This window comes from Thalassotalea euphylliae (assembly GCF_003390335.1).
GTDB classification, from domain to species: domain Bacteria; phylum Pseudomonadota; class Gammaproteobacteria; order Enterobacterales; family Alteromonadaceae; genus Thalassotalea_F; species Thalassotalea_F euphylliae_B.
In genome coordinates this window covers 1,498,602-1,613,944 of record NZ_QUOU01000001.1, presented here as the reverse complement: position 1 = coordinate 1,613,944, position 115,343 = coordinate 1,498,602, and the positions used below count along the sequence as shown (strand labels likewise).

Annotated in this window: 81 protein-coding genes, 8 tRNA genes and 1 pseudogene (2 of these 90 cut by a window edge); 59 read left to right on the top strand and 31 right to left on the bottom strand. The window is 43.7% G+C overall.

Annotation, left to right across the window (positions count from 1 at the left end; translation table 11 throughout):
• Window positions 1–594, bottom strand: the beginning of a protein-coding gene (locus DXX93_RS07110; RefSeq protein WP_116007486.1) for a M1 family metallopeptidase. Its footprint begins 1,248 nt before the window's first position; 594 of the gene's 1,842 nt are visible here — the first part of the coding sequence; the start codon lies at window positions 592–594; its stop codon lies off the left edge, out of view.
• A gap of 109 nt (window positions 595–703) precedes the next feature.
• A complete protein-coding gene (locus DXX93_RS07105; RefSeq protein ID WP_374188941.1) occupies window positions 704–1,576 on the bottom strand; it encodes a flagellar protein MotY in 873 nt (290 codons plus the stop codon).
• A gap of 278 nt (window positions 1,577–1,854) precedes the next feature.
• Between DXX93_RS07105 and rnt the strand changes: the two genes are divergently transcribed.
• A complete protein-coding gene (gene rnt / locus DXX93_RS07100) occupies window positions 1,855–2,514 on the top strand; it encodes a ribonuclease T (RefSeq protein ID WP_116007485.1) in 660 nt (219 codons plus the stop codon).
• Between the two features lie 80 nt (window positions 2,515–2,594).
• On the opposite strand, the gene DXX93_RS07095 is transcribed toward rnt, so the two are convergent.
• The gene (locus DXX93_RS07095; protein ID WP_116007484.1) at window positions 2,595–2,933 is read right to left on the bottom strand and encodes a Grx4 family monothiol glutaredoxin; all 339 of its coding nucleotides are present in this window, start codon (window positions 2,931–2,933) and stop codon (window positions 2,595–2,597) included.
• 281 nt (window positions 2,934–3,214) lie between these two features.
• On the opposite strand from DXX93_RS07095, the gene DXX93_RS07090 reads away from it, so the two are divergent.
• The 4 genes from DXX93_RS07090 to DXX93_RS07075 all read left to right on the top strand — a co-directional run bounded on the left by DXX93_RS07090 (window position 3,215) and on the right by DXX93_RS07075 (window position 8,854).
• Window positions 3,215–3,796 (top strand): Fe-Mn family superoxide dismutase, encoded by a 582-nt coding sequence (locus DXX93_RS07090; RefSeq protein ID WP_116007483.1) that lies wholly within the window; start codon window positions 3,215–3,217, stop codon window positions 3,794–3,796.
• 257 nt (window positions 3,797–4,053) lie between these two features.
• On the top strand, window positions 4,054–5,988 hold the full coding sequence (locus tag DXX93_RS07085) for a PrkA family serine protein kinase (RefSeq protein WP_116007482.1): 1,935 nt from the start codon (window positions 4,054–4,056) through the stop codon (window positions 5,986–5,988).
• Window positions 5,989–6,037: 49 nt separating this feature from the next.
• Window positions 6,038–7,315 carry a YeaH/YhbH family protein gene (locus DXX93_RS07080; protein WP_116007481.1) on the top strand — a complete coding sequence of 426 codons (1,278 nt, stop codon included), beginning with the start codon at window positions 6,038–6,040 and terminating at the stop codon, window positions 7,313–7,315.
• 24 nt (window positions 7,316–7,339) lie between these two features.
• Window positions 7,340–8,854, top strand: coding sequence for a SpoVR family protein (locus DXX93_RS07075; RefSeq protein ID WP_116007480.1), 1,515 nt, complete (start codon window positions 7,340–7,342; stop codon window positions 8,852–8,854).
• Between the two features lie 246 nt (window positions 8,855–9,100).
• Here DXX93_RS07075 and DXX93_RS07070 read toward each other — a convergent pair whose 3' ends face one another.
• Together DXX93_RS07070 and DXX93_RS07065 are read right to left on the bottom strand one after the other, a co-directional pair.
• Window positions 9,101–9,901 (bottom strand): tetratricopeptide repeat protein, encoded by an 801-nt coding sequence (locus DXX93_RS07070; protein WP_181902165.1) that lies wholly within the window; start codon window positions 9,899–9,901, stop codon window positions 9,101–9,103.
• A gap of 506 nt (window positions 9,902–10,407) precedes the next feature.
• Window positions 10,408–10,563, bottom strand: a pseudogene (locus DXX93_RS07065) (IS1595 family transposase); the annotation flags it as partial.
• Between the two features lie 277 nt (window positions 10,564–10,840).
• Between DXX93_RS07065 and DXX93_RS07060 the strand changes: the two are divergent.
• From DXX93_RS07060 to DXX93_RS07050, 3 genes are all read left to right on the top strand, one after another.
• On the top strand, window positions 10,841–16,252 hold the full coding sequence (locus DXX93_RS07060; RefSeq protein ID WP_116007478.1) for a galactose-binding domain-containing protein: 5,412 nt from the start codon (window positions 10,841–10,843) through the stop codon (window positions 16,250–16,252).
• A 182-nt stretch (window positions 16,253–16,434) separates the two neighbouring features.
• On the top strand, window positions 16,435–16,830 hold the full coding sequence (locus DXX93_RS07055; protein ID WP_116007477.1) for a FixH family protein: 396 nt from the start codon (window positions 16,435–16,437) through the stop codon (window positions 16,828–16,830).
• Complete coding sequence (locus DXX93_RS07050) at window positions 16,799–17,971, top strand: cytochrome-c peroxidase (protein WP_116007476.1); 1,173 nt, start codon at window positions 16,799–16,801, stop codon at window positions 17,969–17,971. The genes DXX93_RS07055 and DXX93_RS07050 overlap by 32 nt, the downstream gene beginning before the upstream one ends.
• Before the next feature lie 45 nt (window positions 17,972–18,016).
• Here DXX93_RS07050 and DXX93_RS07045 read toward each other — a convergent pair whose 3' ends face one another.
• The 4 genes from DXX93_RS07045 to DXX93_RS07030 all read right to left on the bottom strand — a co-directional run bounded on the left by DXX93_RS07045 (window position 18,017) and on the right by DXX93_RS07030 (window position 22,633).
• A complete protein-coding gene (locus DXX93_RS07045; protein WP_116006822.1) occupies window positions 18,017–18,985 on the bottom strand; it encodes an IS30 family transposase in 969 nt (322 codons plus the stop codon).
• 373 nt (window positions 18,986–19,358) lie between these two features.
• The gene (locus tag DXX93_RS07040) at window positions 19,359–20,186 is read right to left on the bottom strand and encodes a tetratricopeptide repeat protein (RefSeq protein ID WP_116007475.1); all 828 of its coding nucleotides are present in this window, start codon (window positions 20,184–20,186) and stop codon (window positions 19,359–19,361) included.
• A gap of 281 nt (window positions 20,187–20,467) precedes the next feature.
• Entirely contained in the window at window positions 20,468–21,178 is a 711-nt protein-coding gene (gene fadR, locus DXX93_RS07035) for a fatty acid metabolism transcriptional regulator FadR (protein WP_116007474.1), read from the bottom strand.
• A gap of 225 nt (window positions 21,179–21,403) precedes the next feature.
• The gene (locus DXX93_RS07030; RefSeq protein ID WP_116007473.1) at window positions 21,404–22,633 is read right to left on the bottom strand and encodes an acetyl-CoA acetyltransferase; all 1,230 of its coding nucleotides are present in this window, start codon (window positions 22,631–22,633) and stop codon (window positions 21,404–21,406) included.
• 378 nt (window positions 22,634–23,011) lie between these two features.
• On the opposite strand from DXX93_RS07030, the gene DXX93_RS07025 reads away from it, so the two are divergent.
• The 3 genes from DXX93_RS07025 (at window position 23,012) to DXX93_RS07015 (ending at window position 28,443) form a co-directional block, all read left to right on the top strand.
• The gene (locus tag DXX93_RS07025; protein WP_116009861.1) at window positions 23,012–23,932 is read left to right on the top strand and encodes a DUF1295 domain-containing protein; all 921 of its coding nucleotides are present in this window, start codon (window positions 23,012–23,014) and stop codon (window positions 23,930–23,932) included.
• Between the two features lie 142 nt (window positions 23,933–24,074).
• Window positions 24,075–25,748 carry an AMP-binding protein gene (locus tag DXX93_RS07020; protein ID WP_116007472.1) on the top strand — a complete coding sequence of 558 codons (1,674 nt, stop codon included), beginning with the start codon at window positions 24,075–24,077 and terminating at the stop codon, window positions 25,746–25,748.
• Between the two features lie 313 nt (window positions 25,749–26,061).
• Window positions 26,062–28,443, top strand: a complete 2,382-nt coding sequence (locus DXX93_RS07015; RefSeq protein ID WP_116007471.1) for a TonB-dependent receptor — start codon at window positions 26,062–26,064, stop codon at window positions 28,441–28,443.
• A gap of 335 nt (window positions 28,444–28,778) precedes the next feature.
• Here the strand turns inward: DXX93_RS07015 and DXX93_RS07010 are convergent, their stop codons facing one another.
• Entirely contained in the window at window positions 28,779–29,966 is a 1,188-nt protein-coding gene (locus DXX93_RS07010) for an acetyl-CoA C-acyltransferase (RefSeq protein ID WP_116007470.1), read from the bottom strand.
• Between the two features lie 111 nt (window positions 29,967–30,077).
• Window positions 30,078–31,544, bottom strand: coding sequence for a carotenoid oxygenase family protein (locus DXX93_RS07005; protein ID WP_116007469.1), 1,467 nt, complete (start codon window positions 31,542–31,544; stop codon window positions 30,078–30,080).
• A 172-nt stretch (window positions 31,545–31,716) separates the two neighbouring features.
• Between DXX93_RS07005 and DXX93_RS07000 the strand changes: the two genes are divergently transcribed.
• The 3 genes from DXX93_RS07000 to dsbB all read left to right on the top strand — a co-directional run bounded on the left by DXX93_RS07000 (window position 31,717) and on the right by dsbB (window position 35,097).
• Window positions 31,717–32,643, top strand: coding sequence for a winged helix-turn-helix transcriptional regulator (locus DXX93_RS07000; RefSeq protein WP_116007468.1), 927 nt, complete (start codon window positions 31,717–31,719; stop codon window positions 32,641–32,643).
• 225 nt (window positions 32,644–32,868) lie between these two features.
• Window positions 32,869–34,455, top strand: coding sequence for a sodium/proton antiporter NhaB (nhaB, locus tag DXX93_RS06995; RefSeq protein WP_116007467.1), 1,587 nt, complete (start codon window positions 32,869–32,871; stop codon window positions 34,453–34,455).
• 123 nt (window positions 34,456–34,578) lie between these two features.
• A complete protein-coding gene (gene dsbB, locus DXX93_RS06990) occupies window positions 34,579–35,097 on the top strand; it encodes a disulfide bond formation protein DsbB (protein WP_116007466.1) in 519 nt (172 codons plus the stop codon).
• 165 nt (window positions 35,098–35,262) lie between these two features.
• Here the strand turns inward: dsbB and nagZ are convergent, their stop codons facing one another.
• The gene (gene nagZ, locus DXX93_RS06985; protein ID WP_116007465.1) at window positions 35,263–36,273 is read right to left on the bottom strand and encodes a beta-N-acetylhexosaminidase; all 1,011 of its coding nucleotides are present in this window, start codon (window positions 36,271–36,273) and stop codon (window positions 35,263–35,265) included.
• 100 nt (window positions 36,274–36,373) lie between these two features.
• Window positions 36,374–36,994, bottom strand: a complete 621-nt coding sequence (locus DXX93_RS06980) for a TetR/AcrR family transcriptional regulator (protein WP_116007464.1) — start codon at window positions 36,992–36,994, stop codon at window positions 36,374–36,376.
• 1,483 nt (window positions 36,995–38,477) lie between these two features.
• Between DXX93_RS06980 and DXX93_RS06975 the strand changes: the two genes are divergently transcribed.
• The 7 genes from DXX93_RS06975 (at window position 38,478) to DXX93_RS06945 (ending at window position 51,657) form a co-directional block, all read left to right on the top strand.
• Window positions 38,478–40,337: a M2 family metallopeptidase gene (locus DXX93_RS06975; RefSeq protein WP_116007463.1), complete on the top strand. Its 1,860-nt coding sequence runs from the start codon at window positions 38,478–38,480 to the stop codon at window positions 40,335–40,337.
• A 323-nt stretch (window positions 40,338–40,660) separates the two neighbouring features.
• Entirely contained in the window at window positions 40,661–41,242 is a 582-nt protein-coding gene (locus tag DXX93_RS06970; protein ID WP_116007462.1) for a GNAT family N-acetyltransferase, read from the top strand.
• 89 nt (window positions 41,243–41,331) lie between these two features.
• Window positions 41,332–42,132: an SAM-dependent methyltransferase gene (locus tag DXX93_RS06965; RefSeq protein WP_116007461.1), complete on the top strand. Its 801-nt coding sequence runs from the start codon at window positions 41,332–41,334 to the stop codon at window positions 42,130–42,132.
• A gap of 15 nt (window positions 42,133–42,147) precedes the next feature.
• The gene (locus tag DXX93_RS06960; RefSeq protein WP_116007460.1) at window positions 42,148–42,408 is read left to right on the top strand and encodes a hypothetical protein; all 261 of its coding nucleotides are present in this window, start codon (window positions 42,148–42,150) and stop codon (window positions 42,406–42,408) included.
• Window positions 42,409–42,452: 44 nt separating this feature from the next.
• On the top strand, window positions 42,453–44,213 hold the full coding sequence (locus DXX93_RS06955) for a tetratricopeptide repeat-containing diguanylate cyclase (protein WP_147302652.1): 1,761 nt from the start codon (window positions 42,453–42,455) through the stop codon (window positions 44,211–44,213).
• A gap of 188 nt (window positions 44,214–44,401) precedes the next feature.
• Entirely contained in the window at window positions 44,402–49,114 is a 4,713-nt protein-coding gene (locus DXX93_RS06950; RefSeq protein WP_116007458.1) for a PAS domain S-box protein, read from the top strand.
• A 560-nt stretch (window positions 49,115–49,674) separates the two neighbouring features.
• Window positions 49,675–51,657 carry a methyl-accepting chemotaxis protein gene (locus DXX93_RS06945; RefSeq protein ID WP_116007457.1) on the top strand — a complete coding sequence of 661 codons (1,983 nt, stop codon included), beginning with the start codon at window positions 49,675–49,677 and terminating at the stop codon, window positions 51,655–51,657.
• Between the two features lie 176 nt (window positions 51,658–51,833).
• Here DXX93_RS06945 and rimO read toward each other — a convergent pair whose 3' ends face one another.
• On the bottom strand, window positions 51,834–53,303 hold the full coding sequence (rimO, locus tag DXX93_RS06940; protein WP_116007456.1) for a 30S ribosomal protein S12 methylthiotransferase RimO: 1,470 nt from the start codon (window positions 53,301–53,303) through the stop codon (window positions 51,834–51,836).
• Window positions 53,304–53,526: 223 nt separating this feature from the next.
• Between rimO and DXX93_RS06935 the strand changes: the two genes are divergently transcribed.
• Both DXX93_RS06935 and DXX93_RS06930 read left to right on the top strand, forming a co-directional pair.
• Window positions 53,527–54,683 (top strand): IS3 family transposase gene (locus DXX93_RS06935; RefSeq protein ID WP_116007455.1). Its coding sequence is split into 2 segments (ribosomal slippage): window positions 53,527–53,770 and window positions 53,770–54,683, totalling 1,158 coding nucleotides; the frame shifts between segments, so codons are not numbered across the junction.
• A 155-nt stretch (window positions 54,684–54,838) separates the two neighbouring features.
• Window positions 54,839–56,047 carry an IS256 family transposase gene (locus DXX93_RS06930; RefSeq protein WP_116007348.1) on the top strand — a complete coding sequence of 403 codons (1,209 nt, stop codon included), beginning with the start codon at window positions 54,839–54,841 and terminating at the stop codon, window positions 56,045–56,047.
• A gap of 489 nt (window positions 56,048–56,536) precedes the next feature.
• Here the strand turns inward: DXX93_RS06930 and DXX93_RS21105 are convergent, their stop codons facing one another.
• Entirely contained in the window at window positions 56,537–57,841 is a 1,305-nt protein-coding gene (locus DXX93_RS21105; protein ID WP_116007454.1) for a methyl-accepting chemotaxis protein, read from the bottom strand.
• 529 nt (window positions 57,842–58,370) lie between these two features.
• Between DXX93_RS21105 and DXX93_RS20775 the strand changes: the two genes are divergently transcribed.
• The gene (locus DXX93_RS20775) at window positions 58,371–58,508 is read left to right on the top strand and encodes a hypothetical protein (RefSeq protein WP_181902164.1); all 138 of its coding nucleotides are present in this window, start codon (window positions 58,371–58,373) and stop codon (window positions 58,506–58,508) included.
• A 129-nt stretch (window positions 58,509–58,637) separates the two neighbouring features.
• On the opposite strand, the gene DXX93_RS06920 is transcribed toward DXX93_RS20775, so the two are convergent.
• The 3 genes from DXX93_RS06920 to speB all read right to left on the bottom strand — a co-directional run bounded on the left by DXX93_RS06920 (window position 58,638) and on the right by speB (window position 62,974).
• Window positions 58,638–59,630: a nuclease-related domain-containing protein gene (locus DXX93_RS06920; RefSeq protein ID WP_116007453.1), complete on the bottom strand. Its 993-nt coding sequence runs from the start codon at window positions 59,628–59,630 to the stop codon at window positions 58,638–58,640.
• 417 nt (window positions 59,631–60,047) lie between these two features.
• Window positions 60,048–62,006, bottom strand: a complete 1,959-nt coding sequence (speA, locus tag DXX93_RS06915) for a biosynthetic arginine decarboxylase (RefSeq protein WP_116007452.1) — start codon at window positions 62,004–62,006, stop codon at window positions 60,048–60,050.
• Window positions 62,003–62,974, bottom strand: a complete 972-nt coding sequence (gene speB, locus DXX93_RS06910) for an agmatinase (protein ID WP_258872609.1) — start codon at window positions 62,972–62,974, stop codon at window positions 62,003–62,005. Before speB ends, speA begins: the two co-directional genes overlap by 4 nt.
• Window positions 62,975–63,461: 487 nt before the next feature.
• On the opposite strand from speB, the gene DXX93_RS06905 reads away from it, so the two are divergent.
• Complete coding sequence (locus DXX93_RS06905; protein ID WP_116007451.1) at window positions 63,462–64,424, top strand: adenosylmethionine decarboxylase; 963 nt, start codon at window positions 63,462–63,464, stop codon at window positions 64,422–64,424.
• On the top strand, window positions 64,414–65,277 hold the full coding sequence (gene speE, locus DXX93_RS06900; RefSeq protein ID WP_116007450.1) for a polyamine aminopropyltransferase: 864 nt from the start codon (window positions 64,414–64,416) through the stop codon (window positions 65,275–65,277). The genes DXX93_RS06905 and speE overlap by 11 nt, the downstream gene beginning before the upstream one ends.
• Window positions 65,278–65,393: 116 nt before the next feature.
• Here the strand turns inward: speE and DXX93_RS06895 are convergent, their stop codons facing one another.
• The 4 genes from DXX93_RS06895 to DXX93_RS06880 all read right to left on the bottom strand — a co-directional run bounded on the left by DXX93_RS06895 (window position 65,394) and on the right by DXX93_RS06880 (window position 68,889).
• Window positions 65,394–65,672, bottom strand: a complete 279-nt coding sequence (locus tag DXX93_RS06895) for a hypothetical protein (RefSeq protein WP_116007449.1) — start codon at window positions 65,670–65,672, stop codon at window positions 65,394–65,396.
• Window position 65,673: 1 nt separating this feature from the next.
• Window positions 65,674–66,066, bottom strand: a complete 393-nt coding sequence (locus DXX93_RS06890) for a hypothetical protein (protein ID WP_116007448.1) — start codon at window positions 66,064–66,066, stop codon at window positions 65,674–65,676.
• 208 nt (window positions 66,067–66,274) lie between these two features.
• The gene (locus DXX93_RS06885; protein WP_116007447.1) at window positions 66,275–68,320 is read right to left on the bottom strand and encodes a TonB-dependent receptor plug domain-containing protein; all 2,046 of its coding nucleotides are present in this window, start codon (window positions 68,318–68,320) and stop codon (window positions 66,275–66,277) included.
• Between the two features lie 167 nt (window positions 68,321–68,487).
• A complete protein-coding gene (locus tag DXX93_RS06880) occupies window positions 68,488–68,889 on the bottom strand; it encodes a hypothetical protein (protein WP_116007446.1) in 402 nt (133 codons plus the stop codon).
• Window positions 68,890–69,234: 345 nt separating this feature from the next.
• On the opposite strand from DXX93_RS06880, the gene DXX93_RS06875 reads away from it, so the two are divergent.
• From DXX93_RS06875 to DXX93_RS06825, 11 genes are all read left to right on the top strand, one after another.
• Window positions 69,235–69,852: a 50S ribosomal protein L25/general stress protein Ctc gene (locus DXX93_RS06875; RefSeq protein ID WP_116007445.1), complete on the top strand. Its 618-nt coding sequence runs from the start codon at window positions 69,235–69,237 to the stop codon at window positions 69,850–69,852.
• Between the two features lie 15 nt (window positions 69,853–69,867).
• Window positions 69,868–70,452, top strand: a complete 585-nt coding sequence (gene pth, locus DXX93_RS06870) for an aminoacyl-tRNA hydrolase (RefSeq protein WP_116007444.1) — start codon at window positions 69,868–69,870, stop codon at window positions 70,450–70,452.
• Between the two features lie 73 nt (window positions 70,453–70,525).
• Complete coding sequence (ychF, locus tag DXX93_RS06865) at window positions 70,526–71,617, top strand: redox-regulated ATPase YchF (RefSeq protein ID WP_116007443.1); 1,092 nt, start codon at window positions 70,526–70,528, stop codon at window positions 71,615–71,617.
• Window positions 71,618–72,169: 552 nt separating this feature from the next.
• Window positions 72,170–72,246, top strand: a tRNA-Met gene (locus tag DXX93_RS06860).
• Between the two features lie 152 nt (window positions 72,247–72,398).
• Window positions 72,399–72,483, top strand: a tRNA-Leu gene (locus tag DXX93_RS06855).
• A gap of 42 nt (window positions 72,484–72,525) precedes the next feature.
• A tRNA-Gln gene (locus DXX93_RS06850) sits at window positions 72,526–72,600 on the top strand.
• Between the two features lie 61 nt (window positions 72,601–72,661).
• A tRNA-Gln gene (locus DXX93_RS06845) sits at window positions 72,662–72,736 on the top strand.
• A gap of 64 nt (window positions 72,737–72,800) precedes the next feature.
• Window positions 72,801–72,885: transfer RNA gene (locus DXX93_RS06840), tRNA-Leu, on the top strand.
• A gap of 54 nt (window positions 72,886–72,939) precedes the next feature.
• Window positions 72,940–73,016, top strand: a tRNA-Met gene (locus tag DXX93_RS06835).
• Between the two features lie 161 nt (window positions 73,017–73,177).
• Window positions 73,178–73,262: transfer RNA gene (locus tag DXX93_RS06830), tRNA-Leu, on the top strand.
• Window positions 73,263–73,311: 49 nt separating this feature from the next.
• A tRNA-Gln gene (locus tag DXX93_RS06825) sits at window positions 73,312–73,386 on the top strand.
• Between the two features lie 366 nt (window positions 73,387–73,752).
• On the opposite strand, the gene DXX93_RS06820 is transcribed toward DXX93_RS06825, so the two are convergent.
• Entirely contained in the window at window positions 73,753–74,922 is a 1,170-nt protein-coding gene (locus DXX93_RS06820) for an FAD-dependent oxidoreductase (RefSeq protein WP_116007442.1), read from the bottom strand.
• 211 nt (window positions 74,923–75,133) lie between these two features.
• Here DXX93_RS06820 and DXX93_RS06815 point away from each other — a divergent pair, with 211 nt between their 5' ends.
• The 10 genes from DXX93_RS06815 to prsT all read left to right on the top strand — a co-directional run bounded on the left by DXX93_RS06815 (window position 75,134) and on the right by prsT (window position 90,057).
• Window positions 75,134–75,583 (top strand): hypothetical protein, encoded by a 450-nt coding sequence (locus DXX93_RS06815; protein ID WP_116007441.1) that lies wholly within the window; start codon window positions 75,134–75,136, stop codon window positions 75,581–75,583.
• On the top strand, window positions 75,549–78,356 hold the full coding sequence (locus DXX93_RS06810; RefSeq protein WP_147302651.1) for a ligand-binding sensor domain-containing protein: 2,808 nt from the start codon (window positions 75,549–75,551) through the stop codon (window positions 78,354–78,356). Before DXX93_RS06815 ends, DXX93_RS06810 begins: the two co-directional genes overlap by 35 nt.
• Window positions 78,357–78,474: 118 nt before the next feature.
• Window positions 78,475–79,929 (top strand): tRNA (N6-isopentenyl adenosine(37)-C2)-methylthiotransferase MiaB, encoded by a 1,455-nt coding sequence (miaB, locus tag DXX93_RS06805; RefSeq protein WP_116007439.1) that lies wholly within the window; start codon window positions 78,475–78,477, stop codon window positions 79,927–79,929.
• Between the two features lie 142 nt (window positions 79,930–80,071).
• On the top strand, window positions 80,072–81,205 hold the full coding sequence (locus DXX93_RS06800) for a PhoH family protein (protein WP_116007438.1): 1,134 nt from the start codon (window positions 80,072–80,074) through the stop codon (window positions 81,203–81,205).
• Window positions 81,189–81,671 carry an rRNA maturation RNase YbeY gene (gene ybeY / locus DXX93_RS06795; RefSeq protein WP_116007437.1) on the top strand — a complete coding sequence of 161 codons (483 nt, stop codon included), beginning with the start codon at window positions 81,189–81,191 and terminating at the stop codon, window positions 81,669–81,671. Before DXX93_RS06800 ends, ybeY begins: the two co-directional genes overlap by 17 nt.
• A gap of 16 nt (window positions 81,672–81,687) precedes the next feature.
• The gene (locus DXX93_RS06790) at window positions 81,688–82,566 is read left to right on the top strand and encodes an HlyC/CorC family transporter (RefSeq protein ID WP_116007436.1); all 879 of its coding nucleotides are present in this window, start codon (window positions 81,688–81,690) and stop codon (window positions 82,564–82,566) included.
• A gap of 33 nt (window positions 82,567–82,599) precedes the next feature.
• Window positions 82,600–84,168 carry an apolipoprotein N-acyltransferase gene (gene lnt, locus DXX93_RS06785; protein WP_116007435.1) on the top strand — a complete coding sequence of 523 codons (1,569 nt, stop codon included), beginning with the start codon at window positions 82,600–82,602 and terminating at the stop codon, window positions 84,166–84,168.
• Between the two features lie 159 nt (window positions 84,169–84,327).
• Window positions 84,328–85,998 carry an amidohydrolase gene (locus tag DXX93_RS06780; protein WP_116007434.1) on the top strand — a complete coding sequence of 557 codons (1,671 nt, stop codon included), beginning with the start codon at window positions 84,328–84,330 and terminating at the stop codon, window positions 85,996–85,998.
• A gap of 316 nt (window positions 85,999–86,314) precedes the next feature.
• Complete coding sequence (gene xdp1 / locus DXX93_RS06775; protein WP_147302650.1) at window positions 86,315–87,172, top strand: exosortase-dependent surface protein XDP1; 858 nt, start codon at window positions 86,315–86,317, stop codon at window positions 87,170–87,172.
• 86 nt (window positions 87,173–87,258) lie between these two features.
• Window positions 87,259–90,057 carry an XrtA/PEP-CTERM system TPR-repeat protein PrsT gene (gene prsT, locus DXX93_RS06770; protein ID WP_116007432.1) on the top strand — a complete coding sequence of 933 codons (2,799 nt, stop codon included), beginning with the start codon at window positions 87,259–87,261 and terminating at the stop codon, window positions 90,055–90,057.
• Window positions 90,058–90,161: 104 nt separating this feature from the next.
• On the opposite strand, the gene DXX93_RS06765 is transcribed toward prsT, so the two are convergent.
• The 6 genes from DXX93_RS06765 to DXX93_RS06740 form a co-directional block, all read right to left on the bottom strand.
• Window positions 90,162–93,266 carry an efflux RND transporter permease subunit gene (locus tag DXX93_RS06765; protein ID WP_116007431.1) on the bottom strand — a complete coding sequence of 1,035 codons (3,105 nt, stop codon included), beginning with the start codon at window positions 93,264–93,266 and terminating at the stop codon, window positions 90,162–90,164.
• A gap of 9 nt (window positions 93,267–93,275) precedes the next feature.
• Entirely contained in the window at window positions 93,276–94,454 is a 1,179-nt protein-coding gene (locus tag DXX93_RS06760; RefSeq protein WP_258872608.1) for an efflux RND transporter periplasmic adaptor subunit, read from the bottom strand.
• A gap of 241 nt (window positions 94,455–94,695) precedes the next feature.
• The gene (locus DXX93_RS06755; RefSeq protein ID WP_258872607.1) at window positions 94,696–95,964 is read right to left on the bottom strand and encodes an ATP-binding protein; all 1,269 of its coding nucleotides are present in this window, start codon (window positions 95,962–95,964) and stop codon (window positions 94,696–94,698) included.
• Window positions 95,965–95,979: 15 nt separating this feature from the next.
• The gene (locus DXX93_RS06750; protein ID WP_116007430.1) at window positions 95,980–96,672 is read right to left on the bottom strand and encodes a response regulator; all 693 of its coding nucleotides are present in this window, start codon (window positions 96,670–96,672) and stop codon (window positions 95,980–95,982) included.
• The gene (locus tag DXX93_RS06745) at window positions 96,672–97,049 is read right to left on the bottom strand and encodes a DUF3019 domain-containing protein (RefSeq protein ID WP_147302649.1); all 378 of its coding nucleotides are present in this window, start codon (window positions 97,047–97,049) and stop codon (window positions 96,672–96,674) included. Before DXX93_RS06745 ends, DXX93_RS06750 begins: the two co-directional genes overlap by 1 nt.
• Before the next feature lie 9 nt (window positions 97,050–97,058).
• Window positions 97,059–97,949, bottom strand: a complete 891-nt coding sequence (locus DXX93_RS06740; RefSeq protein ID WP_181902163.1) for a MipA/OmpV family protein — start codon at window positions 97,947–97,949, stop codon at window positions 97,059–97,061.
• A 311-nt stretch (window positions 97,950–98,260) separates the two neighbouring features.
• On the opposite strand from DXX93_RS06740, the gene DXX93_RS06735 reads away from it, so the two are divergent.
• Window positions 98,261–100,231, top strand: a complete 1,971-nt coding sequence (locus tag DXX93_RS06735; protein WP_116007427.1) for a beta-propeller domain-containing protein — start codon at window positions 98,261–98,263, stop codon at window positions 100,229–100,231.
• Window positions 100,232–100,376: 145 nt separating this feature from the next.
• Here the strand turns inward: DXX93_RS06735 and DXX93_RS06730 are convergent, their stop codons facing one another.
• A complete protein-coding gene (locus tag DXX93_RS06730; RefSeq protein ID WP_116007426.1) occupies window positions 100,377–104,780 on the bottom strand; it encodes a hypothetical protein in 4,404 nt (1,467 codons plus the stop codon).
• Window positions 104,781–105,013: 233 nt separating this feature from the next.
• Here DXX93_RS06730 and DXX93_RS06725 point away from each other — a divergent pair, with 233 nt between their 5' ends.
• The 4 genes from DXX93_RS06725 to DXX93_RS06710 all read left to right on the top strand — a co-directional run bounded on the left by DXX93_RS06725 (window position 105,014) and on the right by DXX93_RS06710 (window position 107,917).
• Window positions 105,014–105,556 carry an N-acetylmuramoyl-L-alanine amidase gene (locus tag DXX93_RS06725; RefSeq protein ID WP_116007425.1) on the top strand — a complete coding sequence of 181 codons (543 nt, stop codon included), beginning with the start codon at window positions 105,014–105,016 and terminating at the stop codon, window positions 105,554–105,556.
• A 105-nt stretch (window positions 105,557–105,661) separates the two neighbouring features.
• Entirely contained in the window at window positions 105,662–105,916 is a 255-nt protein-coding gene (locus DXX93_RS06720) for a hypothetical protein (protein WP_116007424.1), read from the top strand.
• Window positions 105,917–106,158: 242 nt separating this feature from the next.
• Entirely contained in the window at window positions 106,159–107,271 is a 1,113-nt protein-coding gene (glpQ, locus tag DXX93_RS06715) for a glycerophosphodiester phosphodiesterase (RefSeq protein WP_116007423.1), read from the top strand.
• 178 nt (window positions 107,272–107,449) lie between these two features.
• Entirely contained in the window at window positions 107,450–107,917 is a 468-nt protein-coding gene (locus tag DXX93_RS06710) for a hypothetical protein (RefSeq protein ID WP_116007422.1), read from the top strand.
• A gap of 419 nt (window positions 107,918–108,336) precedes the next feature.
• Here DXX93_RS06710 and DXX93_RS06705 read toward each other — a convergent pair whose 3' ends face one another.
• The gene (locus DXX93_RS06705) at window positions 108,337–109,518 is read right to left on the bottom strand and encodes an IS4 family transposase (RefSeq protein WP_116006317.1); all 1,182 of its coding nucleotides are present in this window, start codon (window positions 109,516–109,518) and stop codon (window positions 108,337–108,339) included.
• A 428-nt stretch (window positions 109,519–109,946) separates the two neighbouring features.
• Here DXX93_RS06705 and DXX93_RS06700 point away from each other — a divergent pair, with 428 nt between their 5' ends.
• From DXX93_RS06700 to DXX93_RS20935, 7 genes are all read left to right on the top strand, one after another.
• Window positions 109,947–110,537 (top strand): TetR/AcrR family transcriptional regulator, encoded by a 591-nt coding sequence (locus DXX93_RS06700; protein WP_116007421.1) that lies wholly within the window; start codon window positions 109,947–109,949, stop codon window positions 110,535–110,537.
• A gap of 122 nt (window positions 110,538–110,659) precedes the next feature.
• A complete protein-coding gene (locus tag DXX93_RS06695; protein ID WP_116007420.1) occupies window positions 110,660–111,274 on the top strand; it encodes an MlaC/ttg2D family ABC transporter substrate-binding protein in 615 nt (204 codons plus the stop codon).
• 234 nt (window positions 111,275–111,508) lie between these two features.
• A complete protein-coding gene (locus DXX93_RS06690) occupies window positions 111,509–111,751 on the top strand; it encodes a hypothetical protein (protein ID WP_116007419.1) in 243 nt (80 codons plus the stop codon).
• 37 nt (window positions 111,752–111,788) lie between these two features.
• A complete protein-coding gene (locus DXX93_RS06685) occupies window positions 111,789–111,986 on the top strand; it encodes a hypothetical protein (protein WP_116007418.1) in 198 nt (65 codons plus the stop codon).
• Between the two features lie 284 nt (window positions 111,987–112,270).
• Window positions 112,271–114,334, top strand: a complete 2,064-nt coding sequence (locus tag DXX93_RS06680; RefSeq protein ID WP_116007417.1) for a TonB-dependent receptor plug domain-containing protein — start codon at window positions 112,271–112,273, stop codon at window positions 114,332–114,334.
• A gap of 334 nt (window positions 114,335–114,668) precedes the next feature.
• Window positions 114,669–114,908 (top strand): glycosyltransferase, encoded by a 240-nt coding sequence (locus tag DXX93_RS20940; protein WP_258872606.1) that lies wholly within the window; start codon window positions 114,669–114,671, stop codon window positions 114,906–114,908.
• A 300-nt stretch (window positions 114,909–115,208) separates the two neighbouring features.
• Window positions 115,209–115,343, top strand: the 5' portion of a protein-coding gene (locus DXX93_RS20935) for a hypothetical protein (RefSeq protein WP_258872605.1). Its footprint extends 93 nt past the window's final position; 135 of the gene's 228 nt are visible here — the first part of the coding sequence; its start codon is at window positions 115,209–115,211; its stop codon lies off the right edge, out of view.

Below are 115,343 nucleotides of genomic sequence, written 5' to 3'. Positions count from 1 at the left end.
GCGCTTGGTGTCTGGGTCATTATTGGCACTCATTACCGCTAGCACGTTGTCAGGTGTTGAGATTCGAGCGCTGTAGGTCATACGAACGCTTGGAGTGTCTTGTACTGGGATCCACGAACGAGCGTGAATTGCTTGGTTTTGGCTAAACATAAAAGGTAACTTTTTACCTGCCGTTTGCGCCGGAGTTAGCCACTGTAATCCTGAGGCTTTTTCAGTGGATTGATAATAAACGCGCAGCTTATCCGCTTTGAAGCTAGCGTTAATCGTCAGCTTGCTACCAAGCACGCTATCACGCTGAGCTAGGGTAAAATTAGCCTTCTGCCAGCTACCGCCTGTGCGTTTTGCCATCACACGGTGAACAATTAGATCACGAGTATCAAGATAAATAGGTTGGTTAGTGTTAACTAGCCACTTTAGATCTAACTCAGCAAAACCTTTTAACGCTTTGTTTTCAAAATCAATAGCTAGATCTAGATACGTATGTGTGGTTACCACTTGGTCGTAATTGGCATAAGTATATGCGTCTTTCGCTTGCACTAGCACGCTGAACGCCATAGCGGCGCAGAGCAAAAGTGTTGTTATTATTCTTTTCATTTGTTTCTCTCTTGGCTTTTGAGATTAATACGTTACGTTAGATAAAAATATGGCCGTAAGTTACACCTAACTTACGGCCATATTCAATATTCAGTACTGTTTATTGTAGCTAGAATTCGAGTGGTTTTTCCATATGTATAACGACACGTCTGTTCTGACCACGCCCTAATGTGGTTGCATTAGACGCTATATGGCGTCTCTCACCGTAGCCTTTAGCTTCAATGCGGCTTGGTTCAATACCATTTTTAACAAAATATTCGCGAATTTTGTTTGCACGACGTTTTGATAACTCTAAGTTATTCCAGCGCCCACCGTAGCTATCAGAGTAAGCATCAATCAATACCAGCTCTAGTTCAGTATCTAATTTTAAGTACTTCGAAATCATCGCCATGCGGCGCTCAGAAGCTTTGGTAAATTTATCGCTGTTTGATTGATAGTTAAGTACGGTGTAAGCAATGTCGTCGAAACTGTAATTAAGTAGGTTGCCGACACAGCCAACAAACTCTTTGTAAGCACGCATAAAGCGAGCGTTAGACAAACCGACGGAAATTTTATCTGAATTGCTGTACCAATCGTTGTAGTAAAACGTTGGGTTCATGCCTTGTTCAAGTTCGCTTAACATGGTCCAAGCAACTTTTTTGTTTAAGCTAGGTGAAAATTGCTTGTGCAACTTCATATCCGCAATGGTGTAACCGTTTTGACCTGGGCGATAGCTCGGCGCAACGGAACGCACTTCAGCAAGCGAGTAATTATCCGGTAGGCGCAACATATCAAGCTCGAACAACATATTGTTATTACGGTTAGCTTTGCTGACAAATTTTGCTTCGCCGTAGTTTGGAATATTGTGCGATAAGGTACAGTTTAAGCGAGAATTATTGGTTACCTGCCAATGTGAGTTTTCAAGCGACGCGCTGTATTGACGAATGCCAGCAGATGCCGCACTCGAAAAAACTGTGGTTGCAACAGCTAACAACACACCAATTTTGTGAGCTTTATTCACTTTACTGATTGATTGACTTTTGACATTGAAAACCGACATTTTTTGCGAAACCTTGTCTAACTTGCCCTTGCCTAACCGATTTAGTGCGCGCAACAATATATATTTCATATCACGGAAGCTTATTCTTTATTCGACACTTTTATATCGACACTTCTTTCATTAACTTTAACGGTAAATGCATTATTTTTGAATTACTAATGTCGAGATCCCTAAGATTTTTTGCGATAATATTCAGCAATTTTCGTTAATTTATAAAAAGCATGTCAGACGTTGTAAACACTGCCGCCGAATCCTCTGTAGAAAAATCATTATTCGCTCAGCGATTTAGAGGTTACTTCCCTGTTGTTATTGATGTTGAAACCGCCGGATTTAACGCCAAAACTGACGCCCTACTAGAAATAGCGGCAAGCGTGTTGTCGCTAGACGAAAACAGTGGCGAATTAAGTATCGACGAAAGCATATGTTTTAACATTGAACCGTTTGAAGGGGCTAACCTAGAGCCGTCAGCCCTTGCCTTTACTGGCATCGACCCAACGCACCCATTACGTGGCAATGTGCAAGAAGCGCATGCACTGAAAGAAATGTTCAAACTCGTTCGCAAAAAAATGAAAGCCGCAGGCTGTCAGCGCGCGGTGATGGTGGCCCACAACGCGGCGTTTGACCTTGGTTTTCTCAATGCCGCAGTTGAACGTTGTAATATTAAGCGCAGTCCGTTTCATCCATTTGTTAGCTTCGATACGACAACCTTATCAGGCCTTGCTTATGGTCAGACCGTGCTCGCCAAAGCTTGTGAAGCTGCACAAATCGACTTTGACAACAGTGAAGCACACTCCGCACTTTACGATACAGAAAAAACCGCTGAGCTATTTTGTACCATAGTCAATAAATGGCGAAGTTTAGGTGGCTGGCCTTTAGCATAGCCAAGCTAGAAGATAATTTATCGTATAAAAAAAGCCCGACTGAATAAATCAATCGGGCTTTTTACGAAGTAAGAAAAGTATTATGAATTTTCTTGGCTATTCATTTTCTCAGCAGCTTCTTTGATCACAGTCTGCAATTCGCCCTGCTGGAACATCTCTAGAATAATATCGCAACCACCGATGAGTTCACCTTCAACCCATAATTGTGGGAATGTTGGCCAATCTGCATATTGCGGTAACTCGGCGCGAATATCTGGGTTTTGTAGGATATCAACAAAAGCAAATTTCTCACCACAAGACATTAATGCTTGAGCCGCTTGCGCTGAAAAACCACAGCTTGGTAATTTAGGTGAACCTTTCATGTAAAGTAAAATTGGGTTCTCAGCAATTTGCTGTTTAATGCGTTCAATCGTTTCCATAATAACCTCTTGTGATAACTACGCGTTAACTGTGTGCATAAAAATGCAGTAAAAATGATTGATATGGGCAGTTAACGATAATTTCAACACCAACCTACCAACAAATAAAAATCATCTATTTAGCCTTGAATATAGCGCTAGTAATACCTATAAATTTCGGTACACTATGCGTGGCTTCAAAAAACTTGAGTATTTTACTCGGTTTTTCAGAAAAACAAACCTGTTCTAAAGGTTGTTTAAGAATAAAATTTTCTAATCAAACTATATTTCTGGAGAATAACATGGCTATTGAATTACCAGCTTTACCTTATGCAATGGACGCATTAGCACCTCATATTTCACAAGAAACGTTAGAGTTTCACTACGGTAAGCACCACAACACTTACGTTGTTAAATTAAACGGCTTAATCGAAGGTACTGACTTAGCGGGTAAATCTTTAGAAGAAATCGTTAAGTCATCAGAAGGTGGTGTATTCAATAACGCTGCACAAATCTGGAACCACACTTTCTACTGGAACAGCTTGAGCCCGAACGGTGGTGGTGAGCCAACTGGCGCACTAGCAGATGCCATCAACGCTAAGTTTGGTTCATTCGAAGAATTCAAAGCTGCATTCAACGACAAAGCCGTTAATAACTTCGGCTCAAGCTGGACGTGGTTGGTCAAAACGGCTGACGGTGGCGTTGACATTGTAAACACGTCAAATGCTGCAACACCGTTAACTGATGACAGCTTAACGCCACTGATGACAGTTGATTTGTGGGAACATGCTTACTACATCGATTACCGCAATTTACGTCCTAGCTACATGGAAGCTTTCTGGGCATTAATTAACTGGGAATTTGCATCTGCAAACTTCGCATAAAACATCTCGAATAAAGTTGTTAATTGATCCGACGTTGGTTACTTATCGTAATTAATTAGCGATTTTAACAAATTCGACAAAGGCCAACACTGTTGGCCTTTTTTATGTCGCAAATTCAGCGTGTTAAATCCAATTCGGTTACAAAAAAATATCACTTTTTTTTAGCCGAAATGTAAATACCAACTAAGCTTATAAATATATCCCCCGTTTTCTCGGTCTTACTTGTTAGTACCTCGCTGAAGGTATGGGAGAGAGTTATGAGCATTTTCACACACTATCAATCTCGCTACGAGCACGCGCAGCAAGAAGAGTTTTCGCTGCAAGAATTTCTCAACATCTGTCGTACAGACAAAATGGCCTACGCCAGCAGCGCGGAGCGCTTATTGGCAGCAATAGGTGAGCCTGAAATGGTAGATACCTCAAGCGTTCCCAGCCTGAGCCGTATTTTTTCAAACCGCGTGATCGCGCGTTATCCAGCATTTAAAGATTTTTACGGCATGGAAGAGGCCATTGAACAAATTGTCTCTTACCTCAAGCATGCCGCCCAAGGCTTAGAAGAGCAAAAGCAAATTTTATACTTACTTGGCCCCGTTGGTGGCGGTAAATCATCCTTGGCGGAAAAACTCAAAGCGCTAATGCAGCAAGAACCCATTTATGTGCTGAGCGCAAACGGCGAACGCAGCCCAGTTAACGATCACCCATTCTGCTTATTCAACCCAGAAGCCGATGGCAAAATATTGCAAGAAGAATACAGTATTCCCGCCCGTTACTTGAATCCCATTATCTCGCCGTGGGCAGCTAAGCGTTTGCATGAATTTAAAGGAGATATTGCGCAATTTAAGGTGGTGAAAGTTTACCCTTCAATTCTTGATCAAATTGCCATTGCCAAAACTGAGCCGGGCGATGACAACAACCAAGATATTTCTGCGTTGGTTGGTAAAGTGGATATTCGACAGCTTGAACACTTTGCCCAAAACGACCCCGACGCCTACAGCTATTCCGGCGCGCTCTGTCGCGCTAACCAAGGGGTTATGGAATTTGTTGAAATGTTCAAAGCGCCGATTAAAGTGCTTCATCCACTGTTAACGGCAACCCAAGAAGGTAACTACAATCCTACCGAAGGGTTATCGGCGCTGCCGTTCAATGGCATGATTTTAGCCCACTCAAATGAGAGCGAGTGGCAAACCTTTAGAAATAACAAAAACAATGAGGCATTTTTAGACCGCGTTTACATCGTTAAAGTACCTTACTGTATGCGTATTTCTGAAGAAGTCAGGATATACAAAAAGCTGATTGAAAACAGTGAACTAAAAGACGCGCAATGTGCGCCTGATACCCTTGAAACACTGGCGCAGTTCTCCGTATTGTCACGCTTAAAAGACCCTGATAATTCCAGTATCTACTCAAAAATGCGCGTGTATGACGGTGAAAGCCTAAAAGACACCGATCCGAAAGCGAAATCCTATCAAGAGTATCGTGACTATGCTGGCATCGATGAAGGGATGTCAGGGTTATCCACCCGATTTGCCTTCAAAATATTATCGCGGGTTTTCAACTTTGATCACTTAGAAGTCGCCGCAAATCCTGTGCACCTCTTTTACGTGTTAGAGCAGCAGGTCGAGCGCGAACAGCTCCCAAAAGAAACGCAAGAGCGCTACCTTGAGTTTATCAAAGGCTATTTAACGCCGAAATATATCGAATTTATTGGCAAAGAGATTCAAACCGCATACTTGGAATCCTATTCAGAATACGGCCAAAACATTTTTGATCGATATGTCACCTATGCGGATTTTTGGATACAAGACCAAGAATATCGCGATGCTGAAACGGGCCAATTGTTCGACCGCGAAGCCCTCAATAACGAGCTGGAAAAAATAGAAAAGCCAGCAGGCATTAGCAATCCGAAAGACTTTCGCAACGAAATCGTTAATTTTGTGCTGCGCGCAAAAGCCAATAACAACGGCAAAAACCCAAATTGGACCAGCTACGAAAAGCTGCGCACAGTCATCGAGAAAAAGATGTTCTCAAATACCGAAGATTTGCTCCCTGTGATTTCTTTCAACACTAAAACGTCAACCGACGACCAGCAAAAACACGATGACTTTGTTGAGCGCATGATGAGTAAAGGCTACACCAAAAAACAAGTTCGACTGTTGTCTGAATGGTATTTGCGCGTTAGAAAGTCTTCATAGTTAGCCTAGTGCTAGCTATGTACTGGCTTGCTGGGTTAGGAGTTGCAGTATGGCGAATTTTATAGATAGACGGCTTAACAGCAAGAACAAGAGCACGGTTAATCGCCAGCGCTTTATTCGACGTTATAAAAGCCAAATCAAAAAGTCAGTGTCTGATGCCATCAACAAGCGTGGCGTAACAGATATCGACAGCGGCGAGAGTATTACTATCCCGAAAAAGGATTTAAGTGAACCTATTTTTCACCAAGGTAGTGGCGGTATTCGTGACCGAGTTCACCCCGGCAATGACCAGTTTACCCCAGGAGATCGCATTAACCGTCCGCCGCAAGGTGCAGGGCAAGGAAGTGGTCAAGGCAATGCCAGTAACTCAGGGGAAGGTGAAGATGATTTTGTTTTCTCGATTTCGAAAGATGAATATCTCGACCTGCTTTTTGAGGATTTAGCCCTACCCAACCTCAAGAAAAACCAACTCGACAAGCTCGTGGAATATAAAACCGTGCGCAGTGGCTACTGTGCGGAAGGCGTACCAGCCAATATCGACATCGTCAAATCATTGCAAGGGTCCATTGCCCGCAGAATTGCGATGACCTCCACTAAACGGCGCCAGTTAAAAGCATGCGAGGCGAGCTTGGCGGAACTGCTGGCTGATCCACATGACCATATCAATGAAGAGAAGCGCTTAAAAAATGAAATCGCTGAGTTAAAACAGAAAATAGCCAAAGTCCCGTTTATTGATACCTTTGATTTGCGCTATCGCAACTATGCGAAACAGGCGGTGCCGACATCGAAGGCGGTAATGTTCTGTTTGATGGATGTTTCTGGCTCCATGGATCAAGCCACAAAAGATGTCGCCAAGCGATTCTATATTTTGCTGTACCTCTTTTTGACGCGAACCTACAAAGAAATCGACGTTGTTTATATTCGCCATCATACGCAAGCGAAAGAAGTTGATGAACACGAGTTTTTCTACTCACAAGAAACTGGCGGCACGATAGCTTCAAGCGCACTAGAGCTGATGGTTGAGATTATTCAAGACAGGTACAGTGCAAGTGATTGGAATATTTACGGCGCACAGGCATCGGATGGCGACAATTGGGCAGACGATTCCCCACTTTGTAAACAGTTACTGCAAAACAACATCCTGCCTAAGTCCCGTTATTTTAGCTATATCGAAATTACTCAACGAGCGCATCAAACACTGTGGCAGCAATATCAAGAGGTTGCGAGCCAATGTAGCAATTTTGCCATGCGCCATATCAAATCTGTTGAAGACATTTATCCGGTCTTTAGAGAGCTATTCAAGAAAGACGAAAAGACCGCCGCCTAGATTCCCCAAGGAGTAAGGAGCGTTATGACAACACGTAAGCCGTTAGATGACAGCCCTGATTGGACATTTGAGAAGCTTGAACAATACCAAGCCGAGATCGCTCGTGTCGCCGAGCACTATCGATTAGATACTTATCCTAACCAAATCGAAGTCATTACCGCCGAACAAATGATGGATGCCTACGCCAGTGTTGGTATGCCGATAGGCTATAATCACTGGACTTTCGGAAAAAAGTTTATTCAAACTGAACGCACCTACAAACGTGGGCAAATGGGTTTAGCATACGAAATTGTCATTAATTCTGACCCTTGTATCTCCTATCTGATGGAAGAAAACACCATGACCATGCAAGCTTTAGTGATGGCACATGCTTGCTATGGTCACAATTCCTTTTTTAAAGGCAATTACCTGTTCAAATCATGGACTGACGCCAGCTCAATTATTGATTATTTACTGTTCGCCAAAAACTATGTTGCCAAATGCGAGCACAAATATGGTATTGATGAAGTTGAAGCAACCTTAGATGCTTGCCACGCTTTGATGAATCACGGTGTTGACCGCTACAAGCGACCGCAGAAAATCTCTTTGGATGAAGAATTGAAGCGTCAAGAAGAGCGCGAAGCCTACTTGCAATCTCAAGTGAATGCACTTTGGCGAACCCTACCGACGCAGTCAGAGGCAAAGCAAAACCGTAAGAAACGCTTCCCCAGTGAGCCGCAAGAAAACATTTTGTACTTCATTGAGAAAAACGCGCCACTGCTAAAACCTTGGCAGCGTGAGATAGTTCGTATCGTGCGTAAGATATCTCAGTACTTTTACCCGCAAAAACAAACACAAGTGATGAACGAGGGGTGGGCGTGCTTTTGGCACTACACGCTATTAAACCATTTATATGATGAAGGGCTCGTCAGTGACAAGTTTATGCTTGAGTTCTTACATAGCCATACGAATGTTGTTGCCCAACCTGAATATAACAGCCCGTATTATTCAGGCATTAACCCTTACGCTCTTGGCTTTAACATGTTTATGGATATTCGTCGTATTTGCGAAAACCCAACAGAAGAGGATAAACGCTGGTTTCCGGAAATAGCTGGGAGTAACTGGTTAAACACAGTGCATTTCGCGATGGAAAACTTCAAAGATGAGAGTTTTATTAGCCAGTTTTTGTCACCTAAAATCATACGCGACTTTAAACTCTTTCACATACATGACAACGATAGCTACAACTACATCGAAGTGGCCGCCATTCACAATGATCTAGGTTATCAGCAAATTCGCTCAACCCTTTCCAACCAATATAATCTCAGTAATTTAGAAGCTAACATACAAATTGTTGATGCTGACATCAATGGCGATCGATCTCTAACACTCAGACATACCCCTTACAACAAAGTGCCACTTGCCAACTCTCATGAAGAAGTCCTCAAACACTTACACTATTTATGGCAATTTGACGTAAAACTGGTACAAGAAGATGACTTTGGTGACGAAGAACCACTGGCGAGCTGCCCAGTGAAAGTCGATGCTAGTGAAACTTGATAAGAACAACTGACTTTAATCAACGTGTGTTGACAACTTTCAAAAGTAAAAAGGCAACAAAGTGTTTGTTGCCTGGCGTGTCCAGTAGATATGCTCAATTGATTAAGTAGAAAGAGCGAAGTGCTTTGCCAAAGTCGGCTAAAAACGCCCATTGCCGCCACTATTCCCTACCCTGCTGTAACTAATCAACAAAAAAGAGTCGCTGCATCACAGCGTTATTAAGCTGCGATGCTTACCCCTCTGAGGCTAACCGCCGTTAACTTCTTTGCCAGTAAAGCCTTGTAAGAACAAGTTAGCAAAGTCAGTTGAATCTGCGATATCGGCGCGTTGCAAACAAGTTAAACGCTCAGCACAAGTTTTCCCTTTAAAGCGAGTGCCTGTCGCTTTAATCCCTTTTCGAAAGGTCATCAATTGTTTATTGAATGTAGTTTGTAGGGGAGGCGATGTTATGGTAATCACTTCTACGTTATCATCATACCAAGCGAGTTCACCATCTTTTTTAGCAACCAAAGGTTTCTTGTTCATCTTGGCGTAAAGCTTTGGAAAGGCTTTTTCTGGCGTTTCGTACTTGGCGGTAATAAATTTAATCACATTTGGGATCTGCTCATACTTGCGAGCGTATGACTTGGCAAAGTGATCATCGGCAAGCGATAAATCCTGTACGCCATATTTTTCATCTAAGTACATCATACCCAGTAAAAAGTCTGCACCGTCGTATTCGTATTTTGCCGCTTTTTCAAGGTAATCTCTCGCATCATCAATGTCTTGCAATTCCTTACTGGTCATATAAATATAACCCGCTTTAAATTGCCCCGACGTGTACCCAGCGCGAGCCGCTTTCTTAAAATACTTTAATGCCATCTTTTCATTTTTTGGCGTGCCATAACCGTGGTGATAAAACTGCCCTAACGTCAACATCGCCAGTGAATGGCCTCGTTTAGCCGCAGTTCTGTACTGTTCAAAATAGTTAATGCAGCTATCAGTATTGCATTCATCTATTTTCTCAGCGAATGCACTCATACTTGTCATTTGAATAGCAGCTGCCATTGCTAACAGCCGGGTTACTCTCTTTATCATCATCGTTCCTTTATCGTTATTAATTATTTGTACTTGATTAAGCCGTCTAACAATATTTCTCTAGATCGGGAGTTTACTCGTACTCTCTCTGGTAACACTTAGCGAAATGGCTGTCTGCCTTCGCCAAATCTTGCACACCATATTTTTCATCCATGTACATCATAACGAGTAGAAAATCAGTGTCGCAATCTGCAATACTTTGGCAAGTGAGCCAATTGTGGTGAAGCTTTTAGCCATGTTTGTTCACTTCCTATGCCAACGGGCCGATGCGCTGAACACAACATTCAACTAGCCTGTATTATGAACTTGGCATTATGAGCTTAACGCACAGTGATAATTTAGACACCTTGTTCAACTTTAGCTGTAGTTTGTCAAATAATAAACACCGCTTATCACCACAATACGACCATTAATCACACCCCACATCAGTAAAATTCAGACATAAAAAAACGGGGAAAGAGTCAGCCTTTCCCCGTTTTTAGCCTACAGTAGTAAGCGTTAACATGCTTAATATGAAAAAGACTTTGTCTATCACTTTAACGCCACCTGCAACATCTAATCGCTTGTGAATCCAACTATTTTTTTGCTGACAGTGCAATGTAGGGTTTGTAGCCATCACTGCACAGCTCACTGCCTTATTCTAAGGCGCTATCTGGTTATAAGCCCTTCCCCATCATATTAACCTCAGGCGACAAACAACCCATCATTGATTGTCGAAAAGCTTTACAGATAGAGAACAGGGGATTAACAAAGTTATTAAACACTTGAAAAGCAAAGTACTCACTTCCCTTGTTTTCATAGTGTTAACGCTAAGTGAAGAAAAGTAAATTTTAAAGCGGCACAAAAGCTGCCTACTGTAAAAAAAATGTAACGTAAAATGTTAAACGTCTCTATTCGGAGTCGTCAGTAATGACAAAGCTTATAAAAAGCAATCGGTTAATAACGCCGAAACAGTTACTGCATGTTAAGCAAATAATACCCGCAGCAGCTATGCTTGGCTTGTTGTATACAGCTCAATCCGTTGCGATTTCACCGCCTCACCATACACCTAAGCAACAAGCTACAGCTAATACTGTGACCCTTTGGCAAAATCAGAACCTTACTGGCGATAGTGAAATTTTTAGCGCTGGGGTTTATTTTGCGCAGCAAGTTCACCCTCAAGTTGATAACTTTCAGCAAATATCAGATAAACAAACGTCTTCGGTAACCGCGGGCAATAATGCCGTCGGCTGGCTTTGTCAAAATGCCAGTACTAACCCAACTAATGATGGCTCGATCGACCTTGGTTTATGTCATGTGTTTACGAGTGAAACTGTCAACCAGCTAAACAGCCATAACTTTAATAATGCCACCAGTGCGATAGTCGTGGCAGAGAAAACTAAAACCCGCCTTGCGACGGGCTTAACCGCGTGGAGCAATTTGTTTTCTGGCAATAGCCAAGAGTTTAGCGCTGGCAGCTATGATGTGTTAGACATCGTGAACGGTGTCGGCAATGATGCGATTAGTTCCATTAAAGTTGCACCTGGCTTTTTGGCGACCTTATGTACCAATGGTATTGATCACGCAAAAACACCGCTAAGTAATGGTGTTCCAGAAGGCGCTCAATGTCGCACATTTCCTGCTGGCAGTTACGGTAATTTATCACAGCACAACCTAGACGATATTGTTACTTACCTCGCCGTTAACCGTGTTGATACCAACCCTGCTCGCATTGGTACTTTTGGCCCAGTCAGACAATGGCCTTTTTCTGCCATTAATCAGTACTTGTTAACCGATGGTCGAGTGATGTTCAATGAAAGCAGCCCTGATGATGGCAATCCAACGACTGGCGAATACGCAATTTGGGATCCGGCTACCGAAACCATTGTTCAGGAAAGCACATTTGCGCCAGGTTCAGACTTATTCTGTTCGGCATTTGTCCATTTACCTAATGGGAATTTACTGGCCGCCGCAGCTGAAGGTGGCGGTACAACCACTACCATTGCCGTAGAATATAGTGTTGACACTGGCGAGTGGACACTAGCACAGGCAATGAATTGGGGAAGATACTATCCAACAGCCACCGTGACCCCAGAAGGTAACGTCCTAGTAACTGGTGGTAATGATGTTTTCGGTAATTTTTACGGTCAAGGGGTAATTGCCGTTACCGAACCTGAAGTTTACGAGAATGGTGCTTGGCGTTCGCTACCGGGTGCAAACATTCCGTTTACCAACTTTCGCGGACCGACCAATGACTCTTCCTACTGGCCTTGGGTTCAAGCGGCACCAAACGGTCAAATGTTTATGGCGGGTCCAGATAAAGGCATGCGTTTTCTGGAGCTTGAAGGCCAAGGTGAAAACCACGAATTAGGCAACAGACCGGATGATTTAGTACGTACCTATGGTAGTTATGTTACCTATGATACTGGCAAAATGTTAATCGCTGGTGGTGCTAACTCAGTAGCGAGCTGTAGCACGATAGATTTCAACTCAATTAACCCTGTAGTGCAACCAGCAGATGAGCTGAATTATGGTCGTCGTCAGTTTGACATGACCTTACTTGCCGATGGTACGGTTTTTGTTAATGGTGGCAATGACGATGGTGCTGTGGTTTATAGCGCTCCGGGCACCTTATATGTATCAGAGTTATGGTCACCACAAACTGAAACTTGGCAAGTCGCTGCCGATCACCTAATTTCTCGCCAATACCACAGTACCTCAATGTTAATTCCTGATGGCCGTGTGGTTACCGCGGGCCAATGTGGTGGACCACCTTGTCAGCGCGATGCCGAAATTTATTATCCTCCTTACCTATTTGCAGCTGATGGTTCACCAGCAACCCGCCCTAATATTACGAGTGTACAAAAAAGCTGGGCATATGCTGAGTCAATCAATATTAATAACGATGCCAATAATATTGAACGCGCCCACTTAATTAAGCTAGGTGCAGTAACCCACGCCACTAACTTTGAACAACGCTTAGTGCCATTGACGATAAATGCTAACCAGGCAAACGTCATTAATGTTACCGCCCCATCTGGTGGTAATATCGCCCCTCCTGGTCACTACATGTTGTTTTTAGTCAACACGGCTGGCGTACCTTCAGTGGCTGAAGTGGTGCATATTGGTGGTGATTATGGTCAAGACGACAGCGTCAGCTTTACTGCCGCCAATTACAATATCGACATCTACCAAGAACTGCAAAGTGCCAATAACCTTGCTTTAGGTGCTAGTGTTAGTCAATCTTCGACCTCTTATGGCGGCATTGCTAGCCGTGCTAACGATGGCAATACTAACGGTGTTTATGCTAACAATTCAGTTACTCATACCGCCAGCGAAGCCACCCCTTGGTGGCAAGTTGATTTAGGCAATAACAACACAGTAAAGGCGATAAACCTATATAATCGCACCGATAATTGTTGTACCAGTCGCTTATCGAACGTTTATGTGTTCGTTTCAGAAACTGATTTAACGGGTCGCAGCTTTAGCGATATTATTGCCGATAACAGCGTATGGCGTCACCATATTGCAGGCCAAGCCGCCAACAAAACGCAAATCAGCATTAATGCCGACGGTCGCTATGTACGTATACAGCTAGCTGGCACAGGTATTTTATCACTAGCAGAAGTAGAGGTACTAGGCAGTGCGCCATCTGCGCCACTTGATCTTGATAGCGATGGTGATGGCGTTCCAGATCGTGAAGATGCCTTACCTAACGACCCAAGTGAGTCAGTAGATACAGACGGTGATGGTGTTGCCGACAACAAAGGTGCCTTCCCTGAAAACCAACATGAAACTTTAGACAGTGATGGCGATGGCATTGGTAATAATGCAGATCCAACCCCTAATGGTGAAAACATTACCAGCACCGCCTTTAGTTTAGGCAATGATACCAGCGCTGATGGCAGCTTTATTGATGGTCACCACCCAAGCTTGTATATCAATGAACAAGACACGTATACCTACAACAATGGCGACGCGTTTATTCAACTTGATAAATTTAGCTTTTACGCCAGAAAACTTGGTAATCCAATTACTCCGATAGTGGTAAAAGTAAATGATGACAACGACTTTACTGTCATCGCCATTGGCGATACCCGCTACCAAGACGACTACCTTATTGGTCAAAACCAGTTTAACTTTAGTGATTTAGGTACCATGGCGCTATCGCTTAGTACAGGTGATACCATTGCTATTGGTTTTATCGACGCCAGCCCTAATGGCTCTGGCTGGGGTGCCGGTACGGTTATTCCTGCAGTAGCAGACGGCGGTGCAGATCAAGATGAAATTTATGGTTTATTACCAAGCCCATTAGTTGATGCGACCAAGGGTTTTGTTGCTGGCATAGATACCGCAAAAGCCGTCAAAAATCAAAAAATTGCCAACACTAACGCAGGGAAAAATGTCTCGGTATTTAACTTACGTCGCAATTATAAATTTGCCATTAGCTTTAAAGAAAATGTCTCAAATGACGATGTTGTTACACCTAACCCTCAACCTAGCGCTGGACAATGTCATCGCAGTGAAAACTTGGCGAGTAAAGGTAGTGCTAGCCAGTCTTCTGGTTATGGTGGAGCATTGAACATTTTTCCAGCCAATAACGCTATTGACGGTAACTTAAACAACTTTACTCACACTGATACTGCTGACAGCAATGCCAACTGGCAGCTCACGTTTAGCCAAGATTACCAGTTCGAACAAATCGTTTTACATAACCGTGGAGCCAGCAGCCGTTTACGTGATATTACCGTATCAATAGTGAATAACGATGGCTCAAGTGTCTATCAGTCAAGTTTGCTTAATCCTGAGAATAACCTTAATTCGCCTACGCAAATTAGCCTTGATTTGGTCGCCCTTACTGGCGGTAGTGTTACTGGCGCGCAAATTGTTATCAATAGAGCACCAGATCCTGATCTATCAGGTGGTGCAGGTAACACTGATGAAGCTAATGTGTTGTCATTGGCAGAAGTTGAAGTTCACGGTTGCGACTTACCACCTGCAATTTCTAGCACTAATATTGCCCTTGGCAAAACAGTGAGCCAATCGTCAACTACTCACGGTGGCATAGCCTCACGGGCAATTGACGGCAATACTAATAGCATTTGGATAAATGGTTCAATGACCCACACTGCGAGTCAAGCAAACCCTTGGTGGCAGCTAGACCTAGGCGCTAATACTCAAGTAGGTGAAATTAAGCTATTCAACCGTACCGATTGCTGCTCTGAACGCTTATCCGATGTTTATGTGTTTGTCTCACAAACCGACTTAACCGGTCGTAGCTATGCAGATATTGTTGCCGACAATAGTGTATGGCGTGCTCAAATTAGTGGTCAGGCCGATGTGCAAGAAACCATTTCAGCGCTTACTGCAGGCCGCTATGTCCGTGTGCAATTAGCAGGCGATGGGCCATTATCACTTGCAGAAGTGCAAATTTTTCCTATAGCAGATGGGCAAGCGCCGACACCAGAGCCGGTAAGTGACGCTTTAGTCTTGTATGGTCACCCCAATGAAGCAGGACCAAGCTGGACACTTGCTCCTGGCGATTACAACGTTGCTCAGTTAAGTGCTTCGCCTGTTGGTAACAATAATGCGTCATCCTTTACCTTAAAAGCTGGTTATCAAGTAGAGATATGCGATCAAGCAGATTTTAGTGGTGAATGTCGAACTTTTACCAGTTCGGTGGCATCCTTAGTGGCTGAAAGCTTTGATGATAAAGCGACATCAATTCGAGTATCAAAACCAGCTTTACAGATACAAAACTGTGCTGCAGGGGCAAATAATTTATTAGTCAATGGCAGTTTCGAGCAAACTAGCCATCCAGACTATAATTCCGCCGCAGCGTTAATTAATGCCTTAGGTACTCCAAATAGCAATGGTGCTTTTGCTGATGCATACCCACAAGCAAATATCCCAGGGTGGGTTATGACTGGTGGTATTCCCTTACAGCAGGGTGGCGTTTCACAAGGAGGTACCATTGAATTGGGCACATCCGGTTTTTTGAATATCAACGCAGCAGACGGTCAAGTATTTGTTGAAATGGATGGGAATGTTCACAACCAAATAGTTCAGGTTGTTCCCGGTAGCAGGCTAGCTTGGCAACTATCTCATCGAGGGCGCGAAGGCATAGATACTATTTCGCTAAGTATTGGACCTATCGGACAACAAACTATCTTCAATAACTTAGCCTCAGGTAATAATAATTGGGTTGAACACAGCGGGACCTACAACGTACCTGTTGGTGTAAGCCAAATACAATTATCAATTACGCCTGAATCCGCGGCTAATGGCGATATAGATTCATCAAATTTATTAGATAACATAAGATTATGTGTTACTAATTAGAGCATCATTAATAGGAATATTGCATGATGTCCTATAAGCCATTGCAGATAAGTTACGTAAAATTTATAACAGGATTACCTATGTAAAACTGTTCGATAAACCGTAATTAAACGCCCTCAAATAAGGAGCAACCTTTGAGCTATTGTCGGCTATTGACCGCCGTTCTCTTTTGTCTCGTCTGTATGAGCTGTACTGGCCAAAATGCTAGCCAACAAAGAAAAGCAGACAAACAGGCTTTTCACTACCAAATAACCAGTGAGCAAGGACTATTTCTACTAAGCTTAACAACCGAGCAAAATAACAAGCCCCCTATTGGCTATTTTCATAACCATATTATTACCCTTACCGATAGCAATAAGAGCCCGGTCTACCCGGCATTAATTAATATTAGTGGCGGTATGCCGGAGCACGGTCATGGTTTACCATCACAACCGCAGATAACGCGCTACCTTGGCAATGGTCAATACTTACTTGAAGGGGTCAAATTTAATATGTCGGGCAACTGGCGTATCACGTTCAGAATAAGAACAAATGAGTTAACCGACAGTGCAACGCTCAACTTTAGCCTTAGCCATTAGTATCACCACTGTATTATTACCTATGCTTAAAGGCTGCGAGCAGCACGCTTACTGGTCAGCCCAAGAGCGCAGTGTTTTGCAATCATTACAACTAAAAAACTTACCAGATAAACTCCATAGTCCGTCAAATCGTTATGCCAATAATCCACAAGCTGCGGCGTTTGGTAAACAGCTATTTTTTGACCCTAGGATGAGCCAAAATGGTGAGCTTTCATGTGCCAGTTGCCACCAGCCCGAGCGTGCTTTTACTGATGGCTTGGCAAAGGGGAAAGGCCTAGACAAGCTTAATCGCAACAGCCAAAGTTTATTAGGGCTAGGGTATTCAACTTGGTTTTATTGGGATGGCCGTAAAGACTCGCTATGGGCGCAAGCATTAGTGCCTTTTGAAGCAGCCAAAGAAATGGGCAGTAGCCGGATAAAAGTGCTAAGGGTCATAGGCTCTGATAGCTACTACCACCGAAGCTATGAAAATCTTTTTGGCCGATTTCCCAAGCAAGTATTTAACGACAATATTCTCGAAAAGTCTGGTCCTTGGGGCGATACTGAGGCTAGAGCTAACTGGCAAACAATCAGCAAAGAAGATCAACAAGAAATCAATCGAGCTTTTGTTAATATTGGTAAAGCGCTTGCAGCCTATGAACGCAGCCTATCGATACCAAGAACGAAATCTGATCATTATTTAACCGCACTTTTTAATTTAGGGGCTGCCCGTGCAAACTCACTATTAAGCGATGATGAACTTGCTGGCATTCGTCTATTTATTAATACTGAGAAAACCCACTGCTTTCGTTGTCATAATGGTCCGTTATTAACTAACAATGATTTTCATCATATTGGCTCACAAAACAATCACAAAAATGAACAAGACTATGGCCGATTTTTAGGGCTGAGAACTGTAGTTCGAGACCCATTTAATTGCCTAGGTCAATACAGTGATGCCAGCCCAGAGCAATGTTCAAGCTTACGCTATCTAAATAAAACCGCGCCCTATTTTCACGATGGCCGCTTTAATTCACTCGAGCAAGTCATGCAGCATTATTTATCAACTAAACCAGCACAATCAGAATTACCTGAGCTTAATTTAACTGAAATTGAACAGCGGCAAGTTATCAGCTTTATGAACACGCTAAATATTGATTAAAACATGTTATTTCTATGCTTGAATTCAACTAATAAGTGCAATCGTTTATGCAGCCACTAATTTCTCTGGCTGACCGGTAAATAATTCATAAGGTGTTTTATAACCTCTTGTCTTTCTTGGGCGGTGATTGAGCTTATCAACTGCCGCCTGAATTTCTTCTTCACTAAGCGCCATAAAGTCTGTGCCTTTGGGAAAGTAACGTCGCAGTAAACCGTTAGTATTCTCATTGATACCTCGCTCCCACGAAGCGTAAGGGTGGGCGAAGTACACATCCGCTTCTAGCGCTTGAGCAATTCGCTCATGTTGAGCAAATTCTTTACCATTATCGAAGGTAATCGTCAGTACCTTTTCTTTGAGTGGCATAACACTATCAATGATAGCGTCTGCTGTAATATCAGCATGTTTGCTCTCAATACGCCTAACAACGGTATAAAGTGTCTTTCGCTCAACCAGTGTGACAAAGGCGTGTTGGCGCCCTTTTCCTATAACAGTATCACCTTCCCAATCACCAAGACGAGATTTTGTGTCAACTACCGCTGGGCGTTCATCAATACCGACACGGTTCACAAGTTGGCCACGCTTACTATAGCGGCCATAGCGTTTTTGGTATTTTTTACCTGCTCTGGTGAGAGATTTATACAGTTGACCACCTTGGGCTTTATCCTGATAAATATAGCGGTAAATACTCTCATGGTGCAGGGAAAGCTTTTCTTCTAATTTAATCCGTCCAGTAATTTGCTCTGGGCTAAAGTCTTGCTCAAGCAACCACTTAATCCAACCTTGGACCTGCTCTGTGATTTTGACTGACTTAGTAGCCGATTGACGTCTTTGTTTAGCCAATTGGTGAGCTTGTTTTGGTCGATAGCCCCTCAATCCTTTATTGCGTCGTATCTCGCGTGAAATGGATGACGGACTGCGCTCTAAAATTTCAGCTATCTCTTTTTGACTATGTTTTGCTTTTAACAAAGCGTAAATCTGGTATCGTTCAGCTTGTGTCAGCTGTTTGTAGTTCATAAGGCTATTTCCTTTGGCGAGAAAGTAGCCGAACTATAACAGCTGGCCACCTAACCTGAGAAATTGCACTTATTATGCGAATCTAAGATGGCAAGCAATAAACACGACAAGCTTTAACAATTACGTCAGTTTTTCAAACAGATTTTGTAAAAGCACATAAACAAACACCTTGGGTTGCTGTCGACTAATAGCCTCAAGCATTGGCATTCGTTTGTCTGATGACTAGGGCGTGTTGATGTTGCGATAATGAATTTTATTCAATTTCGAAAGCTCAACACGCCCTAATTATTTGTGTTTGATTAAGCCGTTTAACCGTATTTATCTAGATGAGTGAAACAACGAATACGGCCTGAATAAATAATTGCATCCATTTTTATCGTGCGTAGTTATTACCGCTAAAGCCCTCTAAAAACAAATGTCTAAAGTCTGTGGAATCAGCAATGTCCGCTCGCTGCATACAGGTCAGGCGCTCAGCGCAGGTCTTTCCTCTAAAGCGAGTCCCTGTCGATTTGATTGCCTTACGAAAGGTGACCAGCTGTTTGTTAAACGTAGTTTGCAACGGTGGTGACGTGATCGTTATCACCTCTACATCATCGTCATACCAAGCCAGCCCACCATCTTCTGTAGCCACTAAGGGTTTTTGATTCAACAAGCTGTAAAGTTTGGGAAAGGCTTTTTCAGGCGTTTCATATTTTGCGTTAATAAATTTCACAACATTAGGGATCTGCTCGTACTTTCGCTGGTAAGACTCAGCGAAATGACTGTCTGCCTTCGCCAAATCTTGCACACCATATTTTTCATCCATGTACATCATACCGAGCAGAAAATCAGCGCCGTCATATTCATATTTGGCCGCTTTTTCGAGGTACGCTTGGGCATCATCGATGTCTTGCAGTTCTTTGCTTGTCAAATAGATGTATCCGGCTTTAAATTGCGCGGAAGTATAACCTGCACGAGCCGCCTTTTTGAAAAACTTCAACGCCATCTTTTCGTTTTTCGGCGTGCCATAACCGTGGTGGTAGAACTGCCCCAAGGTTAACATAGCCAGTGAGTGGCCGCGTTTGGCAGCTTTTTTATATTGATTAAAGTAGTTGATACAAGTGCCAGAATTACACTCGTCGATTTTTTCAGCAGCAGCGGGCAGTGCCGCAAATTGCAGAACTGTGGCAAGTATGCCAATTGTTGTGAGTCTTTTAACCATGTTTGTTCACGTCCTATGCCAACGGTGCCGATGAGCTGAAACAACAATCAACTTAGCTATATTACTAGCTTAATTACTAGCTTAATTACTAGCTTAATTACTAGCTTAGCGCATAGGCGATAAATTAGACATCCTCTTCAACTTTAGCTGTAGTTTGTCAAATAATAAACACCGCTTGTCACCACAATTCGACCACTAATCACACCACAATATTGGTAAAATTTAGACATAAAAAAACGGGCAAAGACTGAGTCTTTACCCGTTTTTTTATATTTATGACGTTATTCGGCGAGTTCTTTTAATACTTCGTCTTTCAGCTCTAACCAAAGTTGGCCCGATTCAATACCGAATTTACGCACTGCAAATACAGATTCGTCGAATTTGCCAGCCTTAGCAAGGTCGATAAGGCGCTGATAATAACCGCGAGAAATTTCTCGTCCTCTTGGGTGTTGGAAGTACAAGCCGCCTAAACGAGAATACAAGCCTCTAAAACCATTTAAAATAAGCAAGTAAATGGAGTTTCCAGACGCCATCACCAACTCTTTATTAAGCTTGTAGTCAAACTCTGCAAACTTTTCGCCGTCATCTTCAACGTCTTTGTAAGATTCCAATAATTCGATCGTTTTTTCAGGGTTGTTCTTAATCGCACCACGCACGTAGATTGCACTAATATTTGTGCGCGCCGACATTAAATTATCAACAAGCTCTGGAATGCCTTCGTGATCTAATTGCGCTAGTGTTTCAAGAATATTAAGACTCGACGTTTCCCAGAAGTTATTCACTCGCGTCGGCTTACCGTGCTTTATCGTCAGCCAGCCATCGCGGGCAAGTCGCTGTAACACCTCACGTAATGTGGTACGAGTTACACCAATCAGTTCTGAAAGCTCTCGCTCAGCGGGTAAAATTGAGCCGGGGGGAAAGCCACCATTCCAGATAGATTCAACAATGTACTGCTCTGCAAAACCTGCTGGACTCTGTGCTTTTATTACCATTTCGTTCTTAGCCTCAATTACCTGCATTTTTAAATCTCACTGATTGTACCAGAACAACCAACTAGTACAACCAGTTAAACTGTAAAGGCATCTAGTGAGCGCTATTTAGCTTAATTTTTGTGATAAACGTCTTGTAACGCGCAACAATCCGCTAATTGCGTAGCTTTCGTGACTCTCTTAATCACTCTTTTTTATTAACCCATGGGATTGCGAAAAGCCGCTTTACTAACGGCCAATAATAAAACTCGCGCAAGTTGTCGCGCTGCCCCCTAAATTAAACGTTGCCATGTTATTCACATTAGAGAGCTGACAATTTCCCGCCTGCCCGGTGACTTGTTGGTAGCAATCTAACATCATACGCACGCCTGTCGCGCCGACAGGGTGACCTAGTCCGATTAGCCCACCACTTGGGTTAATGGGAAAATCACCATCTTTGCTAATTCGACCGGCTTCAATTGCTTTGTAACTCTCCCCCGGTTCAGTTAAGCCCCAGTGATCAATGGCCATGTATTCAGTAATCGTAAAACAATCATGAGTTTCCAAACCGTCAAGCTCGGCTACTGACGACATTCCCGCGCGAGTCAGTGCATCTTGAACCATCAGCCTCGCATGAGGGAAAATCAATGGGCTGTTTTGACTTAATCGCATTTTTTCTTCAAACAATAAAGGTGCACTCCTATGCCCCCAGCCTTTAATATATGGAATATCTCTAAGCGAAAGCCCCTGCTTTTGTGCGTGTTGTTTCGCAATTTTTTCACTCGCTAAAAACACACAAGCAGCGCCATCTGTGATTTGGCCGCAATCCATTTTACGAAGTTTGCCTTCAATAATTGGATTGAGTTCGTCATCATTAGTAAAGCTTTTTTCCTCAAACGACCAAGATTTTGACTGTGCATAGGGGTTTACTCGCGCATTTGCATAGTTAATTTGAGCGATAGTTTTTAGGCTGTCGTAGTCCATGCCATAACGTTTGTCATATTCTTGCGCCAATAAATCAAACATATACGGCCATGGATAATCACAATTTGTCGCTTCAATTCCCCGGTAAGTCGCAGCGCCTAAGTAGTCGGCACCAACTTTCCCAGGTACATTTCGCATAAGCTCAATGCCAACCACGCATGCCAAGCCGTAGTGCCCAGCTTGAATATCAGACATAGCTGCCAACGCCGCCATTGAACCAGATGCACATGCCGCTTCATGCCGCGACGTCGGTATTGCCGCCAGTTCAGCGTAAGCCTGCCCGAAAAAGCCTCCCATTAATCCTTGTCCAGCAAATAGTTCACCCACAAAGTTTCCGACGTGACCGACTTCGATTTGCGCAGGCTCCAGCCCCGAAGACACTAGACCTTGGTTCATGACTTCCTTAAACATATCGAAAATTGATTTCTCTTCCCGATGCCAATTTCGAGAAAAATCCGTTTGCGCACCGCCGAGAATATACACTTTGTTTTCCATCGTCATTTCCTATTCCGCTTGTCATTCGGCTCCATCTGCCGATTTATAATCTTGTTAATGCCGCAATAAATCCATTGCTGATTAGCTTCATCGACTAAACACAGCATAAGAGGCACATGTCTAGCTCAAAAAATACCTGCCTCGAAAAGCCGTTCAAACAAATTCCAATACATTATCGAGTTCATGACCAAGCCAGCACGTTAAATGAGTCAGCCAATAAAGCCTTTGATAAAACGCTTGTAACTGCATGACATAAATAACCTTTCGTAACAAAAAACGCTCAACCTGCTGCACATTTGTTTGACACCTGATTATTTTTTCGGTAATGATAGTCTCATAATGAAAGCAACTTGTACAGATATCAACCAGGAGCGTTCAATGTCAACAAGAGTGCCAACTAGAGCAATCGTGATGATCTCGGTGTCATTAATTCTCGGTTCACTGTTTGCCTTGGCTGGCAATCAAATGAGTATTGAGTGGCAAGGGTTACCCGCATTTGGTTTATGTGTTGCCGTAGCTTTTGTTATTCAGTGGCTCGCCTTTATTCCTGCCTACGCAAAACAAACCGAACGCTTTTATGATTTAACCGGGAGCATAACTTACCTATCCATTACCGCTTTTATTTTACTGATCACATTTGAACAACTGGCTGAGCGAAGCATTATCTTGGCGGCTATGGTGATCATTTGGGCAGCTCGTCTTGGTACATTTTTGTTTATTCGCATCTCGAAAGATGGTGCCGATAATCGCTTTGACGAAATCAAACCAAACCCACTGCGTTTTCTCGCAGCATGGACAATTCAAGGGTTATGGATAACCGTGACGGCCTCAGCGGCCTTCGTCGCAATGCTTTCACAAAACTCCCACCCCATTGGCTGGCTCGGTACCATAGGTATTGGCTTGTGGCTCACTGGTTTTGCTATAGAAGCGATCGCAGACCACCAAAAACGAATCTTTAAAAGCACACAAGCACAAACTGGTCACGCATTTATTCACACCGGTTTATGGGCTTATTCACGCCACCCTAATTATTTTGGCGAAATTATGTTGTGGTTCGGTGTTAGCTTGGTTGCACTGCCAGTGTTATCCGGTTGGGGCTACGTAACGCTGATTTCTCCCCTGTTTGTGTTGCTATTGCTCACCCGTGTTAGCGGCATTCCGTTACTGGAAAAATCAGCAGACAAAAAGTATTCAGATCACGAATTGTATCACGCGTATAAAAGCCAAACGCCGGTGTTAGTGCCACGATTAACAAAGCCAGTACTGGTGCCAAGCGTTGAAAAAGTCAAAGCAACATAATTGGTACAAACCAACAGCACACAGAAAAAACACCGTTAATTTTCATAAATCATTGATATGGAGTTTAAAAAGTTCTTGCCGTTTGCTCTTTAGATCACTATCACTATAGAGCGACCAATTTTTAAACAACAATGGAGTAAGTATGTCAATCAATAATACTAATACGACAGAACAAGACACCGTCACTTCACCGATATCAATGCTTTATCGTTGGGAAAGCGAGCACCCTGACACCTTATACATGACCCAGCCAATCAATGGAAAGTACATCGAATTCACCTGGAAAGAGGCCATTACACAAGCGCGTAAAGTCGCCGCGGCATTACGCGCCAGTGATTACCCCAAAGGCAGCAAAATCGCCATTTTGTCGAAAAACTGCGCTCACTGGATCATTGCCGATATGGGGATCGCCATGGCAGGTCACGTTTCCGTGCCGATTTTTGCTACCGCAGGAAAAGACACCATTCAATACGTACTAGCACATGCCGAATGCCCGCTGATTTTTGTCGGTAAGCTAGATGAGCCAGAAGCCTCAATTAGTTACCTGCCCGACAACGTCAAACAGGTCGCATTTCCATACGAAGGTGCTGAGGTACCCGTTAGCTGGGAAGAATTTACCGATATCGAGCCGATTGCTGACAATCCGGTGCCAGATATGGACGATATTTTCAGTATTATTTACACCTCAGGCAGCACTGGCCAACCGAAAGGCGTGGTGCATACCTACCGCACCCTGAGTTGGGCAGCGAGTCATTCGATACACGTACTGGGCGTAAGCACAAAAGATCGAGTAATGAGCTACCTGCCATTGGCGCACATCACAGAACGGGCCTTAATTCAACTCTCCGGCTACTACTCAGGGATGAAGTTGTATTTTGTTGAGTCGCTTGACACCTTTACCCGCGATGTCAAGAACTGCGACCCAACACTCTTTGTTTCTGTGCCTCGCCTGTGGACTAAGTTCCAAATGGGTATATTGTCGAAAGTATCGCAGAAAAAGCTCAACTTCCTGCTGCGATTACCTATCGTCGGTAAAAAAGTTGCCTCGCAAATTCGAAAGCAATTGGGCTTAGACTCTGCCCGCCATTACGCCTCAGGCTCTGCCCCCCTAGCACCAGCCACTATCGATTGGTTCAGCAAGCTTGGTATCAACATTTGTGAAGCGTGGGGAATGACAGAAAACGCCGCCTATGGCACCAGCTGCATACCGTTTAGGCAAGACAAAGTTGGCTCAATCGGCAAAGCCTACGACGGTGTTGATATGCGCATTGCCGATGATGGCGAAATTCAAGTAAAAGCGCCGTGCAACATGATTGGCTATTACAAAGACCAAGAAAAAACCTCCGGTGTATTTACCAATGACGGCTACCTGAGAACGGGCGATAAAGGCGTGGTGGATAGCGATGGCTACTATCGCATTACCGGTCGATTAAAAGACATCTTCAAAACGGCCAAAGGTAAATATGTGACACCTGCGCCGATTGAGGCAAAGATCATGGAAAACTCCAGTGTTGAGCAAGTGTGTGTTACCGGTACCAATCTCGCGCAGCCGATAGGTTTGTTGGTGTTGTCTGACGATGCGAAAAAAGAGAGTCAAACAACCAATGAAGCGAGTTTGCTGAGAACGTTAGAAACGGTCAATCAAACTTTGGAGAGCCATCAGCGCCTAGATCGCCTGATTGTGTTTAGCGAAGAATGGTCGGTCGACAATGATTTACTCACGCCAACGTTAAAAGTTAAAAGGCACACAATAGAAGATACCTTTGCCGACATAATTGCAGCGCCCCATAGCGACAAAATAGTGTGGACGAACTAGTTTCGTCTACTCCCCGCTACTCGCGATGGATTGTGAGTTAACGCCTCACGAGTTGAGTTGTGAGTGACGCTCGTCATTATACGACTCAGCGCGAACAAACAGCTAAGGGGCAAACAAACTACTTGCTTTTAGCCATGCTCGCGCAAGCATTTGGCCGCTGGCTAGACAGACAAATACAAGATAAATACAGATAAATACAGATAAATACAGATAAATACAGATAAATACAGATAAATACAGATAAATAATTAGCTATAACAACGAACTAAATCAACCGTATAACAAAAAAATCAAAATCAACCTTGGAGGTGAAATGATGAATAAAGGTGTTGTTTCGAAGTTTTTATTGTCTTTATGTGCCGTGAGTGTTTCGAATGCGCTTGCCCAAACCAGTAACCCCAGCGACGACAGTAGTGCCAAGTTAGAAATTATTGAAGTCACCTCGCAGCGCCGGGTCGAAAATATTCAAGACGTTCCAATATCGGTTTCTGCCCTGTCAGCAAAACAGTTAGAACGTGTGTCTATCGATAAAATTGACGACCTACAGCTCTATGTCCCCAACCTCTCGCTCACCGAAACAGGCTTATCGACACAAACCTATATTCGCGGTATTGGCACAGGGAATAACCAAGGGTTTGAACAATCTGTGGTGCAATTTGTTGACGGTATCTCGCATGCACGCCCCCAGCTAAGCCGCGCGCCATTTTTTGACCTCGAACGCGTTGAAGTGCTGCGTGGCCCACAAAGTATTTTGTTTGGTAAAAACGCCATTGGCGGTGCCCTTAACATCTCGACAGCCAGTGTAGAAGAAGAAAACAGTGGCAGAGTATTTATGCAATTTGGCGAATACGGCACAACCGAACTACAAGGCATAATGAACCGCGAACTTATTGACTCTAAACTGTACGGTCGCCTGTCAATTCGCAGTTATGAAGACGACGGCTACATTTACAACAAAACCCTTGATCGCGATGAACCACAGCGCGACGATCTCACCATTCGCGCCAAACTCAAATATTTGCTCAACGCTGACTGGCAACTTAACTTCAAGTACGAACGCAACGAATTCGACACCATTGGTCGCCAAATTGAAATTATTCAAGATCAAGGCAACCCAGGTAACCCATTTGGTACTACTCTAGCGACAGTCTTTGGCCTGCCAAACGCCATCACAGATACCGATTTAGACTACGAACGCGACGCCAATGGCGATACCAGTAATAATGAAATGGACTCTTACGTGTTTGCCGTTAACGGCATGATTGGCGACTTAGAATTTGAGTCAAACACGGCTTTTTTAGAATATGAGCTAGACGAAATATGTGATTGTGACTTTATCGCCGCCCCTATTATTGGCGCACCGCTCTATGAAAAGTACGACCAATTTAGCCAAGAGTTTCGTATTGCAACTCCGTCAGAGCAAACATTTTCATGGCAAGCTGGTATCTTTTATCAAACCAGTGATATGGATTATGAAGACTCAATTGCCATACCTGAAGGCCCCGTTGGTCGACCCGACTTATCCGTATTGCCAACAGCTGTATTTGCCATCACCCAAAACCCTGCACTGGGCAACGCGATTTCCGGGACATCGGCAACACGAACATTCACTCAAGACGCCGACGCCTTCTCTGTATTTGCCCAAGGTGATTGGCAAGTTTCCGATAAACTTAGGGTTTCGGTTGGGGCTCGCTGGGTAACGGAAGATAAAGAAGCAACGCGTGCCATGAATGTTACCGACACCCTGACTGGCCAGCCTGCGCCTGTTGGCGCTGCCGTTCTGCAAAATGTTTTTGCTATCGAGAGTGAGCAAACCACAGGGCATAATTTAAGTGGTGATCGCTCAGAAAGCTCATTTGACCCCAGTATCAAATTTCAGTATTTCGCCAGCGACGACCTAATGTTTTACGGTGGCTGGTCAAAAGGCTCTAAATCCGGTGGCTATGACACTCGCTCAAACATTGTCACTTCGTTCGAGTTTGAAGGCGAAGAAGCCTCAGCATTTGAAGCTGGCTTTAAAAGCACATTCTGGGATGGTCGCGCAAGATTTAACGCCGCAGCGTATTTTACCGATTACGACGCCTTACAAGTCGCCCAATTTGATGGCCGGCTAGGGTTTGTGGTCGGCAATGCCGATGCGGAAGTAAGTGGTATTGAAATTGACGGCTCTATTGCACTCACCCAAGACTTAACCTTGTCTTATTCTGCCGCCTACCTAGACCATGAATTTACCGATTACACCAACGGTAACTGTTACTATGCCCAACAGTTTGACACAGAAAACCCCGATCGCGCGGCACGCTATAACCCTACAACTAATTTATGTGATTACACCGGATTAAGCGGACAATATACCCCTGAATTTAGCGGCAACCTCAATGCTGATTACTTTGTACCATTGACCGATAGCGCCGACTTGCACATTAACTTGAACTACAGCTACACCGGCTCGCAAAACGTTCATCAAAACTTAGATCCTAACTTTGAGGTCGGCTCTATTGGCCGAGTTGATGTAAACATCGCCATCGAGTTTGAAGACTGGGGAGTCGAGATTTTGGGTCGTAACATTACCGATCAAGACTATGTCACGTATGCCAATAACTCGCCACTATCTGGCACCTTTGGTGCCGACACTGTGTACGGCTTTATCGCCCCGCCTTCGATGTGGAGCCTACGAGGTTATTACAACTTCTAGAAAACGGCTAAGCCACTTGCCAGCTGTTTGCACTGTATAGCAGCTGGCTTTTTTAGTTATAACTTTGACTATAGTGGCTTGCTTAGGATGAGGTAACACTTGCTCGCCTTCGCTTCATCATGCAACTGAGCAATTCAGCCAAAGCAAAATGTCTATAGATACCGCTATAAATACTGAAAGAGTGCTACCAAGACGCTGCGACAAATGGGAGTGGGATGGATGGAGAAAAGAACAATTTACAGTGAAAAGTAGCGATTAGTTGTAAACAAAACTAATACTTCATGTGTTTCCAAGCTAGGCTAAAAATATTGATACACAGAGTCAGAAAGCGGGAATTATTCCCGCTCAATCAAGGTTGCAACACCAACACCTGCACCACCCGGAATCGCAATAACCGCGCGTTTAAGCTGTTGGCGCTCTAATTCGTCCAATACCGTTGAGAGTAATATGCCGCCCGTTGCGCCAAGCGGATGCCCCATGGCAATTGCACCGCCATTCACATTTAGCTGGTTATCAGCAATAGCAAAGTGACGCTGATAATTGAGCACACTAGCGGCAAAAGACTCATTAATTTCCCATAGGTCGATATCATCTGCGGTTAACCCTGCGGATGCCAATAACTTTTCGGTCGCTTTGATATGGCCAGTCAGCATGATAACGGGATCAGCACTGGCATCGCTTGCCTGAATCACTCTAGCGCGCACAGGCAATTGATGTTCGCTACATGCTTGCACGCTAGCCATCAAGACTAAACTTGCACCATCAACTAATGCTGGAGAACTCCCAGCACTGTGGCGACATTCAAGCACTTTTATTCCGCCAGCCTCAAGCATAGGCCGTGCTTTAGCTAAGGCATCGTCAAAAGCTGTTGGTAGCGCATTAAATACCGTAATATCAGCACTTGGTCGAATACCGTTATCGATTGTAATCCCCTCTTTTTCAAGTGGTATTAAGCTATTACTGAAATAATGATGCTCGGCGGCTAAGGCGGCTCTTTGGTGTGAACGCAGTGCATAGTCATCGAGCTGCTGGCGATCAAATCCTTGCAAACAGGCAATTAAATCAGCAGACAAGCCCATGTGCATAAAGCGCGTTGCTTGCATCACTTTCGGGTAGCTGAACCAATCGCCATTATCTTTAAACATCGAGACTTGGCTAATTTGTTCAACACCACCAGCGACCATAATGTCGTTCATTCCCGACATGATCTTACTGGCAGCGATGTTAATAGCATCTAACCCAGAGCAACAAAATCGATTGATTGTTGCCCCTGATACGCTGTCTGACCAACCAGCGTACAGGGCGGCAGTTTTGGCAATATTTGCCCCTTGCCCGTCAATTTGAGTATTACAACCCAGCATAACATCGTCCACTAACGCCGTGTCGAATGACTGCCTCGTCGTTAACGCATCAAATAGTGGCTTGAGCATATCAACAGGCCGCTGCTCACTATAGACACTGCCCGATTTACCAATTTTTGCTCGCGGTAGTCTTACCGCATCAACAATACATGCCTGTCGCATTTAAACTTCTCTCCTGTTTAGTGCCAATTTCAGCAAGCGCTAATTTCAGCAAGCATCTTTGGCTACCATATTTTTCTTATTATTTGCGTTGGTTGCTTTTAGTGAGCAGATTTACGCGTACTGGCGAATTTCCTCACCACTTGCCCAGCAAGCGTGAGTGCCACTGCTGATCTGATGAGGCAGAATAATCCGACAGATTGGCCCCGCGGCAATATCCTTGGCGTCCAGTAATACGCATTCAGAGCGTTTGGCTTTAGTGTCAGTAATAAAGGTGACGATATAACCGTCGTCTTCATCTTGAGCGCCAATTCTTGGTACAAATGGCGCTTCAGAGCCGTATCTGTGCTTGCCAAACTCATAGCGCGTTTTTTCTCCGGTTTCTAAGTCAAGTTTGACCAGCCCCGAAAACAAGAAGCGCCCAGGGTGATTCCAGACACTGTAGTAATAGCGGTTTTTCACCCCCGCGTAGTGTTGGTTAAATGTGCCAAACTCTAAAATCTCTTCATCTAAGTGGCCTTCTTTTACTTCGCCAGTTTTGAGATTAAAGCGCCAGCGATGCAGGCGAGTTTGTAATGACTGTAAATCTAGGCCTGCCATGATTTTGCCGGGGATTTTAGGCCACCATTTCAGTGGTGGTGGGTTTGGCCGATCTTGATAAAAGCCATCTAAAATCAGTTCATCCCCTTCTTCATACGCATTCATCCAGTGCAGCACGTAAGTTGGGCTGGCTTCAAACCACTGAATGTCTTGTTCGTTGCCATACCTTGGCAGTATTGCAAAGCGCGCAGGCATATTGCGGTGATATTTCGGCAAGTATTTTTTTTCAGGAATAATGTCCGGGATCCAAAACAGTGGGAAATCCGCCAAAATTGAGTAATTTTTGGAAAACGCCATATCGTGCGGCAGCCTTGGGCCTGGCAGTGGGACGGGGGTGTAGTGAACCAGCTCGTTCTTGTCATTTACTACCCCATAATGTTGATATGGCGGCTCGGTTGAGTAGTTGAAAAACAGCATCTCACCGGTGTTTAAGTCCACCTTAGGGTGCGCTGAAATACCGTCTTGGGGCGCCCAGCTTTGCTTTCCTTGAGGCGCTAGCGTGTATGGGTCAAGCAAGTAGCCTTCGCCACACTGCCAAAACGTCGACATCACTTTACCCGCGTGCACTACCACATCAGTACTTGATGAGTCTTTAATATAACCTTGTGCGCCCCACCCTTTCTTGGTTTTGGGGGTGATTTTATTCGCGATACCTTGCCACAGTGCTTTGCCTGCTGCTTGCTCTGCTTCAAAGCCGTCAGTTCTGACAAAGCGATTGCGGTATTCGGCTTTACCATCTTTAAAACTAACACAGTGCAGCATACCGTCGCCATCAAATGGATGGTAAAGGCCAATGGCTTGGTGCGCAGGGTTTTCCGTGTTGCGAATATATACCCCATCAATATCTTTGGGGATTTCACCGATCACTTCCATCTCTGTGGCAGTGTATTCTTTGTTATTTGGCTTCCATGCACCCGTTAAGTATGGGTGTAACGAAGGTTTAAGGCTGGTTTTTACTTTCGGTTCAAGTTTAGTCTTCATCGTTATTTTACACTCAACTTTAAATAGTGACTTTCATTATGAAACCAACTTGCATTAGAAGACAAGCTTTTTTGAACAATTTTTAACCTTATTAAGTATATTCCAACTAGAGCTGCCCACCGCACAGCACGCAGTGGTTTATCAAAATGTTTAAAAAATATATACTTACCGAATGACTGACGTAACTTCTATCCCGCTTATCCTGAATGCGACTATCTCTAGTGACCTAGATGTCATTGGTGATCGCTGGACATTACTTATCTTGCGAGATTTGTTTTTGGGGAGAACGCGATTTGAGTCGTTGCGCACCCACACCGGCGCAAGTAAAGCGACATTGAGCCGCCGCCTCGACACGCTTATCCAAATTGATGTTATCAAGCGCCAGCAGCTTAAACCGACAAGTAAGCACTATGATTACTTACTAACAGGTAAAGGATTAAAATTATTCGGTGCTTCGATATTGGCGTGGCGTTGGGAAACTCAGTGGTTAGCATCTGCATCAGAATCATCCTTGCCAATAACGCTGCTGCACACACCTTGTGGTCATCCATTTATTCCTGAAACAGTTTGTACCCATTGTGGGCAAGCAGTAAAGTTTGAAGACGTGAAATGGTATACCTCAGACGATTCGTTTCAACACCAGCTCAAGGTGATCCAAAGCGCCAATAAAATGCGCCGTGTTCGCAATAGCCGCACTTCCGCTTTAGACAATCGAATGGCCGGGATCAGCGACTTAATTGGCGATAGATGGACGCTACTCATTCTGATCGCCGCATTTATGGGCGCAAAACGCAATTACGAGTTTGCTAATTACCTCAACATCGCGAGTAATATTCTTAGCCAGCGTTTGTCTATGCTGGTTGAAGAAAACTTGTTTGAAAAAACAGCTTACCAACACAATCCGCCGCGCTATGAGTATGTGCTCACCGACAAATCAAAAGCACTATTCCCATTAGTAATGATTTTAAGGCAGTGGGCAATGGACTTTCATACCACGCCTGAGTCACTAAAACACGAACCCTGTGGTGCCAATCTGAGACTTTCGGTGAACTGTAATATGTGTAAAACAGAGCTACATCCAACAGATATTAGTTTCTAGTAAGCAGAATAAAATTCGAACACACCTCACTGCTCAATAAAAAACCACTGTTGCACGTTAACATGTACTAACTGCACTGACCTTTGCAATTTCACCACCAGATTGACAAATAATTGCTGCCAGCCCTTAAATATTGTCAAATTTATGTGATATATTCGAGCCACTTTGTCGAAAAAAGTGTCATTAACACGATGCTTTTCAAACTAAAACTAAAAAAGGAAAGTTATGCAGCAATCATTTATGAGTGCGTTTTTTAAAAACTTCCTCGGTAATTCACCGGAGTGGTACAAATACGCCATTATTGCTTTCTTAGTTATTAATCCCATTTTATTTTTCTATGTCAGTCCTTACGTCGCTGGTTGGGCACTTGTTCTAGAGTTCATCTTCACGCTTGCCATGGCGTTAAAGTGTTACCCATTACAACCGGGTGGCCTACTTGCCATTGAAGCCGTATTTATCGGCATGACCTCGCCAGACCAAGTGCTGCATGAAATTATCGTCAATATCGAAGTACTACTGCTGCTGATTTTTATGGTGGCAGGTATCTACTTTATGAAGAACTTGTTGTTGTTCTTGTTTACCAAGATCATCACTAAAGTTCAGTCAAAAACGTTAGTATCGCTGCTGTTCTGTTTTGCCAGTGCCTTTTTATCTGCCTTCCTTGATGCCTTAACCGTAGTCGCCGTGATTATCAGTGTTGCGGTTGGTTTCTACTCGGTTTACCACAAAGTAGCGTCGGGCAAAGAAATTGTTCATGATCACGACCACACACACGATAGTGACGTTCATGAAGTATCGCGTAACGACCTTGAAGATTTTCGCGCATACCTGCGTAACTTGATGATGCACGCTGGCATTGGTACGGCGCTTGGTGGTGTGTGTACCATCGTTGGTGAACCGCAGAACCTGATTATTGGTCAGCAAGCAAGTTGGGAATTTGTTGAATTCGCGATCCGTATGTCACCGGTTACTGCGCCTGTATTTGTCGCAGGTATGCTCACTTGTGTCCTGTTAGAAAAAGTAAAATGGTTCGGCTACGGCGCACACTTACCAGAAAGCGTTCGCACAATCCTACAAGACTTTGACGCACAAGAATCAAAGCAGCGCACTAAGCGCGAAAAGGTTAAGCTTGTGATGCAAGGTATTGTTGGTCTTTGGTTAATTGTTGCATTGGCACTTCATTTGGCAGCAGTTGGCTTAATTGGCTTAACCGTTATTATTTTCGCAACGGTATTTACCGGCGTTAATGAAGAGCATCAAATCGGCCATGCCTTTGAAGAGGCACTGCCGTTTACTGCACTGCTAGCGGTATTCTTTGCGGTTGTTGCGGTAATTATTGACCAACAGCTATTTACGCCGGTTATCAACTGGGTATTAACGTTTGAAGGCAATATGCAGTTGGTGATGTTCTACTTGGCGAATGGCTTCTTGTCGATGGTATCAGACAACGTTTTCGTGGGCACGGTGTACATTACAGAGGTGAAAAAAGCCTTGCTAGCTGGCCAAATTACGCGTGATCAGTTTGATATGTTAGCCGTTGCGATTAATACAGGGACTAACTTGCCAAGTGTCGCGACACCAAATGGCCAAGCCGCCTTCTTGTTCTTGCTAACGTCGGCACTGGCACCATTGATTCGCTTATCATACGGTCGCATGGTGGTGATGGCGCTGCCTTACACCATAGTCCTGACCATTGTCGGCTTAATTGCTATTTCTAGTGGCTTCTTGGAGAGTAAAACAGCTGACTTCTACGAAGCTGGCATTATTCACCACCACACGGTATCTGATGCAGAAGTACCAAGCGCTCATTAAGTAGACGCTAGGTCCATTGGTTAGCAAAAAGCACCCCTTGGGTGCTTTTTTTTCGAGCTTTGTTCGCTACAATGCCTGCAACAACAACGCCTTCACTTTCAATAACAACGATAAGGAATTTTTGTGAACTTTATTAGTAATCTTGCCACTAGAAAGCAAGCATGGGGGTTACTCGCCGGCTCTGCACTGGGCTTAGAGCTCGCCGCCCTTTACTTCCAATATGTAATGGACTTAGCACCATGCATTATGTGTATTTACCAACGTGCCGCCATTTGGGCCATCTTTTTTGCCGGCCTTGTTGGCTATTTTGCCCCTAACCAGTTGATCGCAAGGCTTGCTGGTTATGGTTTATGGGGGACAGGTGCGATTTGGGGGCTGATTATTGCGCTTGAGCATGTCGAAATGCAAAGCGCGTCACTATCACTCTTCTTTACTTGTGATATAACGCCTAACTTCCCAAGCTGGGCACCACTGCATGAATGGCTTCCGGCGTTGTTCGAAGCAACGGGAGATTGCGGTGAGATAAGCTGGCAGTTTTTGGGGTACAGCATGCCACAATGGATGGTCGTGGTTTACAGTGTCTATACTGCGATGCTTGCGGCGGTGTTGGCAGCTAGAATTGCCATTGCGAAAAACCTATAGTTGCCGCAAGGCTAAAGAATATGGACCATCGAAGACTTGGCCTAATATCTGCGCAGCTTATCGATAAGCGCTGATAGCAGTTTAAGCATTCTAGAGCGCCTTTAAGGCACTCTAGAATGCTTATTTTCTTGCGAGACATGCCAAATGTATCAAGCGCCAAGTATATTAAGCGATGTTCAGCAGCTGACGCGCCTGTTGCCACTCTTTAATTTGGGTCAATTGCCCATATTGAACAGGGTTTTTCGATAACATTTTTTGTAACCTTGGTTGGCTCTGTGGCAATACGCTAATATTGGCTTGCTCAATCACTTCAATTGCTGCTGCTCGGTTATTGCACACCAATAACATATCACAACCTGCTTGTTGCGCAGCTTCGGTACGTTCAACAAAGCCGCCAATAGAGCCTGCGCCAGCCATGGATAAATCATCACTGAAGATCACACCGTCAAACCCTAATTGCCCCCTTAGCATGTCCTCAAGCCAGAACCTTGAGAACCCGACAGATTTATCATCAAATGCCGGGTATATTACATGTGCAGGCATGACTGCGTTCACTTGTTTTGCGCTAATTAGCTGACGAAAAGGCTCCATATCTATCCCCAAGATTTCCGCTTTATCTCGACGATCGACTGGTAGCGCAATATGTGAGTCTTCCTTAACACTGCCATGCCCAGGAAAGTGTTTCGCTGTGCACTTCATACCAATTGAGTGCATACCATCAATAAAGGCATTGGCCAGCAAGCACACTTTATCAGGCTCAGCGTGAAAGGCGCGATCACCAATCACATCACTAATGTCATTAATATCGAGCACAGGCGCAAAACTAATATCAACACCGACCGACATGACTTCAAGGGCAATCAGCTGACCGCTTGCTTTGGCAAGTTGAAGCGCCTGCGCCATTGCGCCATCAGCCTGTTGCCACAGTTTTCCCATGGCAGGAATAATAGAGAAGCCATTTTTAAAGCGCTGCACTCGGCCGCCCTCTTGGTCAACCGCAATTAAGATGTCGCCTTGGGCATATTCGCGAATGTCAGCCGTTAAAGCAGCAACTTGCTCAGGAGAGTGAAAATTACGACTAAATAAGATTAAGCCGCCAACTAAAGGGTGCGCTAAAATTTCCTTGTCTTCAGCGGTTAGTGATGTCCCGTCGACATCAAGCATTATGGGTCCCATCATATCCTTGGCAATCATTTGTTTAAGACATTAAAAAAGCGATATTTAATCATATTAAATATCGCTTGAATAACAAAATATCGCGCTTAACTGTTGGCATTTAATGCACTGGGGCTGCTACCCCTGCGGCAACATAAGGAATCACCTGTTGGATAAGATCTTCGACGCCTAAGTTCTTACTAAAATCATTTTTAGCAATATCTAACAAAGCATCGCTAGACGACATAGTGAACACTATGGTGCCCATCGTAAAGTGTAAACGCCAGAACATTTGCTCTGCGGTTAAATCGGGATAAGACTTTTGCACCGCTTGCACGAAGTAGTCAATAACATTCGGATATTGAGTTGTTAAGAACCAGCGCAAGAAACCTTGGCTATCAGTGTAACCGCGGCCCAGTAACTGTAAAAACGTACTGGTGCCGTTTTCTCTATATTCATTTAGCGATAGCAACGGCTGAACAAACGCAGAAAACACTTGATGAAGCGACGGCGATGGCTGGGCTGAGACATCAAGCAGCGCTAATTCAAGCTTAGGGGAAACCTCATCCATATAACGGGAGATCACCGCTTTGATCAGCTCTTTTTTTGAGCCGAAGTGATAATTTACTGCGGCTAAGTTTACCTCTGCCTGACTTGTAATTTCCCTAAGCGAAGTGCCATTAAAGCCTTTGTTAGCAAAAAGCTCTTCCGCGGCATCTAATATTTTATTTTTTGTGCTCATGTTTTGCGCGCCTACTACTTAATCCAGTGCCGTTAAAACATACAGTTAAAACGTCTGTTTAAAATAACGCACCTAGTACGTTACCGTCAATTAATATACAACAACACCGAATACTAAAACACCCACTAATTTAAATGTGAGACTTTGAACTTGGTAAATTTGAACGCGCAAGCGGCTTTTGAAAATAAAGAAAAACAAGCGTAAATAATAACATCTACGAAAAGCTTCATATTTTTTGCAATATTTTCAAATAATGGGGAACTTTCCATTGCTTCCCCCCTCAAAGAGATAACACAATATTTCTCCCTGGCTCAGCGACCTGATCTGTCAATCGGCACTGAGCCTTTTTTATGCCTAATCCTCAGTGCTCTAAATGCCCTGAGGATTACATAAAGCAGACAAGCATTACATCTTTGTACAAATCTACAACAGTAAAAAACACGTCTAGTGATTAATATATCACCAACTTTTCAAGGCACGCTTGTGAAGTGATTTTGTTATACTCTCCTTCTTTTGGCCCAGCCGCCTATGGCTGGGCTTTTTTTTATCTGTTGTTTATCTAGACGTTGGCACATTACAAAATTTCACAGTCGTCCAATTTTTGCTCGATACTGTTAACAAACACGAACAATAAACCAACAGTAAAGAACAAGAGACAAGGCTAATATATCACCAACTTTCCAAGGTGAAGCTTGTTAAGTGACTTTGTTATACTCTCCTTCTTTTGGCCCAGCCGCCTATGGTTGGGCTTTTTTTTACCTGAAAAATACGTTTCAACGCTACTGCCCCCAAACTGTAATTAGCCGATTGCCATCGGCCAAATTATCGACAACAAATTACAAACAAACACAAATGCAATAACGCTACAGATTTTGCTCAACAGCTAAGTGATACCAATTGGAATATCGGCACCTTTGCGTTGACACTAATCAATCGATTTAGCACTTCCTCAGTTTCATGCATTTTTTTGTCCAACGCTCCGCTCGGCTTTTTTATCTTTGGTTATTTTTTATCTTTGGTTATTTTTTATCTTTGGTTATTTTTTATCTTTGGTTATTAGTTAGATAGAAAAAAGATGATAAATAATTCAGCTAATTAGCCAATATAGGTCTACAATAAGATTTACTTAGTGAAAAACTTATCTAGAGACATTAGCTCTGTTGAATTTAACGGTTTGTAGCGGAGCGTTTCTAAGTAAATAGCTCACTAAGTGTAATGCAATACTTCCTTGTTTCATGAAATCCCAACCGCGCGGCCTTCACTGCGCGGTTGTTCTTTTTGTCTGCCGCTATCTTTACTCTGTTAATCGGCTGCCACTTCCCCAAATGTCAAGCACCTCGCTTTACAGGATCGAGCTATTCAGTTTACACATTAACTTCAAAACTAAGTTGTAGGTCAGCTTGCGGGCATTTTCAAAAACGAATCACTGCCTTATACTTGGTTCACCTTCACCAGCATTATTGATAACAATAAAACTCAAATTATGAATAAACTCTTCAAAATTACTGCCATCGCAGGTGCACTAAGTTTTGCCCTTGCCGGTTGTAATGGCTCTTCAGATGAGACAACGTCCACACAAGCTCCTGGCAAAGCCGCAATCAAAGCAAACAGCCAAGCACTTACGGCCAAAGATGCGGATGCTTTTTTAGCGCGAGTTGAAAAAGAAATTAAAACCTTGAACATCGAAGGCGCACGCGCCGAGTGGATTTACCAGAACTTTATTACTCAAGATACTGCGGCCTTGTCTTCAGCGGCGGGAAAGCGTTCAACCGAAGCAGGCGTGCAATACGCGATGGAAGCCGCTCAGTTTGACGGTATCGAAGTTGCGCCAGCGCAGCGCCGTAAGCTAGAAATCCTTAAACAAGCACTGGTCATCCCAGCCCCTCAAGACTCAGCGAAAACTGAGGAACTTGCTAACCTTGCGGCTGAAATGGGCAGTATGTACGGTAAAGGTACCTACACCACAAAAGCAGGTGAAGAGCTTAGTTTAGTGGCGATGTCAGCAAAAATGGCGACCTCTCGCGATTACGACGAACTGTTAGAATTGTGGCAAGGTTGGCGCACAGTTAGCCCAGCCATGAAGCCACTTTACGAACGCCAAGCCGTGCTGGGTAATGAGGGCGCTCAATCACTTGGCTACGCTGATGTAGGGGCTATGTGGCGTTCAAAATACGACATGCCTGCAGATGAATTTGCCAAAGAACTTGACCGTTTATGGGGCCAAGTCAAACCGCTTTATGACGACTTACACTGCTACGTTCGTGCCGAGCTAGGCGAACACTACGGTGCAGACAAGGTGCCGCAAGATCAGCCAATTCCAGCACATTTACTGGGCAACATGTGGGCACAACAATGGGGAAATATTTACGATTTAGTGGCTCCTGAAAATGCTGATCCAGGTTATGACGTAACAGAGCAACTAGCACAGCATAACTATGACGAAATTCAGATGGTGAAAGGTGCGGAAGCCTTCTTCACGTCATTAGGTTTTGAGCCATTACCGGAAACATTTTGGACACGTTCATTATTCACTAAACCTGCAGATCGCGATGTCATGTGTCATGCCTCTGCATGGAGCTTGGACGGTGCCGACGATATTCGCATTAAAATGTGTATTCAAAAAACCGGTGAAGAATTTGCGACAATTCACCATGAATTAGGCCACAACTTCTACCAGCGAGCATACAAAAACCAACCGGTATTTTTCCAAGGCTCGGCAAATGATGGTTTCCACGAAGCGATTGGCGATACCATTGCGCTGTCTGTCACGCCAAAATATTTAAAAGAAATAGGGCTGATTGATACGGTGCCAGATGAGTCAAAAGACATTGGCTTATTGATGAAAATGGCACTAGACAAGGTGGCCTTTATCCCATTTGGGCTATTGGTTGATCAGTGGCGTTGGAAAGTCTTCTCTGGTGAAGTAACACCAGAGAACTACAACCAGGCATGGTGGGAACTGCGTGAGAAATACCAAGGCGTTGCTGCTCCAGTTGAGCGCTCAGCTGATGCATTCGATCCGGGAGCAAAATATCACGTGCCAGCCAATACGCCATACTCGCGCTATTTCCTAGCACATATACAACAGTTTGAATTCCACCGCGCGCTGTGTGAAATTGCTGGCAACGAAGAAGCAATTCATCGTTGCTCCATTTATAACAACAAAGAAGCGGGTGCAAAACTTAATCAAATGTTGGAAATGGGGATGAGCCAGCCATGGCAAAATGCTTACAAAGTTGTAACTGGCAGTGAACAAATGGACGCAACGGCCATTCTTGATTACTTCGCCCCACTGCACACTTGGTTAAAAGATCAAAACAAAAATCGCCAGTGTGGCTTCTAATGAAGCGATAACGTCACTGAATTGACTACTGCGATAAACGCCCTGCTAGCTTTGCTAGTGGGGCTTTTTTATCCGCTTTGCACCAACTTTATTTATTCCACACCTGCCGTTATGCTGAACGATGCCATATAAACCATTATGTAAATGCACAATGCTTAATACACAATGCGAAAAATAAAAAGAAAAACGAAAAGAAAATATGAATAGCATGATTCTCTCGTGCACGAATGTGTTAGCCGAATCAAAGCACTGTTGGTTAGCCATTAATTATCAATTATTACGCGGTTTTCGATCGCACGATTAACACGACAGGAGTAGTAAGTTTGCCAAGCAAGCCAGTTAACTATTGTGCTGTTGATTTATCGGCTAGCCAAGCGTTTGAAACCGACCGCTTTATCATTCGCCCAATGCAAGAAAGTGAGCGCGACTTCTTTATCAGCCTGCACATCGATGAAAACATCATGAAATACACAGGTGGGGCAGTATCCGAAAAAACAGCCAACGCTAAATTCAACAATTCAATCAAGCTCAATCAGAGCGAAAAAATAACATTCAAAACATGGACGATTGTCGCAAAGGAAAATAGACAAGCTATCGGCATCCAAGTGTTATATCAGCCACAGCAAGTGATGGAACCGTTCACGCGAGAGATTGGCATCATGATCGCCAAAAGCTCGCAAGGTAGGTTAATTCCCGAAGAAGCAATGGGGGCTTTAATGGAATATGCCTTTTCTGAACTTTCAATTACTCGAATTATTGCACGCTTCTCAGTTGAAAATATCGCAACCAAGCGATTCGTTAAAAAGCTCGGATTCCTTTTTAACAAGCAGCCAACCTCAGGAAGTTACAGCGTATATTTTGACAAAATGCACTGGAAGCAGTCGATCATTACCCTTGTCAATTGAAGGTGTTTACATTATTAACGTCACCTATTTAATCAACACTTGATAACTGCTATCGTAATCGCATTAAAAGTAAAAAAGCTACAGTTTAGATGTCTGGAAGTTTAGTTTGCGTTGGCGTTGGTATTACTCTCGGCGCCCATATCAGTCCCATTAGTCGCAGCCATATCGAGCAAGCCGACAAAGTATATATGCTAATGTCTGATGGTTTTGTCGAAAGTTGGGTTGCGTCAATGAATGACAACTGTGAAAGCCTTCAACCCTATTATGACGAAGGAAAATCTCGACACAGTACCTATCAAGAAATGACCGACGAGCTAGTTTCAGCAGCTCAGTCTGGGCTAAAAGTCGTTGCCGCATTCTACGGCCACCCAGGAGTCTTTGCCTGTGTTTCGCATAAGGCAATTGCCAAACTGATAGAGCTCGACATTCCAGCTAAAATGGAAGCGGGTATTTCGGCCGAAGATTGCTTATATGCAGACTTAGCAATAGATCCCGGTAAAAGCGGCTGTATTCACTATGAAGCTAGCCAGTTTATGCTGTATAAAAGAGCCATAGACACTGCAGCCCACTTAATTTTGTGGCAAGTGGGTGTTGCTGGAGATGTGAGCCTAAGCAAATATTCAACAGGTGAAGATTACACACAAATCTTAGTTGAATTGCTATTAACGTACTACCCCGCTGATCATGAAGTCATTCTTTATGAAGCGAGGACTTTACCCACCAGTAAAATGAGAATTGAGAAAATTGACCTTAATTCACTAACCTCTGCCAGATTGAGCATGCAGACAACGTTAGTTATTCCGCCGTGCACGAAACTCATGCCAAATAACGAACTACGCGAAAAATTGAAAAAATTAGACAATCCATCTTTTTTAACTCTAGTCCAATAAGAAAGGAAGACAACAATGACAAAAATCACTGAATTACTAGAAAAATTAGGTAGTGATGCCTCGCTAGACGCGAATATTGAGACAATGCTAACTAGTGACCAGCTTGCTATCGAAGAAAAAGAACTACTGGGTAATATGAGTCATTTAAAAGATACTCAACCCGCAATTAAATGCATTATCATTGCGCCTGCCGAAGATGATGAGCAAGAATCGCCACAAGAAGATGACAACGAAAAAGATACAGAGAATCTTTTATCAGCCGTTGTGAATGGTTAACCGAAAAAGGGGCGCTGGATTTAATGCCAGCGCACTAGCTTATAGTGAATAGTTTTTTAAGAATAATCATAATTTTACTCGCCTGTAACGTTTCCCTTGTTTGGGGGAAAACGCAACAAGCGAGTATTGAGAGTTTATTAGCGCAAGCGGAGAATTCACGCCAGGAAAAACCTGACGTGTTTAATGATGCAATGGAAAAGCTAGACGCTAGAGAAATGAGCTTCACTCAAGCGCAAAGGCTTCAATATTACGTGTTGAAAGCATACAAACAAACAATTCTTGGTAACTATGACGAGGCTGAAAAACTCTTAAAGGCAGTTATAGAGCGTTCTCCAGATGACGTGCTGAAACTAAGAGCCACTTACGGGCTGATCAGCGTATTTGTCGTAAAAAAAGACTGGAGCAATGGCTTTAAGTACGTCGAAAAAACTCTCGAACAAATTAAGTTAGTCAAAGACACTCCCCACACATTATACGGTATCTTAACCGTTGTTGTTTTTTACAACCAAATTGAACAATACGAACTTTCGTTAAGCTATCTAGACACTATTCAAGTGGGCGGTTTAACTGAAAAAAACCAGTGCTTCTTAGGTCAGCTAAAAATAGAAGCGAGTCAAAATGCACAAACGACGTCTTTTATTGAATTATTTCAGCTAGAAGAAACAATCAAAACCTGTGAGCAGGCAAATTGGCCTGTTGCCGCCTCAGTAGTAAGAGCATACTTAGCTAAGAGTCATCTTGATCGCGGTAACCCACAAGACGCAATCTGGACACTAACGCCTTTTCTTGCGGATGTTGTCGCGACAAAATTTTCTTTAGCGATAATAGATTTTTATAACACGCTAGCACAAGCCTACTACCAGCTTGATAATCATCAAAAAAGTACTCAATACGCCGACTTAGCGCTGAAAAACATTACGCATGACAACACCAAGCAAACCGTTGACGCTTATCGGCAGAAGTACCAACTAGAATTCGACGCGCGAAACTTTGAAAGAGCGCTAGCGTATTACATTAAATTCGCAGAGGCAGACAAAGCCTACCTTAACGACATAACAGCAAGAAATATCGCCTTTCAGCTTGCCCAACATCAAGCGATCCAACAAAAAAACGAAATCGCCTTACTCAATAACCAAAATGAGTTACTCAACAACAAAAATGAATTGTTGCGAGCACAGCAATCACTCGCAATCTCGCAAGCAGAAAATTCGCGGCTAATCGCTTCACTGCTAATGGCGATTATCGCCCTGCTGACGTTCTTTGGTTATCGCTCGTGGCGCACACAACGACGCTTAAAAACACTGGCCGAATACGATTATTTAACGCAGGTATACAATCGCGGACATTTTATGACGCTAGCGGAAGAAACGTTAAAGCTTGCAACAAAAGCCAAACAAACCGCGACTTGCATTATTTTTGACTTAGATAAGTTTAAGAAAATCAATGATAAGTATGGTCATTCCGCAGGCGATTGGGCATTGAAAGCTGCCGCAATTGCCACTCAGTCATGTATTCGCGAGAACGATGTGTTTGCCCGTTTAGGGGGAGAAGAGTTTGTTATTTTATTGCCCGGTTGCGATACCAGTGCCGCGTGTTACGTCGCTGAAAAATGTATGCGTGCCTTTGAAAATATTGATACTCAAGAGTCAGGCCACCAGTTTAAAATCACTGCAAGCTTTGGGATCACCACCAGCAAAATTTCTGGTACCGACCTTGATACGTTAATTGCAGATGCCGATAAAGCACTTTATATCGCGAAAAATTCTGGCCGTAACCAATATCGCATCTTCGAGCCGACCAGCTAAAGCTGCACGGCTCTTTATTTCTCCGGCCTACTTCTGCAACATACTGCTGTACTTACTGCAATCTAACACTCGATTGATTCTCCTGTGACGGCTCTTATTTGCCGACATTTTAGCTAGAGAACTGACAAATATAAGCTAAGCTTTTCAATAGCATCGAAAAAATTAGCTTACAGGTTAATCACTAGCAAATGGTAACAAGAATAATTAATACGCTAGTTAAAAGCGCCACTTACCTATCATGGTTAGTGGCAACGTCAGCACTCGCCTCATCATTAGCCCCCGCTTCCAGATTAAGTGCGGAAAAAATAAACCTCACCACTCAATATGTTCAGATTATTGAAGAAAATCAACAACCCAAACCACCCACAATGGTAGCGACGTCAACTATTGCTTTTGCAGACAACAGTGTTGCTGCTGACACTGGTGCTAACGGCACTATGCGAGAATTATCATCCCAAAATGAGAAAAGTAACGCTAATTTGACGCTGCTCTGGGGGCTTGCTTTATTGAGCGCCCTTTGCGTACTAGCGATTGTTTTTCTTATTTATGCTAATCGGCGCACACGGCAATCACTGATCAAAGCAAATGCTGCGTTAGAGCAACAGGTGCACATTCGCTCACAAGCATTAGTAGATAAGGAGCGAAACTTTCACGGTTTGTTCCAGTCTTCACGGGTCGCCTTAATGGTGACGGCCAAAGATACTTTGCTTGACTGCAACAAAGCGGCGCTCGACCTTTATGGCATTAACGACAAAGCTGAATTTAGCACATTGTTTCCGTTTGGTGTGTCACCTGAATTTCAGCCTGATGGCGCTCGCTCTACTGACGTAGTGCGCGCTAACCTTGCCCGCGCGCGCGAAACAGGCTTTAGCACGTTCGAGTGGGAGCATTTGCGCTTTGGTAATCAAAGCTTCTATTGCGAAGTCAACTTACAACCTGTCGCGTGGCAAAACCAAGAAGCCATGTTATGTACAGTTCGCGATATAACGGCCAAAAAGCTTGCTGATCGCCTTAATCGAAAAAACGACATTCGTCTTAAAGTGGCTGCTGAAGCCGCAGAATTAGCTGACTGGGAGTGGACTCCTTCGCTCCAAAGATTAAGCGGTTCAGAAATGCTGTCACGTATTATCGGTATCCAGCCTGGCCGTATTAATTTGTCGCGCGCACTTTACCCACTCGTTTACCGCAAAGATCTGGTCAATGCGCTACGCAAGTTAAAAGCATTTAAAACGAGTGACGAGATATTTTGCAAATTTGAAGTCCGTTTGAAACACCCGAACGGCGATGGTTACCGCTGGATTGCAACAACACTGCGCAAAGCGGCGTCTATGACTTATCAACTTATTGGTGTCAGCCAAGATATTACCCGCTTTAAACATGCTGAGCACTTAGCTCAAGAGAGTGAAAAGCGCCTGAATATTGTGCTCAATGGGGCCAATGCGGGTATGTGGACATGGGATGGGGAAAACAATACCTATTCAACGAATGAAACGTGGAACCATGTGTTGGGCTACGAGGCAAGTACGCTAAACCTCTCGTTTGGTGAAAGTGTTGATAAATGGATGAGCCTGATTCACAAAAGTGACCGCAAACGCGTCGAGCATCTATTTAACAATTATGTTGCTGGTAGAGCAAAAGGGTTTTGCCTTGAGTGCCAAATGAAAACCAAGCAAGGTGATTGGCGCTGGTTTATCGTGCGCGGCAGTGCCCTAGCGCGTGATAAACGCAATAGAGCATCTCGTATATCTGGCTTGGTGATAGATATTACTGCGACAAAAAAGCTACAGCTCCAGCTAGAATCTTCGTCTTCTATCGCCGAGCAAGTCGCGAAAGAGCGTGAAATCATTATCAATACCATACCTGGTATTGTCTTTACCTGTCGACTTGATGAAGACAGAACCATGTTGTTTATGAGCGACATGACCGAGCCAATACTGCAACTCCCTCCCACCGACTTTCTCTCCGGCGATGTCTCATACGCCAGTTTAATTCACCCAGATGATCGCCTGCTGGTCAACCAAACCATCTACGATGCCGCTGCTAAACACCAAACTTATCAAGTGGAATATCGGGTGACGCGCAAAGACGGTGAACAACTCTGGGTCTATGAAAGTGGGCAAGCATCGTATGACCGCCAAGGTAACCTTGTGGTATTGCACGGCACTATCATCGACATTAATGCGCGCAAAGAATCAGAGCAATTATTTCACGCCTTAATTGAGTCGGCACCAGAATGTATGATGGTGATTAATCAAGCGAATGAAATTGTCATTGCCAACGCCCTTGCAGAAAAGCTCTTCGGCTATCAAAAACAAGAATTATTGGGTCAATCCATTGAAATGCTTATTCCACAAGAATACCGAGCGGGTCACAAGGCACATGTTGCAGGCTACATGGCAGCCCCAACCGTGCGTAAAATGGGCTTTGGTATGGCGTTTAACGCAATTCACGCCAAGGGCTTCGAATTTCCTGCAGAAATCAGCCTAAGCCCGTTAAACTCCGGTGAAGACCTGCTGGTGTGTGCAGCCATTAGAGATATTTCTCAGCGCAAATTAGAAGAGCAACAAATGCTAAGTGCCAAAGAAGCGGCAGAGCAAGCAACACGCGCAAAATCAGATTTTCTCGCCAATATGTCACATGAAATTCGCACGCCAATGAACGCAATAATTGGTATGTCACACCTAGCACTGCAACAGCCGCTGCCAACTAAGGCACAAAACTATATTCAAAAAGTAGAGCTTAGTGCCCAATCACTGCTTGGTATCATTAACGATATTCTCGACTTTTCAAAAATTGAAGCGGGAAAATTAGATATCGAAAGCATTGATTTTAGTTTGCACGAAGTTATCGATCACTTTAGCGCAACGTTTGGCTTAAAAGCCGCGCAAAAGAACATCGAACTGCTGGTTGATTTAACACCTGACACGCCGACAAATTTGGTTGGCGACCCATTAAGGCTGAAACAAATTCTGCTCAATCTGGGCAGTAACGCGATTAAATTTACCGACAGTGGCGAAATTAAACTCAGTATCAAAGCCAACTTTAATAAGCAAATCGAAAATCATGCTGAAAACCACAGTAAAAAACACAACGAACAAGCTAACACTACCTATACCGAACTTGAGTTTACGGTATCCGACACAGGGATTGGTATGTCCCAGCCGCAACAGGCAGGCTTATTTCAAGCCTTTTCACAGGCCGACAGTTCAACCACGCGCAAATACGGTGGTACAGGTTTAGGGCTAACGATTACCAAAAACTTAGTTGAATTAATGGGTGGCAATATCAGCGTAACCAGTGCACAAGGCGATGGTACTAGCTTTAACTTCACCTGCAACCTCAAACTCAGTGAAAAAAACATCGACAAAAAAATTGTCGTGCCAGCTCACTTAGCCCATTTAAACGCCCTTATTGTTGATGATAACGAAAGTGCGCAGGTAATATTTGCCGACATGCTGCGCCACTTTGGTTATCAAGCTCAGGCCGCCGCTTCTGGGCAAGAAGCGCTGGCATTGCTAACAGCGCCCAACGCGCATTTTGATATTCTATTTGTTGATTGGATTATGCCGAGCATGGACGGCTTCGCCTTTCTTCAAGCCTTAACGCAACAACTCGCTCCCGACAATATCCCCAAAGTCGTGATGATGACCGCCTACGATATTCAAGAAATGGCTGAACAGGCACAGCAAAAAGCTATTTTGTATAATGCAGCGTTGAGTAAGCCGGCCAACCCCAGTCATTTATACGAAAGTATTTTAGCGGCATTTTCCAATCACCCCACCGTTGCCGACGAGCAACCAACCAATCAGCGCCGCAGTTGGCCACAGCTGGCCGGCAAACGTATTTTGTTAGTGGAAGACAACGAATTTAACCAGGAACTCGCCGCCGACTTACTATCAAGTGAACATATTGACGTAGCTATTGCCGAAAACGGTGAAGTCGCGCTAGCTATGCTCGAACCAGATAAATATGATGCCATATTAATGGACTGCCAAATGCCCGTGATGGATGGTTATACCGCCACTACCCTCATTCGCCAAAACAGCGCTTATGATCAGCTCCCCATTATCGCGATGACGGCAAATGTCATGCAGCGCGATATAGAGCGTACCCAAGCCGTAGGCATGAATGAGCACATCGGCAAACCCATCGATGTCAACTCTTTATTTAGTGTGCTCGCCAAGTGTTTATTGCCCATTGAGGCGTGGACTATGCCCCCACAAGAGCAAGAGCAAGAGCAAGAGCAAGCCACGCAAACTAAGCAAATAGGAGTAGCGTTAAAAAAACCGAGGGAAATTCAGCCTGCGATCAGTGGCGTTGACAGCAAGAAAGGATTAAAAACGGTCGCTGGTGATATCGCGCTTTACCACAAACTGTTAGCTCGATTTATTGAGGGAAACCAAGACTTTTTAGCTAAATTCGAGCAAGCTGACCAAGAGACTAAAATCAGGCTCGCCCACACATTAAAAGGCACTTCCGCCAATATTGGCGCAACACAAGTCCAGCAGTTAGCAGCGCAATTAGAGCAAGACTTAGGCGCAGCCATAAAGCCCAAGGCATTATCGGCACTTGCCGTTAAATTAAATGATGCTATCGCCCTAGTCAGCAAAGCCATTAGCCAATACTTGGCGTTGCTTGAGTCCACTCCCCCCAAAGACAAAAGCCCGTCGTTACCGCCTTTTAATGAGCAAGAACTCATTGAGGCAGTGTCGGAAATTATCACACTCATGCAAGAATTCGATAGCGAAGCCGTCGACAAGCTGTCGCTATTGCTTGAGCGAGTTGAACCCGATAGTGAATACCATGAGCCGTTAAAACAGGCAAATACGTATTTAAGCGCCTATGATTTTGAAGCGGCGGTTGAAGTGTTAACAACAAAATTTGGTCAACTCAATGGCTAAGCAGCAGGGGTTGGGTATGCTGGTGGGTGTTACTGCGCGATGGCTTGATAAGGGGGCTTTTAAAGCGCCGTGTATTAAGGCATTCCGAAACCTATTTCTAACGCAGTAACGTGAAATAACAAGGTTAATGACTGAATTAAATCGCGAAGTTAACCAACGAATCTGAATAATAAAGATTCAAGTCAATAAGTTATCGACAGCCTAAACGTTTACTTTAGCGCTCACTTCACTTTGTTAAATTTATGTGAAAAACTGAAATTGAAGTATTGCACTCACGTACGCAACTGCCTATTATCGCAAGTAGCTTATCAAAGCCCAACTGTTCAGCTCGGCTAAACCAACGAGTAGAATTAACGGGCTTTTCTGCTAAATTGCCATGTGTTTAGTGGTGTAGCCTAAAGGGATGTTGGCTAAAAATAGCGAGGGAGGAAGTTTTTAAGAATGACTACACGGTTTAGTATTCACCAGATTTCATAGCTAAAGTTTTTGTCAGCTAGACAAGAAATCGGACGAAGGAAGGCCGTTACAGTTCAACACGCTCCAGTGTCGTAAGGATCACAATGTTGAAAAAGCATATCTTCAAGTACATCTCATCTCATCTAAACTTGTTTATTATTCTGCCCTGTATTTTGCTTGGTGGTATTGTTTTCTACGATGTATACCACTCTTACAATCGCATGAATAATGCCTACGATGCTGAATACAATACCTTTTTATCTCACGGTGTATTAACGGTTGTACACGAAGTACAAAAAGAGCGCGGTATGACCGCAGGTTACTTAGGTTCAAGCGGTAAAAGCTTTAGCAATCAGCTAAATCAGCAAAGAAAGGTTGTTGATGATGCAATAAACAAACTCGAGCAAGAGCGCCAAGCATGGCCTTTAACGGCACAAATGACCGAAGCCTACCAAGACTTTTTCAGCGCTTTTAACAACATTCGCAACAATCGCCAAGCGATAAGTAATTTATCCATGAGTACCGGTGACGCCCTTGGTTTTTACACCAATATCAACACCAAAGGGCTACACGTTGTGATCATGGCGTCTAAGCTTAGCTCGAACCAAATTATTTCGTCTGAACTGTTCAGTATTTACAACTTTTCCAGTGCGAAAGAATCCGCCGGTATTGAGCGTGCGGTACTTGCCAATGTGCTGGCGCAAAACGCGTTTACACCGCAGTTAAGAGCAAAACACACGGAACTAATCACCAAACAGGATGTATTTTTATACGAGGCGCTAGAATCTGCAACGCCAGAGTTACTGACTTTTTTTCAAGATGCCGTTAGCAGCAGTGCCGCAATCAATGTAAACCGGGTTCGCGAAGCCGTGGCTGACAAAGACAGTGACTTTAATATTCAACCGCAAGTGTGGTTTCAATACGCAACCCAGCGTATTAATGCACTCAAAAATGCCGAAGAAAGCGCCCTTAATATTGTTGATAACACCGCGATTGAAGTACAACAAGGGGCGGTTGTGGTATTGGTTGTCGAACTTGTGGTGTTAGCGATTGGCGCCCTGACCACCATAGGTATTTACATTTCTATTAGCCTACGCGCTCGCCAATCCGCCAAAATTAAAGAAGGTATTGAAATCGCCTTGCACCGCCGTGACTTGGCGCACGAAATTGATATTATGAGTTTTGACGAGCTGGGCGATGCCGCTCGCGGTATTAATGATTTAACCAAGCTTTTTGCCGATGATTTGGGGCAATTTTCCAGTACCGCCAAAAACATTAGCCAATCAACTGCTGAAACCGCCACCGCCATTGAACAAAGCAAGATCAACTTAACCGAACAACACGCCGGTGTGCAGCTAATATTCTCGGCAGCTGAGCATATGAACAATAATGTTGCGGTGATTTCCAGTGCCATGGAAGAAAACTCACACTCCGTATATAAAGTGGCGGAAGAGTCACAACAAGGTAAGCACATAGTGACCCAAGCGGTTAACGTGATACAAGGCGCGGCTGATGATATGTCAAAATCAGCAGAAGCAATCCACCAATTGAATGAGCGCGTTGGCAGTATCACCGACATGGTACAGCTCATTGGCGGTATCGCTGAGCAAACCAATTTACTGGCACTTAACGCCGCGATTGAAGCGGCACGCGCAGGCGAGCAAGGCCGAGGGTTTGCCGTGGTCGCTGACGAAGTGCGCTCACTGGCAAGTCGTACGCAACAATCTACCGAAGAAATTTCACGGGTCGTTGATGAACTGCAGCAAGGCTCCACCCAAGCGTTCAATATTATTAATCACGGCAAAGAAAACGCGATGGCCGCGTCAGAGCAAGCAGAGATGATCAAAGAAGCACTGGATCGCATTAATAATCAAATTGACGAAGTGAAAAGCATCACCGACTCAGTAACGACCAGTACGAAAGAGCAAGCGCTATCAATTGAAGACATTAATCAAAATATTGAAAATATCTTCCAGCAGGCAACGGAAAATGTCACTGGCGCTGAACAAATTGCGGTTGCTGCCGCCAGTATCGCAGATTCTGCCGTTGATATGGACAACCAAATCGAAAAGTACAAATACAGTTAATCACGCCACACTGAGCTGTGCGATCAAAAATGCCGTCAGTGATTCACTCACTAACGGCATTTTTTATGTAATATCAACGGCACCTGGCTAAGGGACATGACCAATGTCTGTATTGCCAAGCGACCAAAGCCAGAACTAGTTCAGCTAATCCAACTAATTCAATTAACGATAAAGCCCTAGTCTTCGACTTTAATGCCCCAAACATCGTGCTCATCAGCATGGATGACTTGCACCCAAATTTGATCGCCCGGTTCAACATCAAATTCATCTGACAAATGCACTTTACCGTCAACCTCAGGGGCATCCATGTATGAACGCCCTACCGCACCTAGCTCGTTTACTTCGTCAATCAATACCAAGTACTCTTGACCAATACGCGCTTGCAGTTTTTGCGCACTGATTTCAGCTTGCACCGCCATAAAACGCTGTAACCTGTCTTCCATCACAGCTTCTGGTACGTGATCAGGTAACTCGTTAGCCGTTGCCCCTTCAACTGGCGAGTATTTAAAACAACCTACACGGTCAAGCTGCGCTTCGCGCAAGAACGCTAGCAGCTCTTCAAACTCTTCCTCAGTTTCCCCCGGGAAGCCAACGATAAAAGTCGAGCGGATCACGAGTTCAGGACAAACCTCACGCCACTTTTGAATACGCTCTAACACGCGCTCTGAACTACCGGGGCGCTTCATCAATTTAAGAATACGTTTATTGGCGTGTTGGAATGGAATATCTAAGTAAGGCAGGATCTTACCTTCGGCCATTAACAGAATAATATCGTCGACATGCGGATACGGATACACATAATGCAAGCGCACCCAAATCCCTAATTTTGAAAGCTCTTCACATAACTGTTTAAGATGGGTTTTTACTGGCATGCCTTCGTAAAAATCCATCTTGTGTTTTACATCAACACCGTAAGCTGAGGTATCTTGTGAGATCACCAATACCTCTTTAACGCCAGCATTAGCCAAACGCTTTGCTTCACCAATCACATCGCCAATTGGGCGCGAGTCTAAATCACCACGCATCGACGGGATAATGCAAAAAGTACAGCGGTGGTTGCACCCTTCCGATATTTTCAAATAGGCAAAGTGCTTAGGGGTTAACTTCACCCCTTGATCCGGCACTAAGTCGACAAACGGATTGTGAACAGGTTTAGCCAAATGCTCATGCACTTGATTAAGCACTTCTTCGTAAGCATGAGGGCCAGTAACCCCCAATACATTTGGATGAATCTCGGTAATTTCGTCTTCTTTCGCGCCTAAACAGCCGGTAACGAGTACTTTGCCGTTCTCTTTTAGCGCTTCACCAATGGTATCAAGCGACTCTTGCACCGCAGCATCAATAAAACCACAAGTATTGACGATCACCATATCGGCATCGTGGTAGCTCGGCACTACATCATAACCTTCCGTGCGCAGTTGAGTTAGAATGCGTTCAGAATCAACCAGATTTTTCGGGCAGCCAAGTGACACAAAACCCACGCGCGCGGCACTCTCAACACTTGCGCCAACCGCATTTTGCGCCGCCAACACCTTAGCGGGATTTTCCAAAGTAGTCGTTTGCTTGACGGTTTGAGAGCTAGCCTCATTTTTTACTGAGTCGTTTACCGAGGAAGAATTGCTTGGGTCGAATTGTTCAACAGTCATTGTGCGCCTTATTTACTCTGGGGAATTTTACGGCGAGAATCATACAGAAAAAGTAAAATTACTTCACTAGTGAATCTAATTTCACCGTGAAGCCTTGAAGTTACAATAACTACCCCCAAGAAGCTTATACAAGTGTCCTGTTTTTCTCTTTTGTTGGTGCTGAACTGGTTTAATTGAGCCGGACACTTTAATAAAGGACAATGTTCCAATATTGAGGTGTTAAATGACAAAACGAAAAAACAAAACCTATACAACCGAATTTAAACAAGAAGCTGTAGCTTTAGTGACTGAGCAAGGCTATACGGTCTCACAAGCCGCAGCCTCTTTGGGAATTACAACTAAACTCATTTATAACTGGAAAGCTAAACTTGAACAACAACAAGCTGGTAATGCGTTAAGTGAAGATGAACGAGCAGAGCTAAAACGGCTCAGAAAAGAAAATAAAGAACTCAAAATGGAGAAAGAGATCTTAAAAAAGGCAAGCGCCTTCTTTGCGAAAGAAATGAAGTAAAGTATGGGTTCGTCAAGGCCAATAGTCAGGCTCATGACGTCCGCAAGATGTGTGCTGTGATGCAAGTCAGTCGCTCTGCTTACTATGCATGGCTCAAACGGCCAGCCAAGTTAATTACGGCAGAAGAGCTTCATTTATATCGGCGAGCTAAAGCGCTGTTTAAACGCAGTCGTGAAAGCTTGGGCTATCGCGAGCTACATAAAAACTTACGCAAAGAAGGCTTTGAAATTGGTAAGCACAGAACTCGAAAGCTCATGGAAGCGTTGAACCTGAAAGTAAAGCAGCGAGTTGCCTACAAGGTAACAACGAAGCGTAAGCATGCTGATGCAGTTGCAGATAATTTGCTTAATCAGAACTTTAATCCGTTGGGGCCAAATCAGATTTGGGCTGGTGATGTGACTTATTTAAAAACAGGCGAAGGTTGGATGTATCTTGCTGTTGTGATGGATTTATATTCTCGACGCATTGTTGGTTGGCATATAGATAAACGTATGACGACTGACTTAGTGATGAAAGCCATGATTAGGGCTTATAACCTGAGAAAACCAGCTAAAGGCTTAATATTCCACTCTGACCGAGGCTCTCAATACACCAGTAAGCGTTACCGTCAGCTGCTCGAACAATTTGGTATTCGAGCGAGTATGGGTGATGTGGGAGCCTGTTGGGATAACGCAGTAGTGGAGAGGTTCTTTGGCAGTTTGAAACATGATTGGTTACTTAAAGTGGCTCAACCTACGCGTGAGCATATGAAAAATGATGTTGTCGATTATATGAAGTATTACAACTTAGAAAGACTGCATTCAGCTAATAGTGATCTGTCACCAGTAGAGTATGAAAATTCTTTTAGAAAAGTGTCCGGCTGGAGTTGACCAGAACAGTAAAAATATTAGCGCTTTAGCTAACATAAGCGAACCAACCAATATAAGAATGGTTCAAGAGCAAGGTGAAAATATTAAAGACTCTGTAACTAAATCTGTGTAACTGCCTATTATTAATACCCATATAGGGTTTAGGATAGGTAGTTATGAACAAGAAAGAACTTGAAGTCTTTGCCAAGCAAGCGGCTAAATCCATCAAAACGGAAGCAGATTTAACGAACTTTCGTAAAATGCTTACCAAGGTAACGGTTGAAGCTGCGCTTAATGCGGAGCTGGATGAACACCTTGGTTATGTTCGTCATGAGCAATCCATCAACGATAATTCACGCAATGGCTATTCGCCCAAAACTATACGAACAGAAGATGGCGAGATTGATTTAGATACACCTCGTGATAGAGATTCTAGTTTTGAGCCTCAACTGGTTAAAAAGAATCAAACCCGCTTTACGTCAATGGATGACAAGATTTTATATCTGTATTCCAAAGGCATGACGACTCGTGAAATCGTGTCCACATTCAAGGAAATGTACGATGCAGATGTTTCACCAACACTGATTTCTCGTGTGACTGATGCGGTTATCGCTCAAGTCGTCGAGTGGCAAGCCAGGCCGCTTGATGCTGTTTACCCAATCGTCTATCTCGACTGCTTGGTTGTAAAAATACGCCAAGATAAGCAAGTCATCAACAAAGCCATTTACTTAGCCTTAGGCGTGAATATCGAAGGCCATAAAGAACTTCTAGGTATGTGGATATCAGAAAACGAAGGCGCGAAGTTCTGGCTTAACGTATTAACGGAGCTTCAAAACCGTGGCGTCAAAGATATCCTTATCGCCTGTGTCGATGGCCTTAAAGGTTTCCCTGATGCAATTAATACCGTTTATCCTGACACACAAATTCAGCTTTGTATTGTTCATATGGTGCGTAATTCATTGAAGTTTGTGCCGTGGAAAGACTACAAAGCCATCACGGCTGATTTAAAGCGCATATACCAATCGGTAACTGAAGATGAAGCCTTAATGGCCTTAGAGCAGTTTGAGCAACGCTGGGACAGTAAATATCCCAATATCTCTCGCTCATGGCGAAATAACTGGCAAAACGTTAGTACCATCTTCAATTACCCTGAAGATATCAGAAAAGCTATTTACACCACCAACGCTATTGAATCGCTGAACTCAGTTATACGTAAAGCCATTAAGAAACGTAAGCTGTTCCCACATGACGATTCGGCGAAAAAGGTGGTTTACTTAGCTATTGAGCAGGCATCTAAAAAATGGACGATGCCGATAAGAAATTGGAAATCGGCCTTAAATCGATTTATGATCGAATTCGAAGACCGATTAAAAGATGTTATTTAAAACTGGCAGTTACACAAAATGTGTTACAGGGTCATATTAAACTTTTTAATTCCGTGTTTAATTTGCCTCCTCAAACTTTAAGTATAAGTGGGGTTTTACCGAGGATTCATGCCAATATTCATTCGGTACGTGCAGGTGAAGAAATCAAAGTTGAATGGATACCACAAGCTAGTTTTCAATGCTCCGTAAGCTATAGTTCGAACCCTTAACGTGAAATATCAAGCACTAAGCTCATGTTCAGCTAAACTCAGCTCTAGTTCAATAGCAAACTGACGCAAGACTATAGCAAGTCAATACGCTCGTTAAAACGACAAAAAATTAATTCGTCATAGTCTTTTCTTCCTTGTAAATTTGTATTTATTCCAAAACAAGCGTTAAACATTTATGGGTATTAACAAATTTTTAGCGTGTAAATAAAAATGCTCCACCAATTCGGGGGAGCATTTTAATTAAGCTTTGCACAATTGAGAACCTGTGCCGTCCTATAACCTAAGACAAATTATCCACCGAGCTCACAATTCCCGACATACCGGCATTAATTTCTTTAAACACGCCATCGACTTGTGCGATAAGTGCCGCGCCCGCCTCTGACTTTTCCTGTGCCAGTTGAATATCTTGACTTAACGATGTTGTCATTGACTGGTTATTTTTAACCACCTCGGCGATTTCAGCCGTTGACGCACTGGTGCGCGCGGCCAAGTTTCTGACCTCATCGGCAACGACGGCAAATCCTCGACCTAGCTCCCCAGCCCTTGCCGCTTCAATCGCAGCATTAAGTGCCAATAGATTCGTTTGATCGGCAATTGACGAGATAGTATTGACAATTTCACTAATTTGGTCGGATTGGTCGGCTAATCCTGAAATATTGCTTGCTAGGTTTTCCACATTACTGGTCATTTCGTCCATAATCGCCACGGTATCTTTCAATACATCTTTGGCGACCTCAGACACTTGCTCTGTTTCAACTACAGTTGATTGCACCGCTTCCGAAGCGTTTTTTAAGTTAGCAACGCGCGCGGTGATATCAGACGCAAATTTAACAATGCGAATCAGTTTACCCGTATTATCAAAGATAGGGTTGTAGCTTGCTTCAAGCCAAATTACATCGCCTTGTGCGGTGCGACGTTCAAACATACCTTGTACGTACTGGCCACTGTTTAGCTTTCGCCAAAACTCTTTGTACTCTGGGCTTGATGTGATCTCTTTGGAGCAAAACATCTTGTGGTGCTGGCCTTTTATTTGCTCTAACGTGTAGTGCACGGTTTGCAAAAAGTTTTCATTGGCTTCGATAATGGTGCCGTCAAGCGCAAACGATATCATCGCCGACGAGCGATCCAATGCTGACAATATCCCATTTTGCGTGTCAGACTGTTCAACAAACGCTGTAATATCGGTGGCGATTTTAACGATAGACGCGATATTGCCCAACTCATCTTTTACTGGGTTATAGCTAGCCTCTAACCAAATTTCAGCACCGCTTTTGGTATAGCGCTTAAATTTGTCGGTAAACGATTGTCCTTGCGATAATTTTTGCCAGAAAGAGTGATATTCAAGGGATTGGCTATATGCGCGATCACAAAAAATGCGGTGATGCTTGCCCATTAGCTCTGCCATGCCGTATCCCATTACGGTGAGGAAGTTATCATTGGCGTCAATAATTTTGCCATCAGGCGTAAACTCAATATACGCAGTTGCACTTTTAATACTGTCTAAAATACGTTGCGCTTTAGTGTCTTGTGGGTGTTCTAGTGGTGTTTGGGGTTCATTTTTTTTGAACTTGGCAAATGGATTCATATACTTCCTCGAAATGGCAGCCAATAATTTCTATCAGTGCGTCCTAATCCTAGTCACTTAATGCACAATTCTCGTTGTCAATTCTTACTGTGATTAGCCACGGCCTGTTTGTATTTCTTTTATATCGACCTTGTCTTTCAGCGATGGCAAACATGGATATTTTTGCCGCAGAAAAGCAGGTGGTGAGATTATGGCAAATAAGACCTTTGACCGGAATAGAAAGTTTCAAATAAACACCAATAAGTTCAAATTAGTTGGTAAAAAACATAAAACAGTTGCCATCTGAGTTCAAAACCCTGTTAAACAGCTATTCAACTATTTATCAAATAGTTGCAAATAAATAGTCCGCTACCAACTTCCTAATAGCGAAAACACTCAAGTTTCATCACTAGCCAATAAGGATTATCCTAGATAAAAGTTGCAGAATTTACGGCTAAAAGTCGCCCCCATAAGCAGCCCCCAACTCGTCGAATAATTCGCCAACAATGTCTAAATAGTGTGCCATTTAATTTTGCTAGCCAACTGACAAATGACCATTAACAGTATTGAATTTGGCACTATCGCCATTCGCGCGCATATATTTAGTGTCATCATTGGCTCTGTTTTAACGTCAGCTAAGCGATGGATTTGCTTGCCAATGGTCAAAGCAGTTTGTCAGATCAGATAGAACACGCACTTTCTACTATCAAAATTATCAATAGTCACCGATATCATCAGCCAGAACGAATATGCTCGTGATCGTTTTAGTGAAGTTGCAACGTGCATTGATGATGTAAGAAGCTCTAGCTAATCAATATTAGCAAACGGCTTCCGCACTAGTATCCATCAACAAGGCAGACGAATAACATGCTTGGCAGTTAAGCGTATAAGTCGTTTGCCTTTTAGCCACTTTAGTTTGTTTACTTGAACATTGTGGGCACGGCAATTTCATTGCGGTATTGGTGTCGCATTTATCGCAGTGAACATAATAGCCATACCGACCAGCATGAGCTTTTAGCTTCTCAGTATTGCCGCATTTTTTGCAGGCTAATATGACAGAGTTGACGGTTTGGCTTTTAGGTTCTGCAACCTTTGGCTGCTCGTTAGTTTCACTGTCGCTAATTTCGTAGGTTTGTGCCGATGTTTCAGCCACTGTGTTCAACTTAGGGACTTCCTCTGACAACAGAAAATCAGTAATTGACTTGAGTTCGTTATCACGAAAGTCAGGGCGTGTATCAAAGGTTAACGTGCTAAGTACTTTGCTGCGCAAATCCATTAACTTATTCAATTTATCAACTAAAAATTCTGACTTGACGATTTGAGCAGAAATATCTTTTGGCATTGAATCTCGTTCAATAACTGAGTTGCTAGAAACGGCACATAAACAATGCCACTGTCTAAAACGAAATGATTGTTGCTTAAACCCAAGTAACTTAGGCAGTATTTGCTCGCGATGTTCATGCAGGTAGTCAGCGAGTAACGTTTGTTGAAGTTCAACTTGCTTTACTGGCGATGGCATGCCGACCCACTTTTTACCCAAGGTGCGAGTCCACTCCCCCTGCTGATTGACTTTGACCTCACCAGAGATACTTTTAGATTCAATGAGGATTAGGCCATAGGGATAAACAATTAAATGATCAATTTGCGCCTGCTCACCATTGTGAGTAAAGCTAAAGTCATTGATAACAAAAATTTTGGGGTGATCTTTAAAGGCTCGTCTGAGATAGAACGCAACATCTTGCTCTTGTTGCTGGCCAGCCTTAGCTGTTGGGGATTGGGCGTTTATTAATTGTTTATCCTTTAAAATCATCTACAACATCCATAAAGCAGAATAAAATCAATAAGATTGTATGACAATTAAGTAAACAGCGTAAGTGGTACTAATTAATCGAAATCAATAATCTCCGCAAATATTAAATCTTTTTAATCAAAACTATCGAAACTCCCCGCTAACTATTTATTGCCTAAGTTCAGCTCAATAAACATCAAATTTGGCGATACCTGCAAAAGCCCATCAGCCCAACGCGGATTGGTATAAATGTGTTTTACTTGTTCTAATGCACAAATCATCAACAACATTTGTACGTTAAATAATTTGATGCTCGACCAGCAGATTTTTATTTAACCAGCTGGTTAAGTTTTATTTATTTAATACGATAATTGGGGTTCATGTCTTCTTTAGCTAACGAACTAGGCGTAAAAGAAGACATGAAAACTACTCGACGTGTTATTTAAGGTAGGTATAACCATCTAAACAATCTTCGTAGAAATCAATCCAGTTAACCCCTTCACGCGGCTTAATTTGGCCTCGTTGAATTTGCTTATCGATTTCTTTTTTGATCGTTTGCGCCATAATCTCAGGCGTGTACTGCATGGTGGACAGCACACCTTTCACTGACGTACCTTTAACCACTTCTTCAATGTAGAAGTCTTTTGGATCGTCATCGTAACTGACAATATGTACTTCGTTTAAACGGCCAAACAGATTGTGCATATCGCCCATCACATCTTGATAAGCGCCCGTTAAGAAAATACCGATAAAGTAATCTTCATCTTTGTTAAGTGCATGTAACGGTACATTGCTGGCAACTGGGTTGCCTGTCGCCTCATCACCAATAAACTTATCAATTTTGCCATCACTGTCGCAGGTGATATCCACTAAACTACACAGCTTAGTGGGTTTTTCCTGATGACGAGAGATCGGCACGATCGGCAATACTTGATCAATGGCCCACGAATCAGCGGCTGATTGGAACACCGAGAAGTTAGCCAAGTATTGCGATGACAGCATTTCTGGAATTTCTTTTAGCTCTTCTGGCACAAAGGCTTGCTGCTGCGCCAGCACATCAATGGTTTCCAATGTGCGCCAATACATCACTTCCACTTTCGCCATTTCTTCAAGCGAGAGCACGTCTAACTTAAACGCTTGCATTGCTTGCTCTTTTAGCTGGGCAATATCGTTAAAGGCTTCTTGATAGTTATCTTGCGTAAGACCTTTTTCAATATCACGTAAATTACTGACAATAATATGTTCGCCGGTTTCTTTACGTGTGCTGTACTGGGCGCCACGCGGGTGAATCTCACCAATCACTTTGGTCACTACACATGAATGGTGTGCCGTCATCGCTCGGCCACTTTCGCTTACTAAATGTGGGTGAGCAACACCAGCTAAGTCACAGCTTTGTTTAAAGCCATAAACAATATCGGCAATATATTCTTCTAAACCATAGTTACAGGAGGAATCATTGGTGGATTGCGAGCCGTCATAATCAATAGCTAAGCCGCCACCAACATCAACATATTCCAGTGGTACACCTTGTTTAACAAGGCGCGAGTATACCAACGACGCTTCTTGTACTGCTTCTTTAATGGCTCGAATATCCGTTAATTGACTACCAATATGAAAGTGTAGCAACTTGATGGTATCTGCCATGCCCTCTTGTTCTAGTAAGGTTACGGCATTTAAAATTTCGGCAATGCTCAGGCCAAATTTAGCGCGCTCACCACTTGAGCTTTCCCACTTACCACGGCCTTTCACCATCATTTTTACCCGCAGGCCAATAATAGGTTTAACGCCAAGCTGTTTAGAAAGCTTGATTAACATGGTCAGCTCGCTGAACTTCTCAACCACAATCACCATATTGCGATTGATTTTTAAGCCAAGTAAGGCAAGGCGCAGGTATTCTTCGTCTTTATAGCCATTAAGGATGGTCAATGAATTTTTATTGGTGTTATAAGCAAGCGCTGCAATAAGCTCTGGTTTTGAACCTGCTTCAAGGCCATAGTCAAAACGCGCACCGGCATCGACAATTTCCTCGATGACTTCACGCATTTGATTCACTTTTACAGGAAATACGCCTAAGTAGCGACCTTCGTAATCCGCTTCTTCAATGGTGCTGCGAAATGTTCGGTTTAGGCGTTCTACTTGCGAGCGTAAAATATCGTGGAAACGAATAACAGCCGGAAACTCAATGCCCTCAGCGACCATTTCATCGACAATTTCACGTAAGTTAATTTTCAAGTTTGGTTGATCATAACGCGGCGTTACTTGTAAATCACCCTGCTCGCCAATGGCAAAGTAGCCGTTGCCCCAACGGTTTACTCGGTAGATTTTTTCGGCGTCGTCAATTGACCAAGTCGCACTGGTATTCGACAATGCTTGTGTTGCTAAATCATCACGACTCATAAGTTTGCCTCCGCGCCGTTTTTACTATGAGCATTAGCGCCAGAGTTTAAACAAAGCAGTAATTCACGTACCACTTTGGCCGCGAATACATCGCTATTTCCTGTGCTGTCAATTTCAGGTGAAAGCTCAACCACATCGCAGCCAACAAAGTTTTTGCGCTGCAAAATTTTGCACAAGCTAACGAACGAATGAAAATCTTCACCGCCCGGCTCTGGCGTACCTGTGCCAGGGAAAAAGCTGGGATCAAAATAGTCTAAATCTAGCGTTAGATAAATCGGTCTATCATCTGCTATCGCTTCTACCGCCGCCAAAAAGTCTGCACGACTTTGCATAATAGTTTGGTTATCACGCATCCAATCGTATTCTTCTTTAGTACCTGAACGAATACCGTATTGAATCAGTTGGTTTTGTTCGGTGAAATGGTCGCTCACTCGGCGAATAATTGAGGCATGCGAGTAGTGATAGCCCAAATAGCCATCACGTAAATCAGCATGGGCGTCTAAGTGCAGCAACACAAGGTCAGGGTATTCTTGCAAATAACGGGTGATCGGTGCGTAAGAGATCGAATGCTCACCGCCAAGGGTTAATACTCGTACCTTGTCTTTGGCTAACGAGACATCAGCAAACACGTCATTAAAGGTGCTGTTGGCTTGCAAGTATTGCGTTTTAATATGCTCAGGATCTGTGTCTTCGGTGATATTTATATCAATAGGTAAGTTACCTAAGTCACTAAAGCAGTAGTTTTCCAAATCATCGTCTAAATAAGGCGAGTATGACTCAATGCCATCAGAAACCGTTCGTAGCGCATTTGGACCATGTTTAGTGCCTTTGCGAAAACACGCCGTGCCATCAAATTCAAAACCAATTAAATGGGTGGTATTCGCATTAATCACCAACTCAGTGGATGACCATTCAAACGGCACAGGTGCCGTAATTAGCGGGGTGTTGATCGTTTTTAAGCTAGTCACTGATTTACCCAAATATTAACTCACAAAATTTTGCGCAATTATGCAAAAATTCACGAATAAGTATAGTATTTTTTAATACGCCAACTACCCGCTAAAATAACGGCCCAATAGCGCCGTTTGATGGGCGATAAAACTGAGAGCGTGTTGGTCTTTCACGGTTGTTTTTGCAGCAGTCTGTTTGGGTTTTATGCAAGGCGGCACTTGTGCAGAGTAGTTACTCTCCATAAATAAGTGCCAACACAGTAGATAATTCAAACAGACGCTGCCCCTTTATTTTGTATTGAGGGGGTTCAACTAAACGCATCCTGCTCATTGTTACTCACTTTTTACATAGAACGACTATGCGACGAAGTGAGTGCCGCGATCAGAAAGCGTTTAGAGTGAACAAAATCCAAGCTCGAAAGACAAACACGCTCTGCTTGTAAACCACAAAATAATTTGTAAAATACCGCACCATTTTTTTGCGTGTTGCTTTAGAGGGCAAGTCGTGTTTTTTGAAGGTTCAGAAAAAAAAGCCGAAATATTAGTTAATCCCAACACATTAAACTTGTTAACTGATATTGATAATGAATTTTGGGCAGCATTAGTCAATTGCTGCCATGCGCAGATTTTATCAAGCATTGAAAACGAACATTGCAAGGCATTTTTATTGTCGGAATCCAGCTTGTTTGTTTGGCATGATCGCATGCTTATTCTTACCTGTGGTGTCACTCAGTTAATTAACTCGGTGGATTACTTTGTTAAACACCAAGGTAAAGACGCCATTACGCATCTTATTTATCAGCGTAAAAACGAATATTTTGCGCAAGCCCAGCCAAGCTGTTTTGGTGATGATATTAAGCTGCTCGCCAGTCACTTTCCGGGGAAGGCCTATCGCTTCGGTGAGATGGACAGCCATCATAACTATGTGTTTCATCTCGATAACGACTTTGTTGCCGACAAAAGCGATAAAACTTATGAGTTGCTGGCTTATCAAATTAGTGAACAAGCATCGCAGCATCTAACTCAGCCAAATTTATCGGCTGAAGAGATTCGCGCTTATTTAAAAATCGACGAGCTATTACCAGGCTTTACGATAGATGATTTCGTGTTTGAGCCATACGGTTATTCACTCAATGCCATTAAAGACCGCGAGTATTTAACCATTCATGTCACGCCGCAAGCGGATAGCAGCTATATCTCGTTTGAGTCAAACCTTAATTTAGTTGCACTCGCGCCGCAAATTTTAGCGGTATTAGCGCCAGCATCGTTTGATTTAATGAGCTTTAATGAGGCTGATTTTGCCGAGCAAATTCATGCAGCTATCCCCTCGCAATACGTGAGTAAATCGCTGGTGAGCAAAACCTTAACCAATGGCTACCTAGTTAACTTCGCCAACTTTATTTTACCGAGCGAGCAATTTTCAGCGCCAATTGAACTGGATATTTCAGGAGAAAACCATGCACTCTAATTTATGGGTAGAAGAAAAATTTGAAGACTTTTTAGGGCTAAAGTTTAAAGTCGAGAAAGTGCTATTTTCTGGCAAAAGCGAGTTCCAAACCGTTGATGTGGTAGAAACTAAAGGCCACGGTAAAATGTTACTGAATGACGGTTTGATCATGGTCACTGAGCGCGATGAATTTGCCTACCACGATATGATCACCCACGTGCCTTTGTTTGTGCACCCTAACCCGAAAAATGTGCTGGTGATTGGTGGCGGTGATGGTGGTACCGCGCGTGAAGTGATCCGCCATTCATCCGTTGAAAAATGTACCATGGTGGAAATTGACGGCATGGTGGTTGACGCCTGTAAAGCCCATATCCCACAAACTGCTAGCGCATTAGACGATCCGCGCATTGACCTAATTATTGGTGATGGCGTTAAGTTCGTACAAGAAACAAATGAAAAATTCGATGTGATTATTGTCGATAGCACAGATCCTATCGGCCCTGCCCAACCACTATTTGGTGAAGCTTTTTACCGCGATGTATTTAGCTGCTTAACTGACGATGGCATTGTCGTTTCGCAAGGGGAATCTTCATGGTACGCACTAGAAATTCAGCAATCGTTACTCAAAGTGCTCAACGCAGTATTCCCAAATAACTACCTGTATAGCTTTAGCAACCTCACCTACCCAGGCGGTTTATGGAGTTTTACTTTTGCGTCGAAGAAGTACCACCCAGTTAACGACTTTAACCCAGCACGTGTAACGGAAAGTGGTTTAGAGTTTGACTATTACAACGCAGCACTACACAGCGCAGCTTTTGCCTTGCCGAGCTTTGCACAAAAAGGGTTAGCTGGGTTGATTGATAATGACAAATAGCTAGAAAGCTTAAATTTCAGTGTCAGGTGCTTACCAAAAGTACCTGACAACATTAACCGCAAAAAAACGGCAAAAAATCTGCAATAAACAAGTCTAATGCCAATGCCCGTACGGAATCATTTCTGGATCTTCCGGCAGCTTTCGCCAGCCTTGAGGGCTATCAATATAGAGCTTTTTAAAGTTACGACGCCTTGCCCCATAGGAACCAAGTTAACAAGCACATTCAACACAGCATCCGCATGCTCTAAGCTTCTGCCTTGATTAGAAATCACGAGTTTAACGGTTGATATAATTTCTCTATATTTTTTGTTTGCTTGTTTTTTATCCCACGCTATTTTGACGCCTTCCGATACGCCTGAAAAAACGAAGTTCATTAACTTACCTAGATTTGCCATATTAAATCCTTTTAGTTTTGGTCAAGTTTGTTAACGCATATCCATGGATCATTAGGTACAAGGTTGTAATTAAAACGATAAAAAACATTTCGCGGCCTAAGTACCCACCAGCCATATATTCAAAGTAAACACCTAAATAGGCAGACATAAAAATCAAAGCAGTAACAACTTGCCCAAATTTGTACTTGAATAAATAATCAGGAAGGTTAAAAGAGTACGCGTAGGCATAAAGCCCGAACAACCAACAAGGGAGAATTACAACATTAAGGTAAGAGAGCCAGTCGGGTATTGCTGGCTGTAGTATTTCTGGCGTAGTTAAAGCTCTGTATATTTCCAATAAGGCCAAGAGTAAGTTAAACCAAAAAAACGCTTTCCATTTACTTTTCGTCGTCATAATTTTCCTTAATTACGATCAATTTGCAGAGCATATTATGCTTTGCCTTATTGAAATTAAGTCTAGACGAATCTCCATTTGAAATATAGGGCGATATTTAACCAGCCAAAGTGAATGAACAATACAAGGGCATTTATTTAAATGCCCTTTTTATTATCAATTTGTCTCGTTACTTTGTTTCACTTTACTTTATTCCCCCTTTAGAGCGTTAGCCACCAAACTGGAAACGTACACCCGCATTAACGGTAAAACCATCATTGCGTGACCAAATATCGGTTGTCCAGCGACCACTTGGTGCTTGTGCTGGCAGTAGCAATGGATCTTCTTTGGTTTGGCGCACATTCAGCAGGTTTTCCGCATTAACAAACCAACTTACCTTGCCTAGGGTAATTTGGCCCAACAAACCTAAGTGCCAATAGGCATCACTGCGCTCGCGATATGGGTTGTTTTCAAGCGCTTGCGTACCGGTGTAGTACGCTTCAAAACCGAGTAAATGGCTGCCGTGCTCTTCCCACATCACCACTAAACCCGCTGAATGCTGTGGCGTTAAGGTGATCGGTGAACGGCCTGATGCCAATAGGTTAGGTTTAGTGGCATCGGTATATAAATAGCTACCAGTAAATTTAATGTCGTGCCAGCGATAACGCAGCAGTAATTCTGCACCACTAATGCGACTCTCACCTTGTGCATTAACGATTGCGACTTGTTTGCCACTATTATCTTCAACATCAGTCTGTAAATTATTGAGAGTCGCTAGCTCAGTAACATTATCAATATGAGAAGCGAAGAAAGTAACGCTAGTTTCGAAGTCACCAAGCACATAACTCACATCTATTGACGCAGTTGACGCTTGCTCTTCTTCAAGATCAGCCAAGGGTGCTAAACGCGATAGCCCAGTTTCATCAATATCTTCAATAAATGGCGTTGGTGCGTAAAACCCTTGACCGAAAGCGCCGCGAATCGTCCAATTATCAGGGCTATAAAGCACTGAAATTCTCGGGCTAAATTGAGTACCGTATTCACTGTGCCAATCGGTTCTGGCGCTTAGTGATAGCGCAAGCTCGTCACTGGCGTCATAATCTAATTGGGTAAACAAACCCGGGACATCGTAGGTGTAGTTAAATTCAGAAAAAGTTTCTGAATCAAATTGCTCTGACTGAAACGCCGCGCCAATAAGCCATGCCGCCTGATCGCCATAACCTGAAACACTGGACTCAATTAAGTAGCTTTGATGAGAATCGTCTTCAAATACAGTGCCGTATTGATGCTCATGATCTTGATTCATTGCCGAGCCACGCACATTTACATTTAATGTTTCATTTAGCGGTGCGTCATAAATAAAGCCAAGGTCGGTGCGCACTGTATCTTGATCTTGCGCAAACGGATTTCCATCTGGCGCAGTTGCCCCCTCGCGCGTGCCACCTGTGCGCTGCTCCTTCATCGCCCCTAAGGTTAAGTAAAGGTTGGCACCATCCTCCCCTTGCCAGTAAAAACGCGGGCGCACTGTCGCGCGGTCATAACCAGCCATATCAATCCAACCATCATAGTCGAGATCTTCTTCTTTTTGATGATGAACACCAGCGGTTACCGAAGCGCTTAGCGTATCTGTTATGGGTGACGCGAAATAAGAAGTAATATCTTGCCCATCTTTTGAGGTTAAATTGACGAGTACCTCTCCCTCGACCTCGCCCTCTCTATTATGGCTAGGCGTTCGTGAAATTAAGTTGATCACACCACCTAGTGCGGAACCACCATAAAGCGACGACGCAGAGCCTTTGATAATTTCAACGTTCGCTAAATCTGTTGGGAGGATTTGTAATAAGCCGATAGACGCTGTTTGCCCGCCATATAGCGGCAAACCGTCACTGAGCAATTGTGTGTAACGTCCATATAAACCTTGCAAGCGAATATTGGCGCTACCAAGCGCTGGCGATGTGGTTTGCACACGCACTCCGCCAGTTTCAGCCACTAACATGGAAATATTGCCCGGACGCATTAGTGCTTTTTCTTGCACTTCTTCGCCATTTATCACTTCGGTTCGAGTGGCGGATTCAGTGACAATACGCCCTAAGCGGGAAGCGGTCACTTGAATACGTTCAACGCCGTTATCTGAATGTTCGTGATGGTCGTGATGATGACCAATCTCTTCTTGATGGCTGTTATGTTCATTGTGTTTGCCATGTTTTTCACTGGCGCTTGATATGGCTGGCAACATCGCGACAGCAATGGCTAGGCTAATTTTATTCAAAAGCATTTTTACCTCGTGAATGCTTAGGTATTTAACTGGGCTTAGTGTGAAGAGTTGCTCATGGCAACAAAGCACGTCTTTTAGTGATTAGTGTCTAGTGATTAGTGCACAAAGCCGCTTCTGGCTATTCATTCCCTGCTATTTGGGAAAAAGCCAAAGCTTGCGCAGAAATATTAAGTGGCGCTTATTGGCGGGCGATAAAGCGAATTAGCTATAAAATAGGTATGTGGGAACTGATAACTGTAAATAGGGGTAGCAACAAAAACAGTTGCTGGACTGCGAATAAAAGCGGTTAAATAAAGGGTTGCGGAGCACATACTGCTACTACAAATACAGGCACCGTCACTGCAATCGACATTACAACTGGGATCACAACTTCCATCACAGCAATCCTCGTGTTGTTCAGTGCCGGCTTGTTTGGTATGAGCTGCATCATCAGTTAACTTAGCAGAAGTTCCAACAGCTTGTGTTTCGCCTGCAGACTTATCGTCGGCATCAACAAACACTACCGCCTGCCCAATAAAGGCAAACAATAACAGTAAGGTGATAAAAACTCTAAATGACGGGTGGTACATAAAACTCTCTAAACAGTAGCGCTGTGTATTCTAGTACCAAGCTTTTATAAAGTGAATGGCTAGTGCAAATTTATGCCCTATTGTTTTTGTAGTTCTCGTTTCTACAATTGCCGTCTGGTACAGATATAAATTAGTGGCGCTCTGTCATAACCACACCTAAACTACACTTCGCAGCAATAATCCCTTGGCTTTTAATTGGCTAAAATGCTATGATGCCGCGCCTTTTTATTCTGGCTAAGATTTAAGCTTGGTTAACGCTAAGGTTAAGTTAGTTAAAATTAAAAGGTTTTCAGGTTGTTCTTGGTCGCAAAGAGCAACAATTTTTGACTTATTAATAGAGTATTTATCATGACTGATTTATTTACTTTGGATGCTGAAGTACGTACTGACCTAGGGAAAGGTGCGAGCCGCCGCCTACGTCACGCGAACAAAGTTCCAGCTATCCTTTACGGTGAAGGCAAAGAGCCTGTATCTTTAACACTTGCTCACAACAAAGTATTCCGTGCGCAAGAAGAAGAAGCATTCTACTCTCACGTATTAACGTTAAACGTTGACGGTGAAAAAGTTGAGTGTTTATTAAAAGACATGCAACGTCACCCGTACAAGCCGCTAGTAATGCACATGGACTTCATGCGTATTGATGCTACACACGCTGTACACACTAACGTTCCAGTTCACTTCTTAAATGAAGAAGCTGCTGCGAAGAAAGGTGGTTCTGTTGCTCACCACATCGCTGAAATCGCAATTACTTGTTTACCAGGTAACTTGCCAGAGTTCATCGAAGTTGATTGTGCAGACTTAGAAGTTGGTCAAACTCTTCACCTATCTGACGTTAAATTCCCAGAAGGCGTTACTTCTGATGAATTAGCTAAAGGTGAAAGCCACGACCAAGCTGTTGTTACATTAAACGCTCCTAAAGGCGGTAACGACGCAGCTGCTGAAGAAGAAGCAACTGAAGAGTAATCATAACGTTCGTTTATGACTATTCAATTAGTTGTGGGGCTGGGTAATCCCGGCCCCGAATACACCAAAACTCGCCATAACGCTGGCGTCTGGTTCGTTGAAGAACTTGCTCGCATCCATAACATCCCCTTAAAACCCGAAAAGAAATATGCTGGCCTTTATGGCAAAGGGCAAATTGCGGGTCAACTTGTTCATTTACTTATTCCAACCACTTTTATGAATCGCAGTGGTCAAGCCGTGGCACCGTTGGCGAATTTTTTCAAAATTCCCGTTAGCGAAATGCTTGTTGCACACGATGAAATGGACATGACACCGGGAGTTTGTAAAATAAAAATGGGTGGTGGCCATGGTGGTCATAATGGCTTACGAGACATTATTGCCAGAATGGCAAATAATAAAGATTTCTACCGTTTGCGCATTGGCATTGGTCACCCCGGCCATAAAGATCGCGTAACCGGACACGTACTTGGCAAAGCACCTGCTGCCGAGCAAACGTTAATTGATCAAGCGGTTGATGAAGCAAGCCGCTGCTTTGAAATTTGGCTAAAAGACGATTTAAAGAAAGCGCAAAATCGTTTACACAGCTTTAAAGCTGCATAGTTTTAGCATAGGCCAAAAGTACTGACACAAATTAATTTGCCGCACATCGGCGATAACGAGATAGGAAAAAATCATGGGTTTTAAATGTGGTATTGTTGGTTTGCCAAACGTAGGTAAATCTACTTTGTTCAACGCATTAACAAAAGCGGGTATTGAAGCGGCTAACTTCCCGTTCTGTACCATCGAACCTAACACGGGTGTGGTACCTGTGCCAGATCCTCGCTTAGACCAAATTGCCAAGATTGTTAACCCTGAGCGCGTTATCGCAACCACCATGGAATTTGTTGATATTGCGGGTCTTGTTGCTGGTGCCTCAAAAGGTGAAGGTTTAGGTAACAAGTTCTTAGCTAACATTCGTGAAACAGATGCGATTGGCCATGTGGTACGTTGTTTTGAAAATGAAAACATTGTTCACGTTGCCGGTAAAGTTAGCCCAAGCAGCGATATTGACGTAATCAACACAGAGCTAGCTCTTGCTGATATGGACACGGCTGAGCGTGCCCTGCAAAAACAAGCAAAGAAAGCAAAAGGTGGCGACAAAGACGCTAAATTTGAAGTACCTGTGCTAGAGAAAATCTTGACGCACGTAGAAGAAGGCGAAATGATCCGCTCACTAGAGCTAACAAAAGAAGAATTAGCGGCAGTTAAATACCTAAACTTCTTAACCGTTAAGCCAACTATGTACATTGCCAATGTTAATGACGATGGCTTTGAAAATAATCCATACCTTGATGAAGTTCGTGAAATTGCTGCGAAAGAAGGTGCCGTCGTAGTGCCTGTATGTGCAGAAATTGAAGGTGAGCTTTCAGAAATGGACGAAGAAGACCGCGAGATCTTTATGGAAGAAATGGGCTTAACTGAGCCTGGCTTAAATCGCGTGATTAACTCTGGTTACGGTTTATTAAGCTTACAAACTTACTTCACCGCTGGTGTTAAAGAAGTACGCGCTTGGACTGTGAAGCAAAATGCCACTGCCCCACAAGCGGCTGGTGTCATCCACACTGACTTTGAAAAAGGCTTTATCCGCGCTGAGGTTGTTGGTTTTGATGACTTTATCGAAAACAATGGTGAATCGGGTGCGAAAGAAGCAGGTAAATGGCGCTTAGAAGGTAAAGATTACCTAGTTAAAGATGGTGATGTAGTTCACTTTAGATTTAACGTATAGCTCTACGTCTAACTAAACGCTTAATCTAGCGTTTATCTTAATAATTGAAGAAGGAGCCTAATGGCTCCTTTTTTGTTTTCAGTTTTGGTCCACTCACTCGCTACTTGTCATGGCCTTACAGTTTTAAAAAAGCGCCTGCTTATATAGGTGCAAATCACTAGCTAAGAATAAACTGCCAGCAGACATAATTTATTGATAGTTAAAAGTGGCTAATACGGCAATTGCTCTTCTAATACTAGTTTTAGCGTTACTTAGGTAAATATACTGGAGCTTTAATTCAAACCTCTTAACCCATATCTTTTAACTGTGTTTTACTAATTTAAGAGCATGACTTAATACTACTTACTACTGTTTAGGTATTCTCCTAAAATATAAAAACAAATTACGCGTTAAATTAGTCGCATAAATACGCTTCTCGCGTAGTAATTAAACGCCTTGTTGGTAATTTGTCCAAACAAACCTAAGTAGTCATATTTTTGCAAAAAAACGGTTGACGAGCTGCGATCAGATTTGCATAATACGCGCCACTTGCTGAGAGGCAAGATTGTAAATGGCTACATAGCTCAGCTGGTTAGAGCACATCACTCATAATGATGGGGTCCCAAGTTCAAATCTCGGTGTAGCCACCATTTACAATTTAAAGTTTTAAATCATTGATTTTATTACTTTAATAAATACTCTGTTAGGGAGTAGCGGAATTGGTAGCTATGCTGGCCTTATTTAGGAATCAGCGTTCCAGTAACGCGAGAGCGGTGGCTCTTTAAACTACACAGCACTCTGTGCGGGAGTGGCGGAATTGGTAGACGCGCTGGATTTAGGTTCCAGTACCGCGAGGTGTGAGAGTTCAAGTCTCTCCTCCCGTACCATTTTAATAGCAGGCTGTATGTTATTAAAATATGAAACATCGTTGGGGTATAGCCAAGCGGTAAGGCAGCGGGTTTTGATCCCGTCATTCTCAGGTTCAAATCCTGATACCCCAGCCACTTTCGTAGCCTAGGCTAAAGTTGTGGTGAGTATAAATCATCGATGTTTTGCCCATAAGATTGGGGTATAGCCAAGCGGTAAGGCAGCGGGTTTTGATCCCGTCATTCTCAGGTTCAAATCCTGATACCCCAGCCAATCTTAGGAAACAGCGTCAGTGACGCGAGAGTGGCGGCTCTATAAAAGTGTAATATTACTAAATGCGGGAGTGGCGGAATTGGTAGACGCGCTGGATTTAGGTTCCAGTGCCGCGAGGCGTGAGAGTTCAAGTCTCTCCTCCCGTACCATTTAGTAAGAGCTTTTACTTACCTTTATTAGCTAAAGAAGTAAAAGTTGTAAATGGCTACATAGCTCAGCTGGTTAGAGCACATCACTCATAATGATGGGGTCCCAAGTTCAAATCTCGGTGTAGCCACCATTTACAACTGAGTGCTGAATGTAGCACGAGAGCGGCGGCTCTTTAAAAACGGCAAATTTTAAATGAGGGTGTGCAGATTTAGTAGATGTGCTGGCCTTATTTGGGAAACAGCGTTCCAGTAACGCGAGAGCGGCGGCTCTTTAAACTTGCGAATTTTCAATGCGGGAGTGGCGGAATTGGTAGACGCGCTGGATTTAGGTTCCAGTACCGCGAGGTGTGAGAGTTCAAGTCTCTCCTCCCGTACCATTGAAAACTAGTAGTATCATTCAGATATTACCAATCATCTCAATATGATTGGGGTATAGCCAAGCGGTAAGGCAGCGGGTTTTGATCCCGTCATTCTCAGGTTCAAATCCTGATACCCCAGCCAACTTTCTCTACGTACTTTCCAGTACTTAAATTCCAAAAACATTAATTTAAATTACTATTAAAATTTCATGCCTATAGCGGTGTTTAGTTTCTTTGAACTATCTAGATTGAGATCTACAAACAAGCTGCTATTTGTAATAGTGTTTTCATTGAATTTTACGCAAAAGAATCGCAGTGTACGCCGATTAAACCTCAGATTCCCCATTTAAGAACAATGCTTTATTAACGATTCTTAGTCATAAAGGGCAATTTGATATGACTGTACGCAGTTCGTTTGAATGGCGAGAGAAGGAATGCCGCCAAATAGTTTTTAACGGCACAGCTCTTAACGAAAAAGCTAAGAGTGGAAAAATAGGACGGCTACTCGTTACAGTCCGCAAGCGTATGCTAATACCTTGTTTTTAATAGTGGGGGGAACACGCTGCGCAGCAAATAGCCCAATGTTTCTGACCGCTTTTAAAATCGGGGAGTCATTTGAAAAAGTTGCATACAAGCCATCCATTGCTGTCATCATCAATAAATTATCTTTCCTGCGCACTTGCTCATAGTTATTCAGTACGGTTGCTGAGTGCCAACTTGTACCATTGGCGATAGCATCGGCAATCGCATTGCGAAGGGCTAGCACATCTTTAAAGCCGAGATTGACGCCCTGCCCTGCTAGCGGGTTAATTGTATGAGCTGCATCTCCCAGCAATACAACATTGCCTTGCACATACTTATTGGCATGTTGCCTAGTTAAAGGGAAATACCCTTTATCGACCACCTCAATCTCACCAAGCTTGGCAGGAAAGTGCTGTGCAATTTGCGCTGTCAGCTCATCGTTTGTTAACTGTGCTAATTGTTTAATGCGATCTTTATGTTCATACCACACCAACGAGGCATGATTACCAAGTAGTGGCAGCATGGCCAGCGGCCCTGAAGGGGTAAACTGCTGCCACGTAATATCCTGTTGTGGAAACTCTGTTTTAACATTGATCAACATTGCAGATTGCTGGTAATTCCAGCCAGTACAGCCTATTTTCGCTTGTTGTCTAACAAACGAGTTAGCGCCATCAGCGGCGACCACCAAACGCGCGATAAAACGCTCTTGTTCCGTGTCGACCGCGATACTATCGGTTTGTTGATTAATATCAGTTATCGGTTGCCCCAAAATTAATTTTATACCTTGGTGTTGCTTAGCTTGCTGCCAAAGCGAGAGTTGAATTAATCGATTCTCTACGATATGCCCAAGGTGCGGCTGATTAATCGCATCCGCATTAAACTCGGCGTAGGCAAGCTCAGACTCCCAGACGCCCAAACGGCGATATGGACAGGCGCGCCATTGATGAATTTGCTGCCACGCCCCTAAATCTTGCAACAGGTTTTCTGACGCTAAAGATATCGCTGAAACGCGCAAATCAAATGCTTGTTCGTTGGAAAAAGCTTGAGGTTGATGCTGTTCAAACATTACAACTTTAAGACCAAGTTCGGCCAAGGATAGAGCAGTAGCAGCGCCAATCATGCCACCACCAACAATTAGAACATCATGCTGTTGCATAGGTAGGAAACTAAATATCAGAAAAGGTCGCGCTTAGTGTAAAAGGATTTAGCATAATTGGCGAGCGTATTCGACATCGCTACGCTGTATTTAATTGATAAACATCAAGCTTTCACTAAATTTCTATGCGTAAAGTTTTAGGCTGAATACCAATTCTGTGTTTATACTAACTACTGGCAATTCTGCCAAACCCAATAATTAAGGAAAGATTATGTCTGCATTAAAAGAAGAAAAAATTGTCGCTCCGGATATCAAACTGGTTTATGACCTAACAGAGAAACCAAACCTTACTAATTTGCAAGCCAAGGCTGACCGCGCTGTGCTTGCGAATATGCGCCTTGATTTAGTACTACCGGAAGACAACATCCTCACTGTAGATATAGATTTTGACACCACAAGTGGCTACCATGGTAATACCATGATGGTAATGGATGACTTTGGTGTAGAAATGCTAGCAACAGCTTTTGCAGTAAAGTATGGTCAAGAACAAGCAGATGTCGTTACAAATGCTTGGCAGCGAAAACAACAACAAGATGATCCAAGAAAGCCGACTTACTTGCTGGTTCAAAAGCCAGAGTCAGAAAATGCAATGCCAAAAGTTTATGCGCTTTGCGGTGGCAAAAAGCATGAGAACGATATTGCGCCAGACAGTATTATCTAATTGCTTTGATCATGTTAGGCAGCTACTGCTGCCTCTATTCGTCTGTATTTTCACGCTTTGCTCACTCCTTCAAACAGCAAGTGCTAACACTCAAATTGATAACCTCGCGAAAATTCACAGTATTGCGCAAGATGCCAATGGCTTTGTATGGTTGGCCGGACACCAAGGTTTAACCCGCTTTGATGGCAGCAATAGTATTACCTTCTCGGCCAGTGATGCCAACTGGACTCTTCCCTTTACATGGGCACACGAAATAGAACCATTTGACGACGAGTTTATCGTTTCATCAGAAACCATGGGAACTTGGCTGTTCAATCCAACCAGTGGTGCCTTCAATAAGCTGGATATCGATACCGAGCACGAAAGCCACTATCACAGTGTTGAATTTAATGGCGCCTTTTACGTATCTTCAGCGAATAAAATTTACCGCTATGACCGCGAACGTGCGGTTACACAGCACTTATTAACGATGGAAGCTCCTGCCAACCTCATTACCTCACAAACACATTTGTATATGGATGCTGGGCTTCAAGGCATCTACGTTTATAAAGATGAAAAATTTGCGCCAGTGATAAGTGAAACGATTAATGTTGTTGCCGATGTCGGTGATTTACTTATTGTTGTTACGCCTGACACTATGTATTCGTTACAAGGTGACAAAATTATCGCTTCTACAGCAGTTGATATGGGAAGTAACGGGCTAGCCAAAGAAAATGGTAGTGATAACTTTTTTCTTATTGCGAACAACGGGGATATTAAGCGCTATAACGCTAGCACGCTCAAAGAACTACCTCATGGCTATAACACCGCCAAAAAAGCTCGGGTAAAAGCTGCATTTCACGATCGCTCAAAAGTGTTGTGGCTAGCAACCAGTCTTGGTATTGAAAGGCTAGTTGAAAGCTCTATTAAGAATCATCCCATAGTGTTCGATATTCCCAACAATTCGAATGAAATCACCTTATACGAAGAAGAACTTGTTATTGGTAGCTTTGGGGAAGGATTAAAAACATTCGCTCCCGACTCAACAATTTTTCCTGCCAATATTAACGCTGCCTTTTCCTCGAAAGCGAAGCGTATTATGGATTTACAGCCCGTTGGCGATGATTTATATATCGCCACGTTTGATGGGCTATGGCAGTTTCAAGGTAATACGCGACAATTAACACGTGTAAACTTCGCTCACAACGATAAGTTATTGATCAAACTTGCTCACCACAACGACATGCTCTATCTCGGCTCTAACTTCAACGGCCTTTACATTTACGACCTGAACAAAGAAGTGCTCGTTGATCACATCACTCACGAACAAGGCTTACCTAAGGCTGAAATTATTGATATTTTGCCTTTTGATAATGGGGATACTTGGCTCGGAACATCACAAGGCATTTCCATATACAACCGATTTAGTAAGTACATTAAAAACATACCAAACCAAGGGCCCAACAAAATCATTTCGCTCGAATATGCTGCCGATAAAGTATTTGCCGCCACTTTAGGTGATGGTATTTATATATTAGATCGTCAAGGCACCTTGTTATCTGTTATTGCACAAGGTATCGAATTTACCTACAGCAGCACGATAAGAGACAAAGTATGGATAGGCTCTGCCGCTGGCTTGTACAAGCTTGACCCATCTACTCACCAGATAACGCTTGTGCCAGCAACCGAACGTTACTCTTTCTCAGATCAAGCAATTCTGATGGGAGAATCTGCTTTTTATGCGCATTATGGCGGCATTTTAGAAATCCCAATTGAGCAACAGAGCTTCTTTAATGCCGATGTCTATATCAGTAAAACAATCGTTTCTGGACGCCAGTATTTGCAAAACCAAGAGATCAATATCTCCTCAGCGAGCGATGTGGTATCGCTCGACCTGGTAAGCTTGGACTACCGTCCAGGGCAAGCCAAAAAGTTTAAATACAAAATCAATAACAGCGCTTGGAACTACCTTAGCGGCAACCAATTGACGTTAACAGGCTTAGCATCCGGCAACTACAATATAGAAATTATGGCCACGAACAGTCTTGGTCAATGGAGTGAAAAACGCGCCTACGCCAATATTAACGTTGCCTACCCGTGGTACTGGACCCCGCAAATTCGCGTCATTTATGTGGTGACACTGTTCTGTTTATTTGCATTGCTGGCTTGGACTTTCTATCTGCGCACCCAGTCTATTCACAAAATATATTTACTGCTTGAAACGGAAATCCAGCGCAAAGGAAAAAGCGCTTTGTCGACCAAGCGACACTTACAGTCCATCGTTACTTTGCTGGCCGAGAACAAGCAAGATAAAGCGATTGAAATCGCAGAGCAGTGTATTAGTGCATTTCAGAATGAAGAATCCGAAGAAGTACCAGATGGTTTGTATGGCAGCAATTTGAATATCGCTGTGCCTTACTTTGCTGAATACCTACACCGTAAGTATCACGTCAAACTCGCACACGATTTATACGATAAAAATAACCAACTTAGCTACGAAATGCAGTCAAATATTTACAAGCTCATTTATGAGGCCATTACCTGTGCAATTTTACACGGCGACTCGAGCTGCTTTCAATTAACATTGAAAGAGTTTAAAAACAAATTATGGCTAACTATTAGCGATGATGAAGACAGCTTTAGTCATTTCAACAATAAGGTGACATTTAACATGTCGATGTACTATATTCGCCAAATTGCCAACAAGTACAATGCCTCGGTCAATACCTTTGAACCGAGTGACAATAAAGGCAGCCAAATTGTGATCAACTTCCCAATGATGTTAAACAGCTAGTCCTATGCATCTACTGCGCGATATCCGCTATTGCCCTTGAGTACTGATAAAGAGTAAAATACGCGACCTTAAATTCTCCAGCAAAAACTGGAATCAATTTTTACATGGGCACGTAGTTATGAGTAAAAAGTTATATATTAAAACCTGGGGCTGTCAAATGAACGAGTATGACTCGCAGAAAATGGCAGATCTATTAGATTCAACACACGGTTTCTCATTGGCCGAAGAAGCAGAAGACGCCGATGTCATCTTACTCAATACCTGCTCGATTCGTGAAAAAGCACAAGAAAAAGTATTCCACCAGCTAGGCCGCTGGAAGATGCTGAAAAACGATAACCCAGATCTTATCATCGGTGTTGGCGGCTGTGTTGCCTCACAAGAAGGTGACGCCATTCGCGAACGCGCACCATACGTAGATATGGTCTTTGGCCCACAAACCTTGCACCGTTTGCCAGAAATGATCCAACAAGTCACTGGTGAGAAAGCGCCCGTTGTTGATGTTAGTTTCCCTGAAATTGAAAAGTTTGATCGCCTACCAGAGCCTAAAGCTGAAGGCGCCAGCGCATTCGTTTCGATTATGGAAGGTTGTAGTAAGTACTGTACCTTCTGTGTTGTACCTTACACCCGTGGTGAAGAGGTTAGCCGCCCATTAGACGATGTGCTATACGAAATTGCCCAATTAGCGGAACAAGGTGTTCGTGAAGTTAACCTTTTAGGCCAAAACGTCAACGCTTATCGCGGTGAAACCCATGACGGTACAATCTGTCGCTTCTCTGAGCTATTGCGTTTAGTCGCAACGATTGACGGCATTGACCGCATTCGCTACACCACTTCGCACCCAGTTGAATTTACTGACGATATTATTGAAGTCTACAAAGACGTACCTGAGCTAGTTAGTCACCTACACTTGCCAGTACAAAGTGGTTGTGACCGCATTTTAACGCAAATGAAGCGCGGCCATACGGCACTTGAATACAAGTCGCAAATTCGCAAACTGCGTAAAGCGCGCCCTGATATTTGCATGTCGTCTGATTTTATCGTTGGCTTCCCTGGCGAAACTGACTTTGATTTCGAACAAACCATGAACCTGATCAAAGATATCGACTTTGATTTAAGTTTCAGCTTTATCTACAGCGCTCGCCCAGGTACACCAGCGGCGGACTTACCTGACGATATCAGCGAGGAAACCAAAAAGCAGCGTTTGCAGATTTTACAGGATCGCATTAGCCAGCAAGCACTGCGCATAGCGCGCCAAATGTTAGGCACAGAGCAGCGCATTTTAGTGGAAGGCCCTTCGAAGAAGAACCCAATGGAACTTCGCGGTCGTACAGAAAACAACCGCATCGTCAACTTTGAAGCACCACACCATGTAATTGGTCAGTTCGTAGACGTTGAAATTACCGACGTTTACGCTAACTCGCTACGCGGTAAGCTAGTGCGTGAAGAAAAAGACATGGGCTTGCGTATTGCCCATTCGCCGTCTGACATTCTAGCCAACAGCCACCACGAAGCAAATGCTGCGGCGAGTACAAATGGCACCGACGAATTAGGTGTTGGTACATTTGCGCCATAGTGAGTGAGTGAGTTAAAAGTATATTTGCGGCATAAAAGCTTAGCGGCATAAAATCGTTAGTACTTTTATGCCACTATTTACCGTAAGCTTTAACACGAAAACCATTACGCGATAACACACGCAAATAAAAACGGAATATTTCTTGAGCACAGATAACAGCACCTTGCTAACTTTAGAGCCTGTCGACAACGCTCGTCAGGCAAACCTTTGTGGTCCCCTTGACGATAATCTAAAGACCATTGAACGCCGTCTGGGTGTTGAAATTCGCTATCGTGGCAACGAGTTTAAAATTATTGGCAACCCGTCAAATACCGAGGCCGTTGCTGACTTACTCAAAGAACTGTACGTTGAAACGGAAACCGTGAAAGGCAAAATGAAAACCATTACTGCGGAAATGGTCCATTTAGGTATTCTTAACGCCAACGTACTAGAGCAAGCGCCAAGCAAGGTAGATGTTGATTACGAAAAAATGGTCACCATCAAAACCAAGCGCGGTATTGTTAAGCCTCGTAACCTTAACCAGTCTGCCTATGTCCAGAATGTGATTACTCACGATATCAGCTTTGGTATTGGCCCTGCGGGCACGGGGAAAACGTATCTAGCAGTAGCTTGCGCGGTCGACGCCCTAGAGCGCCAAGAGATTCGCCGTATTTTGCTGACTCGCCCTGCGGTTGAAGCGGGTGAGAAATTAGGCTTCTTACCGGGTGATTTATCACAAAAAGTGGACCCTTACCTACGCCCTCTTTACGACGCCTTGTTTGAAATGCTTGGTTTTGAAAAAGTGGAAAAACTCATTGAACGCAATGTGATTGAAATTGCGCCACTCGCCTATATGCGTGGCCGTACCCTGAACGATGCCTTTATTATTCTCGATGAAAGCCAAAATACCACGGTCGAGCAAATGAAAATGTTCCTGACCCGTATTGGCTTTAATTCACGTGCGGTGATCACAGGTGATATTACCCAAGTGGATTTACCACGTGGGCAAAAATCAGGCTTACGTCATGCCATTGAAGTACTGCAAAACATTCCAGGGATTAGCTTTAACTTCTTCCAATCAAAAGATGTTGTGCGCCACCCTGTCGTCGCTCGTATTGTCGAAGCGTACGATGCGCATGAGTCAAAAGTGGCAAAATTAAAAGCGGAACGCAAAGCGCAAGAAAGTACACAAAAGCAGGCTGAGCAAGCTCCTGTTGCGATGCCACCAGCGACGCAAGAAAACACGACTGAAAGCTCTTCACAAGAGAAAAAAGCAACACATGACGATAACGCTTGATATTCAACGCGCTGTTGAAGCGGATGTCACTCAAGGACTGATTGACAGTGCACTGCTACCCAGTGATGAAGATTTTCAGCGCTGGGCAGATGCGGCACTGCTTCAATACAACAAGCCTTTTGAAGTCACGATACGCTTGGTTGATATCGCTGAAAGCCAGTCACTGAATCACACTTATCGCGATAAAGACAAACCAACCAATGTGCTTTCTTTTCCGTTTGAAGTGCCCGAAGGCATTGAAATGGATTTATTGGGCGATCTTGTGATTTGTGCGCAAGTCGTTGAAAAAGAAGCAAAGGAGCAGAATAAAACCAGTGCAGCGCATTGGGCACACATGACCATTCACGGATGCTTGCATTTACTTGGCTTTGATCATATAAGTGATGACGAGGCTGAGGAAATGGAAGCCTTGGAAATAGACATTTTAAAAAATCTTGGGTTTAATAACCCGTACGAAATAACATAGGAAACGACACAGCTCCATGAGCGAAGACAACCCCCACTCTAGCAACGGCTCTGCAAGTAAATCATTTCTCGACAAAATCGTTCAAGCATTTACTGGAGAGCCGCAAAATAAAGAAGAACTCGTTGATGTAATAAATGACGCAGAAGATCGCGAGTTAATCAAACCAGAAACCAAACAAATGATTGAGGGGGTTCTGGAAGTTTCCGAAATGCGTGTTCGTGAGATCATGATCCCACGTTCTCAAATTACCTCACTAGATATTAATCAGCCACTCGCTGATTTCTTACCCATTATTCTTGAGTCGGCGCACTCTCGCTTTCCCGTTGTTAATGACGATATCGACCATGTTGAAGGTATTTTGCTGGCGAAAGACCTGCTCGCGCATGCGTTCAGAGAAGATGGCGACAACTTTACGCTTAGCGATTTGATTCGCCCAGCGATGATCATTCCAGAGAGCAAGAAAGTTGAATCATTACTCAAAGAGTTTCGTGCCAAGCGCTACCATATGGCGATAGTGGTTGACGAATACGGCGGTGTTTCTGGCTTGGTTACCATTGAAGATATCCTTGAACTTATCGTTGGGGAAATCGAAGATGAAACTGATGACGAGCTAGAAGAAGAAATTAAACACCTCGCTGGCAATGTCTATCAAGTTAAGGCTCTCACTGACTTGGAAGACTTTGACGAATACTTTAATTGCGAATTTGACGAAGCAGATTCCGACACCATCGGCGGTATCGTGCTGCAACAATGTGGTCATATGCCGCAAAAAGGTGAAGAAGTGGCGATTGGCGATTGGGCATTTAAAGTGATGTCTGCCGACAGCCGCCGTATCCAAGTGTTGCAAGTGACAGTGCCGAAAGACCATGAAGTTAACGGTAAAGTTACCGACTAATCTTTAGCAGCTCACCCACTGACACACGCATTAATGCTCACTCAAACGATAAAAGGCTTCAAAGGCACCACCGCTCGCCTAAAACAAGCCTGCGCTATTTGGCAGAATTGGCTGAGCTTTGGCTCAGGTCTAGCCATGGTGTTTGCTTATGCCCCATACAACCACTGGTGGGTAAGCTTTATCGCACTGAGTTGTTGGGGCGCATTACTTTATCGCCAATCCCCTAAACAAGCGGCGCAGCGCAGCTACTTTTTCGGTCTTGGTTGGTTTGGTGCAGGCATTAGCTGGGTGCATGTCAGTATTGATCAGTTTGGTGGGCTGCCACTTATCGCCTCATTGGGCTTAATGGCGCTGCTATGCGCTTACTTAGCCTTATTTCCTGCGTTTGCTGGCTACCTCAGTGCTAGGTGCTCAACCAATCGACAGCTGAACTTGCTGTTATTTCCGAGTATTTGGATACTCACCGAGTGGCTGCGAGGCTGGGTACTTACGGGCTTTCCTTGGCTCTCCATCGGCTACAGTCAGCTAAATTCGCCGCTGGCAAGCCTTGCCCCCATTATTGGCGAAGTCGGTATCAGCTTGGTAATGCTTGTTATGGTGGTAAGCGCCCTGCACGTGTGCTTTAAACAGCAAACCAAGGTAGCACTCACTCTGCTAACAACTTGCGTTTTAGGTGTTATTGCAAGCCAACAATATACGTTTGTGATACCAACAGGCGAAACTAAGTCTGTAGCGCTAGTACAAGGAAATATCGCACAAGAATTGAAATGGGCGCCTGAGCAAGAATGGCCAAGTATGCTCAAATACTTAGATTTGACCCGCGCGAATTATGACGCTGATCTTATTGTTTGGCCAGAATCTGCTATTCCCAAAGTCGAGCCTTTAGCTGGTGAGTTTTTAGATATGGCCAACAGTGCTGCGGCGCTCAATGACACCGCAATTGTTACGGGTATTATCAATTACAACTTTGAAAGCAAACAGTATTTCAATAGCTTAATTGTCTTGGGCAAAGAAAATGCGAGCGATACTAATGGCAGTTACTTCTACCCCAATGCTAACCGATTTTATAAGCACCACTTACTGCCAATTGGCGAGTTTGTGCCATTTCAAGAGTGGTTGCGCCCGATAGCGCCATTTTTTAACTTGCCGATGTCATCCTTTACCCGTGGTGATTATGTACAACCCAATTTAATGGCAAATGGTATTTCCATCACACCGTTAATTTGCTTTGAAATTGCTTTTCCTGAGCAGCTTCACGCTAACTTTAAAACTAATACCGATATGTTGCTTACCGTTAGTAACGACGCTTGGTTTGGTACCTCTCATGGACCACACCAGCATATGGAAATCGCGCAAATGCGGGCATTGGAATTTGGTCGCCCGCTAGTGCGCTCAACCAATACCGGCGTCACTGCAACGGTTGATCATCAAGGGCAGTTTATCGCTCGAATTCCTCAGTTTGAAGAGCAAGTACTTAAAGCGGATGTGCCACTCGTACAAGGTTACACACCATTTAGCCAATATCAGCGCTATCCTACTTTTATTCTTGCTTTTGTTATCTTTTTGCTTGTCTTCGCTATCAATAAAAACAAGAAAATCTAGCTAATTAGCACAGGTATTACATAGTAGATATCACTTAGCAGGTATTCTGCAACTGGCACCACTTTCATTTTTTGCTTTTCCCTTTGCTTCCATTCTTTGCTTTATCGCTATTTGATCATATGATTGAGCGCTAAAAGGAATAATAATAAGTGAGTCACTATGAACTTACCTTTACTAGAGCGCCTATCGGCTCTGTCATCTTTGATGATGGCATTAGCAATTTGTAGTGGAGCAGCCCAAGCCGCCACGACTCTTATCCATAATGTCAAAGGCTATACCATTAACGATGGTAAGCTGACCCAGTTCTCTGCCATTCAGTTTACAGACGACAAAATTGACCATATTTATGCGGTAAAACCGAACAGTCTCGATAACTCAGTTAAGGTTATCGATGGTCAAGGTAATAGTATGCTACCGGGTTTAATTGACGCACACGGCCATGTGCTTAATTACGGCCTGAGCCTAATGCGGGTCGATCTCGTCAACTCAGCCAGTGAGCAAGAGGCAGTTTCACGTGTTAAAGCCTATCGTGATAACAATCCAGACCAACGCTGGATACAAGGCCGAGGCTGGAATCAGGTGCAGTGGCCAAGTGATAAATTTCCAACCGCCGCCTCACTCGATAAATTATTCCCTAACACGCCCGTGTTTTTGCAGCGCATTGATGGTCATGCGGGTTGGGCGAACACTAAAGCCATGGCGTTAGCAGGTATTACTAAAGACACGAAAGCACCTGTTGGCGGTGAAATCATCAAAGATAATCAAGGTAACCCAACCGGTGTATTTATTGATTATGCGATGAATTTGATCACCGATAAGATTCCGCCATTATCCAAAGCAGAGCAAAAACGCGTACTCGTAAAAGCAATGAAGGCGCTTGCCCAAGTAGGCTTAACCAGTGTTCACGATGCTGGGGTTACCGCTGATCACCTTGAACTATATCAAGAGCTTGCAAACGACAAACAAATGCCAATTCGCATAAATGCCATGCTGTATTTGCCAAGTGAAGGGTGGCAGCAGAAGCTTGCACAAGGCCAATACGCATCAGATGATCATTTCTTTCAATTTAACAGCGTAAAGATACAATCTGATGGCGCCCTAGGCAGTCGCGGCGCGGCCTTACATGAAGATTATTCTGATCAACCAGGCACCAAAGGCATATTGCTACACGACAATAAAGACCTAGCCAATTACATTAACACGGCAATGGCAAAAGGCTTTCAAGTCAATACTCACGCAATAGGCGATCACGCAAATACCTTAACGTTTGATCACTATGCTAAGTTAATCAAACAATCGGGCAGTCAAGCCATGCGCCACCGTATCGAACATGCCCAAGTATTGCGCCCAGAAGACATTCCCAAGTTTGCACAAATGAATGTGATTGCCTCAATTCAAGCGACTCACGCCACTAGTGATAAAAACATGGCAGAAGACAGAATTGGCAAGGAGCGATTAAAAGGCGCTTACGCATGGCGCAGTCTATTAAACGCTGGTGCGCGCATTGCCAACGGTTCAGACTTTCCAGTTGAACCTACCAACCCATTTTTCGGTTTGCACGCTTCTATCACTCGCCAAGACAGAAACAATCAGCCACTTGGCGGCTGGATTTCAAAGGAAGCACTGACCACAGTAGAAGCGCTTAAAAGTTTTACGCTAGACGCAGCTTATGCAGGCCACCAAGAAGCGCTGCTGGGCAGTTTAACGCCGGGCAAACAAGCAGACTTTGTTTTGATTAAAGAAGATCTCTTCAACCAAGCCCCTAAGAGTATTTGGCAAAACAAAGTGCTGGAAACTTGGATTGCCGGGCGTAAAGTTTATCACCAGTAATCGCATAGTGATTGAACGCGGATGTTTGTATGATTATCGCAACGAATGCATCAAATTTGCATGGTAAACTGCTCTGTTTCAAGCTAAGTTTAGTCACAATAGACAGCTAGATTATAATGTAACTGACAAGTGTCAAATCGCTTTACAACTGACTAACGAAAAAATCCACTTAGGAATGTAACTCATTGTATAGCATTGTTTTTTTATAATTTGCATATTAATTGCATTAATTTACAATAGTCAGTAGTTAACCAGTTTAAATAATAGTGTTTTTCAACTTCAGCGTAAAAACAGCTCTCTGGATATGGAGTTCAGTATGTATATAAAAACAAGTAAATGGATTCTTTCAGGTATTTTGATGGCAGCAACGACGTTTGCCTCAGCAACCCAACTAGTAATCAGTTCAAAAAACCACAACGATTCTGGCCATCAATTTAAATGGACATCAAATGACCACAATGCGTTTACGGTGACCTCTTACGGTACAACTGCAACGGTTTCTGGTTGGTCTGATACTAGTGGTAACGTCAACCGCGCAGATCATATTATTAAACGAGCAAAATTTCTTGAGGAAGATGATAAAGGTGGCTGGGCCTTAACCAATAGAGATGAGGCTGGCTCCAAACCAGATTATTGTGGCAGCTACGGCCACTCTGCTGATAACTTAGGAAATTGTGGCTTTCGAGATTATGACTTTTTTATGATTGAATTTGATAAAGAAGTGCTACTAACCGGAGCAACATTTTCTTGGATAAATAACAAAGTGTTAGACAATAACGACAAGAAGCATGAAGTGAATGAGCATGAAGCTGTTAATATGAACGAGATCTCTTATGCTGCATTAAAAAATAACCATGTTGATCATTCAACGTTCGACCACATAAAATCAAGCAACTCGGTTGGCCATGGCTATGCAGAAATCCAAAAGAACTCTGGCTATTATTCTGATATTAATACCAATGTACATTCTCGCTATTGGATAATTAGTGCCTTTAATTCAATTTTTGGCTCTGGTGCTAATAGCCATGAAGGCAACGATGGTTTTAAACTTGCGAGCTTATCATTCACCACTAAAACAACGTCGCCACCAAACTCAATACCAGAACCTGCCACTTTCGTTTTAATGTTAATGGCATTAGCAGGCTTGGCTTCAAGAAAATTTTCCTTGAAATAATTCCTGTGGTTGAAGTATTTTTGAAAGATGGCTCAGGCCATCTTTTTTTGTGACATTTTTATTAAACCATTTATTGGACGTATTATATGGTTAACCGTTTGCCCTCCCTTTATTTAGCGCTGTTATTGAGCTCAATATCAATCAATGTTTATGCGAATCAAGATTATGAAAACGCACTATCCGCCTATCAAAACAATGATGTTGATGCCGCCTATGTTCACTTAAAAAATGCCCTACATGCGGAGCAGGACAGCTTACCCGCAAAAATACTAATGGGTAAAGTGATGCTGTCTAAAGGGTTATATCGTGATGGCCTTCAAGAATTTGAAGAAGCCGCGTTAATGGGCGCAGACGCTAACCAATTTATCTTTGAGCAAGCACGCTCTATGTTGTTATTAGGTCGGCATCAAGAAATGATCGACCTGCTTAATAAATTGAGTCTTTCTCAGCAAAATAGCATTAAGACTCTGCCCTTAAAGAGCATTGCTTACTCTGCCCTTAATCAGTATCAACCAGCTCATGACGCACTTATTACCGCTAAGCAGCTAGCGCCCAATAATATTAATGTGCTCAGTTCTTTAACTAATTTTTATATTGCTAATCGGCAATTTAAACAGGCTAAGGAAGAAATCACTCAACTGTTAACCTTAGCTGCGGATAACAGTAAAGTATGGAATTTATATGCGGAATTTTATAAAGCGCAAGGGCTGCAAAAAGAGGCATTAAACGCACTCGAAAAAGCTTACCAGCTCGATTCAAATGACCCGATAATTTTACGTGCTTTGGCTCATATGTATACGGATGAAAAGCAGTATGAAAAAGCGTTGAAAATTGTTGAAGATATTATCACTGCCACCCCCAACGACCCTTATGCACGTTTATTAAAAAGCCAGCTATTAACCAATACCAATCAACTTGAGCAGGCACAGCAACTATTAAATGATATTAGCGCTAAACTTTCACTTTTAACTGATGCGCAAAAGAACAGCCAATCTTCTCTAGCCTACGTCTCAGGTACTGCCGCTTTTATGCAAGGCAATCTAGAACTCGCCCAAAAAGAACTAATCTTCTTTGTTAATAGCAACCCAGATGATTTGTCTGGCTTAAACATGCTAACGGCAATTTATCTGCAACAAGGGCAAACGGATAAGGTACAAACTCTACTCGAAAGAAATGAGCCAGTAATTGCCAAAGATCTCTTGTTATCATTAAAACTATTTGAAATATATCAGCAAAATAACAACATCTATAAAGCTAAAAATATTTTAGAAAACCTCGAGAAAACATACCCTAACAATCGGCGAGTCATTAGTGCTAAAGCCAGTTATTTAGCTTTTAACAAAAGGTTTGATGAGGCCATTGAGCTACTGAACCACAATGCTCCGGAACAATATAATGCCAGCTATGAACTCAATCGAAGTTTGATTTATATTGAAATGGGCGAATATCCGCTAGCCCATAAAATTGCGGATCAGTTACTGACAATTGCACCTGACAATATTAGCTTTTTAAACTTAAAAGGCGTTATTTATTTGCGAGAGCAACAATGGCAAGCGGCCATTAAACAATTTCAGCAAATCGTTAAGCAAGCGCCGCAGTTTTTTAGTGCCAGTTATAATCTAGCCAATGCTTACGCGCGTTCAGGAGACTTCACTCAAGGTTTATCAGTAACTACTCAGCTATTAAGTAACAACAAGGAGCGTGATGATCTACGTTTGCTGCATGCCAAGTTATTACGCGATACCCAACAGCCTGATGAAGCAATTGCTTACATTGAACAGATATTGAGTAACAATAGTTCAAATCAACGAGCGTTAGACACTCTACTGTCTATTCAGTATCAGCAAAAAAACTTTATCTCAGCACTTGAAACCGCAAACAAGTTAACCGATTTAACATTTTTAGAGCCTAAATATTTGTTGTATAAAGCGAATATTTTAATTGAGTTAGCGCAATTTCAAGAGGCAGAAAAAACGATTGGCATATTACTTGGCCTTGCCAGAAACGCCGACGAGTATTATCAACTCAGTTTATTATATGAAAAAGTAAATAACTTAGATGCGGCAGCAACTACCTTAGCGCAAGCATTAACGCAGCAGCCAGATAACTTGTTGCTACTGCTGACACAAGCTAAGTTTGCTATTCAAACCATGTCACCAAATCAAGCTAAACAACTGATCGTTGAGCTTGATCGCCAATTTCCCAACAACGCTAATGTGCAATTACTATTTGGTAATTTTTGGTTAAAACAGCAAAAGCCGCAAAAAGCACAACAAGCGTTTTTACGCGCATTATCACTTGATAATAATTTTAGGGAAGCAACGGTGCAGCTCTATTTACTAGCCGTTGATGGCATAGGTAAAAAAACCTTTAGCAGCACCTTAGAAGCTATTTGCCAGCAGCCAAATGCGTTAGCCATGACGCGTAATTTGTTAGCTGACTTTTACCTGATAAATAAAGAATACCGTAAAGCCAAGCACCACTATGAGCAACTGCTAGCAACAGGCCTTACCAATAGCCCTAATATTCTCAATAACCTAGCGCTCATTTATATGGATTTGGATTTAGCTAAAGCCAAGCAATTTGCTGAACGTGCCCTAGTTATTGCGCCAGATTCAGCGGCAATAATCGACACCTTAGCTTGGATAATGGTAAAACAAGGAGAATACGATAAGGCATTGAAAAAGCTAAGGAATGCTAACGCATTGAATTCTGAGGATCCGGCAATTTCTTATCACATCGGTTATACCTTGCATAAACTAGAGCGAGATGTTGAAGCCAAAATAGCACTAGAAAAAGCCCTCAATAGCACGTTAGATTTTAAAGGTAAGAGTGATGCGAAAGATTTACTACGTGTTTTGGCAGTAGGCGAGCAAAACAACTAAACAAAAGCTCAAAGCCATAAATTTATCGACGACTTAATGTTGGTTATCAATACCTTAATAAAAACGAACAAGCGGCAATACCTATTGCCGCTTTTTTGTTAACACTACGAGTGGTTTTCGGTTTTATTGCGCATTTGCTGAATCACACTGTAAAAGAAGGGCACAAGTAAGGTGCCCAAAATAGTCGCCGCAACCATTCCGGCTAATACGGTAAGACCCAGTGATATACGGCTACCTGCGCCAGCACCTGAGGCAAACACCAGCGGCAGCACTCCGAGCACGAATGATAACGCGGTCATCAGCACGGCTCTAAATCTCAACTTGGCTGCCTGTAATGCGGCGTCTATCACACTTGCGCCATTTGCATGCAGTTCCATCGCAAATTCAACAATTAATATCGCCGTTTTAGTGGATAGGCCAATCAGTAAAATAAGGCCAACCTGCGCATAAATATTGTTCGCCATGCCAACCGTATAGAGTGTCAGCATTGCCCCAAAAATGGCAATGGGTACCGCAGCAATAACGGAAAATGGGATTGTCCAGCTTTCGTACTGCGCGACTAAAAACAAATAGACAAAGACAATCGCTAAGCCGAACAAAATGGGCGCAAGGTTACCCGCTTCCAGTTCCTGTTTCGACTGCCCTGCCCATTCAAATACATAACCATCCGGAAGCTGGCTTGCCAACTCCTCCATCACCGCAATGGCTTGCCCAGAAGAATAGCCGACTGATGCTTGCCCGGTAATAGAAGCACTTCGATAAAGATTAAAGTGATTAATGCTAGTCGGCCCTAGCGTGGGTGTTAGCTTGGCTAGTGTCGTCAGCGGCACCATTTCGCCATCTTTATTGCGAACATAGAAGTAATGTAAATCTTCCGGTTTAGCACGGTAATCACTTTCGGCTTGAATAGTCACCCGATACGTACGACCAAACTGACTAAAATCATTGATGTACAACGAGCCGAGCTGTGCTTGTAAAGTCGTAAAAATATCTGACAATGCAACGCCTTGCGCTTTGGCTTTATTGCGATCAATGTCAAGCTGATATTGCGGCACACTCGCACGGTAGGTACTAAACACCCGATTTAATTCTGGTCGAGCATTGGCTTGGAAAATGAGCCCATTCATCACTTGTGCAAGCTCTGCCGGGCTGCCGCCTTGACTGTCTTGCAGTTTAAACTCAAAGCCAGCGCTATTACCTAAGCCCGGAATGGGTGGCGGGTTAAACATCATAATTTGCGCATCTGGTATTGCCCAAAGTTGCCCCATTAAGCGCCCGATCACTTGCCGCAAGCCAAGTTCAGGTGTTGTGCGCTCTTCCCAATCTTTGAGCATCACTATCGCCATGCCTTGGTTAGCACCCGCACCACCAAGCATTGATGAACCGGCAACCGTGATCACATCAGTCACCGCCGGGTCAGCTTGCAGTATTGGCGTAATTTTTTCGATCACAGCCTCAGTGCGATTGGCCGATGCGGCATCAGGCAGCTGAATATCAACAAATACGTAACCTTGGTCTTCACCCGGTACAAATGCGGTCGGCACTGCACTGGTTAGCCAGCCTGTCGCAGCAAAGCCAACGAGTACAAGCAAGCCTACCCTAGCACCGCGTTTCAAAATAAACTGTACGCCATTGCTATAACTGCCGGTCAGTTTATTTATTCCTCTTTCAATAGGTTGCAACCACGAAATTGGCTTCATTTGCTTTTCATTTAGCAGTAATGTACACAGCGCTGGGCTTAACGTAAGTGCATTTAATGACGAAATAAGTACCGCAAATGAAATAGTGACTGAAAATTGTTTGTACAGCTCACCGGTAATGCCAGGCATAAAGGCCACAGGTACAAAAACGGCCAGCAACACGAGAGTCGTCGCCACAATTGGTCCAGAAACTTGCGACATCGCCTTCGCAACCGCTTCTTTTATCGGCAGTTTCTCTTCCTTTAGCAATCGCTCAACGTTTTCAATCACGACAATAGCATCGTCGACCACAATACCAATAGCGAGCACTAGCCCAAATAAGGTAATAGTATTGATGGAGTACCCCATCAACATCATAAAGGCAAAGGTGCCGATTAATGACACGGGGATCGCAACAGAAGGAATTAAGGTTGCTCGCCAATTTTGCAAAAACAGGAAGACAACCAAGATCACTAAACCAACCGCTTGATAAAGCGTCACGACCACCTCAGCAATTGAGCGTGTAATAAATTTGGTGGTATCGTAAGGAATCGCGTAAGCCAAACCATCTGGAAACCGCTCGGCGAGCTTGCTCATCTCGTTTTTAACCGACGCGGCAACTTGCGTGGCGTTTGCATCGGGTAATTGATAAATCACCAAAAAAGCCGTTGGTTGGCCGTTCAAGCGGGCTTCAATCGCATAGTTTTCAGCACCTAACTCAATACGCGCAATATCTGACAAGCGAATGAAGTTGCCATTGCCCTGCGCGCGTATAATAGTATTTTCGAATTCTTGTGCAGTTTTCAAGCGACCTTGCGCTTGAATGGCATATTCGAATTGCTGATTTTGTGCCACAGGGCTGGCACCAAACTTACCCGCCGCAACAATCACATTTTGCTCTTGCAGCGCTTGTTTGACTTCACTTACCGTAATGCCTAACGATGCCATGCGATCTGGCTTGAGCCAAGCGCGCATACTATAAGTCATCTCGCCCATCACAGTTGCCGCGGCGACACCGGGAATACGGCCAAGCGGTTCCGTGAGTTGGTTGGTTGCGTAGTTACTCAGAAATAGCTGATCAATCGTGTCATTTTCAGCATATAGATTTATCGCCATGAGCATATTCGACGACTTTTTCTTAACGCTTACCCCTTGGCGTGTAACTTCTTGCGGCAGTGAACTTTCAGCTAGCGCGACCCGATTTTGCACGTTAACTTGAGCAATATCGCCATCAGTTCCCACTTTAAAAAACACATTGATGACGGCTGTACCATTGTTGGAAGCGGTCGATTCAATATACATCATGTTCTCAACACCATTGATTTGTTCTTCAATGGGCCGAATAACCGCTTCTTCAACGACCTGTGCGCTAGCTCCCGGGTACACGGCGCTGATTTCTACTTGCTGCGGGGTAATTTGAGGATACATGTTTACAGGCAATAACTGCATCGCAATAAGGCCCGCAAGAGAAATAACAATGGCTATGACAATCGCAAATTTAGGGCGATGAATAAAAGTATTACTGATCATAACGCCCTCCTACTTGGCAATATCAGCAATAACCCCAGTGGTAGGGTCAACGTCTTTCTCTACCGCGCTCACTTCGCTACCAGCACGCACTTTTTGCAAGCCTTCGATTATCACCCGATCTCCTGCTACTAGCCCTGATTCAACCACCCGCATCGCATTGACTTGACGCCCTAACGATAATTGGCGCTGAACAACTTTATTGTTGGTATCGACAACCAGTACTGACTCACCTTGCTGACCGAGCTGCACCGCAATTTGTGGTACCAAAGGTAACGCTTGTTTCGCCGTCCCTTCAATCAAGAGTGTGACGTACAAACCGGGAACGATGAGCCCTTGAGGGTTGTTAAACTGGGCGCGCAGCTCTACCGTCCCCATGCCCGCTTCAATTTTGGTATCGGCAAACACTAGTTCACCTTGGCCTTGATATATCGTGTTGTTTGGCAACTTTAACGACAAAGTGTAATCTGTGCGCTGTGCATCGCTGCCATCAGCACGTGATTGCAAATAGGTAATGTACTCACTCTCGTCAATTTGAAAATTCACATAAACCGGGTTTGTTGCTTGTAAGTTCGCTAATTCGCCTGCGTTTGGCCCAACAATATTGCCAATATCTTGCAGCACCTTGCCAATTTGGCCGCTAAACGGCGCGTGAATTTTGGTGTAGCTTAAATTGAGCTCTGCTTTCTCTAACGCTGCTTGTGCAGAGCTAACGGCGGCCTTCGCTTGCAGGTCTTCAGCAATTAATTTGTCGAGATCAGACTGTGAAATAAAGCCTTGCGGAGCGACTTCTTCGCCGCGTGCTAAATTGCGCTTGGCTCGCTCTGCCGCCGATTGTTTACTCTCAAGTTCCGCTTGCGCTTGCGCTAATGAGGCTTGATAAGAAGAATCATCAAGCTCGAATAACAGCTGATCTTTTTCAACGTTGCTCCCCTCAACAAAGTGCTTTGCAACTAACTCGCCCTCCACTCGGGTAACGATACTTGCCTGCTGGGAAGCTTGCGTTCGCGCAACAAAATCGCGAACGAAACCAACAGGCTCGGCTGCTATTCGATAAACCGTGACCGCAGGCTTGGGAGCAGCTGTTGCAGGCGCGCTTTCTTGGCTACAAGCAAGGATTGAACTTAACAAGGTGAATACTACCCCTTGTTTGATGATTTTTATTATCCGTGGATGGCTTTGCTGCAACATTTATTCAACTCCGTGTGTTCTCTTGAAAATCTCTGGTACTTAGATATGTTAAAACTCAAAAGTTCTCGTGGCTTAACACTTTAATACATATATAAAAATTTGAGTTACCTTTCGATTATGGCACTGGCGATAAAGAATCGCTAATTGTGTATATTGACACGAATTTAACGAGTTGTTCCGTTCAAATTGAGGCTTGGTGTATGACGGGGTAAGTAGTGCAGCTGCCGGATAACTTGAGCGGCTAGTTAATTTGCGCTTCAATAGGATAAGTGAGCACAAAGCAAGCACCACCCAGATAAGAAGTTTCAATGGCACAACTACCTTGGTGCCATAACTGCACTCTTCTGACAATTGCTAGCCCAAGGCCAGCACCACCGCGCTTGCGATCTCTATCACCATCGGGTCGATAAAATGGTTCGAAGATTTGCGCCCGTTCTGCTTGGGCAATGCCATGACCATCATCATGAATGGCCACCGTTAATAGCCCTTGGTGTTCGCTAATTCGAATGTCTATCTGCTGTTTGGCATAGCGACTGGCGTTGAGCAAAATATTAGTGATTGCCCGTTCAACCAAATGACCGTCAACCCACAGCAAATGCTCATTGCCCGTTACTGTCACAGCGAGCTTTTTAAGATGGCTGTTCGCAAGCTTATCAACTTGCGCTTGGCACAATGATCTAATGGGAACTTCTGCGACATTCAATTCTGGCTCAGTTGACTCCATCGCCGCATAGTCGAGCATCTCTTGCACTAAACGCTCAAGTTCATCAAGATCTTGACTCATTGCCAACCACTCAGTGGAGTCTTGAGCTGGTGGTACTGCCAGCGCAAACTTTAAGCGAGCTAGCGGTGTGCGAAACTCATGTGCAACCGCTCCAGTGAGTTCTTTTTGTGTTAACAGTAAACTTTTAATTTGTTTAGCTAGAGCATTAAAACTGGCTGCAATCGGGTAAATTAGCGAGCGCCTATTGAGCTGTAACTCACTTAGTGAGCCATCTTTTTTGAGTGAATGACTGGCACTTTGCAGTGCTGATAAATCTCGCCATAACGGCCATGTCCAAAAACTGAGTAAAATACCAAAGAGCAAAAAGAACAAGGCCGAATACAACAGCAATGAGCCAGCTGCTGGCGCGGGGACTTGTGAAGACAAGACCATTACTTGTTGGTTATTTAACAGCACCAATAACTGTTGCTTGTTTTCGCTATCCACTAACTCTAAATAACCTGCCGTTTGCAAATATTGCTGAATATCGTCGGCCAAATACAAATCATCTAGGCTAGCAAACTCAGCGGTTATATCACTTTGCTTAGCTAAGGCTTGCAGCTGTTCTTGCGCCTCTTCAGCCGAGATTTCTTGCGATGCGCTCAGCTGAGCTAGGCTTAGTGCATAGTTCTTGAGCCAAGGGCTAGCAGTCTGCTCATCAGTAAAAAACAGTTTATCTAACGCGGCTCCTAGCCCCACTAACGACAAAGCGATAAACAAGTACAAGCTCAGAAACAAGCGCGCCATCGTAAATAAACTCGTTTAATCCCAGGCGTCGGCGACAAAGAAGAAGCCTTTGCCCCAAATCGTTTTAATGCGGTAAGGTTGCTGTTGGTTGTCGTTAAGCTTTTTTCGCAGTCTCGAAACTCGTACATCCGCAGAGCGATCCAAGCCATCGTACTCCCTGCCAATCACCTTTTCATAAATGGCGTTGCGATCGACAATTTGAGACGCGTTTTGCGCCAACATCAGCAACATATCAAATTCATGGCTAGTCAATGCAATAGGCTCGCCAGCTAACGTTACACGACGAGATGAGCTATTAATGCTCAATTGACCAAAACGCAATTCCACAGGGTTTTCACTAGCGCTTGCTTTAGCGCGGCGTAACAGGGCGTGAACTCTCGCGAGTAGAATTCTCGGTTCAACAGGTTTAATAATATAATCGTCAGCGCCAAGCTCAAGCCCTAGTACTTGATCGAAACCGTCTTCACGGGCGGTAAGAAAAAGCAAAGGCCCTTGATAAACAGCGCGCAACTTGCGGCACAACGCAAAACCATCTTCGCCCGGTAACATCACATCTAAAATGATAATGTCAGGCTTCACCTTGTTTACCGTTGGCATCAAATTAGTACCGTCACTTAAACGCGTGACTTGAATTTGATGTTGTTGCATAAAATTGTCGATCAACAAGCTAAGCCTGTCATCGTCTTCTACCAAAAGTAATTTGGTCATTAGAAAAAACTCCACGGTGCACGCACGCGCTTACGCCTTGTCGTTAGCGTTTTAACTTCTAACTCGGCGCGCTGTACCACTTGTGCTAGCTCGTTTTTTAGTAGTAATTGCGAACTCGCTTGATAGCTAATTGGCAATGTTTCTTGCTCAGGTAAGCGCAACCAGCATTTGACTTGCTGTGCTGGTTGATTGACTTGGTGTAAATATAGACAGAATTCACCGCTGGTTGATGGTGGAAATAAGATGGTTAGCTCAAGGCGACACGTTTGATTGGCATCACGCGTAATACAAACTTTTGGCTGCACTTGCCACGTTGCCGCACTGGTTGGTAGCGACAACATAAGGGTAAACAAAATAACAAACCACTGGCTTTTCAAGACAAATCCTTAGAATTGATAAGCCGCACCTATGAAAATTGTTCGCACTTGTTTTTCTTTGACCAAGGGGCTGTCATACATGCCTTTATTTAACCATTGATAGCCCAGTTTAAACAAGAGTTGCCAATCATCTGCCAACGGGTAAATACCGCTCAAATCAAGCTGAGGTTGCCAGCCCGCTTTTGCTTGATAAAAGTTTTCTAATACCAAGTTGTCGCTTTCATCAATACCGTAGTAATAATCCAACAACGCTGAGCTTTTCCATGTTATCGAAGGTGAAAGCCCTAATTGCCATTCCCCATACTGAAACCCCAAACGGTAACTAAGGTTAAGTTGTTGGCCATGGTGAACACCTGTTACATCGGTTTTCACTGTGATGCTGGCACTACCGCGTGCCAGCGCTGTTTGCCAACGAAGCCCGGCATCTAGTGCCCAATCTCGGCTGCGCACTTGGTCAATCGATACCTCAGTGCGCCCACTGGCATCATCACTTTGTAACGTTGCGTCAATAAAACTATGGTTTTCAATCGGATTCAAAATATTGCTGGGGTGCCAAAAACTAAAATAAGCACGCTCGCGGTTGACGCTAACAAAGCCTTCAAAGGAGTGCTTTGTTTCTTGATGCCATTGATAGCCTAGCTCGCCATTATCGAAATACGCTTTTTCACCATACCAAGCGATATCGGGCAGTAGCACCAGTGGAATATTGTCGCCATCATTGAGTGGATTCGTGATAACACCTAGCCCGACGGCCACGCCAATGTGCCATTCCCCTGTTGTGATACAACTTTGTTTATTGGTATTTGGCTTATTGGTATTTGCTTGCGGGTTTTCACAGCTGTATTCATCAGCATCTACGCTGCTAAAAATGCTCGTGGCAAGTAACAAAACAAATGTCAAAAAAGGTGTAAAAAACTTCAAAACGTCATAGAGTTATCGAATATTGACAATACGGTATCAAATTGCCTCCCCCCCTTCAGCTTTTGATTACAAATATTCACAATTTCCACCATTTGAGATCGGACGCCACACGCGTAACCCCATTAGGATAGACCCTATAAGCACAACCCAATAGCTAAGTTAAGCAAAGCCAAGTAAGGAAATAAAAGCAACGCCGCTTGGTCAAAAGCTGTTTGGTGAGCATCAAAACAACAAGAAGTGCCACTAGTGTCGGCACAAGACCGTATTTGTGACAAAGGAAGGAAACCCTAATGAAATACACACCTCTTGCCTTAACGCCTCTCGCTCTAGCAGTGTCGGCGACTTTACTCTTCACCGCATGCTCTAGCGACGACTCCCCCAGCGTTGCTATTGTCGAGCCAGAGCCTCAGCAAGCCCCAGACGTTAATGCCAGTAAAGTATTTAAGGGCGGTTTAACAAAGGTTAACGGTAATGCCGCCGAGCAGTTTTTAAAAAATGGTATTTTTGCATCAACGTTTGACTTACCCGTGATTGCTTTTCAAGATTCCGCATCAAGCAGCCGCAGCGGTTTCTCCACGACCAACACACAAGAGCAAGGGGTTGATGAAGCCGATCGCATCGAATACGACGGCAATTACCTTTATGTTGCCCAGTACCCACAATGGCCAGTGGAGAGCGAAGCAGACAGTGCCGCGATTCGCATACTAGAGCGCCAAGCCGATTTTAGCCTTACACAAGTGAGCCAAACGGTTATCGGTGATGGCACAACAGATATTAATGGCATGTATGTCGCCAACAACCGTTTGTCTGTCCTGCACAGCAACTACCCTATGGTTGCCTTTGCCGACATAATGGTACCGGGCGGCTTGGGCAGCGGTGAAGTTAACCTGACGGTTTTCGATACCCAAGTGACCAATCAACCAGCGCAGCTGGAAACGCTGAAAATTGATGGCTGGTTACTGTCTAGCCGCCGTATTGACGACTACCTATATCTGGTCACAGGTTACACACCAGAAGTGGAGGGCTTAGAGTACGGAGACACAGGTGATGCAACAAAACTCGCTAATTTCCAGCAAATTCAAGCACTGTCGGTTAACGATTTAATGCCTAAGTTGCGCCGCAACGGCCAATCAGAGCCACTTGCTAGTGCACAAGATTGTTATATCCCTGAGCAAGCGACTGAGCTAGATGGCACCCGCCAAATCACCATGATCACACGTGTTAATACCAACGCACCGTCTGATATCACGTCTGTTTGTATCATGGGACAAGCTGATGCTATGTACATGTCAGCCACCAACCTTTATCTGACAGGCAACGCAGACAACGACACAGTGCTACATAAAATTTCACTGGGTGACAGTTTTAATTACCAAGCGAGCGGCAGTGTTAATGGTACGCTCGGCTGGCAATCAAACCCACAATTTAGAATGGACGAAGAGCAAGGCTACTTACGCATCGTTACCAGCGACTACCAAGAGCAACCCACACACTTTTTCTCTGTTCTGAACCAACAAGGTAATGAACTAGTACAAGTTGCCCAACTGCCCAATGAACAGCAGCCCGAAGCTATTGGCAAACCTAATGAAGATATTTACGCCGTGCGCTTTTTAGGCGACAAAGGCTATATCGTCACGTTTGAGCGCACCGATCCACTGTACGTGCTTGACCTTGCTAGCCCGACGACGCCACTAATCGCTGGTAGCATAGAAATACCAGGCTTCTCAAGTTATTTACATCCTTTAGGTGACGATTATCTGCTTGGTATTGGACAAGAAGTAGCATTGGAAGCCCTACCCGCCGATGAAACTGGCCGCGCCTCCGAATTACCAGTTCGCCAAGGTGTTAAGGTAAGTTTATTCGATGTGCGTGACCCAGCAAATCCGGTTGAACTAGACACGCTTGTTAAAAACGATAGTTTCACGCCAGTTGAATATGACTACCACGCCTTGAGTGTCTTGGCAGATAACGGTAAATATCAATTTGCGATGCCACTTGAGCAATGGCAACCCTGCGATGAAGCCTGTGCTGCAAGCGCTTACCGCGCTCAACACAGCTTAATGTTGCTTGACGTGGACACCTCAGTAGAGCGCGCAACGCTCAGCGAAACGCGTCAATGGCAAGTACCCAGCGATGATGCCTACTTCTTTGGCGGCAATGATCGCAGCGTCATCCACGGCGATCACATCTACTACTTACATGGCAATCAAGTTTGGCATAGCACTTGGTCAGCGGATGCCCGTACAGATGGCCCTTACTAGACTTTGAGATAAAATCATTGCAATAAATGCCCCTTTCCGCCTAGAGCAACCACGACTTCCTGTTTTAGGCTTTTGCCCAACACATTTGACTGTTTCTGTGTTGGGCTTTTTTCAAGTGCCTTGAGGTTGCATGGCTACCAATCGGTTAATTAAACTGATTGCGGATCAGGTTGGCACTGTTCGTCATGCTGGCAATTGTCGTTAACACCCCTGCGATAGAGCCGAAAATAATAAACAGTGACTCACCGGAGATAAGCGCGACCGCACCAAGCAGTAAAGCGATACTCAACACAATTGGCACCCGATAATTTTTCCATACCCCTTGCTCGCTTAGTTTAAATAACTTACCCATCACTTCCGGCGGCTCGGCGTTCAACACAAAATAGGCAAAGCTGTCGTTAACTAAGCGAATATCGTCGCTATCCACCCGAATCAAGCCATTCAGTGCAAGATGCTCAACCATCTGACTGTTACTCGGATTCAAATACCGTTTTTTCGCCAGATTAAACAAGGCAAGCTTTTCAGCGTTCGAGCAAAGCTCCCACTTAAAGCGATAAAACGCCTCTGCGTGAATAAGTATAAAGTTAATCGTCGCCCATTTTTTCTGAGTTGCTAATAAGGGCGAAACATCGCGCTCTAGCGGCTGTGGCTGGCGCTCTCCTGACTCGCCAGTCGCTTGGCTTGCCAATCCAGCCAGCGCGTCGATTGATTTCAACTCTGGAAAATGGGCAACCTCGCGCACCACTAATGCGTGATCAACATCTCGCTCAAAACTCTCAGGCAGTTGAAAATTGAAATCCATTAAACACTCAGACCACGACAAATACTCGATATGCTCCAGTCGAATGTCGTCGCTCTCAGCTTGGGCCAGCGCATCTTTCAAAGCCACCCTTTGCAAACAATGGAAACCACTGTACAGACAAAAGTTGCTGATCTTGTTATCCAGCACAAGGCCTTTGATATCGATGATGATGGCTAATAAATGTTGACGCAATGCCCGTTGCTCTAGGCAGGTTTCCAAATCCCATAAGTGCACCGACAAGTTCAATACTTTTTGCGCCTCGTCAGTATCACCTGTAACACTCATTTTAAGGTTAGAGAGTTTAACCCCATCTTCAACCACCGCAGTTAAAGCGGGGCTTAGCGCAATCAGCGATTGTACGATTGGGTTTTCCAGCTTGTCGCGTTTAAGCAAGCTAGTGTACAAATTGAGTTCAACCCCATTTAAACGAATGTTATCGCCTTTGATCAGTAATCTCGCGTCCCGCTTATCGGTGGGAATATTGGCTAGGTCTTGCCCGAGCTTTTCAATATGGCGCAGAAAATCCATGCCAAAATACAAGAATGTCCACAGTACTTTGCTGTGTAACAAATACCAAATCGCACTGAGTACGGTCACCAGTATTATCATTAGCGCGGTGTATCCTAGCATGGCAAGCACTGGTTTTTCAGCGTCCAGCTGAACACGCTCGGTACTTGATTTAGGCAGCATGTAGGCGTGTAACCAGCGCCACAATTGCTGATTACCGACCGCAGTGGCGAAATTGGGAAAGTCATTGGGGGTGACACTTTTATTATCACAAGCGGCATTTTCTAGATAACGGCTATTACCTAACATTAGTGCTGCGGGTTGCTGCTGATAATTGGTGATGGAATTGGGGAATAAAGTGAGCGCCTGTTTGGTTACCTCTTCGCGTTTTGCATTAATTAACGCGCATTGATAGTTTTGCTGCTGCAGCGCAACGCCACTAAGCGACAATTCACTGGTAGCAGATAAGTACCAAAACACCAACACAAAAACTGCGGAGACAGTTAGCCAAATATTAACGGGAACGCGCTTTATTGCTCGTCCTAGTCGCCTGATATCTTTAAATAAATGCAACGGCAGCCGCAGCCAAACGAGCCACATCAAATACATAATAATGGCAAGAATAACTAGGGTTAGCGGCAAATACCAAATAACCGAACCTATTGGCAGTAACTTCACCACCGCGCTAATGGTAACAACTAAAATAATAATGTTAGTGGCAATAAAGCCTAGCCTGCGCTGCAGTTCATAGCTGATCACATCGTTAGTGCGGCCATGGCTTTTCCCGTGACTATTAACCGCCAAACTCAAGCCTTTGACCAAGGCAAAACTCACGGCCATTAACAGCGTGATGACAATCATGTAATAAATAAACTTATTATTTTGAAACCAAGTACTTAATTCACTCGGTGCAAACACCACTAGCGCCCAATCATCAATCACTGTTGGCTGTAAAAAGAAAGTGCCTGCTTTACCATGGTAATTACCCGATACTTGCACAGGGTTGCGGTTTTGCATGGTTTGGTAGCCAGAAGACTTGATCCATTCTGTTAACCCCTGCTGGTTATTACCGCTGTAAAATATATTTTCGTTGAGCGCTCGGTCGGCTTGGGAATGAAACAATACGTGTCCTGTATTTCGGTCAAGCACCATGTGCGTTAAATCAGCATAGATGGCACTCGGTTTAAGCTGAGCTAAGTGCTCAAATTGCAGCGCGGTGCCAGCCTTTTTGATGCTACCGTGCACACTATTTACCGAATGGCTCATTACTTTGTTGTCATTGCTTACCGCCGCATTTACCGTCGCATTTATTGCCGCAAGTTGAAAATACTCCATTGCTGGTATCAAGACGTCTGCAATCAAGACTAAGCTGCCTTCATTCCAGTCACTGCCCTCACCCATTGGTTCATTGATATGTTCAAACAAGGGCATGGATAAGGTTGTGCCTGTTGTGCCATTAGTAACATTGCGCAACCGCTGAATGTAAACATTGCGCATTGTTCTGGAAGCGTCAGTAATGTCTTTCCTCAGCGGTAAATGCCAACCTTGTTGATCTCTGACTTTTTTGAAGTACTGGCGATGGGATAAATTGATGGTACGCGGCGTACTAAAGTTTTCTCGATAATAAAACGATGGCAGTGCAGGGTTGCCATAGCGATTTAGCGCAAGCAAGGAAATTAGACCATCAGGTAAGACTAATGCCGCCTCGTGATCAGCTAGTTTAACACCAGCAACGCTTTTTCCCGTCGATTCAATTAACGCCAATGATTGGGCAAGTATACCGACAGAGCCTTGCCCTGCTTCGCGGCTAGGTAAAGTGGTATTAATGTTATTGACCACGTGCTTAAATGCCTGCCCAGACTTGTTCGTATTGAGCTCAGTAAACGAAGTGTGGTTATTTACCAAGCGGCGCGTAGCTGGCTTGACGCTTTCCTCACTATCAACTGTTGCGTAGCTCACGGTTAAGTTATTGGCAGCGGTGCTGCGGCAATAAGCCCCCTCTTGCGCAAGATTGACTAACAGTGGAATTGTATGTCTGTCATTTACAGCTTTCGGGGTTTGTATATCAAAGCAATAATTCTTGAGGCTGTCACCTTGAAAGCCCGCTTGCCGGCTAAGTTTACTTAATGTTTGATAAAATGGGCGGTAGCGATGTGCCGCGTTAAATATTTGATAAATTTCCGTATTAAACTGATCAGCCAATGCCGTGATATAGTGCTCAGTGGCGCGTTTTTTAATGTGCGTTAAATACTGACTTTCAACACTTGCCAGCACAAGTGCCAGCGAAGCACTAAAGGCCAGATAGCAAGTGACGACCACAAAGCCACGAAAGAACCTGGTCGTAAACTGATTTTTGGGCTGCAAATACAAGCGTAAAACCGCCACCAACACACACAAAGTCAACACTGAAATAACAATTAACGGGATGTTCCATTTACTCGTTGCACGTTTTGAAAGCTCAATATTTTCGACAAAGCCCACCAAAGTCAGGCGCGCTGTCTTGTTGTATCCCTTGGGTATACCCGGCGCCGGATAGGCAAGCTCTTGCTCTAGCGTAAATGGGAAGACATAAACTCGATAGTCACCGTGCGCGAGTTTGACATCGACATGTGACGAATGTGTTGGCAGCTTTTGTGGTTTGCCCGTTGAAGTGCCGGTTTTGTTACTCGTTGTCGCAAAGATACTTTGTTGGCTTTTAATAAAAGCCTTGGTAATAAAACTTAAATCACTAAAGGAAATTTTAGTTTCGTTACCCAATGTCGTGAGCACCTTGTCTTGTTCATTAACTATCAGCACCTTACTGAACACTGAAGCAGATTGGGGCAATATATCGCTGTCACTCAGGCTTGCCAGCTCATCGCCCACTGCTTGATCATGAGTACTTTGCACGACCAGTTTACGCGCCTTTAATTGGTAAATCGCATTGTTGAAGGCATCCTTCTCCTCTTTGCTGTTTTTGTAGCTGGCAAACAAGCCGCGAATAGCCGTACCGGACTCACCATTTTGATGGGCGCGACGCAGCTTATTTAGGTTGTTGTTGAATTCTACTGAGGCTTCGTAAAGTAGCCGATAGTTCTCGTTATTGACATGGCTATTGCGCTGGCTGATATCGTGGAAAAAATAGAGTGTTACGCCAATGACAATTAATACGGGAATAAACAACCATTTACGCGGTCGTTTGAAGTTCGAAGAGTTCGGTGAATCAGGTGTTGAGGCTACTGCAGGTTTTTGGGCTTCCATGCATTGTCTCCGCTAACTCTTTTAACTATCGAACAATATCGCGATAACGCAAGTAAAACCTTTTCTAGCCTGAGCCTAGCCTGAGCCTAGCCTTTTCCTAACCTCTTACTAACCTCTTCCTAACCTAAGCCTAGCCGTGCAAAAACCGAAAAATGAATTATGCTCAGTTAACCACAGTTAAATCATAGCTAAACCATAATTAACGGCGATAACTTGATAGATAGGATCAGACAATGAAACTTTGTGCATTGGTTGTAGGCCACAAGAAAAATAATCCCGGCGCAACAAATCAAGCGACAGGGTTAAGTGAGTTTGAATTTAATGAACAACTCGCCATCGATATTGAAAAGCGAGTCACTCAGGTTACAGTGCAGCGAGTTTATCGGCGCACTTACCAACAATTACCTAGCGATATTGACGAACTCGCGCCAGACTTTATCGTCAGCCTACATTGCAATGCGTTTAATCAAGCGGCCAATGGCTGTGAGATGCTCTACTACCACAGATCGAAAAAAGGCAAAGCAATGGCCGAAGTTCTGCAACAAAAAGTACAATCAGCACTTGGCAACCATGATCGCGGCACTAAACCCAAAAGCGCCGAAGATCGCGGTGGCTATTTGCTGCGCTACACCGCTGCCCCCTGTGTGATTACCGAGCCATTTTTTATTGATAATGACGACGAACTCAGCAATGCCAAAGCTAAATACGAGCAGTTGGTTAGCGCTTATGCTGTGGCAATTGAAGAAATTGCACAACATATGAGTACCAGCAATTAGTGCCTCGGTTACACTTCAGCAACAATTGATTAAAGTTTAATCACAAAGTGTCGATACAGAGGTACGGCTAAACCAAGAGGCAAGTAAGGACACTTTGTATATATTATGTTCAATCCAATCGAGCAAACAACAAATACAAGGGTAACGAATACGTCGAAAACCCACAGGAAAAAGAAATCACTGCAAACATTTTTAAAGCAGAAGTTTTCATTGGACGACGATCGCAATAACCAGGAATGGAGTGGCGAAGAGCGCCGCCAAGGGGAAGATCGTCGACAAAAAAACATGATCGGTCAACGACGTTTAGACAGTCGTAACAAAACCGATAGACGCCAAGCCCAGTTCTCGATAGAAGTTTAATACCAATCCGCATAAATAAATGTTCGCTCAGCTTGAGATAAAACACTTTAATGCAAGGCGCATGTTTGCTCGTCATAGTTATTCTCTTTTAATAAACAGAGAGTAAGAACATGCAACACCGCAGTAAAGTGTTGTGAATTGGTATGATTCATCAGCTTGTCACAAAAATTCGTTAATAAGTTTAGGTAAAGAGAACGCTCACTTTCCCGTTGTAAACTTAAACAGAAAACCTAAACTGACGAATGATGAAAAACACTTTTTTACTATGTTCAGCCCTAGTGGTATCGGCCGTACTTTGGGGCTGCCAAACCACGGATAATGTTCAACCTTCGCCCAAAAATGATAAGCGTGTTTCCTTAACGCGCCCCCCAGTGACCATTATCGCTCATCGCGGTGCCAGTGGTCACCTGCCAGAGCATACGATGGCGAGCAAGGCACTCGCCTATGGCATGGGGGCTGATTTTATTGAGCAAGATGTCGTGATGACGAAAGATGATCACTTGCTGGTGCATCACGATCTGACCCTAGACGCGACAACGAATGTTGCCACGGTTTTTCCAGACAGAAAACGCCAAGATGGGCATTTTTACGTCATAGATTTCACCTTGGCAGAGCTTAAAAAACTACACGTTTTTGAGCGCTTAAAATCCACCGAAACCACAACAGGAACGGCAACTGGAACCGCGAAATACCCCAAGCGTTTTCCTACCCAAACAGGGGACTTTAGATTACACACCTTCGCCGAAGAGCTCACCTTGATCCAAGCGCTAAATGCCAGTCATCAAAAAAATGTGGGGATTTACCCCGAAGTCAAATCTCCCTGGTTTCATCACCAAGCGGGTAAAGACATTAGCTCTGCTGTGTTAAGCACGCTAAAAACTTATGGCTATACGCAAAAGGCCGACAACGTTTACTTACAAAGTTTTGATGCCAATGAATTAAAACGGATCAAACACGAATTACTACCTAAATTTGGCATGACAATTTCACTTGTACAACTTGTTGCCTACACTGACTGGCAGGAAACACAAGAGCTTGTTAATAACCAGTGGCAAAATTACCGCTATGACTGGATGTTCACTCGCCAAGGTGTGGCCGACATAGCTGAATATGCCGATGGCGTTGGCCCTTGGTTTCCCATGCTCGTTGACGATAATTGGCAAGCATCCGCCTTTTTAAAAGCAGCGCAGCAGTTCAAGCTAGCAATTCACCCGTACACTTACCGCATAGAAGATACGCCTGAGCGCTTTGATAGTTATGACCAGTGGCTTCAATTTACTTATGCTGAACTGGGTATTGATGGTTTCTTCTCTGATTTCCCAGCCAAATCGAGAGCGGCATTAACAAGTCGCTAAACTAAAGCTTGGCTAAAAAACCCTCAAAAGTTAGTGGCCGTTTCGCAATGCGCTCAGGGTAATAAAGGTGAGTAATGTGCATAAGCAAGTGATACATTACTCACCTTGCTTACATTGAAATTGAAATTGAAATAGCACTGCTATCTAACACAAAGGGCAATCACCATTGGCGACCGACATGACAAAACTGACTTTTTATGCGCCACTTATCGCACTGTTTTTATTCGTAAACCAGCCAGCTTACGCTGTCCAAGCAAAGTCACTACAAGTGGTCGTCAACCCGGGTAAATATAGCGATTACTATCACCTGCAATACGAGTTAGTACCGGGCAAGTACCAGATCAACCAGCGTTATGGTTTTAATAGCGGTGGGCAATTTGAAGTACTCATTCCCAAAGCTATTTTTCCCATCCCTGCCCCAAACTGTCGAAAAAACATTATTGTGCGTATGCCATATTCGGCCAACACACAACGAAAAAAAGCACTGTACGACCAACTGCTCGCTGGCCAAGTAAGTACGACCGTAACACTTGAACTCAACCCTTATGTCACTGTCACTAACACAGAGCCGCTTAATTTTACACTGACCTACTGCAATGTGTTCTTTCGCCACAAAGGCGGTGACTACTATAATCAACTCAAGTAAACGTTAAAGACAGATGCGGAGCATGACCAAGCGAAATCGGCTTATCCAAATAATAAACTGTATCAACCAAGCTCGGAGCCTGACGTACATTCCGCCGTCTGTCATTGCATTGAACTCGCACTCACTGATAAATTAATCCGCCACAACTTATAGATTTCAACACTTTATAAGTTCCGATACTTTATAAGTTCGACACTAAACATAACCACTCACCGCTATTGCTGTGATACTCGCTAGCCTCGTTTATTTTCAAGTTGAGGGCTTATACCAATTGAAATAAATACTTAATCATTCAGCGAGAATTAAAAGGTTCAGAGGCAAGGCATTGATTGCAGAGAATGGTCGCTCCCTTGTCAAAATCAATAACGCAGCATATGAACCTTTTAAACTCGCCCTTTGGGCTGAGGGATCCCCATTTATCATACAATGATTATCTTGTTGTAGTCGTTAATGAAATTTAACCAACTCCTTTTGATAAACCTCTTTGTTAACTGGTGAGGGCATTGTTTGACAATATTTTTGGCGAGTGACAGAAATGAAAGCACGCGCCGCTTTCTCACGGTATTTGCTTGGAACCTAAAGTGCCATTTTCTTCTTTCTGCTTCAAAGCCAATAAGCCAGAGTACCAAGCTTGCTACACAAGCGATAAGGCACAGTATGCTCATCCGTTTAATGCCCATCGTTCGACTAAACCGCCAAGAAAAACCATACTGCTCACTTTTGTCATCTCTAAAGTTTTGCTCTATTTGCATACGTTTAGCGTACAAATTGATTACTTCGCGACTTGTTAGCTCGGCATCAGATGTCGCGATGAGCCAAGGTTCATGAGCAAGGTTGCGGTACATTTTATCATCCTTAGTAAAGCGGCTTTTCCCGCGTCGGCCTCTGTGCTCACCTTGATAAAGGTGCAGGCTCGCTTGGCACCCCGTTTTGCTGTGTTGCGTTAACCTTGCGCTCCCTAAATTTTTAGGTGTACAACTGGCGTCCTTTCTTAACTGCGCTAAGGTTTGCCATTGCGTTGGCTGCTGTTTCAATTGGCACTTCATTGTACCTCGCAGTCGACCAATAAAATCCCATCCGTGGGCAAGTACTTCGGCATACCAAGGTGTTAAAAAGCCGCCGTCAGATGTGATATACACTTTCGCATGCCCCGCCAATATGTGACTTAATCGTGAGAGAAACAATTGATGAGTGGTACGGGTTTCCTTATCCTTTTCTTCAACAACCATGTTGTAGAGCGTCATTGAGCGACCATCGACCAATAAACTAGCGCGTAACAAATGATAATTTGAGCCACAGCACCCACTCCAGTCGACAGCAATGACTAGGTATGGCAATTGGCTTATAACGGGCTTGGCAAGCGCACGGTAAATGTCAATAAGCTCTCGTTGTAAGTGGTCATTGTTTAAAAATCTGTCGATTCGTTTAATTTTGTTTTTACTGAACGCTTTTCCTTCGAGGTGTCGACCTATATCAGTGAGAGTTAACCGATTCGAGTCAATTAACGCATCGGCACTGAGCATTAAGGTTTTCATGCGTGCGCGATTGAAGGAAGAGAGGGTATTTTTAAGGTAGTTGTGGCATAGTGATTTAACAGGCATAGCAGTTGTCCTTATTGTGTTTGGCGATTCAATAAGATCACAAATTGTTATGCCTGTCACTTTTTGGGGATTCCTCAGCCCTTTGGGAGCGTGTCAGCGTCGCGATAACTGCGCCAAATTGATGAGATGTAGAACAACTATATCAACAAAAATTTGGCTTGTTCTCCCACCGCTGACAACGCTCTGAATTGATCAATTAATTAATTCAATTGGTATTAATAGGGTCACAACTCGTTACAACTTGCCGATGGGGTTTTAGCTATTATCCCGCGCCTGTTTATAGCCCATAGCGGCACCTGACTGTTTACTGCACCAGCAGAGGCTAAAGCCAGTTATTTATCAATTGAACTAGATTATAATTTTTTGGTATTTCATAACAGACCGACTGGTCGGTTATTATGTCATCAAGTTGATTGAGGAAGGCATCTATGAGAGATCCTGAGCAAACTAGGCAGTTAATACTCGAAGTGAGTGGCGATGAAATTCGCAAAAATGGCTTTCAGGCAACTAGCCTGTCGACCATTTTGTCTCGTTGTAATATCTCGAAAGGCGCGCTTTATCATCACTTTGCCAATAAGCATGAACTAGGGTACGCCGTTGTAGAAGAAGTATTCACGCCAATGTTTTTAGCAACATGGGAACCAGCAGTTACGCAAGCAGACCCACTTGAAGGCTTGTGTAACTTTTTTCATGCCGCAGCAAACGATATGAGTTGTGAAGACGTAGTATGCGGTTGTCCGCTGAATAATTTATGTTTGGAAATGGCCAGTGTCGACGAAGGTTTTCGACTGCGTACCTTAATGATGCAGCAAAAACTCAACACGTTAATTTCTGAAAACTTGCGCCGCGTGAGTGATCAATTGCGCAATGATATTGATTATTCTCAGGTTGCATATTTTATCGTTTCTGGGTTTAACGGCTCAACGAGCCTAAGCAAAGGCACACAAGAAAAAGCACTGTTCCAAACGGTAATGGCGGAGCTTTGTCGTTATATCAAATCGCTAAAGCGCAGCGATTGATCATTAACAGATTAATCGCTAACTAATTAATACCAATCAATTTACTGCTCGCTGTGGTCAATTTTTTGTTTACGAATTTTAACAGACCGAATGGTCGGTTTGACAAGAATTAAGGGGTTATTATGTCTAAGACATTTACGTTCAAGGTATTTATTACCATTTTCATCCTGATTGGTAGTGTGTTTAACGCACACGCCAGCACGTCTTCACCTTACCAAACACTGGAGACAACAGGTAATAGCCTATTTACCCGTATTGCTCAACAGCAACAAGAGCTAACCAAGTTTCCAGAGTTAATGCGCACTATCGTGGAAGAAGAGTTGATGCCGCATGTTGACTACAAATATGCAGCTTTCCGTATTCTGGGTAAGCAACTAAAGAAAACCACGAAGGAAGAGCGCAATAAATTTGCCGAAGCCATGCGTCATTACTTGATCAGAACTTACGCGACAGCGCTAGCTAACTACAAAAACCAGCAAGTTATATACGAGCCAGCCAAGCCATTTAAAGGTAAACGCGTTGTCGCTGTCTCAACACGTATTGTTGATGAAGGTGCGCCAGAAGTTGAAATTCAATTTAAAATGCGCCGCAACAAAAAAACGGGCCAATGGAAAGCTTACGATATGGTAGTGGAAGGCATTTCACTGCTTGAAAGTAAAAAAGCGGAGTTGTCGCGTAAAATCCAGCAACAAGGTTTATCGCAAGTAACACTGGAGCTTGCGTCAATTGCCAAGTAATTCGGTCAAGTGATTTAAACGAGCACTGATATTTAACATTTTTGTTTTCTCTCTTAGGGCAACATCACCATCGCGGTCATGTTGCCTTTTTTTTCGCCCACTTTACGGCTTTTTCTTCAAATGGCATAACATCTAAGCACCACAGAATTTCATTTAGTCACCCCACCGCTATGAATTTTTAATATCACTGGATATACTGCCAAATAATTGCAGACGCAGTAATGGAGGCTAATGATGTCTGGAACTACGATGGTTGTGCTGATTGTGTTTATTTCTGTCGGCTTTGGTGTCATGTACGATATGTATCAAAGACACCTGCGCTTCAAGGAAAAGTCATTGAAATACAACGCCGAGAACAACAAAGAAAATGAAGCGCTAAAATTACAGGTATCAAAACTTGAAGAGCGCGTTCAAATATTGGAAAAAATAGTGACTGACGAAGGATATGCCGTTAACAAAGAAATCAGTGGCTTATAACCCTTGCTAGTTTTCAATCACGATAAGAGGTTTAGATTTGAAGCTAATTATGCGCAGCGAGTTCGACAACTTGCGCCTTAACGATCAACACAGCTACGACAGTGATAGCAATGGCGATAAACAGATCGTACGTATTTACTGTGGCGACACTTTGATTGCCAAACGAGTTAAGCACAAAAAATCGATTCGCTACTTTGGCATTCAAGGTTACCAGCAGTATTTGATTGACAGCTAGCACGCCTATTTAGTCGCTAACCTATTACTGCGGCTATTAGAAGCGCTAATACAGCGGCTGGTTTTTTTGCTCTTTATAATTCAACTAAGCAGGCAGCCTTTGACCCACACTTTCATTAAAATGCCTGCCGTTTAACCCCAAGTGCACGGGCCACGCTGCGCTTACACAACCTTAAACTTTCTTACACCCTCTTACTTGCCCTTACCCAAATTCCCAAGCGCTATCCGCATAATAATCTGGAAATTTCGTTCCCCCTTATTCGCTCGATAGGAAAGCAAATACAAATGACCAGATTAAATAAGCGACGTTGGGTAACCATGTCTTCACTCACCTTTTCATCCGTTTTTTGCATCAGCCATGTGCAGGCGACTGAAATAAGTATCGATCCCCCTAATAAAGACGTTGAAGTCATAGAAGTTAACGGTCGTCGAAACCAAGCAAATACGGAAATAACTGAAAATACGCAAAAACTTTTTAATGTGCCAAGTCTAGCCAACGATCCATTAAGCGCTGTGTTTAGCCTACCCGGTATTGTCTACGCCGATGGCGATGACGGTGGTGAGCCAGCTATTAGAGGCTCGTCTCCTGACGATAACGCCTTTTACATTGACAATATGCCCGCCAATTATATTTTTCACTTATTTGGCGACAGTATTTTCAACAAAAATGTGATCAGTGATTTTTCACTTTACCCAGCCGCATTCGGCACGGAATTTGGCAATGCAACAGGTGGTATCATCGACGTTAAATTGCGAGACCCAAGAAACCAAGATTTGGAAACTACACTAGAAGCGAGCATGCTGAAAACTGGCTTTATGGTTGAAGGCGGTATTACTGATGATCAAGCCTTCTATTTTTCCTATCGACGTAGCTTAGTGCATTTGTTTGTTACAGAGGGCGAAGAAGATGATGGTGAAACCATTTCCAAACAGCCGATCAGCGATGACTATCAAGGTAAATATCAATGGTTAATTGGCAAGGATCAAAAGCTAACTTTCAGTGCTACTGGCGCCAGTGATGAAGGTGCGCTAACCATTTCGGCGCAGGCTGAAGAAACCATGCTAAACCCAGATGCTATAGGTGAAGACTCCTTGAATAATCGATTTGATCAGCAAACGCTCTCGTGGCAGTACTTTGCTGATGACGTTAGCCGTTTCGAAATTACCTTTGGACACATGACCGAAAGCCAAAAACAAACCTTTGGCCAAGGGCAATTTATTGATTTAAGCACTCGCCGCTTGAACCTGCGCTCAAAATACACTTATGACTGGCGTGAGAATCAGCAACTCATACTAGGGTTAAACATTCAGCATAGCGACAGCGACTACAGCTACGATCAAATTCCTTATTTTTGTACCGATCACGATGCTGATTGTGAAGAGAAAAGAGGCGAACGAGTGCAAGACACGGATAAGTTAACCCGCTTGGATACTGCCCTGTACATTGACAATATGTGGAAAATATCTGACGACCTTGATTTGTCTTTAGGTTTGCGCGCAGAGCGGGATGATTATACCGATCAAACCTTTGTTCACCCCAGAGCCTCATTGACTTGGTACCCGTTTGACGGCTTTGCCATCACCGGAAAATACGGCACTTATAGCCGTTTTCCCGATATTGATAAGGCGCTGAAAAAGCTCGGGAATCCGAATTTAAAATCGCCGAAAGCAAGCCATTACAACCTAGCCTTCTCATACGATATCAATGACCTATGGAATACACAGATAGATTTTTACTACAAAGATCTCGACGATATGGCGTTATCGCTAGATGACAATCACCCGAATGCGGCATTGCGTTACAGTAATGACTTGTCAGGCAGTGCAAAAGGCGTCGAATGGGTGATCAATAGAGCCTTATACAACGGCTGGTACGGTTGGGCGTCAGTCAGTTGGTCAAACAGCGACAGAACGAATGACGTAACCAATGTCACCACAGAATATTACCTAGACACGCCAATTTTGGCGAATATAGTGGCGCATTATCAAATTAATGATGCTTGGGATGTCGGTTTAAAACTGTCGGTACGCAGTGGTGCCAAGTACACCCCTATTACTGGCCTAAGGGATAATCCAAACCACCCTGGGTTCTTTTTGCCTAACTATGGTGCACTAAACTCGAGCACCCTACCCACCTATTACCGCTTAGATTTAAGCGCCAACTACAAAACAACGCTGTTTGGCTTGGATTCTGAAATCAATTTCGCCGTCATTAACGCTACCAACAATGATAATGTTTCTGGTTATTCCTACTCGCCACGAGGCGATGACAGCCCGACAAACTTTACGATTGAAAAGGACACGGGAATGGAGATGTTTCCTTCGATTGGGTTAACCGTCAAGTTCTAGGTTCCCAGCCCAAAGTGGCACAAAACGCGGCCACTTTACCTTGCTCTGGTCTAGATTTTAAAACGGTGCTAAACGCACTAGTTTTGCGTGTTAACAATCGAGTCACACGTCACCACAAAGCACTATTTACTTGATCATACTTTTGTATTTCTCAATCCGCGCGAGCTTGTTCAACCTTACTTACAAACCTCTTACACAGCCTTACGCAAGGGCTCAGAAAATTAAGGAATAATGCTCGCCAATCAGAGCTGGCACTGCACTCAATACTTGAGTGGCTCACTTTAATTCTAGGCTTTTCGAGCTGTTACCTAATTTAAGTAGAGGCCACTAAAGAATGAATGCAAAAATACCCATTAGTGTTTTTATTGTTACGTTGAACGAAGAAAAAAATCTGCAAAGGCTATTAATGTCGCTGCGTGAGTTCGACGAAGTGATTGTCGTAGACAGCGGCAGTAGCGACGAAACAGTGAATATCGCCAAGCGTTTTGGTGCTAAAACCTGCTACCAAGCGTGGTTGGGCTATGCTCAGCAAAAACAGTTTGCGATGTCATTGTGTAAAAATGACTGGGTATAAAATTTAGATGCAGATGAAGAGCTCACTGCCGCCACTAAAAATACCATCAGAAATATTGTTGAAGCCGGAAAGTATGACAGTGTTCGGTTTAAGCGAAACGATATCTTCATCAACAAACCATTCTCGAATTTAACCAAAAAGCCCAACAACCTAAGACTTTATCGGCAGTCCAAAGCAAAATTTAACGAGCATACGCTTGTTCATGAAAGTGCAGTTATTGAGGGTAGCGAGCTATACGTCAAAGACACTTTCGAGCACTACGGATACAACTCAATTGGCAAGCTCGTTGAGAAAGGTAACTTGTATTCGTCGTTAAAATCCAAGGAAAAATTTGAAAAGAAGCGCAAAAGTAGCGCGCTCAAACTATTTACCGTATTCACCATTACTTTTCTTCAACGCTATTTTATTCACGGATTTATTTTCTCCGGTAAGCGT

Excerpts from the sequence above, each read along its gene's own strand:
- DXX93_RS07075 (WP_116007480.1), top strand. The coding sequence starts at position 7,340 with ATGACAACACGTAAGCCGTTAGATGACAGCCCTGATTGGACATTTGAG.
- DXX93_RS06950 (WP_116007458.1), top strand. The coding sequence starts at position 44,402 with ATGGTAACAAGAATAATTAATACGCTAGTTAAAAGCGCCACTTACCTA.
- DXX93_RS06810 (WP_147302651.1), top strand. The coding sequence starts at position 75,549 with ATGAGAACGATATTGCGCCAGACAGTATTATCTAATTGCTTTGATCAT.
- DXX93_RS06820 (WP_116007442.1), bottom strand. The coding sequence starts at position 74,922 with ATGCAACAGCATGATGTTCTAATTGTTGGTGGTGGCATGATTGGCGCT.
- DXX93_RS06705 (WP_116006317.1), bottom strand. The coding sequence starts at position 109,518 with ATGCCTGTTAAATCACTATGCCACAACTACCTTAAAAATACCCTCTCT.
- DXX93_RS06765 (WP_116007431.1), bottom strand. The coding sequence starts at position 93,266 with ATGATCAGTAATACTTTTATTCATCGCCCTAAATTTGCGATTGTCATA.
- prsT (WP_116007432.1), top strand. The coding sequence starts at position 87,259 with ATGGTTAACCGTTTGCCCTCCCTTTATTTAGCGCTGTTATTGAGCTCA.
- DXX93_RS06980 (WP_116007464.1), bottom strand. The coding sequence starts at position 36,994 with ATGAGCACAAAAAATAAAATATTAGATGCCGCGGAAGAGCTTTTTGCT.
- DXX93_RS07055 (WP_116007477.1), top strand. The coding sequence starts at position 16,435 with ATGAGCTGTACTGGCCAAAATGCTAGCCAACAAAGAAAAGCAGACAAA.
- nagZ (WP_116007465.1), bottom strand. The coding sequence starts at position 36,273 with ATGGGACCCATAATGCTTGATGTCGACGGGACATCACTAACCGCTGAA.
- DXX93_RS20940 (WP_258872606.1), top strand. The coding sequence starts at position 114,669 with ATGAATGCAAAAATACCCATTAGTGTTTTTATTGTTACGTTGAACGAA.
- DXX93_RS07030 (WP_116007473.1), bottom strand. The coding sequence starts at position 22,633 with ATGGAAAACAAAGTGTATATTCTCGGCGGTGCGCAAACGGATTTTTCT.
- DXX93_RS06920 (WP_116007453.1), bottom strand. The coding sequence starts at position 59,630 with ATGATTTTAAAGGATAAACAATTAATAAACGCCCAATCCCCAACAGCT.
- DXX93_RS07010 (WP_116007470.1), bottom strand. The coding sequence starts at position 29,966 with ATGCGACAGGCATGTATTGTTGATGCGGTAAGACTACCGCGAGCAAAA.
- DXX93_RS06695 (WP_116007420.1), top strand. The coding sequence starts at position 110,660 with ATGTCTAAGACATTTACGTTCAAGGTATTTATTACCATTTTCATCCTG.
- DXX93_RS07040 (WP_116007475.1), bottom strand. The coding sequence starts at position 20,186 with ATGGTTAAAAGACTCACAACAATTGGCATACTTGCCACAGTTCTGCAA.
- fadR (WP_116007474.1), bottom strand. The coding sequence starts at position 21,178 with ATGGTAATAAAAGCACAGAGTCCAGCAGGTTTTGCAGAGCAGTACATT.
- DXX93_RS07020 (WP_116007472.1), top strand. The coding sequence starts at position 24,075 with ATGTCAATCAATAATACTAATACGACAGAACAAGACACCGTCACTTCA.
- DXX93_RS06885 (WP_116007447.1), bottom strand. The coding sequence starts at position 68,320 with ATGCTTTTGAATAAAATTAGCCTAGCCATTGCTGTCGCGATGTTGCCA.
- DXX93_RS07000 (WP_116007468.1), top strand. The coding sequence starts at position 31,717 with ATGACTGACGTAACTTCTATCCCGCTTATCCTGAATGCGACTATCTCT.
- rnt (WP_116007485.1), top strand. The coding sequence starts at position 1,855 with ATGTCAGACGTTGTAAACACTGCCGCCGAATCCTCTGTAGAAAAATCA.
- speA (WP_116007452.1), bottom strand. The coding sequence starts at position 62,006 with ATGAGTCGTGATGATTTAGCAACACAAGCATTGTCGAATACCAGTGCG.
- DXX93_RS07005 (WP_116007469.1), bottom strand. The coding sequence starts at position 31,544 with ATGAAGACTAAACTTGAACCGAAAGTAAAAACCAGCCTTAAACCTTCG.
- ybeY (WP_116007437.1), top strand. The coding sequence starts at position 81,189 with ATGACGATAACGCTTGATATTCAACGCGCTGTTGAAGCGGATGTCACT.
- DXX93_RS07090 (WP_116007483.1), top strand. The coding sequence starts at position 3,215 with ATGGCTATTGAATTACCAGCTTTACCTTATGCAATGGACGCATTAGCA.
- glpQ (WP_116007423.1), top strand. The coding sequence starts at position 106,159 with ATGATGAAAAACACTTTTTTACTATGTTCAGCCCTAGTGGTATCGGCC.
- DXX93_RS06760 (WP_258872608.1), bottom strand. The coding sequence starts at position 94,454 with ATGTTGCAGCAAAGCCATCCACGGATAATAAAAATCATCAAACAAGGG.
- DXX93_RS06780 (WP_116007434.1), top strand. The coding sequence starts at position 84,328 with ATGAACTTACCTTTACTAGAGCGCCTATCGGCTCTGTCATCTTTGATG.
- DXX93_RS07080 (WP_116007481.1), top strand. The coding sequence starts at position 6,038 with ATGGCGAATTTTATAGATAGACGGCTTAACAGCAAGAACAAGAGCACG.
- DXX93_RS06750 (WP_116007430.1), bottom strand. The coding sequence starts at position 96,672 with ATGACCAAATTACTTTTGGTAGAAGACGATGACAGGCTTAGCTTGTTG.
- DXX93_RS06790 (WP_116007436.1), top strand. The coding sequence starts at position 81,688 with ATGAGCGAAGACAACCCCCACTCTAGCAACGGCTCTGCAAGTAAATCA.
- DXX93_RS06930 (WP_116007348.1), top strand. The coding sequence starts at position 54,839 with ATGAACAAGAAAGAACTTGAAGTCTTTGCCAAGCAAGCGGCTAAATCC.
- DXX93_RS06815 (WP_116007441.1), top strand. The coding sequence starts at position 75,134 with ATGTCTGCATTAAAAGAAGAAAAAATTGTCGCTCCGGATATCAAACTG.
- DXX93_RS20775 (WP_181902164.1), top strand. The coding sequence starts at position 58,371 with ATGACCATTAACAGTATTGAATTTGGCACTATCGCCATTCGCGCGCAT.
- DXX93_RS06965 (WP_116007461.1), top strand. The coding sequence starts at position 41,332 with ATGTCTGGAAGTTTAGTTTGCGTTGGCGTTGGTATTACTCTCGGCGCC.
- DXX93_RS07085 (WP_116007482.1), top strand. The coding sequence starts at position 4,054 with ATGAGCATTTTCACACACTATCAATCTCGCTACGAGCACGCGCAGCAA.
- DXX93_RS07025 (WP_116009861.1), top strand. The coding sequence starts at position 23,012 with ATGTCAACAAGAGTGCCAACTAGAGCAATCGTGATGATCTCGGTGTCA.
- DXX93_RS06895 (WP_116007449.1), bottom strand. The coding sequence starts at position 65,672 with ATGGCAAATCTAGGTAAGTTAATGAACTTCGTTTTTTCAGGCGTATCG.
- DXX93_RS07070 (WP_181902165.1), bottom strand. The coding sequence starts at position 9,901 with ATGGCAGCTGCTATTCAAATGACAAGTATGAGTGCATTCGCTGAGAAA.
- DXX93_RS06755 (WP_258872607.1), bottom strand. The coding sequence starts at position 95,964 with ATGGCGCGCTTGTTTCTGAGCTTGTACTTGTTTATCGCTTTGTCGTTA.
- DXX93_RS06690 (WP_116007419.1), top strand. The coding sequence starts at position 111,509 with ATGTCTGGAACTACGATGGTTGTGCTGATTGTGTTTATTTCTGTCGGC.
- rimO (WP_116007456.1), bottom strand. The coding sequence starts at position 53,303 with ATGACTGTTGAACAATTCGACCCAAGCAATTCTTCCTCGGTAAACGAC.
- DXX93_RS06735 (WP_116007427.1), top strand. The coding sequence starts at position 98,261 with ATGAAATACACACCTCTTGCCTTAACGCCTCTCGCTCTAGCAGTGTCG.
- DXX93_RS06945 (WP_116007457.1), top strand. The coding sequence starts at position 49,675 with ATGTTGAAAAAGCATATCTTCAAGTACATCTCATCTCATCTAAACTTG.
- DXX93_RS07015 (WP_116007471.1), top strand. The coding sequence starts at position 26,062 with ATGATGAATAAAGGTGTTGTTTCGAAGTTTTTATTGTCTTTATGTGCC.
- DXX93_RS06975 (WP_116007463.1), top strand. The coding sequence starts at position 38,478 with ATGAATAAACTCTTCAAAATTACTGCCATCGCAGGTGCACTAAGTTTT.
- pth (WP_116007444.1), top strand. The coding sequence starts at position 69,868 with ATGACTATTCAATTAGTTGTGGGGCTGGGTAATCCCGGCCCCGAATAC.
- DXX93_RS06720 (WP_116007424.1), top strand. The coding sequence starts at position 105,662 with ATGTTCAATCCAATCGAGCAAACAACAAATACAAGGGTAACGAATACG.
- DXX93_RS07060 (WP_116007478.1), top strand. The coding sequence starts at position 10,841 with ATGACAAAGCTTATAAAAAGCAATCGGTTAATAACGCCGAAACAGTTA.
- DXX93_RS06960 (WP_116007460.1), top strand. The coding sequence starts at position 42,148 with ATGACAAAAATCACTGAATTACTAGAAAAATTAGGTAGTGATGCCTCG.
- ychF (WP_116007443.1), top strand. The coding sequence starts at position 70,526 with ATGGGTTTTAAATGTGGTATTGTTGGTTTGCCAAACGTAGGTAAATCT.
- DXX93_RS06680 (WP_116007417.1), top strand. The coding sequence starts at position 112,271 with ATGACCAGATTAAATAAGCGACGTTGGGTAACCATGTCTTCACTCACC.
- miaB (WP_116007439.1), top strand. The coding sequence starts at position 78,475 with ATGAGTAAAAAGTTATATATTAAAACCTGGGGCTGTCAAATGAACGAG.
- DXX93_RS06880 (WP_116007446.1), bottom strand. The coding sequence starts at position 68,889 with ATGTACCACCCGTCATTTAGAGTTTTTATCACCTTACTGTTATTGTTT.
- DXX93_RS06725 (WP_116007425.1), top strand. The coding sequence starts at position 105,014 with ATGAAACTTTGTGCATTGGTTGTAGGCCACAAGAAAAATAATCCCGGC.
- speE (WP_116007450.1), top strand. The coding sequence starts at position 64,414 with ATGCACTCTAATTTATGGGTAGAAGAAAAATTTGAAGACTTTTTAGGG.
- DXX93_RS21105 (WP_116007454.1), bottom strand. The coding sequence starts at position 57,841 with ATGAATCCATTTGCCAAGTTCAAAAAAAATGAACCCCAAACACCACTA.
- nhaB (WP_116007467.1), top strand. The coding sequence starts at position 32,869 with ATGCAGCAATCATTTATGAGTGCGTTTTTTAAAAACTTCCTCGGTAAT.
- DXX93_RS06730 (WP_116007426.1), bottom strand. The coding sequence starts at position 104,780 with ATGGAAGCCCAAAAACCTGCAGTAGCCTCAACACCTGATTCACCGAAC.
- DXX93_RS07095 (WP_116007484.1), bottom strand. The coding sequence starts at position 2,933 with ATGGAAACGATTGAACGCATTAAACAGCAAATTGCTGAGAACCCAATT.
- DXX93_RS06710 (WP_116007422.1), top strand. The coding sequence starts at position 107,450 with ATGACAAAACTGACTTTTTATGCGCCACTTATCGCACTGTTTTTATTC.
- xdp1 (WP_147302650.1), top strand. The coding sequence starts at position 86,315 with ATGTATATAAAAACAAGTAAATGGATTCTTTCAGGTATTTTGATGGCA.
- DXX93_RS06700 (WP_116007421.1), top strand. The coding sequence starts at position 109,947 with ATGAGAGATCCTGAGCAAACTAGGCAGTTAATACTCGAAGTGAGTGGC.
- DXX93_RS06890 (WP_116007448.1), bottom strand. The coding sequence starts at position 66,066 with ATGACGACGAAAAGTAAATGGAAAGCGTTTTTTTGGTTTAACTTACTC.
- DXX93_RS07045 (WP_116006822.1), bottom strand. The coding sequence starts at position 18,985 with ATGAACTACAAACAGCTGACACAAGCTGAACGATACCAGATTTACGCT.
- lnt (WP_116007435.1), top strand. The coding sequence starts at position 82,600 with ATGCTCACTCAAACGATAAAAGGCTTCAAAGGCACCACCGCTCGCCTA.